This window comes from Nocardioides sp. GY 10127 (genome assembly GCF_004919085.1).
GTDB lineage: Bacteria > Actinomycetota > Actinomycetes > Propionibacteriales > Nocardioidaceae > Nocardioides.
This window is the reverse complement of sequence record NZ_STGL01000007.1, coordinates 57,672-171,392: the sequence shown is the minus strand read 5'-3', so window position 1 is coordinate 171,392 and position 113,721 is coordinate 57,672. Positions and strand designations below refer to the sequence as shown.

The window sequence follows — 113,721 nt, the reverse complement described above, 5'->3', positions numbered from 1 at the left end:
CAGGCGCTGAACTACGTGCGCGAGCGCTACGTGCTCTCGGCCAACTCCGACATCGGCCGGATGAAGCGGCAGCAGGCCTTCATCGCCTCGATGATCAACCAGGTGGTCTCGGCCGGCACGCTGACGCAGCCGAACAAGGTGGTCAGCTTCCTCAACGCCGCCACCAGCAGCCTCACGCTCGACAGCGGCCTGGGCACCGTCTCCAAGCTCGCGAAGCTCGCCCTCACGTTCGCCGACACCGGCCTGGACAACATCCAGTTCGTGACGGTGCCGTTCGAGGAGTACGAGCCCGACCCGAACCGCCTGGTGTGGGCACCATCGGCGAAGAAGCTGTGGAAGGCGATCCGCCAGGACAAGCCGCTGCCCAAGAGCCTGCAGTCGGGCGCCATCTCGGCGAGCGACCCGGTGGGCAGCACCAAGTCCGCCAGCAGCAGCGCGACGCAGAGCACCGAGGAGCAGGAGAAGGCCACCACGGCGGCCGAGAACGGCCTCTGCGCCTGACCCGCACCCCTTCCGGGGGCCCGGCGTGGGCCGGCGACGCAGGACGCGTCAGCCGGTCCACGCCAGGCTCACCGCGGCCGCGCCGTCCGTGGCGATCCCCGCTCCGGCGGCCAGGTCACCGGTGACCGTCATGACGGCCTCCAGCGCCGCCAGCGCCTGGAGCAGCCCCACGAGCGTGCCGCGTGCCACCGAGACCGCCGCGACGGCTGACCGGGCCAGCGAGACCAGCCGCGGACCCTCCACGAGCAGCTTCACCCCCGACCCCACCGGGCCCAGGGCGAGCGAGGTGAGCCCGACCGCCAGCGCCTCGTCGACGAGGTCGGCCGCCAGGACGCAGAGGTCGTGGATCGCCTGGAGCAGGCAGCGCAGGCAGGCCGCCACCTGCCGGACGGCCCGGGCGCGCGCCTCCAGGTCGTCCGCGGCTGCGCGCAGGCTGCCCGCGGCCGCCACCGGCGCCAGCCCCTGCCACACGCCGGGCAGCTGCGCCGCCAGGTCGCGGTGGTCGTCCGCCAGCAGCGACAGCGCCTCCCCCGCCGCGTCCCACGCCTGGGCCATCACGTCGATGCGGTCGTAGCCCCCGGCGAGCTCGTCGAGCAGCCTCGCGATCGGGTCGACCCCGATCACCTCGGCCAGGAGCCACCCCGCCGGGGCCAGCGGCAGCAAGCGCGCGCGGACGTCGGCGAGCAGTGCCCCGGACGCCTGGCTGCTCGGCCCGACCAGCGTGCCAGAGAGAGCCGCGGTCACCCGTCCGCCTCCCCGCCCGGCTGCCCTTCCGACTGCCCGTCCGACCGCCCGTCCGACTGCCGGCGCAGCGCCTCCGCGCCCCGCTCGATCGAGCCGAGCGAGGAGACGAGGTCGGCGCCGGTCGCCCCCAGCGCGAAGACGGAGGCGTACCCGACCTCCGCGAGCGAAGGCCGCCAGCGATCGAGCAGGTGCGCCGCCTCGCTCGCCGTCGCGGCCGCAGCCACGTCGCCCGTGGCCAGCGCCGCGGTGGCCCCGCGGGGCAGGACGGCGCCGTACTCCTCCGGATCGCCCACCTGGGCCCGCAGCGCCGCCATGGCCTCGGCCCCCGTGTCGTCGGCCGCCACCAGGAGGTCCGCCGCACGCCGCAGCGCCGCGGCCCGTCCGCGCGACCGGGAGGCGACCCCCACCAGGGCCGACGACGCCCGCTCGAACGCGGCCGCGTACGGCCCCCGCACCCCTCCGGCGAGGCCCGAGAAGGCGTCCAGGTCGCTGCAGTGCACGAGGACGTAGCGGGCCACCGCGTCCAGGCAGTCGGCCTGGTCGTCGAGCGACGAGTGCACCCGTGCGGCACCCGTGGGGTCGAGCGCGGTCAGCGCGGAGCGCGGCACGGGGGCGGACGGGTCCTGGGCGAGCGGCATGGGGCCTCCTGGGAGCACGGCGGGGCGGTCGACGGCGACCGTGGGACGGCTGCCGCACCGCTCAGCGTGCCCCCGACGTCGGCACCCGACGCCCAGGGCTCGGCGGCCTGTGGACAACGCCCCGGGCGGCTCCCGGACCCGTCAGTCGGCCCCCCTCAGTCGGTCCCCCTCAGTCGCCCCTCAGTCGGCCCCGGCGCCGCACCGGCAGGACAGCGGCACCCGGAAGCCGGCGGGGAGGTCCGCCAGCGAGTCCACCGGGCCGTCCGGGAAGGCGAGGACGACCTCGTCGACCCCGTCCTCCCCGATCACGCCCAGTCGCAGGCCGTAGCGGGTGAGCCCGCGTGGGACGACCGCGAGCGCGTCGTGGAGCCCGTGCGCGCGCACGCAGGACACCAGGGCGGCCGTGTGGGCCCGCTCGAGGTGCCGCAGGACGTCCGCGGACACCTCCCGCAGCGGGTCCGGCGAGGCGGCGGCGAAGTCCTCCACCGCCACCGCGACGCCCCCGTGGCCGACGAGGCGCACCGAGAGCAGGTCGGCGCGGTAGGCGCGGCGTCCCCCCTCGCGCCCCACCGGCCGGAACACCCCGACCAGCCGGAGCGTCAGGTCGGCGCTCCCGTCGTGCACGACCAGGGCCGCCGGACCGCAGCGGCCCAGCGCGGAGGCGGTCGGCGAGGACTCCTCGAGCCAGACGAGCGGACGCCCGGCCTCGTCGCAGTCGACGGCGACGACCGTGGCGGTGGCGGACGTGCCGGCCCGGCAGCTGCGGACCGACAGGGTGCCCACCCGCGCCTGGGCGAGCGCCGTCCTCGCGCGCTCCGCCCAGCCGGGGGCGGTCGGCGCGCCGTCCGCGCTCATGCCTGGACCTCGTCCTGCACCCGAGCCGACACCCGGCCACCTCCACCCGCTCGACGCTGCGATTTAGGTAAGCCTAACCTCAAGTTCGGTCGAGCGGGCGGGTTACGGGCATGGCGAGCGCCACGACGGAGCTCGCGGTCGCAAATGCAGAAGCGCCCCGGTCCTGACGGACACGGGGCGCTTCGAGTGCGTGTACCCCCGACCGGATTCGAACCGGCGCTACCGCCGTGCGCGCAGCGCGGCGTGCCTGCACGCCCCCTCCACGGCGAAGCGCCCCGGTCCTGACGGACACGGGGCGCTTCGAGTGCGTGTACCCCCGACCGGATTCGAACCGGCGCTACCGCCTTGAGAGGGCGGCGTGCTAGGCCGCTACACAACGGGGGCTCTGCGTGCGTCCGGACTCCTCCTCCGGACAGGAGAAGACCCCTGGCCCTGGGACCAGGGGTCTTCTCGTCGCGTACCCCCGACCGGATTCGAACCGGCGCTACCGCCTTGAGAGGGCGGCGTGCTAGGCCGCTACACAACGGGGGCTTGCTGGGTGGATCGACCTCACGGCCTCTCCGAGCAACCTGCGGAACCGTAGCCTCTCGGCTCCGGACCGGCCAAATCCCCAGCCCTCCGCGAGGAGGCCCGGTGACTCTCAGGTCACTGGCTGGGATACAAGGACTCGAACCTTGACTAACTGAACCAGAATCAGTCGTGCTGCCAATTACACCATATCCCAATGGCGTCTCTCCGACCCCCGCGAAGGAGGCCGTCGAACCGAGAGGGAACGTTACACGCGCGTTCCCTGACCCGCCAAAACGGGCCCCGGCACGGTCCTCTCGACGCCCCACCGACGCGTTCCCCACTCCACCAGGAGCAGGTAGACGACGCTCTGCGTGAGGGTGACGGGCAGGCTCGCCCAGCCGCTGGAGGTGGGGTTCAGCGTCGAGGTCATGTCGCCGAACGCGAGCGCCACCGCGTAGGCCAGCAGGTTGTTGAGCAGGTGCATGGCGAGGCCGGCCTCGAGGCCGCCGGTGCGCAGCACGAGGATGCCGGCCACGACGCCGAAGGAGAACCGGTCGACGAAGACGGCCGGGTCCTGGCCGCCGTGGGCGAGGGCGAACAGGACGGCGGGGAGCGCCACCGCCACGAGCCGCGTCAGGGGCGCCCAGGAGGGCACCAGACGGGCGAACGCCTGCGTGAGGTACCCGCGGAAGACGAACTCCTCCCCCGCGGCCTGGAGCGGGGTCAGCAGGACGACGACGAGGACGAAGCCCGCGAGCGTGGACGACCAGGAGTTGAGCCCGCCCCCGACGTCCGTGCCGGTCGTGCCCGAGCCGGGGACGAGCGAGCTGACGACGCTGGTCACCACCAGGGTGACGGCCGCCAGCCCGAGGCACCGGGCGAACCAGCCCCAGCGCAGGCGACCCAGGACGCTCACGGCCCAGCCCGGCCGCAGGCCGTGCACGACGCGGACCACGGCGAGGACGGCGATGATCGCGTAGGCCCAGCTGAGGTCCACCAGGGCCAGGTAGGCGGGGGTGACGGGGTCGCCCGAGAGCTCCTGGACCACCTCGTCGCCGGTGCGGCCGGCGAGGATCAGGGGCACCTGGACGCTGAACAGCGCCGCGAGCTGGCCCACCAGGACCAGCACGAGCACCACCAGGACGCCGAGCAGCGCCCACGCCCGCGCGGGCCGGCCGAGCAGGAGGAGCTGGTGGTAGCCCAGCTCCTCCTGCGGCTCGGTCTCCGGCGCGGGGACGACGGGCTCCGAGCCGGTCACCGGCTCAGGCCGTGCGCTGCGCGGCGGCCGCCAGGCGGCCCAGGCCGCGCTCGCGACCCAGGAGCTCCAGCGACTCGAACAGCGGCGGGCTCACCCGGCGACCGGTGACGGCCACGCGCACCGGCCCGAAGGCCACGCGCGGCTTGAGGCCCAGCTCGTCGACCAGCGCGGTCTGCAGCGCCGTCTGGATGGCGTCGGTCGACCACGACTCCAGCGGCTCCAGGGCGGCGTGGGCGGCCTTCACGACCTCCAGCCCCTGGGCGTCCAGCAGCTTCGCGGCGTCCCCCTCGTCCAGCGTGAACTCCTCGTCGGCGACGAAGAGGAACGCCAGCATGGCCGGGGCCTCGGCGAGCTTGTTGATCCGCTCGGCCACCAGCGGCATGGCCTGGTCGAGCAGCTGCCGGTCGGCGGTCGACGAGGGGTCGAGCACGCCGGCGTCCTGGAGGAACGGCAGGCAGCGCTGGGTGATCTCCTCCACCGACAGCATCCGCATGTGCGAGGCGTTGATGGCGTCGCACTTCTTCAGGTCGAAGCGGGCGGGGTTGGGGTTGACGTCCTTGAGGTCGAAGGCGTCGACCATCTCCTCGAGGGTGAAGACGTCGCGGTCGGCCGCGATGGCCCAGCCCAGCAGCGAGAGGTAGTTGAGCAGCCCCTCGGGCAGGTAGCCCTGGTCGCGGTAGGCCAGCGCGTGCGCCTGCGGGTCACGCTTGGAGAGCTTCTTGTTGCCCTCGCCCATGACGTAGGGCAGGTGGCCGTACTCGGGGGTGTGCTCGGCCACGCCGATGGCCTTGAGGGCCTCGAACAGCGCGATCTGGCGCGGGGTGGAGGACAGCAGGTCCTCGCCGCGCAGGACGTGGCTGATGTGCATGGTCGCGTCGTCCACGGGCGCGGTGAGCGTGTAGAGCGGGTCACCGTTGGCGCGGGCCAGCGCGAAGTCGGGCACGTGCTCGGTCTCGAACGTGACGTCGCCGCGGACCAGGTCGGTCCACGTGATCGAGCCCTCGGGCATCCGGAAGCGGACGACCGAGGAACGCCCCTCCGCCTCGAACGCGGCGCGCTGCTCCGCGGAGAGCTCGCGGCAGAAGCCGTCGTAGCCCAGCGTCTTGGAGCCGGACGCCTTGCGCCGGGCGTCCACCTCGTCGTTGGTGCAGAAGCAGTCGTAGGTGTAGCTGGACTCGGCCAGCCGGGCCAGGACGTCCGCGTAGATCTCGGTGCGCTCGGACTGCTTGTACGGGCCGAACGGGCCGCCGACCTCGACGCCCTCGGTCCAGGTGAGACCGAGCCACTGCATGAGCTCGAGGATCGCCCGGAAGGACTCCTCGGTGGAGCGCTCCTTGTCGGTGTCCTCGATGCGGAAGACGAAGGTCGCGTCCTGGCCGGCGCGGGCCGCGTGCTGCGCGAACGCCCAGTTGAACAGGGCGGTGCGGACGAGGCCGACGTGAGGGGAGCCCGTCGGGGACGGGGCCATCCGGACGCGGACGGGGCGGGTCGTGGTGCTCAACGCTGGGGTCACCTTGCCTTGACGGTGTTCGTGAGGGAGCCGAGGCCGTCGACGACGACCTCCACCTCGTCGCCGACCTCCAGGGGGCCGACGCCGGCGGGGGTGCCGGTGAGGATGACGTCGCCGGGCAGCAGCGTCATGGTGGACGAGACGTGCTCGACCAGGGTGGGGATGTCGAAGACCATGTCGGCGGTCGTGCCGTCCTGGACGAGGTCGCCGTTGCGGAACGTCCGCAGGCGTACGCCGTCGACGAAGGTCTGGGGGTCGAGGTCGGTCTCGATCCACGGCCCCAGCGGGCAGAAGGTGTCGAAGCCCTTGGCGCGCGTGAAGTGGTTGACCGACCGCTGGAGGTCACGGGCCGTGACGTCGTTGGCGATCGTGTAGCCGTGGATGACGTCGGTCGCCTGGGCGGCCGGGACGTCGCGGCAGATCCGCCCGATGACGACGGCCACCTCGCCCTCGTAGTGCACGTCGTTGCTCACCGACGGGTAGGCGATGTCGTCCCCCGGGCCCACCACGGAGGTGTTGGGCTTGAGGAACCACAGGGGCTCGGTCGGCACGGCGTTGCCGAGCTCGGCGGCGTGGTCGCGGTAGTTCCGCGCGATGCCGACGACCTTGGAACGGGGCAGGACGGGCGCCAGCAGTCGGACGTCGGTGAGCCGGTGCTCGACGTCGAGCGGCCGGACGCCGACGTAGAGCGGGTCGCCGGCCAGGCCGACGATCACCGCGTCCTCGTCCAGCTGGCCATGCTCGTCGAGCTCGCCCGTGATCACTCCGTACTGCGGCTCCTCGCCGGTGGTGAATCTCGCGATGCGCACCCTGTGAGCCTATCGGCGCGCGTGCGCGCAGCCGAGTCGGCAGCCGGGGAGGGCACGAGGCTCGAACGGGTGCGCCTACGAGGCACGCCGTCCCAGGACCGGAACAACGCGGCGGGACGCCGGGCAGCCGCCGCGTCATCCCAGGTCAGCGACCCGGAGGCCGGGCCGGGCGCCTGTTGTTCCGGTCCTGGGACGGCGTCCTCGCTTCTGCCCCTCGCGCCCGAGCGACCTACCGTGGTCCCCGTGACCGCGACGACCCAGGAGACCGAGGTGCTCGACCTCGCGACCTGGCGCGCCCGGGCGGCCGCGCACGAGGCCCGGCTGGCGCCGTTCGTCGACGCCCACCTGGCCCGGCGCAAGGGCGGCGAGAAGCACCCTGTGCACGACTTCCTCTTCGGCTACTACTCCTACCGGCCCGCGCAGCTACGGCGCTGGCACCCCGGCTTCGGGGTGGAGGTGGCCGACGACGGCACGTTCGCCGCCCTCGCCGGCTACGAGGTGGCGGACGACGGCCGGGCGACCGTGTCCCGCACGGTGCTCGCGGAGCGCCGCGTCCTGCTCACCACGCTGCGCCGCCTGCTCGCGGCGACCGCCGCACGGCCGGCGCACCACGGCTGCTTCGGCCTCCACGAGTGGGCGATGGTCTACCGGCTCGAGGCGGACGGCGTGCGGCACGCCGCGTGGCCGCTGCGGCTCGGCGGCGAGGGCACGGACGCGGTGGTGGAGTCGCACCGCATCGCCTGCACCCACTTCGACGCCTACCGCTTCTTCACCGAGCCGGCCCGGCCGCTCAACACGCTCTCCCCCGCCGCCGACGACCGCGCCGACTTCGAGCAGCCCGGCTGCCTGCACGCCGGGATGGACCTCTACAAGCACGCGTTCCGGCTCTCCCCGCTGGTGTGCTCCGACCTCGTCGCCGACTGCTTCGAGCTCGCCGTCGACATCCGCACCCTCGACATGCAGGCCTCGCCCTACGACCTGGCCGGGCTCGACGGCGACGCCTTCCCGCCGGTGCCGATCGAGACCGCCGAGGGCAAGCGCGCCTACGCCGCCGCGCAGGCCGCCTTCACCGAGCGGGCCGCCCCGCTGCGGGCCCGGCTCCTCGCCGAGTGCGACCGGCTGCTGGCCGCGCTCGAGGGGTGACGCGCTGACCCAGACCCTGACGGCCGCACCGACTCACGCGCAGCGGCGGGCCTCCAGCTGGGCGCGGAGCTGGGCCGAGAGCTCGGGGTCGTGGCGGACGAGCCAGGCCACGGGGCAGTCGTCGGGGCCGGTGGCGCCGGGCTGGCAGAGCCGGCAGGCCTCGCCGGGGCGCAGCGCGCACTCGGGGGCGCAGTCCGTCGCCTGCTGGGCGACGGGGCGGGTCTCCACGGTGGTCATGTCCTCGACCTCCTCGGTCCGGCCGGGTGCGGGTCCCCGACCTCGTGACCATCGTGCGGCCACCGCCCGGGGCCGGGACGGGTCGGAGGTCCCCCGACCCCTGTGACCTGCCGGACACGGGCGTCCGCTGTCCGGACTCCGGCGCCCGGGCGGCGATCCGGCTCGGAACGCGAGCAGGACCCCGCTGCGCGCGGCCGGGGGCCGGGGAGCGGCGGGGTTCGGCAGGCTTCGACGGAGGGCGCAGCAGGGGAGGTCTAGGCCGCGCAGGGGTCGCCGGGGGTGCAGGGACGCTCGTCGGCCTGCTGGGCGACCTGCCGGTCGGCCCGGGCGGCGGCCTGCTCCCGCCGGTGCTCGGCCGTGAGGACGGCGAGCTGGGCGGAGAGGTCGGGGTCGGAGCGGACGAGCCAGACGAGGGCGCAGTCCGCGGGGCCGGTGGCCCCCGGCTGGCACAGCGTGCAGGCCTCCCCCGGCCGCACCGGGCAGCGCGGGTCGGGGCGGGACGAGCGCGAGGGAACGACGGTTCCTGCCACGGCGTCCACCTCCTCCTCCCCCACCATCCCCCGGGCAGGTTGGGGTCAGGAGGGTCGAGGGTCCCGAGCGGCCGGCCGGTCGGCCCTGCTGGCTACCGTGCTCGCCATGAGCGCGAACGACGGGGCGAGGACGGCGACGGGGCGCGACTTCCGGGGCGAGGACTGGTACGCCGAGGACCTGGGGGCGGCACGGTTCACCGACTGCACCTTCACCGCCGTCGACCTCACCGAGGCCCGCACCGACGGCGCGGTCTTCGACTCCTGCCGCTTCGAGCGGTGCACGTTCAACGCGAGCACGCACACCTCGACGGCCTTCACCACCTGCGACTTCGTCGACTCCTCGCTCTTCGACGTGACGCTGGACGGCTGCAAGCTCGTCGGCTCCGTGCTGGACGGGTGCACCATGCGGCCGGTGACGGTGCGGGGCGGCGTCTGGCGGGGCGCCTCGCTGCGCGGGGTCGACCTCGGCAAGGTCACGCTGGACGGAGTCGACCTGCGCGAGGCCGACCTCTCCCTCGCGAAGCTGACCGGCGCCTCGCTGCGCGGCTGCCTGCTCGACGGCGCCTCCGTGCGCGAGACCGATCTGGGCGGGGCCGACCTCACCGGCGCCACGCTCACCGGCGTCGACCTCACGGCAGCCCGGCTGCGCCGGACCCGGCTCGACCTGGCCGGAGCCGTGCTCCTGGCCGAGCTCAACGGCGCCGTGGTGGGCACCGGCGACTGACCTACCAGCGACTGAACAGCCCGAGGCCCTCAGGAGGGGCTGGTCGCCCGCGACCGCACGCCGTCGAGGACCAGGGCGAGGCCGGCGGCGAACTCGGCCCCGGGGTCCCTCGCGCCCAGCGGCTCGTCGGGGATCGCCCCGGCCGAGCCCGCCTGGAGGTGCGTCTGCTCCTCCCAGGTGTGGCCCAGGGTGAAGTGCCAGACCGTCCGGGCCGCCACGGGCACCAGGTCGACGGGCAGCCCGGAGCCGTCCAGGGCGGCCTCGAGGTCGCGCAGCGGTGCGGCTCCCCCGAGACCGAAGCCGACCACCGTGCCGACCAGCTCGGCGCCGTCGGTCCAGGCCAGCAGCGCGTCCCGCAGGGCCCCGGCCACCTCGGCGACCCGGTCGGGCCAGGCGGGCGCGGTCGCGGGCCGGCGTCCTCGTGCCAGGAGCTCGTCAGCGACGGCGGCGAGCAGCGTCTGCTTGTCGGCGAAGTGGTGGTAGAGCGCGGAGGGCCGGACGTCGAGCTCGGCGGCGAGCCGCCGCATCGTGAGGTCCGCGAGGCCGTGGGCGTCGAGCACCCGCAGCGCCGTCGCCACGACGTCCGCCTTCTGGTGGACCATGCCCTCACCCCTCCCGCCCGCCGCTGGTGACCGGACCCGTCTTGCCGGGGCCCGCACCCCCACCCTAACCTGAACACCGTTCAGCCTGAACACCGTTCAGGTAGGCCCGCACGAAGGACCACGCATGACCATGACCGAGCAGCCCACCAGTACCGGGGCCGCGCCCCGCCGTCTCCTCGGGACCACCGACCTCGCCCTCGTCGCCGCGTTCGCCGCGCTCATCGCCGTCCTGGCCGTCATCGGCGGCATCCCGGTCGGTGGCGCCGGCGTCCCGATCACCCTGCAGACGCTCGGGGTGCTGCTGGCCGGCGCCGTCCTCGGCCCGCTGCGCGGCTTCCTCTCCGTGGGCCTCTACCTCGTGCTCGCCGCGGTCGGGCTGCCGATCCTGTCGGGCCACACCGGCGGCCTCGCGCCGTTCGTCGGCGTGACCGCCGGCTACCTGCTCACCTTCCCGATCGCGGCGCTCGTCGTCGGGCTGGTCGTCCGGCTCGCCGCGCGCGCCGGCCGCGTCGGCCCGCTGGCGATCCTGGTCGGCGGCCTGCTCGGCACGGTCGTGAACCACCTCGGCGGCGTCATCGGCATGCAGGCCTACCTCGGCGTGGACTGGGCGACCGCCTTCTCCTACGACGCCCCCTACTGGCTGGGCGACGTCGTGAAGGCGCTGCTCGTGGCCGTCGTGGCCGCCGAGGTCCACAAGGCGTTCCCGCAGCTCCTCACGCGCCGGGGCTGAGCCCCCTGCCCACGCTGCACCTCGACTCCGCCGCCGTCCGGTTCCCCGACCCGGACGGCGGCGAGCACGTCGTCCTGCACCCGACGACCCTCACCCTGACCGAGCCGCGCGTCGCGATCATCGGGCCCAACGGCTCCGGCAAGTCGACGCTCGCACGACTCCTCAACGGCCTCGTCACGCCGTCCTCGGGGCGGGTGCTGGTCGACGGGCTCGACGTCGCCCGACAGGGGTCGGCCGTGCGCCGCAAGGTCGGCTTCTGCTTCACCGACCCCTCCGCCCAGCTCGTGATGCCCACCTGCGTGGAGGACGTCGAGCTCTCGCTGCGCCGCAGCGTCCGCGACCCGCGTGCCCGGCGGGCGCGGGCCCTGGAGATCCTCGACCACTTCGGGCTCGCCGCCCGGGCCGACCAGTCCGTGCACACCCTCTCCGGCGGGCAGCGCCAGATGCTGGCGCTCGCGGGCGTCCTCGCCGTCGAGCCGGACGTCGTGGTGGCCGACGAGCCGACCACCCTGCTCGACCTCGCGAACTCCCGGCTCGTCGGCGACACGCTGCTCGGGCTCGAGCAGATGCTCGTGCTGCTCACCCACGACCTGGACCTCGCGCGCCGCTGCGACCGCGCCCTCGTCGTCACCGGCGGCCGCGTCGTGCTCGACGCGCCCGCCCCCGAGGCGGTCGACGCCTACGTCGCCAGCGTGGTGGACGGCGTGCCCCTCCCCTCCGGCCACACCGCCGGGCCGGGCACCCCGTGAGCCACCCGCCGCAGGTCGTCGCCCTGCACCGCCCCGGCACGAGCCTCCTGCACCGCGCGCCGGTGGGCGCGAAGCTGGGCGGGCTGGTGCTCCTCTCTGCCGTCGCGGTCGCCCTCGACGACCCGCCCACCCTCGGGCTGGCCTCCGCCGCCGGCGCCCTGCTCGTCGCGCTGCTCGCCGGCGCGGTGGCCGGGCAGCGCCTGAGCGACCTGCGGGCGAGCGTGCGGCCGCTGCTGCTGCCGCTGGTGGTCCTCGGCGCCCTGCAGGTGCTGCTGGCCGGCCCGCTCGAGGCGGCCCGGACCGTCCTGCTGCTCCTCGGCCTCACCCTCGCCGCCTCCGTCGTCACCGCCACCACCGCGCTCAACGCGATGCTCGACGCGATCGTGAGGTGGCTCGGCCCGCTGCGCCGGGTCGGTGTCGACCCGGACCGGGTCGCCCTCGCCTTCTCGCTCACCCTCAGCGCCCTGCCCGCAACGCTCGCCCTGGCCTGGGAGACGCGTGACGCGGCCCGCGCGCGCGGGCTCGGCCGCCACCCCCGCGCGTTCCTCACCCCGTTCGTCGTCCGGGTCGTCAAGCGCGCCCACGACACCGGCGACGCGCTCGCCGCGCGCGGCCTGGGTGACTGACCGCTACCAGACGTCCCCGTCCCGCCAGTCGCAGACGAGCGGGTGCCCACGGTCGAGCGAGGCGGGGTCGAGGGCACCGGGGAGCAGGAGCACCCCGTCGTCCTCCTCGGGCGTGGGCACGATCGCACTGGGCGCAGTCCCACTGGGCGCGAGGACGCCGGTGGGCCCGGCCCACGGCACCCACCCGCGCCCGAGGTAGAGCGGGCGGGCCGCGGCGGAGGCGGAGAGCGCGAGCAGGTCGTACCCGGGCGCGAGCGACTCCAGCGCCGTCATCACCCGGGTCGCGCAGCCCCGTCGGCGCTCGCCGGCCGCCACGGCCACCGCCTCGACGTAGCCGACCCTCAGGGAGGTCGGGGCACCGTCGGGGCCGTGCAGGAACCGCCGCGCCACGAGCGCGCCGTGCGCGGCCACCGGCGCGACGTCGCCCTCGCGGTGCTCCCACCCGTCGTGCAGCAGGACGGCGTGCAGCCCGCCGAGCGCGTGGGTCCAGTCCTCGGGGGCGAACCGCCCCTCGAACGCCTCCTCGCACAGCAGCCGTGCCCCGGCCAGCACGCTCGCGTCCAGGTGGGCGGTCGGGACCAGCGGCAGCCGCCTCACGTCCGCTCCCAGCCGGGCGGGCGCCGCCCGTGCCAGGCGGTCGCCGGGTCGTCCTGCGCGACGGCCTCGACCTGCGCGGCCAGGGCCAGGAGCGCGCCGTCCTCGCCCGGGCGACCGGCGAGCATCACCCCGACCGGCAGCCCGTCGGGCGTCTCGTGCAGCGGCAGCGAGACCGCGGGCGAGCCGGTGACGTTCCACAGCGACGTGTAGGGCGTGAAGCGCTTCTGCGCCTCGAAGTCGGATGCCGGGTCGGCGTCGTCGCGGATCGCCCCCACCGGCAGCGGTACGTCCGCCAGGGTCGGGGTGAGCACCGCGTCGAACCCGGCGAGCGCCTCCAGGGCGGTCGCCGCGTGCCGACGCATCGCCCCGAGCGCGAGGCCGAAGTCGGGCCCGGAGACGGCGCGGCCGCGCGCGGAGAGCCACGTCGTCAGCGGCCGGAGCAGGTGCTCGCGGCCCGCCGGGGCCGGCGACAGGGCGGTGAGCACCGCCCAGCAGGTCTCGAAGGTCGCCACCGCCTCGCGCGGCAGCGGCACCTCGACGTCCACGACCTCGTGGCCGAGGGAGGCGAGCAGCGCGGAGGCGGACTCCCAGGCGCGCAGGACCTCCGGGTGGACGGGGGCGTCGGCGATGACCGGGGCGGAGAACCGCGCCACCCGCAGGCGGCCGGGGGCCCGGCCCGCGGCCGTGAGGAAGGAGCCGGGCCGCTCGAGCGGCGGGTACGGGTCCCCCGCGCGACGCACGGCCAGGACGTCGAGCAGCGCCGCCGCGTCCCCGACGGTCCGGGCGAGCGGGCCCGACGTCGCCAGCCCGGTCGGCTCCCCGTAGAGCGGCGCCCCGCTCACCAGGCCCCGGCTCGGCTTGAACCCCACCAGCCCGCAGCAGGACGCCGGGATGCGGATCGAGCCGCCGCCGTCCGAGCCCTGGGCCAGCGGCACGAGCCCGGCGGCCACCGCGGCCCCGGCTCCCCCGCTGGAGCCGCCGGCCATCCGGGAGCGGTCCCACGGCGTCACGGCGGCGGGCGCACCCTCGGGCTCGGTGTAGCAGGGCGAGCCGAACTCGGGGGTGGCGGTCTTGCCGAGCCACACCAGCCCCGCGTCCTCCAGGGAGCGCGTGACGGAGTCGGACACATCGGGCACGAAGCCGGTGTAGGCGGCCGAGCCGAACGCGGTCGGCACGCCTGCGGTGGCGTTGAGGTCCTTCACCGCCGTGGGCACGCCCCACAGCGGGCCGGCGTCGGCGGGCCGCCCGGCCGTGGTGAGCTCCCGGGCCGCGGCGAGCGCGCGCTCGGCGGCCACCGTGACGAAGGCGCCCACGTCGTCCAGCCGCGAGGCGCGGTCGAGGTAGTGCTCGGCCAGCTCCAGCGGGGAGAGGTCGCCGGACGCCACGAGCAGGCCCTGCTGGAGGCCGGTGAGGTCGTGGAGGGCGTTCTCGTCGAGGACGCTCACGCGGTCACCCCCCGGGCGACGAGGAGCACGCCGACCCCGGCCAGCACGAGGTAGCCCGGGACGGAGAGGAGCACGACCCACCAGCCGCTGCGTCCGCGCACGAGGCGGGCGATCGCCCAGACCGCGGCCGGGACGAGCGCCACCCAGGGCGCCACGGCGGCCAGCAGGACGCCCGCGCCCAGCAGGCCGGTGTCGCACTCGGTGGTGCCGGAGCCGCACGAGTCGGAGGCCATGACGAGCAGGGCGGCCCCGATCGTGGCGAGCAGGCCGAGCGCGCCCAGCAGGACGATCTCGACGACCGTGGCCACCACGTCGCCGGTGCGGGCCCGCGGCCGGGGCTCCGCGGAGGCCGGCGGGAGGGCCGGCGGGGCGGCGTCGGTCGTCATGACCGCACGCTACCGCCGCCGGGCCTCCCCGCGGCTCGAACGGCCCCGGGGTCGAGCCCCGGGATCGAGCGCAGGGATCGAGCGCAGGGACCGAGCCCCGGGGTCGAACGGCCGGGTCAGGCCGCGGCGACCTCGTGGTCCACGAGGGTCTGCACGGCGCTGCGCAGCCGGGCCTGGACGGCCTCGTCGGTGAGCACGTCCACCTCGAGGGCGGACTGGGAGACGGTCACGTCCTCGACGACGACGGCGCCGGCGATGCCCGCCGAGCGCGCGGCGTCCGCGTGCGCCCACTGACCGCCGTAGGGGGTCGGGGTCACGCCGACGACACCGAACGGCTTGCCCACGATGGCCCCGGCGCCGTAGGGGCGGGAGAGCCAGTCGAGGGCGTTGTTGAGGACGGCGGGCATGGTGCCGTTGTACTCGGGGGTGACGGCGAGGACGCGGTCGGCGGACGCCACGGCGGCGCGCAGGTCGAGGGCCGCCTGCGGGGCGTCGTCGGTGTCGATGTCCTCGTTGTAGAAGGGCAGCCGGTCGAGGCCGTCGACGAGCACGAGCTCGGCGCCCTCGGGCGCGTTGGCGCGCAGGGTCTCGGCGAGCTTGCGGTTGAGGGAGTCGGCGCGGAGGCTGCCGACCAGGACGGCGACGCGAGTGGTCACGGGAGTGCTCCTGGGATCGGGGACGGGGAGACGTCCGACTAAACGGACCGTGGTCCGTTTACATTCCCCGCACGCCGCACCCGAATCCCCCGCGTGCCGTGAACTGCGCCACCACCCCCTCCCGCAGCCCTAGGGTGAGCCCCATGACCAGCCGCCCGCTCCTGCCGATGGCGGACCAGCCGCCCGCGGAGCGCGCCGACGCCGCCCGCAACCGCGAGGCCCTGCTGCGCGCGGCGGTGCGGATGGTCGACGAGGGCGGGGTCGCCACGCTCACCATGGAGTGCCTGGCCGCGCGCGCCGGGGTCGGCAAGGGCACGGTCTTCCGGCGCTTCGGCTCGCGCGAGGGCCTGATGGCGCAGGTCCTGGACGTCTCCGAGCGCGACTGGCAGGCCTCGGTCCTCGCCGGGCCGGCCCCGCTCGGCCCGGGCGCGCCGCCGTGGGAGCGGCTCGTGGCGTTCGGTGAGTCCCGCCTGCGCACGACCCTGCTGCACGCCGACCTCATCCGCGCCGCGGACGCGCACGGCGCCCGGTCGGTCGCCGCCGCGTCCTTCATGACGCTGCACGTGCGCCACCTGCTCACCGAGCTCGGCGTGCAGGGCGACCTCCCGCTCCTCGCCACCGCGCTGCTCGCCCCGCTCGAGGTCCCGGTGCTGGTGCAGCAGGTGGACGTCGAGCACCTGCCGGTCGAGCGGCTGGTCGCCGCGTGGGTCGACCTGGCGAGCCGCGTCGTCGGCCGCGGCCCCGCCTGAGTCGCCCCGCTGAGTCGCCCCGCTGAGTCGCCCCCTGAGTCGCCCGGCCCGGGGCGGGCGTCAGCGGTCGTGCCGGCGCAGCCCGAAGGTGATCGCGTCGAGCAGGGCCTCCCAGGAGGCCTCGATGACGTTGGGGCCGACCCCGACGGTGACCCACGTGCCGTGACCGTCGGAGGTCTCGATGAGGACCCGGGTGATCGCGTCGGTGCCGTGGCCCTGGTCGAGGATGCGCACCTTGTAGTCGACGAGCTCGAACTTCGCGACCTCCGGGTAGGCCTGGCCGATGGCCGAGCGCAGCGCCTGGTCGAGGGCGTTGACGGGGCCGTTGCCCTCGCCGGTCACCACGTAGCGCACGCCGCCGGCGCGGAGCTTCACGGTCGCCTCCGAGAGCGCCTCGGAGCCGGCGGTCGGCGCGGGCCCGGTCTCCGTGATGACGCGCCAGGACTCGACGTCCACGTAGGCGGGCCGGTGGCCGTGCACCTCCTCGGCCAGCAGGAGCTCGAAGGAGGCGTCGGCCGCCTCGAAGGTGTAGCCGCGGTTCTCCAGCACCTTGACCCGTTGGGTGATCCGGGTGACGAGCTCGCGGTCCTCGGAGAGGTCGAAGCCGAGCTCGCGGGCCTTGAGCTCGATGGAGGCCCGGCCCGCCATGTCGGAGACCAGCAGCCGCATGTCGTTGCCGACGCCCGCCGGGTCCATGTGCTGGTAGAGGTCGGGGTCCACCTTGATCGCGGACGCGTGGAGGCCGGCCTTGTGCGCGAAGGCGCTCGTGCCCACGTACGGCTGGCGGGAGGCCGGCGGCACGTTGGTGACCTCGGCGACCGCGTGGGCGGTGCGCGTGGCCTCGGCGAGCTTGCCCGGGGGCAGCACCGGGCGGTCCAGCTTGAGCTCCAGGTTGGCGACGACGGTGACGAGGTCGGCGTTGCCGGTGCGCTCGCCGTAGCCGTTGACGGTGCCCTGGACGTGGGTGGCACCCGCGTCGACGGCGGCCAGCGAGTTCGCGACGGCGCAGCCGGTGTCGTTGTGGCAGTGGATGCCCACGCGACCGCCGGTGCTGGCGACCACGTCGCCCACGACGTCCCCGACCCACGTCGGCAGCATGCCGCCGTTGGTGTCGCACAGCGCCGCGACCTCCGCGCCGGCCTCGTAGGCCGTGCGGAGCACCTCGAGCGCGTAGGCGCGGTTGGCCCGGTACCCGTCGAAGAAGTGCTCGGCGTCCAGGAAGACCCGCTGGCCCTCGGCGGTGAGGTGGGCGACCGTGTCGCGCACCATCGCGAGGTTCTCCTCCAGCGTGGTGCGCAGCGCCAGCTCGACGTGCCGGTCGTGGGACTTGGCGACCAGCGTGACGACCTTCGCCCCGGAGTCGCGCAGCGCGGCGACCAGCGGGTCGTCCGCGGCCGCGACGCCGGCGCGGCGGGTGGCGCCGAAGGCCGCGAGGGTGGCGTGCCGCAGGTCCAGCTCGGAGGCGGCGCGACGGAAGAACTCGGTGTCCTTGGGGTTGGCACCCGGCCAGCCGCCCTCGATGTAGCCGACGCCCAGGCCGTCGAGCGTCCGGGCGATCGAGAGCTTGTCGGTGACGGAGAGGTTGAGCCCCTCCTGCTGGGCACCGTCGCGCAGGGTCGTGTCGTACACGTGGAAGGCGTCGTCGGCCGCCATGGTGTCTCCTCGTCTCGTCCGTCCCCGTCGCCGTCGTGCCCCCTGGCCGGGGCACAAAAAAACCTCTCGCGAACGAGAGGCGGCGCGTCGTGCTCCCTGTGCTGGCCGTCAGGCCGGGAGCGCGACGCGCTGGCGAATGATCACCGGCAGGTCGGGCACCCCGACAGTGTGCCACGGACGCGGGCGGGTGCCTCCGGCGTCCCACGGCACGGGACTCCGCTCGACCGGGCGGCCGGTCAGCCCACGAGCCAGGACGGCAGGGAGAGCCCCGCCAGCGGCCAGTCCGAGGCCGGCGCCCAGTCGGCGCCGGAGTCCAGGACGGCGGTGGCCCCGGCCGCGGCCAGGGCGCCCAGGACGACGAGGAGGACGAGCCAGGTGCCGACCCCCGAGGCCAGCGGACGCACCAGCGCGCCCACCGGGCCGCGGACGCGGTCCGAGCCCGGCCCGAGCAGCAGCGCCGTGACGAGCGCCAGCCCGCCGACCAGGGCGGTGCGCCCGTCGTCCAGCGCCAGGGCGTAGCAGACGAGGACGGCGGCCACCGCCAGCCCCACGCCCCACACCAGGAGCAGGAGTGTGGAGAGCAGGGTCTGGGACAGGTCCCACGGCAGCCCGACCACTCGGCGGGGGGCGTCGTGCCAGCGGTGGCCACGCACGCCCTGGCGCAGCGAGACGCGGGCGGCTCCCCGAGAGCCCGCCCGCAGCAGCCACGCGGCCGCGACCACGGCGCCACCCGCCACGTACGGGTAGGCCGCGACCCCCGCGCCCAGCGCCAGCACGACCACGAGCCACAGGAGGCCGCGGCGCAGCCGCTCGCCCGCACCGACCGGCGCCGCGGGCGCCACCTCCTCGCCGGCCCAGGGCCAGGCGGGCTCGGTGCCCTCGTCGGCATCCCCGTCCCAGGGCCGTTCGACCCAGGGTCGGTCGACGGTGGGCCGGTCGACGGTGGCGTCCTCGGAGGCACCCCAGTGCAGCCCGTCCGCGCCCTCGCGGAGCATCCGGGTGTCGCCGCCGCCGACCGGGACCTCGCCGGTGACGGCGGAGGACCAGTCCTCGTCGGCCACGGGCGCCGGGTCGGCCCAGACCGGCTCCACCGCGGTGGGGGCGGGCGTCGGGGCCGCCTCGGCGGCGGCGGCCGCGGCACCGGCCAGCGGCACGGCGCGGGTCACGTCCGCGGGGCGGGCGGACGGCGCGAACGGCTGGGTCTCGGGGATCTCGTCCGCCGTCCAGGCGACCTCCGAGGTCTGCGGGCGCAGCCAGGCCAGCAGCTGCTCGACGCGCGGGCGCCGCGAGGGCTCCGGGTCCAGCGCCGCCGCCAGCACGCTGGTGAGGTCGCCGTGGATGCCGGTGAGGTCGAACTCGCCCCGGCGCACCCGGTCCAGCACCGCCTCGATCGGCCCGCGACCGAACGGCGAGCGGCCGGTGCCCGCGTAGGCGACGGTGGCCGCCCAGGCGTGGACGTCGGAGGCCGTCGTGGCCTCCTCCCCCACCAGCACTTCGGGGGCCACGTAGCCGGGCGTGCCGAGCAGGAAGCCGGTCCGGGTCATCCGGGAGTCCTCGGCCAGCTTGGCGAGGCCGAAGTCGATGAGGATCGGGGCTCGACCCTCCATCAGCACGTTCGAGGGCTTCACGTCGCGGTGCAGCACGCCGGCCGCGTGCACGGCGGCGATGCCCTCGGCCAGGCCGCCGGCGAACCACACCAGGTCGCTGCCGTGGATCGGGCCCTCCTCGAGCACGTGGTCGTGCACCGAGAGCCCGGGGACGTAGCGGGTGGCCACGTAGGGCACCGGCGCCCACGGGTCGGCGTCCAGGACCGGCGCCACCCAGCGCGAGTGGACCAGGCTCAGGGAGGCGACCTCGCGCTCCAGCCGACGACGTCCCTCGTCGTCGCCCACGACGTGCGGGCGCAGCACCTTGAGCGCCACGCGCTCCCCCTCGGGCCCCCGGGCCAGGTGGACGACGCCCATGCCGCCCTCGCCGAGCTTGGTGATCAGCGCGTACGGACCGACGCGCTGACGCTCGTCTCGGGCAGGGGCGGACATGCCGCGAGGGTACCGGCGTCCCGGTGGCGTTCCGTGCCGCAGCACCGTGGGCTGCGCGACACACCCCGGACCCGGCGCAGGGCCTCCCGGACGCACGAGCGCCCCCGCCGCGGGGCGGGGGCGCTCGGTGCCGGCTCTGGTCTGCGTCAGCAGATCTTGTGCATCCAGCCGAAGGCGTCGTCGGCGCGGCCGAACTGGATGTCGACGAGCTGCTTGCGCAGCTCCATGGCGACCTCGCCGACCGGGGCGGACGGCAGCGAGCCACCCTCCCAGCGCAGCTCGCCGACCGGGGTCACGACGGCGGCGGTGCCGCAGGCGAAGATCTCGGTGATCTGGCCGGAGGCGACGCCCTCCTTCCACTCGTCGATGGAGAACTTCCGCTCCTCGACGGTGTAGCCCATCTTCCCGGCCAGCTCGATGATCGAGGAGCGGGTGATGCCCTCGAGGATCGTGCCGGTGGCCGGCGTGACGATCCGGCCGTCGCCGTAGACGAAGTACAGGTTCATGCCGCCGAGCTCCTCGACGTACTTGCCCTCCACGGAGTCGAGGAAGACGACCTGGTCGCAGCCCTGGGCCGAGGCCTCCTGCTGGGCGACCAGCGAGGCGGCGTAGTTGCCGCCGGTCTTGGCGGCGCCCATGCCTCCGCGGCCGGCGCGCGAGTACTGCTCGGTGAGCCAGATGGTGACCGGCTTGACGCCGCCCTTGAAGTAGGAGCCGACCGGGCTGGCGATGACCATGAAGGTCACGTGCTGCGCGGGCCGGACGCCGAGGAAGACCTCGGAGGCGAACATGAAGGGGCGCAGGTAGAGGCTCTTCTCGCCGTCCTCGCCGGACGTCGGGACCCAGCGCTCGTCGGCGCGGACCAGCGCGTCGCAGTACTCGACGAACTCCTCCTCCGGCATGACCGGGAGGGCGAGGCGCTCGCTGGAGCGGGCCATCCGGCGCGCGTTGGCCTCGGGGCGGAACGACCAGACGGAGCCGTCGGGGTGCCGGTAGGCCTTCATCCCCTCGAAGATCTCCTGGGCGTAGTGCAGCACCGCCGCGGCCGGGTCGATCTGCAGCGGCCCGTAGGGCTCGATGCGGGCGTCGTGCCAGCCCTTCTCCGGCGTCCACTCGACCGTGAGCATGTGGTCGGTGAAGTACGTGCCGAAGCCCGGGTTGGCGTGGATCTCGGCGAGGCGCGCCTCGTCGGTGGGGTGGTCCGAGGCGGTGGTGCTGATCTGCATGGGGGTCACGTTAGTGGACCTCTCTCGTCGTGAGACAGGGGCGCTGCGGCGTCACCCTGCCAAGTGGTACCCGGCACGCTGCGCGGCGCGGGGGCCGCGTGGTCGCCCGGGAGGTGCGGGAGACGTGCGTCGGGGCCTGACGGCGACGAGGACGGCGGGAAGAGCGCCGACGCCGGGCACCTGCTCCCCCGACCGCGCGCCCGGGAGGGCTGCGGTCGGGGCGAGGTGCCCGGCGTCGTCGGTGTCGCGGGGGTCGGGGCGCACGGGCCCCGGCTGCTGCGGCTGACGTCCTCGGGCGTCAGCCGGCTACTCGGGCGGCGATGGCGTCGCCGACCTCGGAGGTCTTGCGCGGCTCGGCGCCCCGCTCGGCGAGGTCGGCCAGGACGGCCTTCTCGACCGCGGCGGCGGCGTCGGCGTGACCGAGGTGGTCGAGCAGCATCGCGCCGGAGAGGATCGCGGCGGTCGGGTCGGCCTTCTGCTGGCCGGCGATGTCGGGGGCCGAGCCGTGGACGGGCTCGAACATGGACGGGAAGGTCCGGTCCGGGTTGACGTTGCCCGAGGCGGCGAGGCCGATGCCGCCGGTGATCGCGGCCGCGAGGTCGGTGACGATGTCGCCGAAGAGGTTGTCGGTGACGATGACGTCGAAGCGCTGCGGGTTCGTCGTCAGGTGGATCATCGTCGCGTCCACGTGCATGTAGTCGACGGTGACGTCGGGGTACTCGGCCGCGACGGCCTGGGTGAGGCGCCACCAGACCGAGCCGGCGTTGACGAGGACGTTGGTCTTGTGGACCAGCGTGAGCTTCTTGCGGGGGCGCTTGCTGGCCCGCTCGAAGGCGTCGCGGACGACGCGCTCGACGCCGAAGGCCGTGTTGACGCTGACCTCGGTGGCGACCTCGGCCGGGGTGCCGACGCGCAGGGCGCCGCCGTTGCCGGTGTAGGGACCCTCGGTGCCCTCGCGGACGACGACGAAGTCGACCTCCTCGCCCTTGAGCACGTGGTCGCCCAGCGGCGAGACGTTGCCCGGGTAGATCTTGCTCGGGCGCAGGTTGACGTAGTGGTCGAGCTCGAAGCGGAGCTTGAGCAGGAGGCCGCGCTCGAGGATGCCCGGGGGAAGGTTCGGGTCGTTCGGCTTGCCGCCGACCGCGCCCAGCAGGATCGCGCCCTGGCCCTTGATCTCCTCCAGGACGGAGGTGGGCAGGACCTCACCGGTGGCCAGGTACCGCTCGGCACCCAGGTCGTAGCGGGTCTGCGCGAACTTCACGCCCGCGGGCGCGGCCGCCTCCAGGACCTTGAGGGCCTCGGGGGTGACCTCCTGGCCGATGCCGTCACCCGGGATGACCGCGAGGTCGATGGTGCCGGAGGCGGGTGCGGTGACTTCCTGGGAGGAGGCGGCCTGCGCCGTGGAGCTCGTCATGGGGACGAGCCTAGTTGTCGTCCGGACGCTCCCCGCCGTTGTCCCGCAGGTCGAGAGACCGCTGGACGGCCTCCTTGCTGACGGGGTTCTCGGGGTCGTGCGCGGCGGGGCCCCAGCCCTCGGGGTACATGTCGTACATCTGCGTTGCTCCTCGACTGGTGTGTCGTCGTTGGTGAAGGGATCGGCCGGACAGGGAGCCGGTCGAGACGAATCGCCGTTGATCCGACGGGACGGTGCGAGGCCAGGTGGAACCACGTCCCACGTCGAACACCGCGACGAGGGGGCCTCTGGGGCAGACGCTCAGGCCTGCCGGGCCTCGCCGCGGCGACGGAGTACGAGGAGCACGTTCCACATGATGTCGGTAACCATAACCGCTCAGCGGACGCCTGTCACCGGAATCCGGTGCGTGTCCGCTCCGCGAGACGGGGCCCTGACGGTGCGACACTGGTTCGCGTGAGCGCACCACCCGAGCTGCCGGACGTCGTCGAGCGGGCCTTCCAGGTCTCCCGCCGCGCCGGCTACGTCTCGTTCTGCCGCAACGAGACCGGTCGGCTCCTGGCGACGCTCGCCGCCACCCGCGAGGGGACGATGGCCGAGTTCGGCACCGGGTGCGGCGTGGGCACCGCCTGGCTGCGCAGCGGCGTGCGCGGGGAGAAGGCGCACATCGTCACCGCCGAGCTCGACCCGCGGCTGGCCGGCTTCGCCGCCGAGATCTTCGCGGACGACGACCACGTCGAGGTCCTCGCCGCCGACTGGTCACGGCTGCGCGATCGCGGCCCCTACAGCCTGCTCTTCCTCGACTCGGGGGCCCCCGACGAGGTGGGCACCGACGCGATCGCCGACCTCGTCGAGCCCGGCGGCATCGTCGTCCTGGACGACTTCAGCCCCTGCGAGCTCTGGCCGCCGATCACCTACGGCCGCGTCGACGTGCTGCGCCAGGACTGGCTCTCCGACCCGCGCTTCACCGCGGTCGAGGTGATGGTCGCGCCCGACGCGGCCACCATCGTGGCGACCCGACGCTGACGGCTCAGCCCCGGGCCCGCTCCTCGAGCGGGACCGTGAGCGCCGGCAGGAGCCGCTGCGCGAGCGGGCCGATGAGGAGCGCGTAGAGCACCGTCCCCACCCCGAGCGGACCTCCGAGCGCGAGGCCGACGAGGACGACGACGACCTCCAGGACGGTCCGCACGCCGCGCAGGGAACGGCCGGTGACCCGCGCCAGACCGGTCATCAGCCCGTCGCGCGGGCCACGGCCGAGCTGGGCGCCGATGTAGAGGGCCGTGGCCAGGGCGTTGAGCAGCACGCCGGCGACGACGAGCCCCACCCGAGCCCCCAGCGCCTCCACCGCCTCCGGCGACGGCAGGAGCGCGAGCACCGCGTCGGTCGAGGTGCCCACGAGGAGGGCGTTGGCCAGCGTCCCGAGCCCGGGGACCTCGCGCAGCGGCACCCAGAGCAGGAGCACGACGAAGCTCGTGACCACCACGGTCTCGCCGAGCGTGAGGGGCAGGTGGGCGGAGACGGCGACGTCGAGGACGCCCCACGGCGGCACGCCGAGGCCCGAGACCACCATGAGGGCCAGCGAGGCGCCGTAGAGGCCGAGCCCGAGCAGGAGCTGGGGGACGCGGCGGCCGAGGCGTCCTGCCCGCACCTGGGCCCACGGGCCGAGGTCCTGGCGCAGCGTGGCGTGCGGGAGGGCGGCGCCCGCGGGGGCGACGGGGGTCGGGCAGGTGGTCATGCGTCGAGGATGCGGGCAGGTGGCCTGCTCCTGAAGAGCCAATCGTGAGACAGTGGCCTGCATGCAGCAGTCCATTTCGGCCAGCGCGGTGGCCTCCCTCGTCGGCACCCTCGACAGCCAGCCAACGTACGCCGCGCTGGAGCGGTCGCTGCGGCTGCTCATCGGCGACGGCCGGATCGGCTACGACGTCCGCCTGCCCAGCGAGCGCGACCTGACCGCCGCGCTCGGCCTCTCCCGCACCACCGTGGCACGGGCCTACGCCGGGCTGCGCGAGAGCGGCTACGCGGCCGCGCGGCAGGGGTCGGGGACCTACACGCGGGTGCCCGGCGGACGCTCCGCCACCCACGACCACGTGCTCTCCCCCCGCAGCGAGGAGGAGATCGACCTCAGCTGCGCGGCGCCCCAGGCGCCGGCCGGGCTCGCCGAGGCGTTCGCCGAGGCCGCCGACGACCTCCCGGCCTACCTGGGCGGGCACGGCTACTTCCTGGCCGGGCTGCCCGCCCTGCAGGAGTCGATCGCGGCGTCCTACGAGCGTCGTGGGCTCCCCACGGACCCCCGCCAGATCGTGGTGACGCCGGGCGCCCTCGCTGCCGCGGCGCTCGTGGCCGTCGCCCTCACCGGGCAGGGCACCCGGGTGCTCGTGGAGTCCCCCGTGTACCCCAACGCGGTCCAGGCGCTGCGCACCTCGGGGGCGCGGCTGCTGCCCTCCCCCGTCGACCCGAGCGGCTGGGCGCTGGAGGAGGTGGGCGCCCGCCTCCGGCAGGTGCGCCCGCGGCTGGCCTACCTCGTCGCCGACTTCCAGAACCCCACGGGGCACCTCATGGACGACGAGCAGCGCGCCGCCTACGCCGCGCACCTGGCCGCGGCGGGCACCACCGCCGTGGTCGACGAGGCGCACCACGCGCTGCGCTACGACGACGTGCCCGTCCCGCTGCCCTTCGCGGCCCACGCCCCCGGCGCGATCAGCCTGGGCAGCGCGGCCAAGTCGTTCTGGGGCGGACTCCGGCTGGGCTGGGTGCGGGCGCCGCACGCGCTGGTCGACGACCTCGTCCGCGCCCGCCTGGGCCTCGACCTCGGCACCCCGGTGATGGAGCAGCTGGTGCTGCGCCGCCTGCTGGACGCCGGGGACGTGCTGCCCGGCCACCGCGACCGGCTCCACGAGCAGCGTGACGCCCTCCTGGACGGTCTCGCCGAGCACCTGCCTTCCTGGCGCTTCCACCGGCCCGCCGGCGGCCTCACCGTCTGGTGCGAGCTGCCGGAGCCGCTGGCCGTGCCGCTGGCCGCCGCGGCCGAGGAACGCGGTGTCGCCGTCGTCCCCGGGCCCGTCTTCGCGCTGGAGAGCGGGTTGTCGCGCTACGTGCGGATCTCGTGGACCCGCCCCGCCGCCCAGCTGGCCGACGCGGTGCCCCGTCTGGCCGCCGCCTGGGCGCACACCCTGCTGCGCGCGCCGTCCGGCTCCTCGCCGCGCCCCCGGGTGACCGTGGCCTGATCCGGCCGGCGTGGCTGGTGGGCGGTGTGTCAGCAACGCTTCTGCACACCAACCCGGTTGCTCAGCCACCGCCACCCCAGCCCAGCCCCGATGGGCGGTGCGCCAGCAACGCTTCCGCACACCAACCTGGTTGCTCAGCCACCGCCACCCCAGCCCAGCCCCCGGTGCCCCAGCCCAGCCCCGATGGGCGGTGCCCCAGCAACCCATCCGCACACCAACCCGGTTGCTCACACACCGCCACCCCAGCCCAGCCCCGATGGGCGGTGCCCCAGCAACCCATCCGCACACCAACCCGGTTGCTCACACACCGCCCACCTCAGCCGGGCGGCTCCCACGACCACCGCGGCAGGACCAGCCCCTCGGGGACGTCCGCGGCGTCGGCGTGGAACCGCGCCATCTGGACCCGGGTGCCCCACACGAACCAGCCGGCGAGCGCGGCGTTCAGTCGGGCGGTGGGGCCGTCGGGCGGTACACCGACGTCCACGAGCGCGGCCTCCCAGCAGTCGATCGCCCTGTCGTCCATCACGGTGTGGGCGCCGTTGCCGCTGTGGTCGCGCACCACCTGTGACTCCGTGCCCAGCCGAGGACGGCCGGAGCCGCCCGTCCACGCCGGCGGCCCGCCCATCGCTTCGACGAGGTAGGCCGCGAGCCGGGCCTCGTGGTCCGGGTGGAAGCCGTGGCTGAAGGCGTGGGAGACGACCGGGTCGGCCAGGACGCGGGCGTGCCAGGCCCGGGCGAGGGCCAGGACGGCGTCCTCCCCACCGAGGGCCTCGAGCAGCGTCGGTTCGCTCACCGGTCCAGGGTGCACCCGGAGGCCGCCCGGTGGGGAGGACCCGCGGGAACCCTCAGCCCAGCGAGACCGTGCGCGCCCAGCTCGCGTCGAGCGCCGCGGCGAGGGTCGCCAGGACCGGCTCGGGGACGGGCGAGTCCACGGCGAGCGCGACGAGCACCTCGCCGTCCAGCCGGACCACCTGCATGCCCGCGATGTTCACCCCGGCGGCGCCGAGGACCTGCCCGAGGGTGCCGACGGTGCCCGGGCGGTCCGGGTGCCGCAGGAAGGCCAGGTGGTCGGCGAGGTCGAGGTCGATCTCCACCCCGTCGAGCCCGACCAGGCGCTGCCGCTCGCTGGTACCGACCATCGTCCCGGAGACCTCGACCGTGGTGGCGTCGGCGAGGGTGCCGCGCAGCGTCACGAGGGTGCGGTGGTCCTCGCTCACCGGGTCGGTGAGCAGCCGCACGGCCGTGCCGCGCTCGGCGGCGAGCAGCGAGACGTTGACGTAGCTGACCGACTCGTCCAGCACGACCCCCGACAGCGCCCCCTTGAGCGCGGCCAGCTCCAGGACGCGGACGTCCTGGTCGACGACCTCCCCGCGGACCTCCACGTCGAAGGAGACCGCGCTGCCCCCCGCGAGGCCGGTGAACACCCGGCCCAGCCGCTCGGTGAGGCCGATGAGGGGCCGCACCTCCTCGGCGATCACGCCGCCGTGCACGTTGACGGCGTCGGGCACGAGCTCGCCCGACAGCGCCTGTCGCACCGACCGCGCCACCGCGCGGCCGGCCTTCTCCAGCGCCTGCTCGGTCGAGGCGCCGAGGTGCGGCGTGGCCACCACGTTGTCGAGCGCGAGCAGCGGGTTGCCGGTCGCGGGCTCCTCGGCGAACGAGTCCAGGCCGGCCGCCGCCACCCGGCCCTCGAGGAGCGCCCGGTGCAGCGCCGCCTCGTCGACGATCCCTCCGCGCGCGGCGTTGACCAGCACGAGGGACGGCTTGACCAGGCCCAGCTCGCGCTCGCCGATCAGCCCCAGCGTCTCGGGCGTGCGTGGCAGGTGGACGCTGATCACGTCCGAGGTGCGCAGCAGGGTGTCGAGGTCGACGAGCCGGACGCCGAGCTGGGCGGCCCGGCCCGCCTGCACGAACGGGTCCTGCGCGACCACGTGCATCCCGAACGCGGCCATCCGTTGCGCCACGAGCACCCCGACCCGTCCCAGCCCCAGGATGCCCAGCGTGCGGCCCGCGAGCTCGGTGCCCACGAAGTCCTGCCGCTCCCAACGTCCCGCCCGCAGCGAGGCGTGCGCCGGGGCGATGCGACGCGCGGCGGCGATCATCAGGCCGACGGTGAGCTCGGCCGCGGAGACCAGGTTCGCGGTCGGCGCCGTCACCACCATCACCCCTGCCTGCGTGCAGGCCCGCACGTCGATGTTGCGCAGCCCGGTGCCGGCACGGGCGACGACCCGCAGGCGCGGAGCGGCCGCCAGGAGGGCGGCGTCCACGACCGTCCCGGAGCGGACGAGCAGCGCCTGGGCGTCGCCCATCGCGGCGCGCAGCGCCGCCGGGTCGGTGCCGTCGACGTGGCGGACCTCGACGCCCGCGCCGAGCTCCACCTCGGCGACGGGGTGCAGCGGCTCGGCCACCACGACGACGGGCCGCAGCACCGGGGCGAGGGGGCTCGTGGGCACGGGGGTCTCCGCGGCGGGGGCGAGGGGTCCACGGACCGGAGGACCGGGCACGCCATGAGCGGGCAGGTCATGAGCGGGCAGGTCATGAGCGGGCAGCACAGGGCCGCGGCTCGCCGGTGCGGTGCGCGCCTCCACGGGGTGCGGGCGCGGACGGGTGCGCGCGGCCGCGAGGGGCTCGCGCGGCGCGGCGGGGGCGGGCGGTTCGGCGGGCGTGGGGGCACCTGCGGTCAGCGACACGAGCGGGCTACTCCAGAGGCGTGGGACGCTCGGCGGCGACGCGAGGGCGGTCTGCCCGGGTCGGGGCCGGAGCGGCGGGCGCCCAGGGGGACGGGCGCCAGGAGCGGGTGGGAGCGCACGACGCTGTGGCGTGGGCCATGGTAACCCCGTCCACCAGGAGGTGCCTCTCCCAGCCGGGGTGGGAGAGGGGACTAGCGTGCGTGCGTGACGCTCCCCCGCACCGCGCGCACGACCCCGGCCGATCGGCCCACGTCGCTGCTCTCCTCGGCCTACCGCTCCGCGACGGTCGGGGCGCTGACCCTCGTCGCGCTGGCGGCGTTCGAGTCGCTCGCGGTGGCCACGGTGATGCCGGTCGTCACCGCCGACCTCGATGGGCGGTCGCTCTACGCGGTCGCCTTCTCCGCCACCCTGGCCGCTGGCGTGGTCGGCATGGTGGCCGCAGGTGCCGCCGCGGACCGTTGGGGCCTCGCGCGCCCGGCCCTCACCGCGATCAGCCTCTTCGGCCTCGGGCTGGTGGTCGCGGGCCTGGCGCCGTCGATGGAGGTGCTGGTCGTCGGCCGGTTCCTCCAGGGCCTGGGCGCGGGGTCGATCTCGGTGTGCCTCTACGTCCTCGTGGGGCTGGCGTACGCGCCGGTCGACCGGCCACGCATCCTCGGCGCCTTCGCCGGCGCCTGGGTGCTGCCCGGGATCGTCGGCCCCTTCGTCGCGGGCGTGGTCGCCGACACCGTGGGCTGGCGCTGGGTCTTCCTCGGCGTGCTGCTGCTCGAGGTCCCCGCGGCCGCGTTCCTCGTGCCCACGCTGCGCCGGGTCGCGCGCGAGCACGGCGCGAACCCCCAGCCCGACGCCGCGGCGCGGGCCGACGAGGAAGCGGGCCCTGCCCTGCCCACGGGCGGGGTGGGCACGAGCCGACCGGGCGTGCGGCTCCTGCTGGCCGTGGGCGTCGCCGCGGCCGTCGTCCTGCTGAACCTGGCGTCGTCGCTGGCGTACCTGCCGCGGGCGGCGGTGGCTCTCGGCGCGGTGGCGCTGGCGCTGGTGGCGCTGCGGCCGCTGCTGCCGGACGGGACGCTGCGCGGTGCCCCCGGCATCCCCGCGATCATCGCCTACCGCGCCGCCGTGGCCGGCGCCTACTTCACCGCCGAGGCCTACCTGCCGTTCCTGCTCCAGGCCCGCTACGACGCACCGCCGTGGCTGGCCGGTCTCGTCCTCACCGTCGCCTGCGTGTCCTGGGCCAGCGGCGCCTGGCTCCAGGGCCACGGCCCCCGCGTGGAGGACCGCGCCGCGCTGCTCCTCGGCGGCGGGCTCGCGCTCGTCGGCGTCCTCGTGGAACTCGGGGTGGCGCTGGTGGAGCCGCACGCGGCCTGGGCCGGCACCTTCGTCGGCGTCGGCTGGCTCGCGACCGCGGGCGGCCTCGGGTTCGCCTACCCGCGCATCACGTCCGCGGTGCTCGACCGGACCCCCCGCGCCCACCACGGGACGGCCTCCTCGGCCGTGACGATCGCCGACTCCGTCGGCGCCGCGGTGTGCGTGGCGATCGGCGGCCTCGTGTTCACCACCCTGGGCACCTCGGACTCGCGCTGGCCCTTCGTCGGGGTCATGGCGCTGGCCGCCGCAGTGGCGGGGCTGTCCGTCGTGCTCGCCCGCCGCACCTGAGCGGGCGCGCACCGGGAGCACCGACGACTCAGGTGAAGAGCGCCTGGCCCACGTACTCCCCCTCGCCCGCGCCCGGCGGCACGGCGAAGAGCGCTGAGCTGGTGAAGCGCAGGTACTCCATGAGGGCGTCGTTCTTCGCCATCGCCTGCTGGATCGGCAGGAACTGCGTGTCCGGGTCACGCACGAAGGCGATGAAGAAGAGCCCCGCGTCGAGGCCACCGAGGTCGTTGCTGCCGTCGACGAAGTTGTAGCCGCGGCGCAGCATCCGCATCCCGCCGTGGTGGTCCGGGTGGACGACGGCGACGTGGGAGTCCACGGGGATGATCGGCTGGTCGTTGGAGCCGGGCATGTCGAAGTCCGGCTCGGAGAACTCGGTGCCGCCCGAGAGCGGCGCGCCCGTGCCCTTCGTGCGGCCGATGAACGACTCCTGGTCGTCGAGGGGCTGACGGTCCCAGACCTCGATGGTCATGTTGATCCGCCGGGCCACCAGGTAGGAGCCGCCGGCGAGCCAGTCGCCCCCGTCGTCGGTCTCCTGGACCCACACGTAGTCCTCGAGCGCCGCGGTCTCCTCGGCCTTCACGTTGGCCGTGCCGTCCTTGAACCCGAACAGGTTGCGGGGCGTGTCCTGGCTGGTGGAGGTCGACGAGGTGCGGCCGAAGCCGAGCTGGCTCCAGCGGACGCTCACGGTGCCGAAGCCGATCCGGGCGAGGTTCCGGATGGCGTGGACGGCGACCTGCGGGTCCTGGGCACAGGCCTGGATGCACAGGTCGCCCCGGCTCTTCTCCGCGTCCAGGACGTCGGCCGGGAAGTGCGGCAGGTCCGCCAGCGCCGCGGGCTGCCGGTCGGCGATCCCGAAGCGGTCGACGCCGTTCTTGGAGAACAGGCTGGGCCCGAACCCGAACGTGATCGTGAGGCCGCCGGGCGGCAGGCCCAGCGCCTCGCCGGTGTCGTCGGGCGGGACGTTGTACGGCCCGTCGACGGCACCCACCGGGCCGGCGTCCAGCCCCTTGGTCATCCGCTCGGCCGCTGCCGTCCACTGCACCAGCAGGTCCACGAGGGCCTGCCGGTCGTCGGTGATGACGTCGAAGGCGGCGAAGTGCAGCCGGTCCTGCGCGGGCGTGGTGATGCCGGCCTGGTGCTCGCCGCGGAACGCGTAGACCAGGCCGCCGTCCTCGGCGACGTCCTGCTCGCCGGCCGCGGCCTGGCCGAGGGCGTAGCCCCCGGCGGCGACGCCGGCGGCGGCGACCGCCGCGCCGCCGCCGAGGAGTCCTCGTCTGGAGATGCCCGCCACGGTCAGGAGAGTACTGCCGCGGTCAGCTGGCTCAGGGGCTCGGACAGGGCGTTGACCGCGTCGGAGAGCTCCTTGACCTGCGCCTGGGTGAGGTCGTCGTAGCTGACGAAGTCGTCACCGGTGCGGTACTGGGCGAGCAGGTCGTCCATCTGCTGGAAGCGGGTGCGCAGCGAGGCGGCGAGCTCGGGGTCCTTGGTCTCCAGGATCGGGGCGACGCCCTCGAAGCCGACCCGGGCGCCGTCGACGTTGGCCTGGAAGTCGTAGAGGTCGGTGCGCGACCAGTACTCCTCCTCGCCGGTGACCTTGCCGGTGGCGACCTCCTCGAGCAGGCCGCGCGAGCCGTTGGCGATCTGGTCGACCGTGTAGGTCAGCTTCTGCACACGCTTGTCGAGGGTCTCGGTGTTCGCGAGCAGGTCCTCGGCGTAGTAGGTGCGCTCCTTGGTGGTCAGCGCGGTGTAGTTCTTGGCGCGCTCGGGCCACAGGTCCTTCTCGATGCGGTGCCAGCCGGTCCACTCCTCGCCGGCGGTGAGGTCGGCCTCGCGCAGGTCCATCTCGGGGTCGAGGTCGCCGAAGGACTCGGCCACGGTCTCGATGCGCTCCCAGTGGGTGCGGGCCAGCGGGTAGAGCGCGCGGGCCTCGTCGTCCTCGCCGGCCTCGTAGAGCGTCACGAACTTCTTCGTGGCCACGAGGAGCTGGTCGGACTGGTCCTTCACGTACGCCGCGTAGTTGCTGACGGCGTCGTCGATGAGCTGCTGCTCGTCGGCGGAGACCTCGACCTCCTCGTCGGACTCCTCGACGGTGAAGTCGGAGCGGATGCCCTCGCCGACCATGCCCGGCTTGCAGGCGGTCAGGTAGTCGCCGGCCGCGGCGTTGAGCACGAGCTGGCGGGTGGCCTGCGGGCCGATGTTCTCGATCTCGCCCTTGATGGTGAGCCCGTCGGAGGCGAGCAGGTAGAACTCGGTGACCTCGTCGCCGGTGTTGGTGACGTTGAACGTGACGGTGCCGGCGGGCACGTCGTCGGTCGACACCTCGCAGCTGTCCGCGTCCGAGGTGACCGTGACGGTCCGCCCGTCGTCGTCGCTCTCGGCGGACGGCACGGCCTCGGTGCAGGCGGCCAGCACCGGGACGGTGAGGGCCAGGGCGGACACCAGGGCCAGGTTCCGGGCCGACTTCCGGGCCATCTTTCGGGCCATCTTTCGGGCAGGGGTCATCGCGTGACGGCGCATCGCAGGTTCTCTCTCAGGGAAGGGAGGGACGGGAGGTGCGGGGAGAAGAGGGGGACGACGGGTGCCGGCCCCTGCGCGGCGGGCGGGTCAGGCCGCGGCGCGCTGCTGGGGCTCGGCCTGCGCCGCCGGAGCGGGCTGGACGGGCCGGCGGACCCGACGCACGAAGAGCGTCAGGACCGGCACCACGTAGGCGACCCAGACGATCGCCTCGAGCCACGTGGTCTGCGGGGAGAAGTTGAAGACGCCCTTGAGCACGGTCCCGTACCAGGAGCCGGCGCTCACGACGTGCGAGACGTCGAAGGCGAAGGTGTTGAGGCCGGGCAGGACACCGGCCTCCTGGAGGTCGTGCACGCCGTACGACAGGACGCCGGCGGCCACGAAGATGAGCAGCGCGCCCGTCCAGGTGAAGAAGCGCGTGAGGTTGATGCTGATCGCGCCCCGGTAGAGCAGGTACCCGAGGACGACGGCCGTGGCGATGCCCAGCAGGGCGGCGATCACCGGCGTGGCGGTCTGCTCCCCCAGCGCCGAGCCGGTGGCCTGGCGGGTGTTGGACCACAGGATGAGCGTCGTCTCGAGGCCCTCGCGACCCACGGCGAGGACCGCCACGAGGACGAGGCCCCAGCCGGAGCCGTGCGCGGCGGCGTCCACCTGGCCGCGGAGCTCGGTGCCGATGGTGCGGGCCGCGCCGGCCATCCAGAAGATCATCCAGGTCACGAAGCCCGCGGCGACGATCGACAGCGAGCCGCCGATGATCTCCTGGGACTGGAAGGTGAGCTGGCGGCCCAGCAGGCCCAGCCCCACGGTGATGGCGACGCAGACGCCGATCGCGATGGCCACGCCCACCCAGATCCGGGGAAGCAGGTGCGAGCGGCCCGACTTCACGAGGTAGGCCACCAGGATGGAGACCACCAGGGTCGCCTCGAGGCCCTCGCGCAGACCGATCAGGAAGTTGCCCAGCATGGGAGGACCATAAGCCATGCAGCGTAGGTAAGCCTAACCAAGATGAGGTTCGCCTTACCTCGGTCCCGACTCGCCGGGACCCAGGTCCCCCGAGGCGGGGTCCGACAGCGCGGGGGTCAGATCGCGCAGCCGTCGGGGCCGCAGGCCTCCGCCCCCGTCTCCGCGCCCAGGGGCGTGAGCACCGGGTGCGAGGCGTCCCAGGCCTGCTGGAGCGCGGAGGCGAACAGCTCGGTGGGCTGGGCGCCGGAGATCCCGTAGGCCCGGTCGATGACGAAGAACGGGACGCCGGTGGCGCCGTAGCGTCGGGCCGCGTCGACGTCGGCCCACACCTGCGAGCGGAACTCGTCGGAGGCCAGCACGGCGTCGACGCGCGCGGCGTCGAGGCCGGCGGCCAGGGCCTCGGCACGCAGCACGGCGTGGTCGCCGACGTCCTCGGCCCGCTCGAAGTAGGCCGAGAGCAGCCGCTCCTTGAGGTCGCCCTGGACAGCCGCGCCGCCCTCGGCCAGCGCCAGGTGCAGCAGCCGGTGGGCGTCGACGGTGTTGGTGTGGACGTTCTCGAAGATCCGGAAGTCCAGGCCGACCTCGGCGGCGGTGTCCTTGACGTGCTGCATCATCTGCCGCATCTCGGCCTCGCTGCGACCGTACTTGCGCGAGAGCGTCGTCAGGGTCGACTCGTGGCCGTGCTGGGGGGCGGTCGGGTCCAGCTCGAAGGAGCGGTACACCACGTCGACCTCGTCGGCGTGCTCGAAGTCGGCCAGGGCCGCCTCGAGGCGACGCTTGCCGATGAAGCACCAGGGGCAGACGACGTCGGACCAGATCTCGATCTCCACGAGGGTGCTCAACCCCGGTGCGTCCCGGGGTGTTCCCCGAGACGACCCCGGGAACGGACCACCCCGGTCGGGGGTCGGCCCCCGTCGTCCACCCGATGTGGCGCCCTGCCGCACGGCGGTGGGATGGGCCCATGATCGTCATCGACGGACTCACCAAGCGCTACGGCGGGCACACCGCCGTCGACCACGTCTCCTTCACGGCCCGCCCCGGGCGGGTCACCGGCTTCCTCGGGCCCAACGGGGCGGGCAAGTCCACGACGCTGCGCGTCCTGGCCGGGCTCACGCCCGCCACCTCCGGCAGCGCCACCGTCCTCGGTCGCCCCTACCACCGGCTGCCGAACCCGGGTCGGGAGATCGGCGTCCTGCTCGACGCCTCCGCCCAGCACGCGGGCCGGACCGGACGGGAGGTCCTCCGGGTCGCCACCCTCACCATGGGCCTCCCCCGCACCCGCGTCGACGAGATGCTCGACCTCGTCGGCCTCACCCAGGACGAGGCGTCCCGCCGCATCCGCGACTACTCCCTCGGCATGCGCCAGCGCCTCGGCCTCGCGCACGCGCTGCTGGGCGACCCCGGGGTCCTCGTGCTCGACGAGCCGGCCAACGGCCTGGACCCGGCCGGCATCCGCTGGATGCGCGACCTGCTCGCGGGCTACGCCGCCGACGGCGGCACCGTCCTGCTCTCCAGCCACCTGCTGCACGAGATCGAGGTCGTCGCCGACGACATCGTGGTCATCGGGCGGGGCCGGATCGTGGCCGGCGGCACCAAGGAGGAGCTGCTGGCCGGGTCGGGCACGCTCGTGCGGTGCGCCGAGCCGGGTCTCCTGGCCGAGGCCCTGAGCGGTGCGGGCCACCACGTGGAGCGGGTGGACGCGGGTGACGCGACCGCGGGTCTGCGCACCGACGCCGACCCGACCGCCGCGGGCCTCGTCGCCCTGGCGGCGGGCCTGGCCCTCACCGAGCTGCGGGCCGACGACGGTGCCGGCCTCGAGGAGATGTTCCTCCAGCTCACCGCCGACACCCAGCGCGAGACCACCACCCCGGCGACGAGCCCGTCCCCGACCCGTCCGACCGCAGGAGCAGCAGCATGAGCGCCACCAGCAGCACCCTCACCACCGCGACGGGCAGGGCCGGCGCGGTCGCTGGCCACCGGACGGCGCCGCCCGCCATCGGGTTCGGCCGGCTCCTCGTGGTCGAGGCCCGCAAGATGGTCGACACCCGCGCGGGCGCCTGGCTGGTGATCGCCATCGCCGTCGCCTCCGTGCTGGCCAGCGTCGCGGTGATCGCCTGGGCGCCGGAGGAGATGGTCGACTACAGCAGCTTCGCCACCGCGGTGGGCATCCCCATGGCGATCATCCTGCCGGTCATCGCCATCCTGTCGGTGACCTCGGAGTTCAGCCAGCGCACCGGCCTGGCGACCTTCACCCTCGTGCCGCACCGCGGCCGGGTGGTGGCCGCCAAGCTCGTGGACGCCCTCGCCGTCGGCGTCCTCGGCATGGTCGTGGCCGCCGGCGTGGGCGCGATCGGCAACCTCGTCGGCGCCGCGGTCGTGGGCGTGGACCCCGTCTGGGACGTCTCGCTCGCCGAGTTCTCCGCCATCGTGCTCGGCAACGTGCTCGGCGTCCTCGTCGGCTTCATGCTCGCCACGCTCCTGCGCAGCACCGCTGCCGCGATGGTCGCCTACCTCGTCTACGGCTACGTGCTGGTGGGGCTCACCACGGTGCTCGCCGCGGCGCAGCCCTGGTTCGCCGACGCCCAGCCGTGGGTCGACTTCAACTACCACCAGGGCAACCTGTTCGAGGGCTTCCCGGCGACCGGCGAGGGCTGGGCCCAGCTCGGCGTCACCGCGGCCGCCTGGCTCGTCCTGCCCCTCGCCCTGGGCCTGTGGCGCCTGGGCCGGGCGGAGGTCAAGTAGCGGCCGCGAACCCCCTCGACGACGCCGGCCCCGCACCCTCCAGGAGGGTGCGGGGCCGGCGTGCGTCAGGCGGGTGCCGTCAGGCGGGTGCGGGCTCAGCGAGCCGCGTGACCCTCGACGTAGTCGGTGTCGTGGCTCTTGACCCACGCCATGAGCTTGCGCAGCTCGCGGCCGGTCTTCTCGATCGGGTGCGACTCGCCGGCCTCGCGGAGCTTCTTGAACTCCGGGGAGCCCGCGTCCATGTCGTCGATGAAGCGCTGCGCGAACACGCCGTCCTGGATGTCCTTGAGGACGGCCTGCATGTTCTCCTTCACCTGCGGGGTGATGACCCGCGGGCCGGAGACGTAGTCACCGAACTCGGCGGTGTCGGAGATCGACCAGCGCTGCTTGGCGATGCCGCCCTCGTACATGAGGTCGACGATGAGCTTGAGCTCGTGCAGGCACTCGAAGTAGGCGACCTCGGGCTGGTAGCCGGCCTCGATCAGGGTCTCGAAGCCGTACATGATCAGCTGCGACGCGCCACCGCAGAGGACGGCCTGCTCACCGAACAGGTCGGTCTCGGTCTCCTCGGTGAAGGTGGTCTTGATGCCGCCGGCACGCAGGCCACCGATCGCCTTGGCGTAGGAGAGGGCCAGCGGCCACGCGCCGCCGGTCTCGTCCTTCTCGACGGCGACGAGCACCGGGACGCCCCGGCCGTCGACGTACTCGCGGCGCACGAGGTGGCCCGGGCCCTTGGGGGCGACCATGAAGATGTCGACGCCCTCGGGAGCGGTGATGTAGCCGAAGCGGATGTTGAAGCCGTGGCCGAAGACCAGGGTCTTGCCCGGCTTGAGGGCGGGGGCGATCTCCTCGGCGTACACCTTGCGCTGGTGCTGGTCCGGGGTCAGGATCACGATCACGTCGGCCCAGGCGGAGACCTCGGCCGGGGTGCCGACGGTGAGGCCCTCGGCCTCGGCCTTCGGGGTGGACTTCGAGCCCGGCTGGAGGCCGATCCGGACGTCGACGCCGGAGTCGCGCAGCGACAGCGAGTGGGCGTGGCCCTGGCTGCCGTAACCGATCACGGCGACCTTCTTGCCCTGGATCAGGGACAGGTCGGCGTCGTCGTCGTAGAACATCTCAGCCACGGGGGCTTCTCCTTCTTGGGTGTGCTTCTGGGTTCGTTTCCTGGGCCAGGTCTGGCTCAGGGGGCCGGCCGGCGGGCGCCGGGCCAGCGTGTGCTGGCGCGCAGCAGGCGGGGTCAGACCGCCTGCGCCGGCGGGGGCGCGGGGATGGCGACCGGCTTGAGGCTGCGCTCGGAGACCGAGCGCGCACCGCGGCCGATGCCGACCATCCCCGACTGGACGATCTCACGGATGCCGAAGGGCTCCAGCACCCGCAGGAAGTCGGCGATCTTGCCGGCGTTCCCGGTGATCTGGATGGTGAGGGCGTCGGTGGCGACGTCGATCACCTTCGCGCGGAACAGCTGGACGGTGTCCAGCACCTGGCCGCGGGTCTCGGGGGTGGCCGAGACCTTGACCAGGACGAGCTCGCGGGTCACGGACTGCTCGGGGTCGAGCTCCACGATCTTGATGACCTCGACGAGCTTGTTGAGCTGCTTGGTCACCTGCTCGAGGGGCAGCGACTCGACGTTGACCACGATCGTCATCCGGGAGATCTCCGGGTGCTCGGTCGGGCCGACGGCGAGGCTGTCGATGTTGAAGCCGCGGCGGCTGAAGAGGCCGGCGATGCGGGCCAGGACGCCGGGCTTGTCCTCGACGAGGACGGACAGGGTGTGCTTGGTCATCAGATCGCGTCCTCGTCGAACTCGGGGGCCAGGTCGCGGGCGTACTGGATGTCGTCGTTGGAGGCGCCGGCGGCGACCATCGGCCACACCATCGCGTCCTTGTGGACCCGGAAGTCCACGACGACGGGCACGTCGTTGATCTCCATCGCCTTCTCGATGGTGGCGTCGACGTCCTCGGGGCGGTCGCAGGCCAGGCCCACGCAGCCGTAGGCCTCCGCCAGCTTCGGGAAGTCGGGGATGCGGACCGGGCCACCGTGCTTCTGCAGGTTGGTGTTGGAGTACCGCTGCTCGTAGAACAGGGTCTGCCACTGCCGGACCATGCCCAGGTTGTCGTTGTTGATGATCGCGACCTTGATCGGGATGTTCTCGATCGCGCAGGTCGCGAGCTCCTGGTTGGTCATCTGGAAGCAGCCGTCGCCGTCGATCGACCAGACGGTCGCGTCGGGGCGGCCGACCTTGGCGCCCATCGCCGCGGGCACGGAGAAGCCCATGGTGCCCAGGCCACCGGAGTTGATCCAGGTGTTGGGGTTCTCGTAGCCGATGAACTGCGCGGCCCACATCTGGTGCTGGCCGACCCCGGAGGTGAAGACCGTCTCAGGGCCCGAGATCTGGCCGAGGCGCTGGATCACCGACTGCGGGGAGAGCTTGCCGGCGGGCGGCTGCTCCCAGCCGAGGGCGTACTTCTTCTTGATCCCGGCGAGGAAGCCGATCCACTGCTCGTAGTCGCCGGTCTGACCGTTCTCGGCCGCGGCCTGGAGCGTGACGACGAGGTCGCTGATGACCTCGCGGGCGTCCCCGACGATCGGGACGTCGGCGTGCCGGTTCTTGCCGATCTCGGCCGGGTCGATGTCGGCGTGGATGACCAGCGCGTGCGGGGCGAAGTGCTCGAGGTTGCCGGTGACCCGGTCGTCGAAGCGGGCGCCCAGGCTGATGATCAGGTCCGACTTCTGCAGCGCGGCCACGGCGGCGACCGTGCCGTGCATGCCGGGCATGCCCAGGTGCTGCGGGTGGCTGTCGGGGAACGCGCCCCGGGCCATGAGCGTGGTGACGACCGGGATGCCGGTCAGCTCGGCCAGCACCCGCAGCTCCTTCGCGGCGCGGGCGCGGATCACGCCGCCGCCGACGTAGAGGACCGGGCGCCGGGCGTCCCCGATGAGGCGGGCAGCCTCGCGGATCTGCTTGGCGTGCGGACGCGTGACCGGGCGGTAGCCGGGCAGCTGGAGCTCGGTGGGCCAGGTGAACGAGGTCGTCGCCTGGAGCGCCGACTTCGCGATGTCGACCAGGACGGGGCCGGGGCGGCCGGTCCGGGCCAGGTGGAACGCCTCGGCGATCTTGGTGGGGATCTCCAGCGGGTCGGTCACCAGGAAGTTGTGCTTGGTGATCGGCATCGTGATGCCGCGGATGTCCGCCTCCTGGAAGGCGTCGGTGCCGATGAGGGCGGCGCCGACCTGACCGGTGACGGCGACCATCGGCACGGAGTCCATGTGCGCGTCGGCCAGCGGGGTGACCAGGTTCGTCGCGCCCGGGCCGGAGGTCGCCATGCAGACGCCGACCTCGCCCGTGGCGGCGGCGTAGCCCTGCGCGGCGTGGCCGGCGCCCTGCTCGTGGCGCACCAGGATGTGCCGCACCGAGGAGTCCATCAGCGGGTCGTACGCCGGGAGGATCGCTCCCCCGGGGATGCCGAAGATGTTCCGCGCCCCGGCCGCCTCCAGCGACTTGACCAGGCTCTGCGCGCCCGTGATCTCGCTCATGCCCTGCACTTCCTTGCCCTCACCTTCGTGTCCCGGCCGATCGAGTCACGCTCGTCGGCCGCGTCCTGTCCTCGTGCTGAACCCACAAAAAATCCCCCCGGCCATCGGCTGCGAGGGGTGACGCGCGCGCTGAGCGTGGATCGGGCTCAGGCTGCGCGCCGCGTGGATACGAGAAGGAACAGTCGCATGTCGCCACGGTAACGCCCCTGCTTCGTCCCCACCATGCCGCGCCCTCTGTTGTCCCAGGATGCAAGACGGTCCTCTCGCATCGTGAACGGCGTCACGTCGCCCGCGAGCGGTGGAGCCGTCACTCCCCGCGCCCGTGCCACGTGGTCAGGCAGGCCCGGTTGCCCTGGGCGTCCGCGAGGACCCAGAACGCCGGCGCCCGACCGTCCGAGACCATGGTGCCACCCGCCGCCAGCGCGGCCGCGATCCGTTCCTCGACCTCCTCCGGGGGCACGCGGACGTCGAGGTGCCACCGCTGCGGCACGCTCGCGGCCGTGCCCGGACCACCCGGCGCGGGGCACGGCTGGAACCACACCAGCGGGAGGGCTCCCCCGGGATCGACGACCTGCACCTCCACCCCCTCCTCGTGCTCCACCCGCTCGACCCGCCCCTGGAGCACCGCCGCCCAGAACGGGGCGACCTCCTCGGCGTCCCACGTGTCCAGGGCCAGCTCCAGCCGGCGCAGCGCCTCGGGCTCCGCGACCAGGCCCGTCTCCGCGGCGAGCTCGGAGATCTCCCGGGCCAGGAGCACGTCACGCACCGTGAGGCCGCCGACGTCGTGGCTGACCAGGCCGATCTCGACGTGCCCGTACCGCAGGTCGACGTCCGGGTGGTGGTGGGCGGCGTCGGCCAGCCGGGCGACCTCGGCGACGAAGGCGGCGCCGACGCCGAAGGAGCCCGTGCGGTAGCGCACGCGCAGCACCCCGAGCAGCGGCCGCCAGCCGGAGAGACCGGCGGCGTCCACCTGGCTCGTGCCCCAGACCTCGCGCTCGTCGGGGCCGGGCCGGCCGGAGGCCTGCTGCCCGCTCACGGCAGCACCGAGAGCCCGATCGGACCCGGGTTGTGGGCGACCTCCCAGCGGAAGCCGTCCGGGTCGGCGAAGTAGCCGGTGTAGCCGCCCCAGTCCCGGGCCACCGGCACGGACACCATCGCGGCGCCCGCGGCGCGCGCCTCGGCCAGCACGGCGTCCACCTCGCCCGGCGTCGCCACGTTGTGCGCCAGGGTGAGCGGCGCGACGCCGGGGCCGGTGCGCGGCGCCTCGCCGATCTCGGCGGTGAACGCCTCGGCGTCCCACAGCGAGAGCACGAGCCGCTCCCCCGCGCGGATCATCAGCACCTCCCCCGGCACGAACAGCTCGGGCTCCCAGCCCAGGCCGTCCACGTAGAAGCGTCTGCTGGCCTCCACGTCGGCGACGGCGAGCGTGACGAAGCTGATGCGTGCGTCCATGTCCGCGACCTTCCCACCGCGCCCGGACCGCCGCCACCCTCCTGCCCCACCCACTAGGTTGCTGCCCCGTGACCTCCACGAGCGGCCCCGCCCGGCTTCCCCGACGGCTGGCCCGACTGCCCCGCGTCCTCCACACGCTCACCGCCGTCGTCGCCACGGCCGCCCTCGTGCTCCAGCTCGTGCTGGTCCTCACCGGCGCGGCGGTCCTGGACGAGGCCTCCGCCCCTCCGCTGGGCCTGGCGCTGCTGCGGTTCGTCGCCTACTTCACGATCCAGTCCAACGTGCTGGTCGCGGTGGCCTCGTGGACGCTGGTGCGCGACCCGGCCCGCGACGGGCTGCGCTGGTGGCGCGGGCTGCGCCTGGCCGGTCTGGTGGGGATCACGGTGACCGGGGTCGTGCACTTCCTGCTGCTGCGGCCGCTGCTGCACCTCCAGGGGGCCAGCTGGCTGGCCGACAAGGCCCTGCACGTCGCGGTGCCGGTGCTCGCGCTGCTGGCGTTCGTCGCCGTCGGTCCCCGGCCCCGGGTGGACCGCCGGGCCGTGGGCGTCGCCGTCGGCTGGGCGGTCGCGTGGCTGGTCGTGACGCTGACCTACGGCCGGCTCACCGGCTGGGTGCCCTACCCGTTCCTCGACGTCGACGAGAACGGCTGGGGCGGCGTGGCCGTCGTCTGCGCCGGGATCACCGTCTTCTTCCTGGCGCTGTGCGCGCTGGCCGCCCTGGTGGACAGGCGACTGCGTCCCCGGCCGTGAGCCCGACGCTTCCCTGGCCCGCCTCAGCGGGCTGCTGGGCGGTGCGTGAGCAACCGAGCTGCTGCCCGCGCAGGTTGGTGACACACCGCCAGTCCGTGGCCGGCTGGTGGGCGGTGCCTGAGCAACCCAGTTGCCGCCCGATCAGGTTGCTGACACACCGCCACTCCCCGGCCCGCCGATCAGCGGTGCCTGAGCAACCGAACCGCCGCCCCAGCACGTTGCTGACACACCGCCCCCGGTCGGCCGGCCAGCGGCCGCCAGGCGTCACCAGGTCTGCGAGACCACCCGGGCGGCGGGGTCGACCTCGGCCCACGCGCCCGCGACCCAGGACGCGAACGGCTGGGTGTGCCCGTAGTCCACGTCCCTCACGACGGGCAGGTCCCGGCCCGCGGGCGTGCGCAGCCCCGCCAGCGCGTCCGCCACGGCGTCGGCCTGGGTGAACGCGGGCGAGTCCGGTGCCGGCGTCCGGCCCACCAGCACTCCGTTCGCGTGCTCGAACCAGCCCGCGAGCCGCAGCCCGTGCAGCGCCCGGGCCACGTCGAGGGCGGCGTGCTCGGCGGCCTCGACCAGCACCACGGTCCCCTCCGGCGCGTGCTCGCGGGCCCAGCCGCGCACGTCGCCGTAGGGGGTGCCGGCCAGGTGGGCGACGGTCTCCAGGCACCCGCCGACCAGCCGACCCGCGAAGGGCCCGGGCAGGGGCCCCTCACTGGGCGTGACCCAGTCGGTCGTGGCGTCCAGCGTCATGACGGCCACCCCGGGGTCACCGCGGTAGTCGTCCCAGCCCTCGCGCCGGGTCCTGCCGGGCGAGGTCTGCGTCAGCGGCCCGTCGGCGGGGTCGTGCTCGAGGACGTCGAGCCAGCCGACCAGCCCGTCGGGCACCGTGTAGGGGGTGTCCATCAGGTTGTGCCCGTGCAGGGTCGCCCAGCCCAGGCGCGTGGTGAGCGGGAGCATGAGGGTGGTGAGGTCGGAGTAGCCGACGACCCACGTGGGCTCGGCGGACGCCAGGGCGTCCCAGTCGAGCAGCGGCAGGAGGTCGATGCCCAGCTCACCGCCCCAGGGCGGGACGATCGCCGCCACCGCCGGGTCCAGCAGCATCCCCATGAGCTCGGCCGCCCGGGCCTCGCGCGGCGCGGAGACCACCGGGTCGCCGTCGGTGAGCAGGCACTCGCCCAGCCGGACGTCGTAGCCACGGGCGGCGACCACCTCCACGGCCGCGCGCAGCCGCGCCGCCATGGCAGGCGCCACGCCGGCCGAGGGGGCGGTGACGCCGACGACGTCCCCCGGTCGCAGGGGCCGGGGCACGCGCAGGGACGACGGCGGGGTGGGCGGGGTGGGCGGGGACGGCGGGGTGGGCGGGGACGGCGGGGTCGGGCTCACCGGCTCAACCTAGGTGGGCGAGGACCTCCGCCGCAGCCGAGATCCCCGCCTCGACCTCGGCGAACGAGGTCGACAGCGGCGACAGGCCGACCCGCAGCCCGTCGGGCTCGCGGTGGTCGGGCAGGACGTCCCGCTGCCACAGCGCCGCCACGACCTCCCGCATCCGCGGGTGGGTGAGCGTCACGTGCCCGCCGCGCCGGGCCGGGTCGGCCGGGGAGCCGAGCCGGGCCTGCGGGAGCAGGCGCCCGGCGACGTCGGTCGCGAAGGAGGTGAGGGCCACGGACTTGGCACGCACCGCGTCGATGCCCACCTGCTCGAGCAGGTCGAGCATGTCGACCAGGGGCTGCATCGCCAGGACCGGCGGCGTGCCGGCCACGAGCCGGCGCACGCCGGGGGCGGGCTCGTAGCCCGGGCCCATGGCGAAGGGGTCGGCGTGCCCCATCCACCCCGTGACCGGCTGGGCCAGCACGTCGTGGTGCCGCGCGGCCACGAAGGCGAACGCGGGGGCGCCCGGGCCGCCGTTGAGGTACTTGTAGCCGCACCCGACGGCGAGGTCGACGCCGGTCGCGTCCAGGTCGACGGGCAGGACGCCGGCCGAGTGCGAGAGGTCGAGCACCAGCAGGGCCCCGACCTCGTGGGCGACCTCCGCGATCCCGGCGACGGGCACCACCCACGCGGAGCGGTAGGCGACGTGCGAGAGCAGGACGGCGGCCGTCCGGTCCCCGGTCACCGCCGCGACGTCGTCGTCGGTGACGCCGGCCGCCGGGTCGCTCGGCTCCACCCACACCAGGCTGAGCCCACGAGCGCGGGCGACGGACTCGGCGACGTACCGGTCGGTCGGGAAGTCGTCGGTGGCCACGACCAGCTCGGTGCGGCCCGGGCGCAGCGAGCAGGCGGCGTGGAGGAGCTTGTAGAGCTGGACCGTGGTGGAGTCGCCCACCACCGTCTGACCGGGCCCGGCGCCCAGCACGACCCGGCCGAGCCGGTCGCCGAGCGTGGTCGGCAGGTCCGTCCACCCGCCCTCGCCGAGGTCGCCCCAGCCGCGGATGAGCCGGCCGCCCCACTCCTCCTGCACGAAGGTCGCCATCCGGCCGGCGCTCACCCGGAGCGGTCGGCCGAGGCTGTTGCCGTCGAGGTAGACCAGCGACCCCTCGCTGCCCACGAAAGCCGAGCGGTGGCCGGCGAGCGGGTCGGCGGCGTCCAGCGCGGCCGCCGAGGCGCCCGGCACGACGGCGGGGACCGGGACGGCGGAGGGGACGGGTCGGGTGCTCACGTCCCTGTTCTAACCCGCCGCGGGCCGCGGCTCACAACCCCTTCACCCTCGCGCTCGTCGAGGGGCGGCCCGGGGGCGATGATCGGTGCGTGCACACTCCGCTCCCCGGCCAGGTCGTCACCGTCTTCCGCAACCGGCTCCGCCCCGAGCACGAGGGTGACTACCGCGCCGAGCTCGAGGTCGTGGCCGCGCTGGCGGAGGGCATGCCCGGGTTCGTGGAGACCAAGACGTTCACCGCCGCCGACGGCGAGCGCTGCACCGTCGTCACCTTCGCGGACGCGGCCGGCCACCGCGCCTGGGCCGAGCACCCCCGGCACCGGGCGGCCCAGCGCCACGGGGTCGAGGCCTACTACGCGGAGTACTCGATCGCGGTCGGCGAGACGACCTACGCGAGCTCCTTCGAGCGCGGGAGCAGCTGAGCCGCCGCCCAGCCGACGAGCAGGCCGAGGACGACCCCGAGCAGCGTCTGGAGGCCGCGGTCGAACAGCAGCGTGCCCATCGGCTCGGGATTGGCCACCTGCACCATGAGGAGCGCCAGCGGGGTGATGAGGAGCAGCGCGAGCGCGTAGTTGCGCATCACCAGCAGCTCCACGCAGCCCTGGAGCACGACGACGAGGAGCACCACCACGAGGCCCGGCGGGTCGATCCACAGGAGCACCGCAGCGATCGCCAGGCCCACGAAGGTGCCCAGCACGCGGTGGATGCCGCGGACGAGCGCGGGCAGCCACTCGCGCGCCATGAGCGGGACGACGGCCGAGACCATGGCCCAGTAGGGGTGGCCGATCCCCAGCGCGGTGGAGACGCCGCCCGCGAGCAGGACGGCGACGCCGGCGCGGACGGCGTGGCGACCCATGTCGGTGGGGCGGACGTGCGGCGGCGGGGTGGGAGCGGCGTCCTGCCCCGCGCGGGCGCCGCGGGCGCCCAGCATGCCCGCGACGGCGGAGACGACCAGGCCGAAGAGGACGGAGCCGGAGCCCACGAGGAGCGCGGCGAGCACGGTGGTGCCGGTCGCCGGGATGGCCGAGCAGGCGCCGAGGGCGAAGACGGTGAAGAGCGGGCCCGGCGGACGCCAGCCCCAGTGGTCGGACAGCAGCGAGCCGACCGCGGCGAAGGCCGCCGTGACGGGCACGGAGAGCCAGGCCCGGTGGTCGGAGAGCGCGACGACCGCGCCGATGGTGACCGACAGCGCCAGCCACGCGCCGGCCCGCGCCTGCATCCCGACGCGGGCACGCCACGGGTCGTTGCGGGCGTAGACGGCGCAGAAGGCGCCGAAGGTGGCGTACGCCGACCAGGCCAGGTGCCCGGTGCCCCACAGGAGCAGGAGCGGCACTGCCACCGTGAGCGCGGCGCGCAGCGCGACCCGGTGGGCCCCCGCGTGCGGCCCCACGGCGACGATCTTGTGGGCCAGGTCCTGGGTCAGGTCACGTCGTGTGTCCTGCCGCGACTGCTGGGGGGCGGTGGTGCTCGGCGCGGGCGGGGTCATGTCGCCGTCAACCACGCGGGGTCTCCCTTCTCCTCCGAGCCACTTCCACTGACCGGAAGAGAGGTGGCTCACGTCCCATGATCCCGGACGCCGGGCGCGGGGCCCGACGGGTGGGGCCCGGCACACCCCGCGCGCTGTCAGGTGCGTCTCAGCCCCGTGCCCTGTCCCGCCCGCGGGCGCACCGCCTAGGCTCGCCGGGTGACCAACGAGACGATCACACCGGACTGGCGCGCCGTCGGCGCCGTGCTCTTCGACCTGGACGGCGTCCTCACCCCCACCGCCGAGGTGCACATGGTGGCGTGGGGCGAGATGTTCAACGCCTTCCTCGCCGACGTGGACGACCCGGGCGCGGACACCTCGCCGTACACCGACGCCGACTACTTCGCGCACGTCGACGGCAAGCCCCGCTACGACGGCGTCCGCGACTTCCTCGCCTCGCGCGGGATCACGCTCCCCGAGGGCGGGGCGGACGACCCCGCGGACGCGGTGAGCGTCCGCGGCCTCGGCAACCGCAAGAACCAGGCCTTCAACGAGGTCCTCGAGCGCGACGGCGTCGCCGCCTACCCCGGCTCGGTGCTGCTCCTCGACCACCTCGCCGAGGTCGGTGTGCCGCTCGCCGTCGTGAGCTCCTCGGCCAACGCCCCGTCGGTGCTGGCCGCCGCGGGCCTCACCGATCGGTTCCGGCTCGTGGTCGACGGCCGCGTCGCCGCCGAGGAGGGGCTCGCCGGCAAGCCCGCGCCCGACACCTACCTGGCCGCCGCCGAGCACCTCGGCGTCCCGGCCGACGCCGCCGTCGTGGTCGAGGACGCCGTCTCCGGCGTCCGCGCCGGCGCGGCCGGCGCGTTCGCCCACGTGGTCGGCGTCGACCGCGGGGTCGGCGCCGACGTCCTGACCGAGAACGGCGCCACCACCGTGGTCGCCGACCTCGCCGAGCTCGTTCCCGGAGGTCCTGCATGAGCCGCGTCCACGTCCACGGCGACCCGCTCGACCGCAGCAGGTTCGGCCTGGACCCCTGGCGGCTCACCGAGACCGCGTACCGCGCGCACGACCTGGGCGTGACCGAGACGCTGTTCAGCGTCGCCAACGGCTACCTCGGCATGCGCGGCAACCCCGAGGAGGGCCGGGACGCCTACGCGCACGGCACCTTCGTCAACGGCTTCCACGAGACCTGGCCGATCCGGCACGCCGAGGCCGCGTTCGGCTTCGCCCGCACCGGCCAGACGATCGTCAACGTCCCCGACGCCAAGCTGATGAAGCTGTACGTCGACGACGAGCCGCTCACGCTCGGCACCGCCGACCTCGAGCACTACGAGCGGAGCCTGGACTTCCGCGACGGCGTGCTGCGCCGCAGCCTGATCTGGCGCACGCCGGCCGGCAAGCGGGTGAAGGTCGACTCGACCCGCATGGTGTCGATGACCCAGCGGCACCTGGCGCTGCTCAGCCTCGAGGTGACGCTGCTGGAGGGCGACGCCCCCATCGTCATCTCCTCCCAGCTGCTCAACCGGCAGGACGGCAAGGACGAGTACCACGACCCCAACGCGGCGATGGGCGAGGGGATCGACCCGCGCAAGGCGGCGAAGTTCGAGGAGCGCGTCCTGCTCCCCCGCCTGCACTACGCCCGCCAGGACCGGATGATGCTCGGCTACATGTGCGCCAACTCGCACATGACGATCTGCGTGGGCGCCGACCACGTCGTCACCACCGACGCCGAGCACGAGGTCATCGTCCGCGACGACGAGGACCTCGCGAAGACCGTCCTCCGCGTCGACGCGGCCGAGGGCCAGACCGTCCGCGTGGACAAGTACGTGGCCTACCACAGCTCGCGTGGCGTCCCGGTGCGCGAGCTCTCCGACCGCTGCATCCGCACCCTCGACCGCGCCAAGCGGCACGGCTTCGACGACGCCCTGGCCGAGCAGCGGGCCTACTACGACACGTTCTGGGCCACCGCCGACGTCGAGGTCACCGACGACGACGCGGACGCCGAGCAGCTCGCCGTCCAGCAGGCCATCCGGTTCAACCTGTTCAGCCTCGCCCAGGCCTCGGCCCGGGCGGACCAGCAGGGCGTGCCCGCCAAGGGCGTCACCGGGTCGGGCTACGAGGGGCACTACTTCTGGGACTCCGAGATCTACGTCTCGCCGTTCCTCACCTACACCCAGCCGCAGCTGGCCCGGAACCTCATGCACTTCCGCTCGCGGATGCTGCCGGCGGCCCGCCAGCGCGCCCGGGAGATGGCCCAGTCCGGCGCGCTCTTCCCGTGGCGGACGATCAGCGGCGAGGAGGCCTCGGCCTACTACGCGGCGGGCACGGCCCAGGTGCACATCGACGCCGACGTCGCCTACGCCCTCGTGCAGTACGTGGCGGCCACCGGCGACGTGGGCTTCCTGGTCCGCGACGGCATCGACATCCTCGTCGAGACCGCCCGCATGTGGGCCGACCTCGGGTTCTGGCGCTCCAACGGCGTCCCCTCGTTCCACATCCACGGCGTCACCGGCCCGGACGAGTACACGACCGTCGTCAACAACAACCTCTTCACCAACGTGATGGCGCGGTTCAACCTCGAGGAGGCCGTGAAGGCCTGCGAGCTGGTCGAGCGCGACTTCGCGGACGAGTGGAAGCAGGTGCGCCACCGCCTCGACCTCACCGAGACCGAGATCGAGGAGTGGCGCCGGTGCGCGGCCGGGATGCACATCCCGTTCGACGACGGCCTGGGCATCCACCCGCAGGACGACTTCTTCCTCGACCGGGAGGTCTGGGACCTCTCCAAGACCCCGGACGAGCTGCGTCCGCTGCTGCTGCACTACCACCCGCTGGTCATCTACCGGTTCCAGGTGCTCAAGCAGGCGGACGTCGTGCTGGCGCTCTTCCTCCAGGGCGACCGGTTCACGCCCGAGGAGAAGCGCGCAGACTTCGAGTACTACGACCCGATCACCACGGGCGACTCGACGCTCTCCGCGGTCGTGCAGTCGATCGTCGCGGCGGAGGTGGGCTACCACGAGGTGGCCTGGAGCTACTTCCTGAACTCCCTCTTCGTCGATCTCGCCAACCTGCACGGCAACACCGTGGACGGCATGCACATCGCCTCCACCGGCGGCATCTGGTCGGCGCTGGTGTGCGGGTTCGCGGGCATGCGCGACCGCGGCGGGCGGCTGTCCTTCGACCCCCGCCTGCCCGACACCTTCCCGTACCTGCGCTGCGGCATGGTCTGGCACGGCACGCGCCTCCAGGTGCACCTGGACCGGGAGTCGTTCAACCTCGAGGTCGTCGAGGGCAGCGAGCCCGTCGCGGTCGTGGTGCGTGGCGAGTCCTACGTGGTCGCCCCGGGCGAGCCCCTCAAGGTGGCGCTGGACGGCTGCGGCACCCGCCTCGCGGGCACGCTGACCGAGAAGCCGCAGCTGGGCGGCGTCCGCGCCGACGGCACCCGCATCACCGCCGGGGTGCCCGAGCCGATCGCCCTGGACGAGGACGTCGACGAGGCGACCGCGCTGGCCATGAGCCAGCCGATGAACGGCGCGCTCGGCCCCGAGCCGACCCTGGAGGCGGGCGAGTACTGAGCCGGCGGGCGTGACCGGGGCTCAGGCCCCGGGCACGCCCGCCTCGAGCTCGGACTTGAGCCGGGCCAGGCCCTTCTCGAAGTCGGCACCGACGAGCCGGTCCATCGGGACGAACCGCGCCAGCAGCGACCACAGGCCGGTGTTGCGGCCCCGCATGCGCCACGTGACCCGGGTGCCGTCCGCCACGGGCTCCACCAGGAAGGCGAGGTCGTTCGTCGCCTTCATCGGGCGGGTGAACGCCAGGTCGATGGCCACCTCGTCGGGCGTGACGGCCGTGATGCGCATCGAGCCCGCTCCGGCCTTCCGGTTGCCGGTCCAGCGGTAGGACGCGCCCTCCCCGCTGTCGGGGCCGTCGTACTCACGCGTCATGGCCGGGTCGACGTCCTCCCACGGCGACCAGCGCCGCCACTCGCGGAAGTCCACCACCAGGGCCTGCACGTCGGCCGGGTCGGCCGCGACCGTCGTCGCGCGCGAGACCTCGAAGTCACCCATGCCGCGGAGCCTAGGGATGCGCGGCCCCGAGCGCGAGACCTGGTCCGGTACCCGTCTCACCCGACACCTAGGCTGAGCCGCGTGACGCTCCCCGACCCGCGCCCCCGGCCCCGGGTCCACCCCGTCGTCCTGGTCCTCGTCGGCATCGCCTCGGTGCAGCTCGGCGCGGGCATCGCCAAGTCCCTCTTCGACGTCGCCGACCCCACCACCCTGGTCTGGCTGAGGTTGGTCACCAGCTCGCTGGTGCTGCTCGCGTTCGTGCGTCCCCGCCTGCGCGGTCACTCCGCCCGGGACTGGGCCGTGGTCGTGGCCTTCGGTGCCTCGCTGGGCCTGATGAACTGGGCGATCTACCAGTCGTTCGCCCGGATCCCGCTCGGCGTCGCGGTCACCCTGGAGTTCACCGGCCCGCTGCTGCTGGCCGTCGCCGGCTCCCGCCGCGCCCGGGACCTCGTCTGGGTGGTCCTGGCCGGGCTCGGCGTCGTCCTGCTGGGCGTCGACGGCGGAGGGTCCGTGACGCTCGTCGGGGCGCTGCTGGCCGTGCTGGCCGGTGGCTTCTGGGCGTCCTACATCCTCCTCAGCGCCCGCACCGGCGCCTCCTGGCCCGGGCTGGACGGGCTGGCGGTGGCCAGCACCATCGGGACGCTGCTGCTCACGCCCGCCGTGGTGGGGCCGGCGCTGGTGGGGCACCCCGACCCGGCGCTCACCGACCCGCGCGTGCTGCTGCTGGGCGCCGCCGTCGGGTTGCTCTCGTCCGTGGTGCCGTACTCGTGCGAGCTCGTCGCGCTGCGGACGCTGCGCCCCAGCGTCTTCGGCATCCTCATGAGCCTCGAGCCGGCCGCCGCGGCGCTGGCGGGGCTGCTGGTCCTCGGCGAGACCCTCGGCCCGGCGCAGTGGCTGGCGCTCGTCTGCGTCGTCGTGGCGAGCGTGGGGGCCACGCGTGCGCCGGGGTCGCCCGTGCCGACCGAGGGCCCGGTGCCCGCGGAGGCGCCCGATGCCACCTCTGTCACCGACGGTGCGGACGAGCCCGGACCGGTGCCGTTCACAGAGAAGTCACATGGTGTTGCCCCGGAGGGGTCGTCCCCTCTTTAGGTTAAGAACTGCCAGCCGCCTTCTCCGCCACCCAGGAGGCACCCGTGCACCCCTCGCTCGCACCCGGCACGCCGCTCCGGCTCGTCGCCGACCACCCTCGCTCGCCGCTGTCCCCGCTCGCCCGGCGCCTCGCCCGGGTGCTGGAGGACAGCGTCCTCGGCTCCCGTCGCAACGCGATGCTCGCCTCGACCACCCTCGCCGCGGCGCGCGCCGAGCGCGACGACGTCGAGGCCTTCCTGCGCGCGCACGACGCGCGCCACCCGGCTCCCTCCGCGGAGCCCACGACCGCTGCGCCCTCGACCGCTGCCACCGCGCCCACCACGCCGGTCGTCGCCGCGGCCGTCGCCCCGGCCGTCAGCGCGCGCTGAGCTCCGCGGGGTCCGCGACCCGGCCGGTGACGGTGGCGCGCCGCGCCGCGCGCCGCAGCACGGCCAGGATGCTCGGCCCGAGCACCACGATCGCGACGGCGTTGGTGATCGCCCGCATGGTGTCCCAGCCGCCGGTCGACGTCAGCAGCGTGTAGACGGCGAACCGGTGGAGGTTCTCCAGCACCGGCGCGCCCGGCACGTAGGTGAGGCCTCCGGCGGTCCCGTCCGCCGAGACGGCGCCCGTGGCGGAGCCCAGGGCGAACGGCCAGCTGGAGAGGTTCATCAGTGCGCCGAAGAGGTAGGCGGCCAGCACGCCGTAGGCGGCCAGGAGGACGATCTCGGCGCGGCCGCGCAGGCGGCGGCCGCCCAGGCGCTGCGGCAGCAGGCCGGCGAGCATCCCGACCCACGCCGAGCACAGCATCTGGAACGGCAGCCAGGGCCCGACCCCACCGGTCATCAGCGCGGACGCCAGCAGGCTGGTGCAGCCGAGGGCGAAGCCGAACCCGGGCCCGAGCACGCGCCCGGCCAGGATCAGCAGGAAGAACACGAGCTCGACCCCCGCGAGCCCCGGGGAGATCGCCCGGGCGACGGCGTTCACCGCCGAGAGCACCCCCAGCAGCGCCAGCGAGCGGGCGTCGAGCCCGCCCTCGCTCAGCTCGGCGAGCACCACGGCGACGACCACGGGGAGCAGCGCGAGGAAGAGGAACGGCGGGTCGAGGCGGCTGCCGTCGCTCCAGGACGCGGGGACGCGCACGAGCAGCGGCCAGACGAGCATCATCAGCCCGGCCAGCGAGGCCAGGCCCAGCACCCAGGCCGAGCGGCGGGTGAGCGGGACGGCGGCGTTCACGCGTCCGCCCCCGAGGTCGGGCCCACCGAGGCGAGGGCGGCGCGGACCTCGTCGACGACGAGCCACGGCGCCCCGAGCACCTTCGTCACCTGCGGGCTGAACGCGGGCGACTCCGCGAGCACCGCGCGGGCCGGGCCGGACGACACGACCTCGCCCTCCGCCAGGACGAGGGCGTCGTCGGCGGCCAGCGCGGCGAACTCCACGTCGTGGGTGGCCACCAGCACGGCCCGCCCGCCGGCGGCCAGGCGCCGCAGCGCCCGCGCCAGCGCGTCCTTCGCGGAGTAGTCCAGGCCGCGGGTGGGCTCGTCGAGGAGCAGCACCGGCGGCTCGGGCACCAGGACCAGCGCCAGGGCCAGCGCCAGGCGCTGGCCCTCCGAGAGGTCGCGCGGGTGCACGGCGTCCCGGACGCCGGGCGCCATGCTGTCGAGCACGGCCCGGGCGCTCCCCGGCCCGCCGGTGCCGCGCGCGGCGGCGTCCGCGTCGGCGGAGGCGAGCTCCTCGCCGACCGTCTCGAGGTAGAGCAGGTCGCCGGCGTCCTGGGGCAGGAGGCCGACGAGGCCGCGGCGGCGCTGCGGCGGCAGGGCCTGCGGGTCCTGGGCGGCCCCGCCGTCCGTCGGCGTGACCGCGACCCCGCCGGCCGTGCGGCGGCGCGTGCCCTGGAGCGCCCAGAGGAGCGTGGACTTCCCGGCGCCGTTGCGGCCCATCAGGGCCGTCACCCGGCCGGCGGGCAGGTCGAGCGAGACGTCGCGCAGGACGACGCGGCGGCTCGCGCCGCGGTCGACCGCCACGGTGAGGTCGCAGGCGGTGAGGCCTGAGCCAGGAGCCTGCCCGGCAGTCGCTTGGACGGGCGGTTCGGCGGTGGCCGGCCGTTCCGCCGGCCGCTCCCCCAGCCGCTCCCCCAGGTCCCGCGCCCGGCGCCGGGCGTCGCGGACGCTGAGCGGCAGCGGGTGCCAGCCGGCGGCCCGGCCGAGCTCGACCAGGGGCGGCGCGACCGGGGCGTCCTCGAGCAGGACGGCGGGCTCCCCGACGTCCAGCCTGCCCCCCGGGTGCAGGAGCGCCAGGGTGTCCGCGAACGGGAGCACGCGCTCGAGGCGGTGCTCGGCGACCAGGACGCTGGTGCCGAGGTCGTGCACGAGCCGCGTGAGGGTGGAGAGGACCTCCTCGGCGGCTGTGGGGTCCAGGGCCGAGGTCGGCTCGTCGAGGACGAGGAGCCGGGGGTGCATGGTGAGGACCGCGCCGATCGCGACGCGCTGCTGCTGCCCGCCGGAGAGGGTGCGCAGGTCGCGGGAGCGCAGGTCGGCGATGCCCAGCAGGTCGAGGGTCTCCTCGACGCGCCGTCGCATGGTGCCCGCGGCGAGCCCGAGCTGCTCCATGCCGTAGGCGAGCTCCTCCTCGACGGTGTCGGTGACGAACCCGAGCGCCGGGTCCTGCCCGACGACGCCGACGACGTGGGCGCGCTCGCGCGGCGGGGCGTGCAGGACGGACTCGCCGTCGAGGCGGACGTCGCCGACGAGCACGCCGCCGGAGAACCGCGGCACCCGCCCGCCGACCACGCCGAGGAGCGTGGACTTGCCGACCCCGGTCGGGCCCGCGAGGACGACCAGCTCCCCCTCGTCCACGACGAGGTCGACGTCGCGCAGGACGGGTCGGGCACCCAGCCCGCGCTCGCCCTCCTCGGGGTAGCCGAACGACACCCCGGACAGCTCCAGCAGCGGCGGCCTCACGGCAGCACCCCCTCGTGGTCGGGCGTCCCGGCGACACCGGAGGCCTCCCGGGCGGGCAGGGAGCGCGCGGGCAGCGGCGCCGCCAGCCCGCTCAGCACGGCCACGACGGCGGCCGCCAGCGCGGCCGGGGCGAGGCCGGGCGGTGCGTCGGTGCCCGGATAGGCCAGCAGGACGTGGGCGTGGCTCGTCCAGACCCCCAGCGCGGCGACCGCGACGCCGCCCAGGGCGACGACGGCCTCGGGCCAGCGCCAGCGGTCGGGCCGGTAGCGGGTGCGGACGACGCGCGCCCCGGCGCCGCGCAGGCCGAGCACGGCGGCGACGACCCCCAGGGCGAGCGCGGGCAGGGCGAGGACGCGCGGGGCCGTCTGGTCCAGGACGGCGTAGACGCCGACGCAGACCCCCACGAGGCCACCGATCATGAGCGCGCCGGTGCGCCGACGCGAGGCCCGCGACGCGCCGCCGCTGCGGCCGTAGCCGCGGGCGTCCATGCCGGCGGCCATCGCCAGGGAGCGGTCGAGCGCGTCCTCCAGGACGGGGACGAGGAGACGGCGCAGGCCACGCACCCGGCCGGTCGGCCCCGACCGCAGCGATTGGGCGGCCCGCACGCGCTGCACGGACTCCGCGAGCTGCGGCAGGACGGTCACGGCGACGACCAGCGCGGTGCCGACCTCGTAGAGGGCGGCCGGCACCGACCGGAGCAGGCGCTTGGGGTTGGCCAGGGCGTTGGCCGCGCCGACGCAGACGACGATCCCGGCGAGCCGGAGCCCGTCGTAGAGCCCGGCCAGGATCGTGGGGAGGGTGACCGGCCCGAGCAGGGAGATGCCCGCGGCGAAGGACGGGAGCGGGACGGTCGGGAGGTCGAGCAGGACGGTGCCGGTGGCGTAGGCGCCGCCGAGGAGGATGCGGAAGACGACACGCAGGACGACGATCGCGGCCCCGAGCGCCAGGTAGAGCCGGAAGGATCGCGCCCACGGCTGGTCGCCGCGCCGGGCGGCGACGACGACCGCGGCGGAGCCGACCAGCAGGAGCAGCGCCCAGGGGTTGGTGGTGAGCGAGGCCGCGGTGGCCAGGCCCAGGGCCCAGACCCACCAGGCCACCGGGTGCAGGTCGCGCGGCAGCCTCGCCGTGCGCGCCCGGTGCACGGCCCGGGCGGCGCGGCCGCGGCGCGCGGCCGTGCGGGCGCGCTCGTCCTGCGGCACCCCGTCACGCGCCGGAGCCGGCGCCGGGGTCCCCGGCGCCGGCTCGACGCTGTCGTCCACTCCCGCCCGCGGGCGGTCCTGCGTGCTGGTCACCGTGGCTCGGACCCGCTGCCACCGGTGCCGCCGGGCCCGCCGGCGCGGTGCCTCCGCGCGAGCACGGCGCCGCCGCCCGCGGCCGCGAGGACCACCAGGCCGATCGGCGCCACGTACCACGGCAGGCCGCCGTCGGCGGTGCTCGCCGAGGCGTCCTGGAGGTCGTCGGTGGTCTCCCCGGCGTCCGCCGAAGCGCTCGCCTCCCCCGATACGGAGGCGGACGCGGAGGCGGAGTCGCCGGCCGACGCAGTGGCCGAGTCACTGGCCGACGCCGAGGCGCGCTTGCCCGCCTTCCCGCCGGTCTGCTTCGCCCGGGTCCCGGTGCCGTCCGCCGAGGCGGACGCGCTGGCGGAGGCCGAGGCGGACGCCCCGGACCCGCTGCCGGACCCGCTCCCCGAGGAGCTGCCCGAACCACTGCCGGAACCACTGCCGGAACCACTGCCGGAGCCGCTGCCCGAGCCACCGTTCGAGGAGCCGCCCGAGCTGCCCTTCGAGGAGCTGCCGGAGCCGCCCGAGCTGCCCTTCGAGGAGCTGCCGGAGGAGCTGCTGGCGGTGGCCGTCGCGACGGTCACCGGAGCCGCGGTGGTGGGCTGGACGGTGCCGGACTGGTCGTCCCACGCGAAGGCCACGGAGCCGCCGGCCGGGACGGTGAGCGACCAGGCGCCCTTGTCCGCGTACGTCCAGCCGCCGTCGCCGTCACTGACCCACAGCCCCCAGTAGGCGCTGGCGGGCGAGGTGTTGACGCAGGGGTCGGACGTCGGGACGCCGTCGACCCGGCACACGAAGCCGGGCGTGCGGGTCGGCTGCTCGAGGGTGTGACCCGCGTCGGCGAAGAGGTCGGCCGCGGTCTCCCCGCCGCCGCCCGGGACGCACGTGGTCTGCACGCCGCCGCCGAGGTCGTTGAACTCGACCACGACGCTGACGCCGGTGGAGCTGGTGCAGGTGGCGGCCCCGGCCGGGGCCGCCACCAGCACGCCGACGCAGGCCGGCGCGGCCGCGAGCGCGAGACCCACGGCGGCGCGCAGGACCCGCCGGCCCGGGGCGCTCGTGCCCCGGGTCGGCGGGGTGGCTGCGACGGTGCTGCTCATGCTCAGGCCTGGCAGGCGGCGAGGCTGAGGTTGTCCAGCGCAGGGGCCGCCTGCGAGGACGCGCGACGCCACTGGTCCTGGGTGGAGGTCGTGATGCCGTCGGTCTGCGCGGTCTTGTAGGTGCCCTTGGTGTAGGCGATCGCGCCCTTCTGGCCGGCCAGCGCGGTGCCCTTGAGCGTGCCGGTCACCTGGACGTCCTTGAGCCACTGGGCTGCGTCCTGGGCAGCGGCGCAGGCGCCGCTCTCGCCCAGGGCCCACGAGGCGAGGCCGGTGGAGTTGGCGTTGGCGGTGCCGCTGCCGGTGGAGCCGAAGGCGCCGTTGGTCTTCTGGACGCTGCGCAGCCACGTCTTGGCGGCCTTCACCGCCTGGTTGATCTTCTTGGTGCGGACCCCGTCGACCTCCTTCAGGGAGATCACGGCAAGCGCGGTGACGTCGACCGAGGGGGCGCTGGCCGAGGCGTCGCCGCCGTCGCAGGTCTGGTCCTCGGCCGTGTCGTCGCTGGTGAAGGACTGGCGGAAGTAGCCGGCGGAGCACTGCTGGTCGAGCAGGTAGTCCACGACCTCGACCGTGAGGTCGGAGCCGGTGTCCGCGAGGGCCTCGGCGGCGAACGCCTGGCCGATGGTGCCGGCGTAGTCCGTGCCGGTGGAGTCGTCGGAGATGCGGCCGGTGCTCACGCCGTCCGTCGTCACCATCGACTCGAGCTGGGCGATCATGTCGGTGCCGTCGACGTCGGTGGCGTCGCCACCGGTGCGCTCGACGGTCGCGGCGAGCTTGGCCACGGACGAGGCGTAGACGTCGGAGCCGTAGGAGACGTAGCTCGACGCGTCCGCCTCCACGGCGGCGACGGCGCGCTGCTCGGCGGCGGTGCGACGGCCCATGGCCTGCAGCGCCAGGGCGACGTCGAGCGTGAGGCCGAGGTCGTCGTAGTCCCACGAGTCGCTGTGGACGACCCCGTCGGTGAGCTGGGCGGCCAGCCAGGAGGCGGCGACCGACTGGCGGGTCTTCGGCGTGGGGGCCGCGGCGCCCGCCGGGGTGGCGACGGTGACCGCGAGGGCGGCCGACGCGACGGCGGCCGTCGTGAGCGTCGCGACGCGACGCAGGGAGATCTGCACTGGTGTTTCCTTCCCGCTGCACACGAGCGGGAGAGGACGACGGACCCGGTGCCCGGCGTGCCCACCCGCCGCTTTCCTCGACAGCGCGTGAATCAGGACGCTCCACGGCGGGTGTTCCGGCTCACCGCGCCCGCGCGAGCAGCGACGGGCGGCGGCCTACGGTTGCGGGTCAGCGCCGGACTTCGACCGGCTTCCCCCACACGCGGGCGTGTCTGGAGTTGTGGGCTCACCCTACGACGAACGGCCCCGATCACCTACGCGCCAGCGTGGTGATCGGGGCCGCGGTGCACCCTCTTGACGCGAGGGGCCGTCGTGCCTGGGGTGGGCTCAGGTGAGCTTGGCGAGGATGAGCTCGCGGACCTTGCCGGCGTCCGCCTGCCCGCGCATCTCCTTCATCACCGAGCCGATGAGCGCGCCCGCCGCGGCGACCTTGCCGTCGCGGATCTTCTGGGCGACGTCCGGGTTGGCCTCGATGGCCTTGTCGACGGCCGCGGAGAGGGCGCCGTCGTCGGAGACGATGCCCAGGCCGCGGGCGGCGATGATCTCGTCCGGGGTGCCCTCCCCCGCCAGCAGGCCGTCGAAGACCTGTCGGGCGAGCTTGTCGTTGAGGGTGCCGGCGTCCACGAGCTTCTGGACGGCGGCGACGTCGGCCGGGCTGACGCCGAGCTCGGAGATCTCCGCGCCGGTGTCGTTGGCGCGTCGGGCCAGCTCGCCCAGCCACCACTTGCGGGCGGCCTGCGGGGCCGAGCCGAGGGCGATGGTCTCCTCGACCAGGCCCAGCGCTCCGGCACCGACGGTGTCGCGCATCTCCAGGTCGGTGAAGCCCCACTCGGCCTGCAGGCGGGCCCGCTTCGCGGTCGGGTTCTCCGGCAGCGTCCCGCGCAGCTCCTCGACCCACTCGCGGCTCGGGGCCACCGGGACGAGGTCGGGCTCGGGGAAGTAGCGGTAGTCCTCGGCGTCCGACTTCTCGCGCCCGGACGTGGTGATGCCCGAGTCCTCGTGGAAGTGGCGGGTCTCCTGGAGGATGCTGCCGCCCGCGTCGAGGATGCCGGCGTGCCGGCTCATCTCGAAGCGCACGGCCCGCTCGACGGACCGGAACGAGTTGACGTTCTTGGTCTCGGTGCGGGTGCCGAGCTTCTCGGCGCCGATCGGGGCGAGCGACAGGTTCACGTCGGCGCGCAGGTTGCCCTGGTCCATCCGGGCCTCGGAGACACCGAGCGCCACGATCAGCTCGCGGAGCTGCTGGACGTAGGCGCGGGCGACCTCGGGGGCCTTCGCCCCGGCGCCGGTGATCGGCTTGGTGACGATCTCGATGAGGGGGATGCCCGCGCGGTTGTAGTCGACCAGCGAGTAGTCGGCGCCCTGGATGCGGCCGGTGGTGCCGACGTGGGTCGACTTGCCGGTGTCCTCCTCCATGTGCGCCCGCTCGATGCCGACGCGGAAGGTCTCACCGTCCACCTCGACGTCCATGTACCCCTCGAACGCGATCGGCTCGTCGTACTGGGAGGTCTGGAAGTTCTTCGGCATGTCCGGGTAGAAGTAGTTCTTCCGGGCGAACCGGCACCACTCGGCGATCTCGCAGTTCAGCGCGAGGCCGATGCGGATGGCGGCCTCGACGCCGCCCCTGTTGACCGCCGGCATGGAGCCGGGCAGGCCGAGGCAGGTCGGGCACACCTGGGTGTTCGGCTCCGCGCCGAACGCGGTGGAGCAGCCGCAGAACATCTTGGTGGCCGTCGACAGCTCGACGTGCACCTCGAGGCCCAGCGCGGGCTCGTAGCGGGTGAGGACCTCGTCGAAGTCGACGAGCGTCTCGGTGGTGGCGCTCATCAGAGGGCCCCTTCCGTGCTCGTGAGGGTGGCGACCTCGGGGGCCCGGTCCAGCAGCGGGCCGCCCCACTCCTTCTCCAGCGCGGCCTCGAGGGCGGCGCCGACGCGGTAGAGCCGGTCGTCGGCCAGCTGCGGGGCGAGGATCTGGAAGCCGACCGGGAGGCCGTCCTCCTCCGCGAGGCCGGCGGGCAGCGACATGCCGGGCACGCCCGCGAGGTTCGCGGGGATGGTGGCGAGGTCGTTGAGGTACATCGCCAGCGGGTCGTCGAGCTTCTCGCCGAGCTTGAACGCCGTGGTCGGCGCGGTCGGGCTGACCAGCACGTCCACGGAGGCGAACGCGGCCTCGAAGTCACGCTGGATGAGCGTGCGGACCTTCTGCGCCGTCCCGTAGTAGGCGTCGTAGTAGCCCGAGCTCAGCGCGTAGGTGCCGAGGATGATGCGGCGCTTGACCTCGTCGCCGAAGCCCGCGTCGCGGGTGGCGCGCATGACGGCCTCGGCCGACGGCGAGTCGTTGCCCTCCGGCATCACGCGGAGGCCGTAGCGCATCGCGTCGAAGCGGGCCAGGTTCGAGGACGCCTCGCACGGCATGACCAGGTAGTAGGCCGCCAGCGCGTGGACGAAGCTGGGGCACGAGACCTCGACGACCTCGGCGCCCGCGGCGACGAGCTTGTCGAGCGCCTCGGTGAAGCGGGCCCGGACGCCGGCCTGGTAGCCGTCGCCGCCCAGCTCGGTGATGACGCCGACCTTGACGCCGGTCAGGTCGCCCGCGGCGCCCTGCTTGGCGGCGTCCACGAGCGAGGGCAGCGGCTCGACGACCGAGGTGGAGTCGAGGGGGTCGTGGCCGCCGATGAGCTCCTGCAGCAGCGCGGAGTCCAGGACGGTGCGGGTGACCGGGCCGACCTGGTCGAGGCTGTTCGCCATCGCCACCAGGCCGTAGCGGGAGACGGCGCCGTAGGTCGGCTTCACGCCGACCGTGCCCGTGACCGAGCCCGGCTGCCGGATCGAGCCGCCGGTGTCGGTGCCGAGGGCCAGCGGCGCCTGGAAGGCCGCCACGGCCGCGGCGGACCCGCCGCCGGAGCCGCCCGGGATGCGGGTGGTGTCCCACGGGTTGCGGGTCGGGCCGTAGGCGGAGTGCTCGGTGGAGGAGCCCATCGCGAACTCGTCCATGTTGGTCTTGCCGAGGATCGGCAGGCCCGCGTCCTTGAGGCGCTTGACCACGGTGGCGTCGTACGGCGGCACCCAGCCCTCGAGGATCTTCGAGCCGCAGGTGGTCGGCAGGCCGGTGGTGGCCAGCACGTCCTTCACCGCGACGGGGACGCCGTCGAGCGCGCTGAGCGGCTCGCCGGCGGCGCGACGGGCGTCGGAGGCCGCGGCCTGGGCCAGGGCGCCCTCGGCGTCGACGTGCAGGAAGGCGTGGATGCCGGCCTCGGCGTCGCCATCCGTGGCGGCGATGCGGTCGAGCGCGGCCTGCGTCAGGGCCACGGAGGTCGTCTCCCCGGCGGCCAGGGCGTCCGCCATCTGCGCGGCGGTGGCACGGGTCAGGTCGATGCTCATGCCTCCTCCCCCAGGATGCGCGGGACGGCGAAGCGCTGCTCCTCCACCTCGGGGGCACCGGAGAGCGCCTGCTCGGCGGTGAGCGAGGGGGTGACGACGTCCTCGCGGAAGACGTTGGTCAGGGGCAGCGGGTGCGAGGTGGCGGGGACGTCGTCCCCGACCACGCCGGTGATCGAGGCGACCGCGTCGAGGATCACCGAGAGCTGCGGGGCCATGTGGTCCAGCTCGGCGTCCGACAGGTCGATCCTCGACAGCGCGGCCAGGTGGGCCACCTCGTCGCGGGTGATGTCAGGCATGGGCACCATCCTAGGAGCGCGCGCCGACGGTCGCGGCCCCCGGTCCGGCCGCGTCCCGGATCCCTGCGGATCGGACCGAACAGGTCCGCCCGAGGCGCTGCCTCGCCTACCCTGACGCCGCCATGGACGAGCTGATGCACCGCACCGAGGTCGACGGCGTCCCCACCTTCTGGTGCGAGAGCGGCCACCCGACCCTCACCGCCCGTCTCGTGTTCCGGCAGGGCACGGCGGACGGCACCCTGGCGACCTCCGGGTGGCTGCACGCGCTGGAGCACCTGGCGCTCGAGGCCGTGGACGGCGGGTCGGGGACGCTCTCGCTCAACGGCTCGGTGGGGCTGCTGGAGACGGGCTTCGACAGCCACGGGCCGAGCGAGGAGGTCGCCGACCACCTCGCGCGGCTCACCTCGTGGATGGCGGACCCGGTGCTCGACCGCTGGGGGGTGGAGCGCGGCGTCCTGCACGCCGAGGAACGGGCCCGCGGCGCCTCGCCGGCGGCCCACGCGCTCACCTGGCGCTACGGCGCGCTCGGCCCGGGGCTGGCGGGCTGGCCCGCCGCCGGGATCGGCGCCGCGGAGCCCGAGGACCTGCGCGACCTGGCCGCCCGGGTCCTCACCCGGCAGAACGCGGCGCTCGTGCTCGACGGCCCGCCGCCGGCCGGCCTGCGACTGCACCTGCCCGACGGGGACCTGCTGCCGCTGCCCGTCGCCGTGCCGTGCGAGCAGACGCTCCCGGCCGGCTACGTCGAGCCGCGCGGCCTCGTCCTCTCCGGCGAGGTCGACCGCGAGGGCCCCCTCTGGCTGGCCCACACGATCCTGGCCCGGCGCCTCACGCAGCGACTGCGGGGCGACCACGGCGCCAGCTACTCCCCCTGGAGCGACTACCAGCCCGTGGACGCCACCCGCGCGGTCGTCCTCGCCGGCGCGGACGTGTCGCCCAGCCGGCTCCCCCGGCTCGCCGAGGACGCGCTCGCCGTCGTGGCCGGGCTGGGGCCGGGCGGGGACGCGCACGCCCTCTCCGCCGAGCTGGACGCCGCGGTCGCGGCCTTCCTGCAGGCCTCCGAGGACCCCCGGAGCCTGCCCGGCCTGTGCGCGGGGCAGGCCACACGACATCTCCAGGGTCGGGAGCCGGAGGGTGTCGGGTCGCTGCGGCGACGTGCCCGGTCCCTCACCGCCGAGGACGTCACCGCGGCCGCCGAGTCGCTGCGCGCCTCCCTGCTCCTCGGGGTGCCGGGCGAGACGGCCTGGAACCACGCCACCCTGCCGATCCTGCAGATGCCCCGCGTCACCGTCGACGGTGCCGAGGGGCGCGCGGTCGTCCGTCTCCGGCACGCCGACTGGCCGGCCGACCCCGCACGGCTCGAGGTCCGCCCGAGCGGTGTGCGGGTCGTGAGCGGCGACCAGGCGGCCGAGGCCCTGCTCGCCGACCTCGCCGGGTGCCTGACCCACCCCGACGGGCTGCGCACGCTCGTGCGCGAGGACGGCTACACCCTCGTCCTGGAGCCGACCGCCTGGGTGGGCGGCGAGCGTCTGCCCGCTCTGCTCGACCCGCTCGTGCCGCCCGGGCTCCTCCTGCCCCAGCCGTCGCGCGAGGTGCTGCCCGAGGCCCGCCGCACCGAGGCCCACCTGCGGTGGGGGCGCTGGGTGGGGCGCTGGGCGGGGCAGCGGACCAGCACGACGGCCGGTCGCTGGGCGACGAGGGCGGTCGTGCTCGCGCTCGTCGCGTGGCTCGCGCTCGGACCGGTGGGCGGGTGGGTGGCCGACCACCCCGGTCGCGTCGTCGGCCCGGTGCTCGCGCTGCTGGGCGCCGCCGCGGTCGCCGCCTGGCTCGACCGGCGCTCTGCGGCCGGCCCGCCTCGCCGGCGGGGCTGACCGGCGGGGCCGGACCGGCGGGGCTGGCTGGACCGGCGGGTGGGGCTCAGGCGTCCGGGCCGGTCTCCGTGTCTGTCTTCGGGTCGACCTCCGGGTCGACCTCCGCCTCCGGCACCGCGACGGCGTCGGGGCCTCCGGCGAGCAGCGCCTTGAACCCGTCCTCGTCGAGGATCGGGACGCCGAGCTGCTCGGCCTTCTCCGCCTTCGAGCCCGCGTTCTCGCCGATGACGACGAAGCTCGTCTTCTTCGACACCGACCCGGCGGCCTTGCCGCCGCGGGACAGGATCGCCTCCTTGGCCGAGTCGCGGGAGAAGTCGACGAGGCTGCCGGTCACCACCACGGTGAGGCCCTCGAGCGTGCGCGGGGTGGACTCGTCCCGCTCGTCCTCCATGGACACCCCGGACGCGGCCCACTTCTCCACGATCTCGACGTGCCAGTCGACGCCGAACCACTCGATGACCGCGGCGGCGATGGTGGGGCCGACCCCGTCGATGGCGGCCAGGGTCTCCTCGTCGGCGTCCCGGATCGCCTGCATCGACCCGAGCTCGGTCGCCAGGGCGCGGGCGGCGGTCGGGCCGACGTGGCGGATGGAGAGCGAGACGACGACCCGCCACAGCGGCAGGTCGCGGGTCTGCTGCCGGATCGCGTCCAGCGCCACGAGCAGGCCCTGGCCGTTCGCGTTGAGGACGCGCCGCCCCTCGACGTCCCCCTCGACCTCGCCCTTCTTCGCCGCGCGCGTGTAGAGGTCGGTGCGGAGCAGCTTGGCCTCGTCGAGGTCGAACAGGTCGCCCTCGTTGGCCACGACGCCCGCGTCCAGCAGGGAGACGACGCCCTCGTAGCCGAGGTTGTCGATGTCGAAGGCCGAGCGACCGGCGACGAACGAGAGCCGCTCGCGCACCTGGCCCGGGCAGCGGTCGTGGTTGGGGCAGCGCAGGTCCTTGTCGCCCTCCTTCTGCTCCACCAGCGTCGTGCCGCAGGACGGGCACTCGGACGGCATGACCCACTCCGGCAGACCCTCGGGCCGCAGCGCGAGCACCGGGCCGAGGATCTCGGGGATCACGTCGCCGGCCTTGCGCAGGATGATCGTGTCGCCGGGGCGGACGTCCTTGCGCTTGACCTCGTGCCCGTTGTGCAGCGTGGCGTTCTCGACCGTGGAGCCGGCCACCTTGGTGGGCTCCATGACGCCGTAGGGCGTCACGCGACCCGTCCGCCCGACGTTCACCCGGATGTCGAGGAGCTTGGCGTTGACCTCCTCCGGCGGGTACTTCCAGGCGATCGCCCAGCGCGGGGCCCGACTGGTGGACCCCAGCCGGCGCTGGAGGGCGGTGTCGTCCACCTTGACCACGACGCCGTCGATCTCGTGCTCGACGTCGTGACGGTGCTCGCCGTAGTGGGCGATGAACTCGCGCACCTCCGCCAAGGTGGGCAGCACCCGCACGCGGTCGCTGGTCGGCAGCCCCCAGGCCCGCAGGGCCTCGTAGGCCTGCGACTGCGCCTGCGGCGCGAAACCCTCCCGGGCGCCGATGCCGTGGCAGACCATGTCGAGCGCCCGCGACGCCGTGACCCGCGGGTCCTTCTGCCGCAGCGACCCCGCCGCCGCGTTGCGCGGGTTGGCGAACATCGGCTTCCCGGCGTCCGCCATCGCCTCGTTCAGTCGCTCGAAGGCGGCCACGGGCAGGAACACCTCGCCGCGCACCTCGACCAGGCGCGGCACCGGGAACTCGTCGGTGCCGGCGAGCCGGTCGGGGATCGAGGCGATGGTGCGGACGTTGGGGGTGACGTCCTCCCCCGTCGTGCCGTCGCCGCGGGTCAGCGCCCGGACGAGGCGGCCCTCCTCGTAGAGCAGGTTGATGGCCAGGCCGTCGACCTTGAGCTCGCACAGCAGGGCCGGGCTCTCCACCCCGTCGCGCGCGAGCCGCTCGTACCAGCCGAGGAGCTCGTCGCCGTCGAAGGCGTTGTCCAGGCTCTCCATCCGCTGGAGGTGGTCGTGGGCCGCGAAGTCGGTGGAGACCGCGCCGCCCACCTTCTGCGTCGGGCTGTCGGGCGTGCGCAGCTCGGGGTGGGCCGCCTCGAGCTCCTCCAGGCGACGCATCCGGGCGTCGAAGTCCGCGTCGTCGAGCGTGGGCGCGTCCAGCACGTAGTAGCGCCAGCGGGCGTCCTCGACCTCCTCGGCCAGCAGCCGGTGCTCCTCGCGCGCCTCCGCGGGCGCGTCGGCCACGGTGTCGGCCACGGGGGCGGGGTCGGTCGCGGGGTCGGCGCTACTGCCGTCGGTGGGGGCCTTGCTCATGGCGCACATCTTGCCGCGCCCCGCCGACAGCCCGACCACCCGATCCGGCGTCCCGCGAGCCGCACCCATCGGCTTGGCTGGTGGCGACGAACCAGGAGCGTGAACATGCGTCCAGCCACCAGCCAGGACACCAGCCAGGACACCGGTGCCGCCCCCGCACCCGAGCGCGGCACCGAGCCCGCGCTCACGCGCGAGGACGTCGACTCCCCGCGCGCCCTCGTGCTGGCGCTGCACGGGGGGACGGTGCGCTCGACCGCGCCCGTGGGCGGGCGGAGCGCGTCGTGGCACCGGATGCGGGCCGTCCAGCGGGCGCTCGTGCCGGGGCTCGCGGACGCCGGGGTGGCGACCTGGCTGCTGCGCTACCGGGTCCGCGGCTGGAACGGCGACGGGCGGGTCGTCCGCGGCGACGCCCGGTGGGCGCTGGAGCGGGTGCGCGAGGAGCTGGGCGAGGTGCCCGTCGTCCTGCTCGGGCACTCCATGGGCGGCAGGGTGGCCGCCCACGAGGCGGCGCACCCGCTGGTGCGCGGGGTCGTCGGCCTGGCCCCGTGGTGGCAGCCGGACGACCCGGTGGACGCGCTCGCCGGGCGGCACGTGCGCGCCGCCCACGGCAGCGCCGACCGGATCACCTCCGCCCGGATGACCGCCGCCTACCTGGACCGGGCGGGCTCCGTCGCGGCCTCGACGGGGTTCTCCCCCATGGGCGCGGTGGGGCACTACATGCTGCGGCGCGTGCCGGACTGGAACGGGGTGGCGCTGCGCGGCTGCCTCGAGGTCCTGCGCTCGACCGGCGACCTCTGAGCCCGCCCGAGCGTTCCTGAAGCGGTATTCCCGGGGGCGGCGGCGTCCCACCGCCGGGTCGGCCGCGGGACGCGGCCGGAACTCGGAGGCCCGCTGTCGGTGGCGGGTGCTTCCCTCGGGAGATGCCTCGTCGCGCGCCCCTTCCCTGCGTCCCCCCGGCGGCCCACCGCCGCTGGGAGGCCGGGGTGTGGCGCAGAACACGCTTGCCGTCCACGAAACGAAACCGTACCGTTTCGTCTCGTTGGAACGGAACCGTACCGTTTCATCCGTGCCCGCCGGCTGGTCCCCAGCCGCCCGTCGCCCCGGAAGGACGCCCCATGACTCCCGTCGAGCCCGGCACCCGTCCCCGCGTCGAGGGCGACCGGGAGAGCGAGATCCTCGCCGCCGGCGTGGAGGTGCTCCTGGAGGTCGGCTTCGACCGACTGACCATGGACGCGGTCGCCCAGCGGGCCCAGGCCTCCAAGGCCACCCTCTATCGCCGGTGGGGCGACAAGGCCTCCCTCGTCGCCGCCGCGCTCGCCCGGCACAAGGGCAGCGCCGCGCCGCCGCCCGACACCGGCAGCCTCCGCGAGGACCTGCGCGGCATGTTCTGCGCCTCCGAGGGCCTGACCGACCCCGCGACCAGCGCGCTCATGGGCAGTGTGGTGACCGCCATCGCGCGTGACCCGCAGTTCGCGACGGCCTTCCGCACCCAGGTCGTCGGCCCCAAGGTGGCCGCGAGCCGGGTGATCTGGGAGCGGGCCCGGGAGCGGGGCGACCTGCGCCCCGACGCGGACCTCGACCTCCTGGAGAGCGCGCTGGCCGGCATCGTCCTGCACCGCGCCTTCGTGCTGGGCGAGGTGCCCGACGAGGCCACCGTCACCCGGGTGATCGACCAGGTCGTCCTCCCCGCCGCGCTCGCGGCCGCCGCGCCCGCCCCCAGCCACGCCTGACCCGCCCCCAGCCACCCCGCACCAGCTGAGACACCTGAGCCACCCGCACCACGTCGACGGAGCAGCGCTCCACCGGGCAGTCGCCCGGACGTCGTCCCGACCGACCACCACCGCGGCCGGTGCCCCGACCGGTACCTACCTCCCGCGCGCCTCCTCCCGCGCGCTTCCCACCCGAACGAAGGACCTCCCGTGACCGACACGTCCACGACCGGCGACCTGACGCCCGACGAGGAGACCGCACCCACGGGCGCGCGTCACCTCGGCTGGGCCCTGGTGCTCATCTCGATCGCGCAGCTGATGGTCGTCCTCGACGCCACCATCGCGAACATCGCGCTCCCCCACATCCAGGTCGACCTCGACATCAGCGCGGCCAACCTCACCTGGATCGTCACCGGCTACGCCCTCGCCTTCGGCGGCCTGCTCCTGCTGGGCGGGCGCCTGGGCGACCTCTACGGCAAGCGCCGCGTCTTCATGATCGGCCTCGCGGTGTTCGCCGTGGCCTCCCTGCTCGGAGGCATGGCCACCAACGAGACGCTGCTGCTGGCCGCCCGTGCCCTCCAGGGCCTGGGTGCCGCGCTCGCGTCCCCGGCGGCGCTGGCGCTCATCACCACGACGTTCCCGGCCGGCCCCGCCCGCAACCGCGCCTTCGCGGTGTACGCGGCGATGTCCGGCGCCGGCGCGGCCGTGGGCCTCATCCTCGGCGGCTGGCTCACCGGCCTCGACTCCGCCTTCGGCTTCGACGTCGAGGGCTGGCGGCTGACCTTCCTCATCAACGTGCCGATCGGCCTGATCGCCGCGGCCGTCGCACCGCTGCTGCTCCCCGAGTCCGAGACCCACCCCGGCGAGCTCGACGTCCCCGGCGCCATCACCGGCACGCTCGGCCTGGTCGGCATCGTCTTCGGCTTCACCCGCGCCGGCGAGTCCGACTACGGGTGGGGCAGCGCCCAGACCCTGCTCTCGCTCGGCGCCGGCGTCGTCCTGCTCGCGGTGTTCGTGCTCATCGAGCAGCGCCGCGAGCACCCGCTGCTGCCGATCCGCATCTTCGCGAACCGCAACCGCGCCGCCAGCCTCATCGCCATGCTCATCGCCCCGGCCGCGATGTTCGCGATGTTCTACTACCTCTCGCTGTTCGTCCAGCAGATCATGGGCTACTCCAGCCTGCGCACCGGCTTCGCGTTCCTGCCCTTCTCGGTCGGCATCATCATCGGCGCGACCGTGAGCTCCAACCTGGTCAATCGCATCCGCCCGAAGTACCTCGCCGGCACCGGCACGCTCATCGCCGCGGCCTGCCTCTTCGGGTACTCCCGCCTCTCGGTCGACGACTCCCCGGCCAACGTCCTGGCCGCGCTCGGCGGCGACCCGATCGGCTCGGACCTCAACTACTGGGTCCACCTCGCGCCGTTCATCCTCTGCATGGCGCTCGGCATGGGCATGACCTTCGTGCCGCTCACCCTCACCGCGGTGCACCACCTGCCCGCCCGCGACTCCGGCATCGGCTCCGGCGTCCTCAACACGATGCAGCAGATCGGCGGCGCCATCGGCCTGGCCGCGCTCTCCACCGTCGCCCTGCACTACATCAACGGCACCGCCGCGGACGTCGCCCCGTCGCTGGCCCAGGGCCTCACGGACGCGGGTGCCGACCCGACGGCGCTCGTGCCCGGTACCTCGACCACCTACCTCGACGCGGTCGTCTTCCAGGCGTCCTTCACCGACGGCGCCACCCACGCCTTCATGTTCGGCGCCGCGATGATGGTCCTCGCCTCGGCGATCATCTGGATCTTCCTCGACGTCCGCCCGGACGAGCTCGCCACCGACGGCCCCGAGGGCGGCGTGCACGTGGGCTGACCCGCCCTGCAGCACCCAGAAGCACCCAGAAGCACCCAGCAGCACCCGCCGAGCCGCGGGACGTCATGCGGAGGGGACGCACAGTCCCTCAGACGCATGACGTCCCGCGGCTCGCGGCGTCCCGGGATCTCCCGAAAGTCTCGGGGGCCGGCTCAGCCCAGGTTCGCGAGGTCGGAGGCGACGGAGGCGGAGAGCTGCATGGCTCGGCGGGCCCAGCGGCCCGAGGAGCCGGCCAGGCCGCAGCCGGGGGCGACGCCGAGCCGCCCGGAGGTCGGGTCGAGGCCGAGCATGTCCAGCCACCGCTCCACCCGCTGCACGAGCCGCGCGTCGGAGGGCCAGGGGTCGGGGTCCGTGGAGGGCACGATCCCGAGCACGACCGCGTCGCCGTCCTCGAGCGCCGCGGCCATGAGGTCGTGGTCGGCGGTGGCAAGGAGGGCCGCGTCGACGACCAGGCCCCGCGCGCCGGCCCCGCGGACGAGCGCCCAGTCCACGCCGGGGGCGCAGGAGTGCACCCACGGCTCGGCCCCGGCGGCGGTGGCGGCGGCCATCACCTGCTCCAGCAGGTCGGAGACCTCGGGGCGGTCGACGCGGCGGTGCCGCTGGTATCCGGACGCCGTCGGCACCTGGCCCTCCATCACGGCGGGCAGGGAGGGCTCGTCGAGCTGGACGACGTACCCGGCCGCGTCGGGCAGGCGACGCCGCACGTCGGCGACGTGCTCGCGCACCGCCTCCGCGAGCGCCAGGCCCAGGTCGCGACGGGCGCCGTGGTCGGAGAGCACCTTCTCGCCGCGGGGCAGCTCGACGGTGGCGGCCAGCGTCCACGGGCCCGTGAGCTGGAGCTTCACGACGCCCGCGAAGCCCTGACCGAGCTCCTCGACGCTGTCGAGGTCCTGGCCGAGCAGGCTGCGGGCGCGACGCTGGTCGAGCCCGGGGGCGCCGTCGGTGCCGGTCAGCCGCCAGCCGGCGGGCTGGAGGTCGGCGTCGAGCGCACGGATCGCGCCCAGCGTCCGCCCGATCATGCCCGCCCCGGCGCCGCGGCCGGGCAGCTCGGGCAGCGGAGCGGCGTCCGTGAGCGTCCCGAGGACGGCCTTGACCGCCTCCCGGTAGGCCTCGGCGTCCTCCGCCGCTCCCCCGCCTCCCCCGGCGCCGCCGCCCGGCAGCGAGCCGACGGCGGTGCCGAAGGGAGCCCCGGACAGCAGGTCGGGGCTCTCGCCGGCGGCGTCGGGGGCGTCCTCCCAGCCGTCGGCGCCGGGCAGCAGCAGACCGCTCACGCGCCTGCCTCCTTCGAGGTCTCGGCGGCGGTGACCCGCCGCGTGGAGGTGATGGTGGCGGAGCCGACGACCCGGGTGCCGGCATAGACGACGACCGCCTGACCGGGGGCGATGCCGGAGGCGTGCTCGAGCAGCTCCACCTCGACGACGTGGGACGTGGGGTCCTCGGGGTCGCCGGTGACCAGCACGCGGGCGCGGTGCTCGGCCCCGTGGGCGCGCAGCTGGACGGTCACGTCCTCGCCCTCGAGGACGGCGGGCCCGGCGGCCGTGGGCCGCAGCGGGGCGTCGCACCAGCGGGGTCGGTCGGCGGTGAGCGCCTCGACGGCGAGCCGCTCCCGCGGGCCCACCCGCACCGTGCCCGAGACGGGCTCGATGTCGAGGACGAACCGCGGCTTCCCGTCCGGGGCCGGCCGACCGAGGCGCAGGCCCCGGCGCTGGCCGATCGTGTAGGCGTAGGTGCCCTCGTGCCGGCCGAGCTCCTCGCCGGTGGCGTCGTCGACGATCGGGCCCTCGGTGTTCGGAGCCCGGTCCCCCAGCTTCTCGCGCAGCCAGCCGGCGTTGTCCCCGTCGGCGACGAAGCAGATGTCGTGGCTGTCCGGCTTGTCGGCCACGAGCAGCCCGCGGCGTGCGGCCTCTTCGCGCACGAGCGGCTTCGGGGTGTCCCCGAGCGGGAAGAGCGAGTGCCGCAGCTGCGACTGGTCGAGCACCCCGAGCACGTACGACTGGTCCTTGCCCGCGTCCGCCGAGCGGTGCAGCTGCACCAGGCCGTCCTCGCCCTCGCGCAGCACGGCGTAGTGGCCGGTGGCCACCGCGTCGAACCCGAGCGCGAGCGCGCGGTCCAGCACGGCGGCGAACTTGATCCGCTCGTTGCAGCGCAGGCAGGGGTTGGGGGTCAGCCCCGCGGCGTAGGAGTCCATGAAGTCCTCGACGACCTCGGCGTGGAACTCCGCCGAGAGGTCCCACACGTAGAACGGGATGCCGATGACGTCGGCGGCCCGCCGGGCGTCGTTGCTGTCCTCGATCGTGCAGCAGCCCCGCGCGCCCGAGCGGTAGGACGCCGGGTTGCGGGAGAGGGCCAGGTGGATGCCGGTGACGTCGTGGCCGGCCTCCGCGGCGCGCGCGGCGGCGACGGCCGAGTCGACCCCGCCGGACATGGCGGCGAGCACGCGCACGGCTCAGCCCGCCACGCGCCGGGTGGCCCGCAGCGCCCGCTCGACGGCGGGGCCGAGCGCGGCCACGGCCGCGTCGACGTCCGCCTCGGTGGAGGTCCGGCCCAGGCTGAGGCGCAGCGAGCTCTTCGCGCTCGCCTCGTCGCGGCCCATCGCCAGGAGGACGTGGGAGGGCTGGGGCACGCCCGCGGAGCACGCCGAGCCGGTCGAGCACTCGACCGCCGCCGCGTCGAGCAGCATGAGGAGGGAGTCGCCCTGGCAGCCGGGGAACGAGAGGTGGACGACGCCGGGCAGCCGCTCGGCGGAGTCCGCGGCCGGGCCGTTGAGGACCGCCTGGGGGACGGCGCGCCGCACCCCGGCGACCAGCCGGGCGCTCAGGGCGCGCAGGTGCGCGGCGTGGGCCTCGCGCTCGGCGACGGCGGCGGCCAGCGCCGCGGCGAAGCCGGCGACCGCGGGGGTGTCGAGGGTGCCCGAGCGGACGTCGCGCTCCTGCCCGCCGCCGTGCAGCAGCGGGGTGAGGGGCAGGTCGCGCCGCGAGACCAGCGCGCCGACGCCGAGCGGGCCGCCGACCTTGTGGCCCGTGACGACGAGGGCGTCCAGGCCCAAGGCGGCGAAGTCGACCGGCAGGGAGGCCACCGCCTGCACCGCGTCGCTGTGCACGGGCACGCCGTGCTCGGCGCACAGCGCCGTCACCGCCTCCAGGGGCTGCACGGTGCCCACCTCGTTGTTCGCCCACATGACGCTCACCAGCGAGACGGTGCCGGGCTCCCGCTCGAGCGCGTCGCGCAGCGCGCCGACGTCGAGGCGGCCGTCGTGGTCGACCGGCAGCAGCTCCAGGTCGGCCTCCCCCGTGGCCGCGAGGTGCTCGGCGGCGTCCAGGACCGCGTGGTGCTCGATCGCGCTGACCAGCAGCCGACGTCGTTGCGGGTCGGCCGCCACCCGCGCGCGGTGCGCGCCCTTGACGGCCAGGTTGTCGGCCTCGGTGCCGCCGGAGGTGAGGACGACCTCGCCGGGTCGGCAGCCGAGCGAGGCCGCGATGGACTCCCGGGACTCCTCCACCACCCGGCGGGCGCGGCGGCCGGAGGCGTGCAGCGACGAGGCGTTCCCGACCTGCGTCAGCTGCGCGGTCATCGCCTCCAGCGCGACCGCCGAGAGGGGCGTGGTCGCGGCGTGGTCGAGGTAGACGGCGGCGCGGGACATCGGGTGGTCAGCCTACGTCGCTCCCCCGCCCCGGATCGAACCACCACGTGCCGGTCAGGCCGTGCCCGTGAGCACGACGTCGGCGACCAGCGCCAGGTGGTCGGTGCCGTCGAGCCGGTGCGTGCGCGTCGCCGTCGCTTCCAGCCCGGGCGCCAGGAGGACGTGGTCGATGGCCACGAGGGGCGCCGGGACGTCGAGGAACAGCCCGTTCGCCGGCCAGGTGGGCTGCCAGCCGCTGCCGGCCTCCTCGGCCGCGTCCCGCAGGCCCCCGGCGGCCAGCAGCCGGCGCAGCTGCACGTGGTCCAGCGTGGCGTTGAGGTCGCCGACCACCAGGTCGGGCGCCTCGTCCCGCACGGCCGCCCGCAGCACGGCGGCGTCGCTGCGGAACGAGGGCGGGTCCGCGGGCGCCGCGGGGTGGGCGGCGAGCAGGCGCAGGGCGTCGCCGCTGGTGCCGGTGAGGGAGGAGACGTCGACGTCCACCGCCCAGGACTCCATGATCGTGCCGAGCCGGGTCGGCTCGCCCAACGGGAGCCGCGAGAGCACCACGGTGCCCGCCGTGGAGCCCTCGGGCGCGGGCGTCCCGATCCGGTAGGGCCACCGCTCGGCCGCACCGAGGTCGTCGAGCGCGGCGACGACGTCGACGGTCGCCTCGGGCAGGACGACGAGGTCGGCGTCCTCGCCCGTCGCCACGTCCCACAGCTCGGCCGGGTCGGCGCCGCCGACGAGGAGGTTGGAGCTGAGGACGACGAGCGAGGGGTCACCCGCGCGCACCGCCTCCTCCGCGGCCGCCGGCGGGCCGGTGAGCAGCGGCGCCAGCCACGCCGTCTGCAGCCCCAGCCCGGCCAGGGCGACGAGGGCCGCCAGCAGGCGCAGGACGGCGCGCCGCCGGTGCCACCAGGCGCCGCCGGCCAGCACCAGCACGAAGAGCTGGGCCAGCAGGGCGTAGGGCGCGAAGGCCACGGCCCGCACGGCCAGGTCGCCGTCCTGACCCGTGGCGCGGAGCCAGGTGAGGGCCGTGGCGGGGGCCAGCAGGCCCAGGACCACGAGCCAGAGCAGGACGCGGCCGACCCGACGGGCTCCCCCGCGCGGGGCGGGGGCGGGCGTCGGCTCGGGCACGGTGGGTCCGCTCAGAGCAGGACGAGAGCGTCGCGGTGGACGACCTCGCGCTCGCGCCGCTTCTCCGAGGCCGAGCGGGCCAGCAGCTCGGGGATCTCCTCGGCGTCGTAGTTGACCAGGCCGCGCGCGACGGCCACGCCGTCGGGCCCGACGAGGTCCACCGGGTCCCCCGCGTGGAAGGCGCCCTCGGCGCCGGTCACGCCCGCCGCCAGCAGCGAGGCGTGGCGCTCCACCACGGCACGGACCGCCCCGGCGTCCAGGAGGATGCTGCCGCGCGCCTCGGTGGCGTGCTCGAGCCAGAGCAGGCGCCGCTTGCGGCGGCGACCCGTGGCGTGGAAGAGGGTGCCGACGGCCTCGCCCGCCAGGGCGGGCCCCGCGTTGGCCGCGGAGGTGAGGACGACGGGCACGCCGGCGCCCGTCGCGATCGACGCGGCCTCGACCTTGGTCTCCATCCCGCCGGTGCCGACCCCGGCCGCGCCGGTGCGGCCGATCGCCACCCCGGCGAGGTCCTCGAGGCCGTGCACCTCGGAGAGCAGCCGGGCCCCCGGCGTCCTCGGGTCCGCGTCGTAGAGGCCGTCGACGTCCGAGAGCAGCACGAGCAGGTCGGCGCGGACCAGGTGCGCCACGAGGGCGGCGAGGCGGTCGTTGTCGCCGAAGCGGATCTCGGTGGTCGCCACGGTGTCGTTCTCGTTGACGATCGGCAGCACGCCCATCCCGAGCAGCGCGGAGACGGTCTGCGCCGCGTTGCGGTAGTGGCTGCGCCGGGTCACGTCGTCGACGGTGAGCAGCACCTGGCCGGCGGTGATCCCGTGGGCCCGCAGGGCGGTCGTGTAGTGGTGCACGAGCAGCCCCTGGCCGACGCTCGCCGCGGCCTGCTGCTCAGCGAGCAGCGTGGGGCGGCGCTTCATCCCGAGCGGGGCCAGGCCCGCCGCGATGGCGCCCGAGGAGACGAGGACGACCTCGGCCCCGCGACCCCGCGCCTCGACCAGGACGTCGACCAGCGCGCCCAGCCGGGCCGGGTCGATCCCGCCGGCGGCGGTGGTGAGGGAGGAGGAGCCGACCTTCACCACGACCCGCTGGGCCTGCGTGACGACGTCGCGCAGGCCCCCGGTCGTGACCGCGAGGGGCTCGCTCACTCCTCGCCGTCCCAGTCGGGGTCGTCCTCGGTGCCGATCTCGTAGGTCATCGGGCCGTCGGTGCCGCCGCGCTTGGGCAGCGGCGCGTTGGCGGTCCCGCCGCGCCGGGCCTCGTCGATGCGCCGAGCCACGTCGGCACGGGCCTCGTTCTCGTCCTTGTCCTCCATGGCCTCGAGGATGTCGCGGCGGCGCTGGGCCGCGGGGCGGTCCTCGGTGAACCGGTGGTCCTCGCCGCGGCGGCCGAGCATCTCCGCGCCGGCCTCGATGCTGGGGCGGAAGTCGAAGACGACCGAGTTCTCCTCGGCACCGATGATGACGGCGTCGCCCTCCTGGGCACCCTTCTTGGCCAGGGCCATCTCGACGCCGAGCCGGTTGAGCCGGTCGGCGAGGAAGCCGACGGCCTCGTCGTTGGCGAAGTCGGTCTGCCGGACCCACCGCTCGGGCTTCTGCCCGCGCACGCGCCAGCCCTCGGTGGTCTCCTCGACCGTGAAGTCGGCGCCGCTGCCGCCCAGGCCCGCCGGGCGCAGCACGATCCGCTGCGGGGCGGCCTCGGGCTTCGCGGTGCGGGTGGCCTGCACGATCCGGGCCATCGCGAACGTCAGCGCCCGCAGGCCCTCGGTCGAGGCCGCGGAGACCGGGTACACGTCGAGCCCGCGGGCCCGCAGGTCCTCGAGCGTCATGTCGGAGATGTCGCGGCCGTCCGGCACGTCCACCTTGTTGAGGGCCACGAGGCGGGGCCGGTCCTCGAGGCCGCCGTACCGGCTCAGCTCGTTCTCGATCACGTCGAGGTCGTCGAGAGGGTTGCGGCCGGGCTCGATGGAGGCGGTGTCGATGACGTGGACGATCGCCGCGCAGCGCTCGACGTGGCGCAGGAAGTCGTGGCCGAGGCCGCGACCGTCGGCGGCGCCCTCGATCAGGCCGGGCACGTCGGCGACGGTGAAGGTCGTCTCCCCCGCGGTGACCACGCCGAGGTTCGGCACGAGCGTGGTGAAGGGGTAGTTGGCGATCTTGGGCCGCGCCCGCGAGATCGCCGCGATGAGGCTGGACTTGCCGGCGCTGGGGAAGCCGACGAGCCCGATGTCGGCCACGACCTTGAGCTCGAGCACGAGCTCCAGCTCGTCGCCGGGCTCGCCGAGCAGGGCGAAACCGGGGGCCTTGCGCTTGGACGAGGCCAGGGCGGCGTTGCCGAGACCGCCGCGGCCGCCCTCGGCCACGACGACCTCGGTGCCGATGCCGACGAGGTCGGCGAGGACGTTGCCGTCGGTGTCGGCCACGACGGTGCCGTCCGGGACGCCGAGCACGAGGTCGGCACCGTGGGCGCCGTTGCGGTGACCACCGGCGCCGTGGCCGCCGTGCTCGGCCTTGCGGCGGGGGCCGTTGTGGTAGTCGACGAGGGTGGTGACGTCGGGGTCGACCCGCAGGATCACCGATCCGCCCGGGCCGCCGTTGCCGCCGTCCGGACCACCGAGGGGCTTGAACTTCTCGCGGTGGACGGAGGCGACCCCGTTACCGCCGCGACCTGCGCTGACGTGCACACGCACGCGGTCGACGAAGCTGGGGACGGCCATGGGTGAACTCTCCTGTGCGGGGCGGGGAACGACGAAGGGCGTCCCGAGAACGGGACGCCCTTCGCGTGAAGCTGGATCTCAGACGAGCGTCAGGTCACTCGCCCGGGACGATGTTGATGACCCGGCGGCCACGGCGGGTGCCGAACTGCACGGCGCCGGCCTCGAGGGCGAACAGAGTGTCGTCGCCACCGCGACCCACGTTGGTGCCCGGGTGGAAGTGGGTGCCACGCTGGCGGACGATGATCTCGCCGGCGTTGACCAGCTGACCACCGAAGCGCTTGACGCCGAGGCGCTGGGCGTTGGAGTCGCGGCCGTTCTTGGTGGACGCCGCGCCCTTCTTGTGTGCCATGTCGAATCCTTCTTCGGTGTGATCCGGTGCGGAGCGTGCCGCGCCGGGAGTGTGGTCGCTGACCGGGAGGGTCAGAGCGAGATGTCGGTGACCTTGACCTGGGTGTACTTCTGGCGGTGACCCTGGCGCTTCTTGTAGCCGGTCTTGTTCTTGTACTTCTGGATGACGATCTTCGGGCCCTTGGTGGCGCCGAGGACCTCGACGGTCACGGCGGCCTTGTCCAGGTTCGCCGAGGTGACGGTCTCGCCGTCGACGGCGAGCAGGACCGGCAGGGTCAGGGTCTCGCCGACCGGCGTGGCGACCTTGTCGATCTCGATGACGTCGCCCACGGCAACCTTCTGCTGGGTGGCGCCAGCGCGCACGATCGCGTACACCGCGGTCTCCTTCGTCGAACTCGTCTTGCGTCTGTCTGGGGCCCCGCACGGCTCCGCCCACTCCGGTGTGACCACCGGCTCGGGCTCCCCGGCTCCGTCGCGCCAGGCCCGGGGGCGGACGACGTCGTGCGGGGTGTGCAGGAGAGGAGGGCGCGTATCGACGCACCGAGGGTTCATCGTACGCACCCGGCCAGGTGGGAGCAAAACGTCCGCTCCCGACCCGGCGGGGTCCCGGTCGGGCCTGGTCACCAGGCCCGACCGGGTGACCGCGTCAGTCGGTCGAGGTGCCGGCGTCCGGGGCGCCGGCGGGCCGCGTGGCCCGGCGGGACCGGGTCCGCGTGACCACCTTGGGCGCCGGGGTGGAGACCTCAGGGGTCTCCACGGGCGCCGCCGGGGTCGAGGGGACGACGATCGTGGCGGCCGTGCCGGTCGTGACCGTCCCGGTCCGGGTGGACCGGCGGGTGCGGGTCCGCGTCGTGGTCGTCACCGTGGTGGCCACGGGCGCCTGCACGGGCTCGGTGGCGGCCGCCTCGGCGACCTCCTCGGCCTCGGCCGTCGGCTCGACCTGCTCGGCGGGCACCTCGGCCGGGACCTCGCCGGGGGCGATCTCGGGCTCAAGCGCGGTCGCCTGAGCGGTCGGCTGGTCGTCCTGGGTCGCCTCGGCAGCCTCCGCGGCCTCAGCGGCCTCCGCCTCGGCGTGCCGTGCCATGGCGGCGAACTCGGCCGGGGACGGACCGCGGCGCTCGGCCTCGGTCGCCTCCACGGCGTCCTTCTGGCCCTGCTCCTGCTTGTCGCCACCGCGCCCGCGACGGCTGCGCCGCGAGCGGCGCGGCTCCTCGCCGTCGCCGGAGCCGGCCTGGGCACCCTGGTCGGACTGCTTGGCGTTGCCGCCCTGGTTGCCGCCCTTGCCGCCGCCACCTCCGTTGCCGCCGTTGCCGCCGCCCTTGGGCTCGACCGGCAGGTCGTGGGTGACCAGGCCGCGGCCCTGGCAGTGCTCGCAGTTCTCGCTGAAGGCCTCCAGCAGGCCCGTCCCGATCCGCTTGCGCGTCATCTGGACGAGGCCGAGCGAGGTGACCTCGGCGACCTGGTGGCGCGTGCGGTCGCGGCCCAGGCACTCCACGAGCCGGCGCAGGACCAGGTCGCGGTTGGACTCCAGCACCATGTCGATGAAGTCGACGACGATGATGCCGCCGATGTCGCGCAGCCGGAGCTGGCGGACGATCTCCTCGGCCGCCTCGAGGTTGTTCTTGGTGACCGTCTCCTCCAGGTTGCCCCCGGAGCCGGTGAACTTGCCGGTGTTGACGTCGACGACGGTCATCGCCTCGGTGCGGTCGATGATGAGCGAGCCGCCGGAGGGCAGCCAGACCTTGCGGTCCAGGCCCTTGGCGATCTGCTCGTCGAGGCGGTGCACCGCGAAGACGTCCTTGCCGGCGTTCTTGCCCTCGGTGGCGGGCTCGAAGCGCTCGAGGCGCTCGGCGAGGTCCGGGGCCACGTGCTGGACGTAGTCGCTCACGAGCTCCCAGGCCCCCTCGCCCTGCACGACCAGCTTGGAGAAGTCCTCGGTGAACAGGTCGCGGACGACCTTGAGGGTGAGGTCCGGCTCGCCGTAGAGGAGCTGCGGGGCCTGGCCCTTGCTCTTCTTCTCGATGTCCTCCCAGCGGGCCTTGAGCCGCTCGACGTCGCGGGTCAGCTCCTCCTCGCTGGCGCCCTCCGCCGCGGTGCGCACGATGACGCCGGCGGTGTCCGGGACGATCTCCTTGAGCAGGGTCTTCAGCCGCGCACGCTCGGTGTCGGGGAGCTTGCGGGAGATGCCCGAGGTGGTGCCGTCCGGCACGTAGACCAGGAACCGGCCCGGGAGGCTGACCTGGCTGGTGAGCCGGGCGCCCTTGTGACCGATGGGGTCCTTGGTGACCTGGACCAGGACGGTCTGGCCCGAGGACAGGACGGACTCGATCTTGCGGGGCTGGCCGTCCTTGTGGCCGAGCGCCGACCAGTTGACCTCACCGGCGTAGAGGACCGCGTTGCGGCCCTTGCCGATGTCGATGAACGCCGCCTCCATCGAGGGCAGCACGTTCTGCACCCGGCCGAGGTAGACGTTGCCGATGATCGAGGTCTGCGACTCGCGCGCCACGTAGTGCTCGACGAGCACCTTGTCCTCGAGGACGCCGATCTGCGTGAGGTCCTCGCGCTCGCGCACGACCATCACCCGCTCGACGGACTCGCGGCGGGCCAGGAACTCGGCCTCGGAGACGATGGGGGCGCGGCGGCGGCCGGCCTCCCGGCCCTCGCGGCGGCGCTGCTTCTTGGCCTCGAGCCGGGTCGAGCCCGACAGCGAGGTGATCTGGTCCTCCGGGGAGCGCGTCTGGCGCACCTTGGTGACGGTGTTCTCCGGGTCGTCCGAGCTGTCCTGCCCGGAGTCGCCCGAGCGACGGCGGCGACGGCGACGGCGCGACGAGCCGGAGCGCTCGCCGTCCTCGTCCTTGTCGCCCTGGTCCGCCTGGTCGCCCTTGTCCTCGCCCTGCTCGTCCGACTTCTCACCGGACTTCTCGTCCGTGGCGTCCTCGGCCCTGTCGGCGTCGGAGGAGGCCTCGGCGTCGCCGCCCTCGGCATCCGCGCCACCGCTGCCGCCACGACGGCGACGGCGACCACCGCGGCGACGGCGACGGCGACCGGAGGACGAGCCCTCGGCCTTCTCGTCGTCGGCGTCGTCGGAGTCGCTGTCCTCGGCGCCGTCGTCGTCGGAGTCCTCGGTGCTGTTCTCGGTGCTGTCCTCGGGCTGCTCGTCGGCGGCCGCCTCGACGGCCTCGACGGTGCCCTCGGCCTCCTCGTCGGTCTCCTCCTCGGACTCGTCCGTGAGGGCCTTGGCGGCCTCGACCGCGTCGGCGTCGGGGGCCTGGAAGAGGACGGCCGGGGCCGCCTTCTTGGTGGTGCGCTTGCGGGCCGCCTTCTTCGCCGGCGCGGGCTCGGCAGGAGCCTCGGCGGTCTCGGGCGTCTCGGCGGTGGCGTCGGCCGTGTCAGTGGTGGCCTCGGCCGGGGCCGCGGCGGCCTTCTTGGTGGTGCGCTTGCGGGCCGTCTTCTTCGCCGGCGCGGGCTCGGCAGCGGCCTCGGCGGTCTCGGCCGTCTCGGCAGCGGGCTCCGCGGGGGCCGCGGCAGCCTTCTTGGTGGTGCGCTTGCGGGCCGCCTTCTTCGCCGGCGCGGGCTCGGCAGGAGCCTCGGCGGTCTCGGCGGCGGACTCCGCCGTCTCGGTGGTGGCCTCGGCCGGGGCCGCGGCGGCCTTCTTGGTGGTGCGCTTGCGGGCCGTCTTCTTCGCCGGCGCCTGCTCGGCGTCCGCGGCGGGGGCCTCGAACAGGGCCTCGGCCTGCTCCGTGGGGGCCGCGGCGGCCTTCTTGGTGGTCCGCTTGCGCGCGGTCTTCTTGGCCGGGGCGGCGTCGGCGGCGGGCTCCCCCGTCGCCTGGGCCGTCGCCTCGGCCGGGGAGGCGGGCGCGGCGGCGGCCTTCTTGGTGGTCCGCTTGCGCGCGGTCTTCTTGGCGGGGGCGGTGCTGGTCTCGGCGCCGGCCTCGGGGGCGGTCGGCTGCGCGCCGACCTCGTTCTCGTCGGGCATGTGCTGCTCCTTGCCCGGGCCGCGGGGTCGCGTCGGGCGTGTCGTCCGGTCGCGCCGAGGGCGCGGCCCGGAAAAGTCTGTCGGTGGTGGCGACCCCTCCGCTGGGTGCGTCACCGAGACCCTGCCGTCACCTACCGCGGTCGCTGGCCACCTGGGATGAGGTGTCGCCTGCTCGCTGTCACCGAGCGGACGGGCCGCGTCGCGGTCTGGTGACGACCGCCCCCGGTGTGCCGGACCTCGTGGTTCGGCGAGAACGTCGTCGGGTCGCCGACTGCTGCCGAGCCGTCAGGCGGGACGTCGTGGCCGGGTGGGCCTGGCGCCGTCGTCTGGCTCGGAGTGGTCGAGGACCTGTCGGGAGTATCGCACAACGGTCCTCGCCCGGGGCTCATCCCGCGTGGGACAGCGGGTCCCCGATGCTCGGGACGGCGTCGTCGGCCCCGTCGCCGTCCACCAGCGGGCCCTGGGCGAGCCTGGTCATGAGGGGCGCGGTGCCGGCGTCCAGGCCGCTCACCTGGGCCAGGCCGCGCAGCACGTCGTCGGGCCGGATCGCCGGGACGCCGTGCCGCAGGAGCAGGTCGAGGCGGACGGTGCCCGGACGCTCGGCGGGGACCACGTCGAGGCGCAGGACGGCGGCCCGGCAGTCCATCTCGCGCAGGCCCTTCTTGGTCATCCGCTCGACCGTGACCGACTCCGCGGCCAGGAGCTGCGCCACGGCGTCGCGGGCCGCGGCCTCGTCCGGCCCGGCGGGCGGGATGAGGTCGATCGCCCAGCGGCTCGCCTCGAGCCGGTCCGCGAGGGAGCCGCCCGGCGACTCCACGACCTCGAGCACGTCCAGGCCCGGGGGGAGCGCCTCGTCGAGCAGCGCGTGGATCGCGGCGGGGTCCACGACCTCCTTCAGCGCGATCTCCAGGTACTCGGCCTCGCTGGCGGAGCCCGTCGGGGCCGCACCGGCGTAGGAGATGCGCGGGTGCGGGTTGAAGCCCGAGGAGTAGGCCATCGGCACCCGGGCGCGGAAGACGGCGCGCTCGAAGGCGCGCGAGAAGTCGCGGTGGCTGGTGAAGCGCAGGCGTCCACGCTTGGCGTAGCGGACGCGCAGCCGCTGGACCGGCGGGGCTTGCTGCTCGGGCTGCTCAGGCACGCACCGGAGGGTACGGCAGGTCGGCGGTCGCCATGGTCATCGCCGGCGCCCGGTAGATCGGGCTGACCCGCTCCCCCGCGAGCCACGTCGTCAGCCTCCGGGCCTCCACGGCGAGCGCCGCCCGGCCCAAGGCGCCCACGTCCTCGAGCAGACGGACCTCCACGTCCCCGTCCGGGTCCTGCACCCAGCAGCCGACGACCCGCCCGTCCCACCAGGCCGTCGTGCCGCCGTTGCCGTTGCGGTCGAAGAGGACCGGCTCGTGCGGGCCCAGGTACCAGGCCCGGTCCTTCCACCCCATCGTCGTGGGGTCGAGGACGGGCAGGAGCGCGGCCCAGGGCTCGCGGGCACCGGTCACGGGCTCGTCGCCGGGGAGCACGTAGCCGGTGGCGCCTCCCTCGAGGTCGACCTCGACCGCCCCGACGGCGACCAGGGCCGCCCGCACGGCGCCCTTGGTCGAGCCGAGCCACCAGACGAGGTCGTTCTCCGTCCCCGGGCCGAACCGGGACAGCCAGCACCGGACGAGCTCGACGTAGCCGTCGGCCGGGGCCAGGTGCGCGCCCGGCCCCGTCAGCCACTCCGCGCCCAGCCAGTCCTCCATCCGGTGCCAGCGCGGGCGGTACTGCCGCCAGTGCTGCGTGTTGGCCCCACGGACGATGCGCGCCTGCGCCCCCAGGACCGTGAGCACCCGACCGGGCTGCACCTGTGAGCTGGGCAGCTCCGCGCGGACGTCGATCTCCGGCGCCGCCGCCCGCAGCTGCACCGTCGTCAGCCCCTCCGGCGCGGCGGCGAGCGCGGCCAGGACGGCGTCCTCGGCCCGCGTCATCCAGGCCTCGCCGTCCGCGGCGATCCCGGCCCGGACGACGTCCTTGACCAGCTTGGCGCGCTCGGCCGCGGCGGTCCGGGCCGCGGCGGAGCCCCACGTGGCGCCGAGCAGGTCGCGCGGGAGGACGAACATGGTGCGGCGCATCGCCAGCTGCCGCACGACGCTGCGCTCGACCGTCTCGGCCTCCTCCACGTCGTCCCGACCCAGGCCGTCCACGCGGGCGTGCACCGACAGGGAGACGGTCGGGGCCTCGGTGGCGTGCAGGCACACGACGGCCCGCACCGCCTCCTCCACCGTGCCCACCCGGTGCGCCGGCCCGAGGCCGTGCCGGGCCAGGCGACGCCGTCGCTCCTCGTCGTCCAGCCGTGGTCTGCTCACGCGCGGAGCCTCTCACCACGCCCCGACAGGCGGCGAGCGCGACGCCCCTGGCTGCCCCGAGAGCCCCCGGACCACCCCCGGACGAGCGAGGGCCCGGCCGCCACCGCAGCGTGTGCGGAGCGACCGGGCCCTCGCCCCCCGCGTGCGGGGGCACCGGAGGCTGCGGGAGAGTCAGCCGACGGTGAGCGAGGTGTCGTCCAGGACGAAGCTGGTGGCCAGCGAGGAGTCCTCGACGCCCGTGAACGTGAGCGTGACCGTCCTGCCGGTCCAGGCCGACAGGGAGAGGGTCCGCTTGACGTAGCCGGAGGCCGCGTTGAGGTTGGAGTACGTCGCGAGGGTGCTGGTGCTGCCGCCGGAGGTCACCTTCACCGTGAGCGTGTCGTAGGCCCTGCTCGTGGTGGTCTCCGAGGTGGAGACGAGGAGCTGGAACGACAGGCTCGCCGCGCTGCCCGCGGGCAGCGTCACGGTCTGGCTCAGGGTGTCGGTGTGGCTGGAGCCGTAGCCGTCGAGCCAGGCCTTCCAGCTGCCGGCGTAGGCCGGGGCGCCGGAGTCGGTGGTGATGACGCCCGACGAGGCCGACCACGAGGTCGCGCCCTGCTCGAAGCCGGGGTTGAGGAGCAGGTTGGCGCCCGTGCTGGGCGGGGTGGTGCCGCCCCCGCTGCCGCTCCCGCCGAGATCGCTGGAGAGCAGCAGGTTCGGCGAGCCGCTGGTGCCGGTGACGACGCCGGAGGTGGCCGCGCCGAGGATCGCGGCGGCGACCGTGCTCGGCGAGGCCGAGGGGTGGTCCTGGAGGTAGAGCGCGGCGACGCCCGTGACGTGCGGGGTGGCCATGGAGGTGCCCGAGATGGTGTTGGTGGCGGTGTTCGAGGTGTACCAGGCGGAGGTGATGGAGGAGCCCGGCGCGAAGAGGTCGACGCAGGAGCCGTAGTTGGAGTAGCTCGCCCGCGCGTCGGTGCTCGTCGTCGCGGCGACCGTCAGCGCGGCCGGGACGCGCGCCGGGGAGCCGTTGCAGGCGTTCGTGCTCTCGTTGCCCGCCGCCACGGCGAAGGTGACACCGTCGTTGATCGCCGCCGCCACCGCGTTGTCGAGCGTGGTCGACGCGCCGCCGCCCAGGCTCATGTTCGCCACCGCGGGGTTGGTGCCGGTGTGGTCGGCCGTCACCCAGTCGACGCCCGCGATGACGCCGGACGTCGTGCCGGAGCCGTCGCAGCCCAGCACCCGGACCGGCACGAGCGTGACGTTCTTGGCCACGCCGTAGGTGGAGCCGCCGACCGTGCCGGCCACGTGCGTGCCGTGACCGTTGCAGTCGGTCGTCCCGTTGCCGTCGCTCACGGCCGTGTAGCCCGAGGCGACGCGGCCCGAGAGCTGCGCGTGGGTGGAGAGGATGCCCGTGTCGATCACGTAGGCCTTCACCCCGGCGCCGGTCGCGGTGTAGGTGTAGGAGCCGTCGAGCGGGAGGGCGTCCTGGTCGATCCGGTCCAGGCCCCACGTCGCCCCGGTCTGGGTGGTATCGACCGAGAGGCGTCGGTCGGCCTCGACGTAGGCGACGTCCGGGTTGGCGCGGACGCTGCGCAGGGCCGCGGCGTCCATGCTCGCCGCGAAGCCGGTGACGACGGACGTGTAGCTCTCCGAGACGTCCGCGCCGCGGGTGCGGGCCCGGCTGCGGACCGAGCGCAGGTCGGCGCGGGTCGCCGCGTCGTCCAGGACGACGATGTAGTCGCCCTCCACGACCCCGCGGCGGTCGGCGCCGACCAGCGGCGCACGCGACGGCCGGGCCGCCGTGGCCGGCGTCCGGGTGCCGTCGGTGGCCGCGGCACCGTCCGGCTTCGTGGGCTCCGCCTGCACCGGGGTGCTCCAGGCGAGGGTCCCGAGGACGAGGGCGGAGAGGGTGAGCGCGCCGAGGCGCGAGAAGGGGCTCCGGGCGAGGGGCCCGCGAACGCCCTGCCGAGCGGTCGCGCGACCGCGGCGCGGGGTGTGGTCCAAGGTCATGGGTGCTGCTCCCGAGAAGAGGTGGTCCGCCGCCCGACGCACCGTCGGCCGGCCCCGCCGAGGCGGGTGCGGACGAACCTAGGGGTTTCCTGTGGGAACGTCAGCGGGGTGTGCGCTGCACGTTCTCGCACCGCACGAACCTGCAGAAAGTGCCTCACCGGGGCCCTGGCGGGCGCAGGACGTCCGGGGCGCCCGGACACCTCCCGGACGGCGTCCCGGCGCTCTCTCGTACCCTCGTGCTCCGACCGATCCACCGTCCCGAGCCCGAGGAGCACCGTGCCGGACCCCCAGCAGCCCGGTCCCGACCAGCCCGGTCCCGACCAGCCCGACGGCAGCCCCTCCAGCAACCCGTACGGGAACCCGTACGGCCAGCAGCCGGGCCCGTACTCGAGCTCCTACCCGGGCCAGCAGCCGGGCTCCTACCCGGGGCCGTACCCGGGCGGCCACCCCGGCCAGCCGTATCCCCAGGGCTACCCCCAGGCGTACCCGACGGCCTACCCCCAGATCGGCGGACCGCAGGCGCCCGACCCGCGGCGGCAGCGCCGCCAGAAGACGATGGCCGCCTGGGCACTCGGGCTCGGCGTCCTGCCGCTGTGCGGCGTCGGCTGGTTCGTGTCGGTCGGCCTGGCCATCACCGTCCTCGTCGGGCGGGCCCGCGGTGCCGCCCGGGGCATGGCCATCGGCGCCCTGGTCGCGTCGACGGTCTGGCTGCTCGTCGCCGTCGGGGGCCTCGCCTGGCTGGTCGTGGACCAGGTCAGCGGCCCCGAGCGGGGGGACGACGGTCAGGTGACCCGGGCCGAGGACACCACGCTCTCGTTCCTGCGCGAGGGCGACTGCTTCTCCGACCTGGGCGACAGCGACACCGTCGACGAGGTGCGGGTCATCCCCTGCGACGAGCCGCACCAGCTCGAGGTGGTGGGCATCGTGGACATCGCCGAGGGCGGCGAGGACTACCCCGGCGCCCGAGCCTCCCAGCGCCGCTCGGACGCCGCCTGCATCGACGCCTTCGAGGCCTACACCGGGGAGGACTACGACTACTCGCCCTGGGGCGAGTACACGCTGTGGCCCGGTCGCTCGAGCTGGGAGTCCGGGGACAGCACCGCCTTCTGCACGGCAGGCGACCCGTCCGGCGACGAGGTGACCGGCCGGCTGGCCGACGGCAGCGCCGTCGCCGCGACGACGACCTGAGGCCGCACCACCGCGGTGCGGCCGGCCGTCTCGCGGCTCAGACCACCGAGAGCGGCAGCAGCTTCTGGCCCGTCGGCCCGACCTGGATCTCGGTGCCCATCTCGGGGGCAGAGGGGGACCTTCGGAACGGCAGACGCCGCACCGCCGTATCCGTTTGTTATACGCTGCAGGAGTGGATCTTCTCGACCTCGATCTGCTCTCCGACGAGCCGTTCGAGATCGACGCCCAGGCCGCACACCTGTTCAAGCACCCGCAGCTGGGACTCGACGACGTGTACGACGTCTGGACGAGTGATCCGTTGTTCTACCCGGCCAAGCCGCCCGCCCACTGGCTGATGGTGTCCGAAGTCGACGGATGCGTCCTCGTCGTTCCCATCGCCCCCTCAAGGGACGGCGACCCGACCCGCTGCCGACCCATCGGCTGCTACGAAGCAGGCAGCAGCCTCACCGAGACCTACCGGAGCGACCGAGATGAGTACTGAGATGACTCCCGCCGAGGAGTACGAGCTCTACGCCGATCCCGCCAACCAGGTGCCGACAGGGAAGCCGCGTCGCCGTACGGCGAGACTCACGTCCCCGATCCCGGTGCGGTTCCCTGACGACGTGCTGGACGAGGTCAAGCGGCGTGCCGAGGCCGACGACCGCTCCGTCTCGTCCTGGATCAGGCGTGCGGTCGAGCACGAGCTCAACCGGCCAGCCTGAGGCTTGGGCCGACGCTCCTCTCGAGTGTGCTCTCCCGCCGACTCCCGGCGCACCCTTGAGATGGATCGACGTCGCCCTCTGGCGAGCGTAGCGAGACCTCAGACCACCGAGAGCGGCAGCAGCTTCTGGCCCGTCGGCCCGACCTGGATCTCGGTGCCCATCTCGGGGCACACGCCGCAGTCGTAGCACGGCGTCCAGCGGCAGTCCTCGACCTCGACGTCCGCGGAGCCGTCGGCGACGGCCAGCGCGTCCTCCCAGTCGCCCCAGAGCCAGTCCTTGTCCAGCCCGGAGTCCAGGTGGTCCCACGGGAGGACCTCGTCGTAGTCGCGCTCGCGGGTGGTGTACCACTCCAGCGAGATGTCGGTGCCGGCCAGCGCGCGCTGCGAGGCCTCGACCCAGCGGTCGTAGGAGAAGTGCTCGCTCCAGCCGTCGAAGCGGCCGCCGTCGCGCCAGACCTCCTCGATGATGCGACCGACGCGGCGGTCGCCGCGGGAGAGCAGTCCCTCGATCATGCCGGGCTTGCCGTCGTGGTAGCGGAAGCCGATGGCGCGACCGAAGCGCTTGTCGGCGCGGACCTCGTCGCGCAGCTTCTTCAGCCGCTCGTCGGTGGTCTCGTGGTCGAGCTGGGCCGCCCACTGGAACGGGGTGTGCGGCTTGGGCACGAACCCGCCGATGGAGACGGTGCAGCGCACGTCGTTGCGCCCGGAGACCTCGCGGCCCTTGGCGATGACCTTCTTGGCCAGCTCGGCGATCTGGAGGACGTCCTCGTCGGTCTCCGTGGGCAGGCCGCACATGAAGTAGAGCTTCACCTGGCGCCAGCCGTGCCCGTAGGCGGTGGCGACGGTCCGGATGAGGTCCTCCTCCGTCACCATCTTGTTGATCACCTTGCGCATCCGCTCGCTGCCGCCCTCGGGGGCGAAGGTGAGGCCGGAGCGGCGCCCGTTGCGGGAGAACTCGTTGGCCAGCGTGATGTTGAAGGCGTCCACGCGGGTGGAGGGCAGCGACAGCGAGACGTTGGAGCCCTCGTAGCGGTCGGCGAGGCCGGCGGCCACGTCACCGATCTCGGTGTGGTCGGCTGAGGAGAGCGAGAGCAGGCCCACCTCCTCGAAGCCGGTCTGGCGGATGCCGTTCTCGACCATCGCGCCGATCGTCTCGATCGAGCGCTCGCGGACGGGGCGGGTGATCATGCCCGCCTGGCAGAAGCGGCAGCCGCGGGTGCAGCCGCGGAAGATCTCGACGCTGAAGCGCTCGTGCACGGTCTCGGCGAGGGGCACCAGCGGCTTGGCCGGGTACGGCCACGCGTCCAGGTCCATGAGCGTGTGCTTCTTGACCCGGAACGGGATGCCCGGCTTGTTCGGGACGACGGCCTCGATCGTGCCGTCGGCGGCGTAGGCCACGTCGTAGAGCTGCGGGACGTAGATGTTGCCCGTGACCGCCAGGCGGCGCAGCAGCTCGTCGCGGCCGCCGGGTCGGCCCTCGGTCTTCCACTCGCGGACGAGCTCGGAGATCGCGAGCACGACCTCCTCGCCGTCGCCCAGGACGGCGGCGTCGATGAAGTCCGCGATCGGCTCGGGGTTGAACGCGGCGTGCCCGCCGGCGAGCACGACCGGGTGGTCCTCGGTGCGGTCGACCGCGTGCAGCGGGATGCCCGCGAGGTCGAGGGCGTTGAGCATGTTGGTGTAGCCGAGCTCGGTGGAGAACGAGAGCCCGAAGACGTCGAAGTCGACGACCGGGCGGTGCCCGTCCACGGTGAACTGCGGGATGCCCTGCTCGCGCATCACCTTCTCCATGTCCGGCCACACGGCGTAGGTGCGCTCGGCGACGATCCAGTCGCGCTCGTTGAGCACCTCGTAGAGGATCTGGACGCCCTGGTTGGGCAGGCCGACCTCGTAGGCGTCGGGGTACATGAGGGCCCACCGGACCGTCTCGCCGCCGGCCTCGGTGGCCGCGGCGCAGTCCCAGTCCTTCAGCGTCGCGTTGAGCTCGCCGCCGACGTACTGGATCGGCTTGGAGACGCTGGGCAGGTGCGGCTCCAGGCGGGCGAACACCGACTCTCCGCGTGCGGCGGTGGCGGTGCTGCCGGACGTGGCGGACATGGGGCTACCTCGCAGAAGGTCGACGGCACGGGCAACAGCGATCCAGCGTACGCGGCGCCGGGCGGTCCGGCCCACTCGAAGCGGACCGGACCACCTGACGTCTCGTCAGCTCGCGGGGGTCGAGGCCTCCGGGTCGGCCCCGCGCTCGGCCGCGGCGGACGTCGCCCGCAGCTCGACCTTGGGCATGAGCAGCAGCACCAGGAAGGCGATGACGCCCACGCCGGAGGCGAAGAGGAACACCTGGTCCATCGACTCGGCGAACCCCACCTGGATCGGGTGCGCCAGCGCGGCCGGCAGGGTGGTGAGGACCGAGGAGTCGTCCTGGACCTGGGCGATGACGCTCGCGTCGAAGCCGCCGTTGGCCGCCGCGGCCTCCTGGAAGGCCTCGGTCTTCGCGGCCGCCGTCAGGGCGGTCTCGATGTTGTCGCCCACGGTGGAGAACAGGATCGAGAGGAAGACCGCGACGCCGAGCGTGCCGCCGATCTGGCGGAAGAAGGTCGCGGACGACGTGGCGACGCCGATCTCGCGCGGGGAGACGGCCGACTGCACCGCCAGCAGCAGCGGCTGCATGCAGTTGCCCAGGCCGAAGCCGAGCACGAACATCGGGATCATCACGATCCACAGGTGGGTGTCGGCGCCGGTGAAGGACAGGGCGAACAGGCCGACCACCACGAGGGCCGAGCCCACGATCGGGAACGGCCGGACGTTGCCCGAGCGCGAGATCAGGATGCCGGAGCTCATCGCGGCGCTCATGATGCCCACGACCATCGGCAGCATGAGGAAGCCCGACTCGGTCGGCGAGGCGCCGTGGACGATCTGCATGTAGAGCGGCAGCACGAGGATGCCGCCGAACATCGCGGCACCGATGACGATGCTGGAGACGACCGTCACCGTCACGGCGCGGATGCGCAGCAGCCGCAGCGGGAACAGCGCCGCCTCGCCCATGGCCCGCTCGGCGAGGACGAAGCCGACCAGGCCGACTGCGCCGATGACGTAGCAGGCGATCGAGACGGCGGAGCCCCAGCCCCACTCGCGGCCCTGCTCGGCGACGGCCAGCAGCGGGACCAGGGTGACGACGAGGGCGAGGGCGCCCCACCAGTCGATGCGCACCTTGTACTCGGGCTTGTGGTGGTGCACGTGCAGCGTGCGCAGCACGACGATGAAGGCGATGATGCCGACGGGCACGTTGACCAGGAAGACCCAGCGCCAGCCGGACATGCCGAGCAGCGTGTCCTGGCCGGCCAGGAAGCCGCCGATGACAGGCCCGAGCACCGAGGAGGTGCCGAACACGGCCATGAAGTAGCCCGAGTACTTGGCCCGCTCGCGCGGGGAGACGACGTCGCCGATGATCGCCAGCACGAGGGTGAAGAGGCCACCGGCGCCGAGCCCCTGGAGGGCGCGGTAGGCGGCGAGGCTGTACATCGACGTGGCCAGGCTGCACAGCGCCGAGCCGACGACGAAGATCGTGATCGCGGTCATGAACAGGCGCTTGCGGCCGTAGAGGTCGCCGAGCTTGCCGTAGATCGGGGTCGTGATCGTCGAGGTGATCAGGTAGGCCGTGGTCGCCCAGGCCTGGATCGAGAGTCCGTTGAGGTCGTCGGCGATCGTGCGGATCGCGGTGGAGACGATCGTCTGGTCCAGCGCGGCCAGGAACATGCCCAGCATGAGGCCGGACATGATCGTGAGGATCTGCGCGTGCGTGTACTCGCCGGAGGGGGCCGGCTCCGCTGTCGTTGCCATCGACAACGAGGGTAGAGCCTGGCGCCGACGTCCGCCCCGTCCGTCCGGTCACGGCGGTGTGCGTCCCCGGCCCCGGGGTTGGGGCCACCTGACAGGGTTCTCCCCATGAGCGCGACCGCCGGCCACGCCCGACGACCCCTCCTGCACACCCTGCTGAGGAGCTGGACGACCCTCGCACCCCTGGGCGCCCTCGCCGTGCTCGGCGCGACCTGGGCCCACCACGCGCACCCGTTCGCGCTCGGGCTCGTCGCGTTCTTCCTGGTCGCCGCCGTGCTCTCCGCCGTCCACCACGCCGAGGTGGTCGCCCACCGGATCGGCGAGCCCTACGGCTCCCTCGTGCTCGCGGTCGCCGTCACCGTCATCGAGGTCGGCCTCATCGTCATGCTGATGACCGGGGGCGGCTCCAGCGCCTCGACCTACGCCCGCGACACCGTCTTCGCCGCGGTGATGATCACCCTCAACGGCATCGCCGGCCTCTCCCTGCTCGTCGGCGCGCTGCGGCACCGGCTGGTCAGCTTCAACGCCAGCGGGTCCGGCTCCGCGCTGTCCACGGTCGTCGCCCTGGCCGGCGTGTGCCTCGTCCTGCCGGGCTTCACCGTGTCCGCGGCGGGCTACGTCTACTCGACCTCACAGCTCGCCTTCGCGGCCGCCGTCTCCCTCGCGCTCTACGTCGGGTTCGTGCTCACGCAGACCGTGCAGCACCGCGACTTCTTCCTCCCCGTCGCCTCGGACGCGCAGGGCCGCGTCACCGGCGTCCTCGAGGACGACGAGCAGCACGCCGCCCCGCCGTCGGCCCGCGCGGCCTGGGCCAGCCTGGGGCTGCTGCTGGCCGCGCTCGTCGGGGTGGTCGGGCTCGCCAAGCTGCTCTCCCCCACCATCGAGCACGCCGTGGCCGCGCTGGGCCTGCCGTACGCAGTGGTCGGCGTGGTGATCGCGCTCCTCGTGCTGGCGCCGGAGTCGATCTCCGCGGTCCGGCACGCGGCGGCCGACCGCGTCCAGAACAGCCTCAACCTCGCCTACGGCTCGGCGATGGCCTCGATCGGCCTCACCATCCCGGCGATCGCGGTGGCCTCCATCTGGCTCGACGGCCCCCTCGAGCTCGGGCTGCCACCCACGCAGGTGGTGCTCCTGGCGGTCACCGTGGCGGTCTCGGTGCTCACCGTCGCCCAAGGCCGGGCCAAGGCCCAGCAGGGCCTGGTCCACCTCGTGCTGCTGGCGACGTTCCTGTTCCTCTCGGCGCAGCCTTAGCCCGCGCGCCACCGAGCCGGCTCACAGCGAGCCTCCCTTTCGGTGGCCTTCCCCTGTCGCTAATGTCTAGTAACTCAGTCGTCATTAGCGAGAAAGCAGGAACGGATGAACCCCAGCCACCGCACCCGCGCCGCCCGCGTGGCCGTCGTCGGTGCCGGCGCCGCCGGCAGCCTCAGCGCCCTCCACCTCGCCCGGGCCGCCCGTGCCCGCGGCTCCCGGCTCGAGATCGACCTGCTCGACCCCGCACCGCGCTGGGCCCGGGGCGTCGCGTTCGGCACCGACGACGAGGAGCACCTGCTCAACGTGCCCGCCGCGCAGATGAGCGTCCTCGGCGACGAGCCCGGCCACTTCGTCGCCTGGCTCGAGGCCCACGCCGCGCCCGAACAGGCCCAGCCGCACGCGTTCGTGCCCCGTCGGCTGTGGGCCGCCTACCTCGACGCCTGCCTCGCCGAGCAGGCGAGCGACCCGGCCGGCCTGGTGCGCGTCCGGCACCGTCGGCTGCGGGCCACGGGGCTGAGCCGGGTGGCCGCCCCGGACGGCGGTGCCGACGGTGCCGGCCCCTCGTGGGTCGTCCGAGCGGGGTCCGAGGACGTCGCGGCCGACGCGGTCGTCCTCGCCACCGGCTCCCCCGCCGACCCGGTCGACTGGGCCCCGGAGTCGCTCCGGGCGTCCCCGTTCCTCGTCGCCGACCCGTGGGCGCCCGGCGCGCTCGACGTCGTGCGTCGCGACCGCAGGGGCCCCGCCGACGTCCTCGTGGTGGGCACCGGGCTCACCATGCTGGACGTGACGCTCAGCCTCGTCGGCGACGGCGCCCGCCCCGACCGCCGCGTGCTCGCCACCTCCCGGCACGGGCGGCTGCCGCTCGCCCACGTCCCCCGCCCCGCGCTGCCGGTCGTCCCCGACGTCTCCGCGTGGGACGCCGACCTGGAGGCCGTCGTGGAGGCCGCCCAGGAGCACCTGCGCGAGGTGGGCACCGCCCAGGGCGACTGGCGGCCCGCCGCCGACGGCCTGCGGCACCGCGTCGCGCAGCTCTGGGGTCGCCTGCCCGAGGAGGACCGCCACCGGTTCCTCGACGAGCACGCCGGCGCCTGGAACCGGCTGCGGCACCGCACCGCGCCCGTGCCGGGAGCGGTGCTCGACGGCCTGCTCGCCACCGACCGGGTCGAGGTCCGGGCGGCCCGGGTGGCCACGGCGGAGCCCCTGCCGCTGGGCGGCCTGCGCGTCACCTTCAGCGACGGCAGCAGCCGCGAGGTCGGGTGGGTCGTCAACGCCACCGGCGGGGGCGGCGACGTCCGCCGCGCGGGGGACCCGCTGCTGGGCGACCTGCTGCGCGACCGGGGTGGCCTGCGGCTGGCCGAGCCGGCGACCCGGGGGCTCGGCGTCCGGACCGTCGACGGCTGGCTGCGGGACTCCTCCGGCTCCACCGCCGCACCCGTGTGGACGCTCGGCGCCCTGCGCCGCGGGGAGCTCCTCGAGTCGACGGCCGTCCCGGAGATCCGGGCGCAGGCGCAGGCGCTGGCCGCCGCGGTGCTGCACGAGGTCGCGCCGCTGCCCCGCCGCCTCGAGGACGGGCGCTGGGTCGGCGGCCACCACCCGGTCGCCCGCCCGCGCGACCTGCTGGGGCTGCCGCTCTCCACCACCGCGGAGGCCGCCGCGACCTACAACGCCGGCCTCGAGCGGGTGCTGCGCCTCCAGGCCGGGGGCGAGCGGCTCATCGCCGAGGCCGTCGTCCTGGACCCGGACCTGGCGGTGGGGCACGCCGCGCTGGCCCTCCTCGGGCACGAGGCCGGCGCCGACGTGGACGTCCCCCGCGCCCTCGCCGCCGCCCGGGGCGCGCTCGAGCGCCGCGGCGACGAGCGGGAGCGGTCGTTCGTGGCGGTCGTCGCCTCGCGCGTCGCCGACGCGCGGGCCGGCGGGCAGGCGCTGACCCGGCACGTGGCCGCGCACCCGCGCGACGCGCTCGCGGTCTCCGCGGCCGTGCCCACCATCGCCTTCTCCGGGGTCACCGACCTCCAGCGCGAGGCCTGGGACCTGGTCGAGGGGCTGGCGCCCGCCTACGGCGACCACTGGTGGTACCACTCGCTGCTCGCCTTCACCCGGCAGGACCAGGGACGCCTGGAGGAGGCCGGGCTGCTCGCCGAGAGCGCGCTGGCCTGCGAGCCCGCCTCGGGCCACGCCGTCCACGCCCTCAGCCACGTCTTCTACGAGTCCGGGGAGCACCGACCCGGCCTGGACTGGCTGGACGCCTGGATCGAGCGCAGCGGGCGGGACGCCGACCACCGCTCGCACTTCTCCTGGCACGCCGCCCTGCACGAGCTCGCGCTGGGCGACACCGAGGCCGTGCGGCGCCGGTACTACGCCCAGCTGGCACCGCCGACCACGGGAGGCGTGCGCCTGCTCGTGGACGCGGTCTCGCTGCTGTGGCGCTGGCAGCTGACCACCAGCGGGTGGCCCGGCTCCGAGGAGCTGCCCCCGCCGCCGGTCGAGGCCGCCCTCGCCGCCGTCGACCCGGTGCTGCTCACCCGTCCCTCGACCCCCTTCGGCGCCCTGCACGCGGCGATCGCCCTGGCCGCCGCCGGTCACCGCGACCGGCTCGAGCGGCTGCGCCGTCGCTGCCGGGAGTCGGACGACGCCGTCACGAGCGGGGTGGTCGCGCCCCTGTGCGAGGCCCTCGCCGCCATGGTGGAGGAGCGGCACGCCCAGGCGGCCGACCAGCTCGTCGACCTGCTCCCCCGGCTGGTGCTCGTCGGCGGCTCGGCGGCCCAGCGGGAGGTCGTGGAGGAGGCGCTCCTCCTCTGCCTGGCGCGCTCCGGCCGCCCCGAGCGCGCGGCCACGCTCCTGGACCGGCGGCTGGACCGGCGTCCCTCTCCCCTCGACCGGCGACGCCGGGGGGCGCTCGCGGCCCTGGCCGGGAGTGCCGGCGGTCGGCTCGCGGTCGGGCGGTGAGCGCGGGTCCGGCCCCGGCTCGGCCCGCGGCTCAGCGCGCGGCCAGCGTGTACCGCATCGGGCGCGGGGCGGTCGCCCGCATCCGGATCGCCAGGAGCAGGCCGACGGCCATGAGCCCGGCGAACAGCGAGGAGCCGCCGTAGGAGACGAAGGGCAGCGGGACGCCGGTGACCGGCATGATCCCCAGGCACATGCCGATGTTCTGGAACGCCTGGAAGCCGAACCAGCAGGCGATGCCGGCCGCGGCGACGCGTCCGAACACGTCGTCGGAGAGGCGCGCGATCGCGAGCGCCCGCCACACCACGACCCCCAGGAGGACGACGAGGAGCCCGGCCCCGACCAGGCCGAGCTCCTCGCCGGCCACTGTGAAGACGAAGTCGGTGTGCTGCTCGGGCACGAACCCTGACTGGGTCTGCGAGCCGTGGAACAACCCCTGTCCGAACAGCCCGCCGTTGCCGACCGCGATGCGGGCCTGCTCGACGTTGTAGCCGGCGCCCTGCGGGTCCAGGTCCGGGTTCGTGAAGGCCAGGAACCGGTCCACCTGGTAGGCCTTGAGGACGCCCGCGGCGACGGCGAGGACGGCCGCGGTCACGCCCCCGCCGACGAGGAGCGCCAGCCAGCGGCGCGGGGCGCCGGAGACACCGAGGACGCCGAGCACGGTGGCCGAGAGGACGAGCATGGTGCCCAGGTCGGGCTGGGCCAGGATGAGCAGGGCGGGCACGCCCGCCACCGCCAGCATGAGGACGATCTCGACCGCCCCGACCCGCGGCCGCCAGCGTCCCTCCAGCCGGCGGGCGAGCACGAGGGCCATCCCGACCACGACGGTGAGCTTCGCCAGCTCCGAGGGCTGCAGCGACTGCCCGCCGATCACGATCCAGGACCGCGAGCCGTTGATGGTCGAGCCCATCACGAGGACCAGCACCAGGCCCACCAGGGAGGCCAGGTAGGCGACGGGCGTGAGCAGCCGGATCCACCGGTGCGGCACGACCGCCACCGTGACCATGAGCGCGAGGCCGATGACCACGTTGACGACCTGCTTGTCCAGGAAGGCCCGGGGGTCGCCGCCGGTGAGGGAGTCGCGGTTCGCGGTGGCCGACCAGATGAGCATCGTGCCGAGCGAGACGAGTCCGAGGACGGCCAGCAGGAGGACCCAGTCCACCCCGCCCCAGCGCAGCACCGGGCGGCCGTCGGCGGGCCGGGTGCCGGCGGAGCGTCCACCCCGCGTCGTCCCACCCCGTGACGTCCCACGCCGCAGGCCGGCGCCGGCCGGCGACGACGGGCTGCCGACCGCCCCGATCACCCGCACCCCGCTCATGCGCCGCTCCCCTTCGCCGTGCCCGACGCGGCCTTCGCCTTCGCCTTCGTGGTGGACTTCCCGGCGCTCGCACCGGTGGTGCGCGGCGGGAGGATCGAGCCGTCGTCGGTGAAGACGGGCAGGCCCTCGGACTGCACGACCCCGGGGATCGCGGAGTCGTCGGTGTCGACGCTCTCGCCGTCGACGCCGTAGAGGGACTCCCAGATCTTGCGGACGGCCGGGCCGGACGTGCCGGAGCCCGTGCCGCCCTGGCTCACCATCATCACCACGACGTAGTCGTCGGAGTACGAGGCGACCCACGAGGTCGACTGCTTGCCATAGACCTCGGCGGAGCCCGTCTTGGACCGGATGTCGACCTTGCTCAGCGGGAAGCCCTGCATCTTCCAGGCCATCGTGCCCTCGCTGGTGACGCCGGAGAGCGCCGTGTCCAGGTAAGAGAGGACCTTCTTCGGCATGCTCACGTGCCCCACCACCGACGGCTTGATCCGCTTGATCACCGTGCCGTCGGAGCCGACGACGGCCTTGCCGACCCGGGGCGCGTAGAGCGTGCCCCCGTTGGCCAGGGCCGCGTAGGCGCGGGCCAGCTGGAGGGGCGTCACCAGGGTGTCGCCCTGGCCGATGGCGAAGTTCGCGGCGTCACCGGCCCGGTAGGCGTAGCCGTCCGCACAGAACTCCTGGGCGAACTGGTAGAGGAAGTCGGAGGTCTTCGCGGTCTGCGGCTTGCGCGCGATCCCGCAGTAGTAGGACTTCATCGACTTCCAGTACGAGCGCTTCCAGCGCCGGTCGGCGACCCGACCCGAGGCCTCGCCCGGCAGGTCCACGCCCGTGGCCTGGCCGAAGCCGAACTTCTTGGCCTCGGCCACCAGCGGGTCCTTGGCGTTCACGTCGGTCTCATCGGAGCCGTACTTGAGCCAGTAGTGGTAGCCGATCCGGTAGAAGAACGTGTTGCACGAGACCTCGAGCGCCCGCTGGAAGCCGATGAGGCCGTACGCCTCGGACTCGTAGTTCTTGAACGTCCGGTTGCCGATCGTCACGGAGTTCGAGCAGTTCAACTGGGTGCTGGTGGAGTAGCCGTGGGTCAGCGCCCCCACCGTCATGAACGGCTTCCACGTCGAGCCGGGGGCGAACTGGCCCTGGGTGGCGCGCGAGAGCAGCGGGGTGCCGGCCTTCTCCGAGTACAGCCGGCGCAGCTGCTTCTCGGTGATGCCGCCGGCCCAGACCTCGGGGTCGTAGGTCGGCTGGGAGGCCATCGCCACGATCCGTCCGGTGTCGGCCTCCATCACCACCACCGCGCCGGAGTCCGCGACGTAGTTCTTCTTCGTGACGCTGTCGTAGGTGCGCCGCGCCGTCCTGATCGTGCTGGCCAGCTGCTTCTCCACCACCGACTGCACCTTGGCGTCGATGCTGGTCACGAGGGTGTCGCCGGGGCGCGCCTCCTCGTCGTCGCTATCGCCGAGCACGTTGCCCTGGGAGTCCACGGTCACCGAGGACGTGCCGGGCAGGCCGCGCAGCCAGGTGTCGTACTCCTTCTCCAGGCCGGCGCGGCCCAGCACCGAGTCGGCGTCGACCGAGGTGTCGTTGTCCTTCTCGGCCTCCTCCAGCTCGTCGGAGGTCACCGAGGAGGTGTAGCCCAGGACGTGGGCGAGGTTGACCCCGAACGGGCTCGGGTAGGACCGCACGCTCTGCTGCTCGAGCACCACCGACGGGTAGTCCTCGGACACCTCGCTGATGGCGAGCGCGACCCTCTGCCCGACGTCCTCGGCGACGGGGACGGCCTGGTAGGGCGAGCCGTTCCAGCACAGGCCGCTCACCGCGCCGTCGGTGCCGCAGTCGACGAGCTCGCGGTCGATCCGCCGCCGCGCGACGCCGGTGACCTCGGCGACCCGGTCGAGCACCACGTCCTGGTCGGCCTCGCTGAGGTTGCCCAGCAGCGTCCGGTCGACCTCGACGACCCAGGCGAGCCGGTTGGCCACCAGCGTCCGCCCCTGGTCGTCGACGATGAGGCCGCGCGTCGGCTGGGTGACGATGTCGCGCACCGACTGCGAGGCCGCCTGCTCCTGGTAGGCGTCGCCCTCGACGACCTGGAGGTAGTACAGCCGGGCCAGGAGCGTGGCGAAGAGCGAGAGCACCAGCGCCTGGATGACGATCAGCCGCATCCGGGAGAGCCGCTGGGTGCGCGGCTCCTCCCCCGGCGTGCCGCCGGGGGGACCACCGGCGCGGTCGGCCGGGCGGTCGCCCCGCGAGCCCGGGGCGGGGCGGGTGCCGCGACGTCGGAACGGGCTCATGCCGGGCCCGGCTCCAGACGGCGCAGCAGCGCCAGCAGGGGCGGGAGGACGAGCGGGGTGAGCGCGACGTCCCACACCACGGAGGCGAGGACGGCGAGCATGAGCTCCCCCGTGCCGACGCCGGCCGGGTCGCCCAGGAGCAGGCCGCTCAGGGCGACGAGGCTGGCGCCCACGAACGAGCAGCCGGCGACCGTGGCCACCGTGGAGAGCGCGGTCGGGGCGACGTCCGGCCGCAGGCGCCCGGCGAGGTAGCCGACGACCACCAGGGCGAACGCCCAGCGCCCGGCCACGTGCTCGGCCGGCGGCGCGAGGTCGACCAGCAGCCCGGCGCAGAAGCCCAGCACCATGGCCGGCTGCGGGCCGCGGGCCAGCGCCACGGCCACCACGACGAGGAGCACGAGGTCCGGCACGACGCCGTGCCAGGCGACGTGCGGGGCGACGACGACCTGGAGCAGCAGCGCCGCCAGCACGACGGCGCCGGTGACGAGGGTGCGCACGGGGCTCATCAGCCGTCGCTCCCGGAGGTGTCGGACGAGCCGGAGCTGCCCGTGATCAGGCCGCGGGCGGAGTCGGTGCCCTTCGGCACGATCACCCCCACGACGTCGAGGGAGGTCATGTCGACCGACGGCTCGACCTCGACCCGCACGGAGGAGTCCCGCAGCGAGCTGTAGACCTTGGTGACCCGCCCGATGCGGATCCCGGACAGGTAGGGCGCGCCGTCCTGGCTGCCCCAGGTCAGCACGGTCTCGCCGCGGTCGGGGACCTCGGTGGAGTCCACGAGCTCCAGGTCGAGCGTGGCCCCGTCGCTCACCTCGCCGCGGCCGGTGAGGAAGCCGAGGGTGCCCGAGGAGCCCACGCGCGCGCCCACGGTGGAGTCGGCGTCGGTGATGAGGACGACGGTCGAGGTCGAGGAGTCGGCGGTGAGGACCCGGCCGACGAGCCCGTCGCCGGCGATGACCGTGTCGTCCGCGGAGACCCCGTCCTCGGTGCCGGCGTCGATGGTGACGGTGTCGGTGAACGTCTGGGCCGCGCCCCAGCCCACCACGCGCGCGGCCACGACCGCGCGGTCCAGGTCGTCGGCCTCGGCGGCCAGCGCGTCGTAGGTGGCCAGCCGGCGGGTGTCGACGTCGGCGGTGGCCAGCTGGTCGGTGAGGGCGTCGTTCTCGGCCTGGAGCTCGGCCACCTGCGCGCGCAGGGCCGAGCGGCTGGTGAAGAAGTCGCCGATCGCGGTGAACGGACGCACCAGGGCGGCCGTCCCGGACTCCAGCGGCCCCACGACGTCAGCGACGACCCCGCGGGCCGCCTCGACGGGCCCGTGGTCGGTGGAGAGATCGAGGGTGGTGACGGTGGCGGCGGCCAGCAGCAGCGCCGCCAGCAGGGAGCGGGACGCCGGCGCGGCCGGCGCCGGGCCGGCGGACCAGCGCCGCTCCCGGCGCTCGACGCGGGAGAGCAGCGAGCCGGGCACCCGGCCGCGACGCCAGCGGCCGCCGGCGCGGCCGCGGCCCTCGGCGGAGAGGTCTCGGAAGGGTCGGCGCACGGGGCCCGGCGCGGACGCGGGGTCCGGGCCGCCCGAGCGCGGGAGCAGGTCGGTCACCTCGGCGTCCTCATCGCCGCACGTCGCTGACGAGCACCTGCTGGAGCGCCTCGAACTCCTCGACGCACTTGCCGGCGCCGAGGGCGACCGAGGTGAGCGGGTCCTCCGCGACGTGGACCGGCATGCCGGTCTCGTGCCGGATGCGCTCGTCGAGCCCGCGCAGCAGCGCACCGCCGCCGGTGAGGACGATCCCGCGGTCCATGATGTCGCCGGCCAGCTCGGGCGGGGTCTGGTCCAGGGTGCTGCGGACGGCGTCGACGATGGCGCTCACGGGCTCCTCCATCGCCTGGCGCACCTCGGCCGTGGAGACCGAGACCGTGCGGGGCAGGCCGGAGACCATGTCGCGGCCACGGACCTCCGCCTCCGGCTCGTCCGGCAGCGGGAAGGCCGAGCCGAGGGTCGTCTTGACCTCCTCGGCGGTGCGCTCGCCCAGGAGCAGCGAGTACTCCTTCTTCATCCAGGACACGATCGCGGCGTCGAGGTCGTCCCCGGCGGTGCGGATCGAGAGGCTGGTGACGATGCCGCCGAGGCTGATCACCGCGACCTCGGTGGTGCCGCCCCCGACGTCCACGACCATGTTGCCGGTGGCCTCGTGGACGGGCAGGCCGGCGCCGATCGCGGCCGCCATGGGCTCCTCGATGATGAACACCCGGCGGGCGCCGGCCATGTAGCCGGCCTCCTTGACGGCGCGCTGCTCCACCGCGGTGATGCCGCTGGGCACGCAGACCACCAGGCGCGGCTTGGCCAGCCACGAGCGGCGGTGCACCTGCCGGATGAACCAGCGCAGCATCTGCTCGGTGGCCTCGAAGTCGGCGATCACGCCGTCCTTGAGCGGCCGGATGGCGGTGATCCCCTCGGGGGTGCGCCCGATCATCCGCTTGGCCTCGTGCCCCACGGCCAGGATCTCGCCCGTGCCGGAGCTCAGCGCCACGACGCTGGGCTCGTCGAGCAGGACGCCCTTGCCGCGGGCGTAGACGAGCGTGTTGGCGGTGCCGAGGTCGACCGCCATGTCTCGGCCGAGGAAGCTGTTCGCCATCGCAGGTGCGTCCCTGGGTGTGCGGGCACCCCGGGCGTGACCCGTGGTGCAGGTGGGGAAGGGGAGACCTCGTCGCGGCGAGGTCGATCCAGGCTAGATACCCGATCTACGGGTTCGCGGGAGACACGCGGGACGTCGTGGGCCCTCCTGCGCCGGGTGCGTCACGCGGTGTCGCGGGCGGGCTGACGGAGGCGGACGGCGGGCCGGACGGGCGGGCCGGACGCGGCACCGCCCCGCACGCCGACGGCGTGCGGGGCGGTGTGAGCCCGTGTGGCCCGGGGTGAGCCGGGGTGAGCCGGGGTGAGCCGGGGTCAGGCCGGGAACCAGATGCCGATCTCGCGGGCGGCGGACTCCGGCGAGTCGGAGCCGTGGACGATGTTCTCCTGCACCTTGGCGCCCCAGTCGCGGCCGAGGTCGCCGCGGATGGTGCCCGGCGCGGCGGCGGTGGGGTCGGTGGCGCCGGCCAGCGACCGGAACCCCTCGATGCAGCGCTCGCCCTCGAGCACCATGGCGACGACCGGGCCGGAGAGCATGAATTCCACGAGCGGCTCGTAGAACGGCTTGCCCTCGTGCTCGGCGTAGTGCTCGGCGAGCATCTCGCGGGTGGCGGTGAGCTTCTTCAGCTGGGCCAGGGTGTAGCCCTTGGCCTCGATCCGGCGGATCACCTCGCCGGTGAGGCCGCGGCGCACGCCGTCGGGCTTGACGAGGACGAGGGTCTGCATGGTCATGCCCCGACCCTAGCGAGGCCGGGACTCACCGCAGTGAGTCGGCCCTCACACCCACCTCGACCGGCACGGGCAGGTCGGCCGAGTGCGCGTCGGGAACGACGTCCCCGGCGATCGTCCGCAGCGGCAGGTGGCCCGCCCAGGCGCCGGCCGCCACGTCCTCGTCGTCGTCCACGGGGCCGCCGTCGCGCACCTTGAGCGAGGCCTCGGCCAGGGGCAGCGCCAGGACGACGGTGGCCGCCAGCTCCTTGCGGCTCATCGGCCGCAGGGTGGCCGCGCGGCCGGGCACCAGGTGGTCGACGACGAGGTCGAGGGCCCGGAGCCGCTCGTCCTCGTCCTCCACGCGGCGCAGCGCGCCGATCACGACCGCCGACCGGTAGTTCATGGAGTGGTGGAACCCGGAGCGGGCGAGGACCAGGCCGTCGAGGTGCGTGACGGTGAGGCAGACCGTGCGCCCCACGGCCGAGGCCAGCCAGCCCGCGGCCACGGAGCCGTGCACGTAGAGCGTGCCGCCCTCGTCCGGCCCGGACTCGTCCAGCGCCACCGCCACGGGCAGGACGACGGGGTGCGCGCCGTCCCCCTCCCCCACGGTGACCCCGAGGTGACCGATGAGCGCCTCTCGCAGGCAGGCGTGGAGGGCCTCCCGGTCGTCGAGGGCCCGGTGGCGGCTGCGGGTGAGGCTGGTGCGGGGCGTCGGCTGGAGCGGCAGCGTCGTCATGCGGCCCAGCCTCCCCCACGAGTGGCCCGGTCACCAGTGCCACTATCGTGGCAATCCAGCAGGCCACTTGGCCTCGTCCCCGCGTCAGGAGCACCGCCGTGACAGACCCGCTGCTCGCCGTCCACCTCGAGCGTGGGTCGAGGACGCCGCTGGGCGCCCAGCTGGCCGCCGCCGTCCGCGGCCGCATCGGGGACGGCACCCTGCCCGCGGGGGCGCGGCTGCCCTCGAGCCGGGCGCTCGCCGCCGACCTCGGGGTGGCCCGCTCGGTGGTGGAGCAGGCCTGGGCGCAACTCGTCGCGGAGGGCTGGCTGGAGGGTCGGCGCGGCTCCGGCACGTACGTGGCCGGCAGCAGGGTCGCCGCCCCCGACGCGCCCGCGCCCGCCGCCCCGGAGCCGCCGCGGAGCCTGCTGCGGCTCTCCAGCGGCCACCCCTGGGTCGACCCGTCGCACGACGGCGCCCAGGCCGCGGCCTGGCGCCGCGCGTGGCGCGACGTGGGCGCCGCCGGCCCGCCCGACGGCTACCCCGACCACCGCGGACTGGCCGATCTGCGGGCGGCGCTGGCCGAGCGCCTGCGCCGCACGCGGGGCCTCGACGTCGGCCCGGACGACCTGCGGCTGACCACCGGCACCACCGACGGCCTGCGTCACCTGCTCACCGCCCTGCCCGCCGGGCCCGTCGGCGTCGAGGACCCGGGCTACGCGGCGGCGGTCGCGCAGGTGCGGGCGCTCGGCCGCGAGGTGGTCGACGTGCCGGCGCTGGACCCGCCGACCACGGCCTCCGGCCTCGCCGGGCTCGCCGCCCTCTACCTGACCCCGGCCCACCAGCACCCGCTCGGACCGGTGCTGCCCGCGGCCACCCGCGCCGCGCTGATCGGGGCGGCGCGCGAGGCCGGCACGGTGCTGGTCGAGGACGACTACGACTCCGAGTTCCGCTACGACGTGGCGCCCGTGCCCGCCCTCGCCAGCCTGGACCCGGGCACGGTGGCGCTGCTGGGCACCGTCTCGAAGACGGTCGCGCCCGGGCTGCGCCTCGGCTGGCTGGTCGCGCCGCCCGACGTCCTGGGCCGGGTGGACGAGCTGCGCGGGACCACCCACGACTCGCCGTCCTGGCCCGCCCAGCGGGCGCTGCTCGGCCTGCTGCGCGACGGCTACGTCGACCGGGCGGTGCGGTCCGCGCGGCGCGTGTACGCCCGCCGCGCCGCCCGCGTCGAGCAGGTGCTCGGCGACTGGCTGCCCGGGGCCGTGGCCGGCATGTACGCCACCCTCCCCCTGCCCGGCGAGCAGGCGGACGCCGTGCACCGGGCCGCCCGGGACGCCGGCTTCGACCTGCCGCTGCTGGCCGACTCCGCCCGGAGCAGCGGCGCCACCGGCGTCGTGCTGGGCTTCGGCGGCTGCACGGACGCCCAGCTGGAGCAGGCGCTCGCCGTGGTCCGGGCCGCCCTCGTGTGAGAGCCGGAGCCGTCGGGCCGGACGTCGGGCCGGACGTCGGGCCGGACGTCGGGCCGGACGTCGGGCCGGACGTCAACGGGGTGGATGCGGTGCAGCAGGTGCACCGCATCCACCCCGTTGAGGAGTCAGCTCGGCGAACGCCTACTCGGTGGAGGCGTCCGGCTGGGCTTCCGGCTGGGCTTCCGGCTGGGCTTCCAGCTGGGCGGCCTGCTCGGCCGCGTAGGCGGCGAAGGCCTCGGCGCGCTCGCGGTCGATCTTGGCCGAGAGCCACAGGGCGGTGCCCCACAGCAGGGCGAAGATGCCGCCGAGGAAGTACATCGGGGTGACCAGGAGGCCCATGGCGATGGCCAGGACCTGGACGATCCACCCGGCCCCGTAGGCCCACTCCTTGCGCAGCAGCGCGGGTAGCAGCAGGCACACGACGGCCAGGCCGAGGCCGAGGCCGAGCGCGGCGCCGGTGGGGACGCCGCCGAGCGTGATGAGCACGGGCGTGGTGAGCCCGAGGGTGATGCCCTCGAGCACGAGGATCGCGGAGCACAGGCCGCGGCGCGGCGACCTCACTCGTCCTCCCCGGAGCCGTGCAGGCCGTCGGACAGGGTGTCGCGCAGCAGCGCCTCGAGGCTCACCTCCGACAGGTCGCCGCCGCCCTCCTCGTCGTCCTCGAGCTCGAGGGTCTCCTCACCGCGCGTGAGCACGACCGACGGGCCGACCGACCGGGCCGGCCGGCGCGGGGCCAGCAGCGTGCGGGCCTCGCCGGCGGTGATGACGGAGCCGGTGACCAGCACCGCGCCGGAGCCGATCGAGGCGCCGCCGCCGTCCGCGGACTCGGCCAGCGCGGTGGCCTCGGCGATGGCGTCGGGCAGGTGCGGCTGCACGTGCACGCGGTCCTCGCCGAAGACGCCGACCGCGACCTCGGCCAGCTCGGCGGCCGGCATGCAGCGCGGGGTGGAGTTCTGGGTGCACACGACCTGGTCGAGCTGCGGCTCGAGCGCGACCAGCAGCTCCTCGACGTCCTTGTCGGCCATGACGCCGAGGACGCCGACGAGCGGGCGGAAGGTGAAGGAGTCCTCCAGCGCCGCGGCCGTGGCCTCCGCGCCGGCGGGGTTGTGGGCCGCGTCCAGCAGGACCGTGGGGCTGCGCCGCACGATCTCGAGCCGCCCGGGCGAGCTGACCTGGGCGAAGGCGGCCGCGACGACGTCCGGCGAGAGCGCCTCGGAGCCGCCGAGGAACGCCTCGACTGCGGCCAGGGCGATCGCGGCGTTCTGCGCCTGGTGGGCGCCGTACAGCGGGAGGAACAGGTCGTCGTAGCGGGCGCGCAGCCCCTGGAGGCTCACGGTCTGGCCACCGAGCGCCGGGGTGCGCGAGACGACCCCGAACTCGACGCCCTCGCGGGCGACGGTGGCGCCGACGGCGGCGGCCTGCTTGAGCAGCACCTCCGCGACCTCGGGCAGCTGGGCGGCCACGACCAGGCTCGCGCCCGGCTTGATGATCCCGGCCTTCTCGTGGGCGATCGCCTCCGGCGTCCCGCCCAGGTACTTGGCGTGGTCGACGGCGATGGGCAGGACGACGGCGACGTCCCCGTCCACCACGTTGGTGGCGTCCCAGGTGCCGCCCATGCCGACCTCGACGACCGCCACGTCGACGGGCGCGTCGGCGAACGCGGCGTAGGCCATGCCGACGACCGACTCGAAGAACGACATCGGGAAGGGCTGGTCCTCGTCGACGAGGGCGAGGTAGGGCGCCACGTCGTTGAAGGCGCGCACGAAGGCCTCGTCCGACAGCGGCTCGCCGTCGACGCTGATCCGCTCGTTGATGCTCTCCAGGTGCGGGCTGGTGAAGCGGCCCGTGCGCAGCTCGACGGCGCGCAGCAGGGCGTCGACCATCCGCGACGTCGAGGTCTTGCCGTTGGTCCCGGTGAGGTGGATCGTCCGGAACGAGCGCTGCGGCTCACCGAGGAGCTCCATCAGGGCGCGGATGCGGTCGAGCGAGGGCTCCAGCCGGGTCTCCGGCCAGCGCGAGAGCAGGGCGTCCTCCGCCTCCGCGAGGGTCTCCGCGAGGCGGGGTGCGGGGGTGTCGTCCATGATCGGACCAGTCTAGGGACCCCGGCGCGCTGCCCCTACTCGACCGCGCATCCCCGGGCCTCCCCGGGCCGCTCCCCCGGCGGCCGTCGGCGCAGCACCACCTCGGCCATGTCGGTGAGCGGCCGGAAGCCGAGCCGGGCGTAGAGCGCGTTGGAGACGGGGTTGCCCGCGTCGGTGAACAGGCAGACGCGGGCCCCCTCGTCGCGGCGCAGGGCGCTGACGTGGGCCGTCAGCGCGGCGGCGTAGCCGCGGCCGCGGTGCTCCTCGGGCGTGAGGACGGGGCCCACCCGGCTCACGCCGTAGGCGGTCGGGGTCGCCCCGACCACGCACACCGGCTCGCCGTGGTCCTCCCACACCCACAGGCCCTCGTCGCCGAGGCGCCGTCGGACCCAGTGCTCGTCGAGGTGGTCCCCGGCGTCGCGGACCGTCCTGCCGGCCTGGCGCGCGGCCTCGGTCTCGAAGCGGCCCAGCACGGGCACCAGCCACCCCAGGTCGCCCTCGTCGGCCCGCCTCGGCAGCCCCGGGGGCCGCGGCGGTGGCACGAGCGCGTCGAGCTCGAAGAGCCGGATCGGCACCGCCACCTCGGGGACGCGGGCCTCGCCGCGCAGCCGGGCCAGCTCCGCCAGCAGCCAGGCGGTCGCCGGCGCGGCGCCGTTCGCGCTGGACGCGTCGTCGCCGCGCTCGACCAGGCGCGCGGCCACCGCGAGCGCGGCTCCCCGCGGCATCGGCAGCACGTAGAGGGGGTGCGGGGCGAACGAGGCCGTCCGCATCACCACCGAGACCACCGGTCCGCCCGGCTCCCGGACCGTCACCCACCACGGCGCGAAGCCCTCGTCGGACGCCGGGCGCACCGCGCCGGCCCAGGCGGCCGTCGCCGAGGAGACCACGGTGGAGAGCACCGGCTGCGCGGCGAGGAAGTCGGCCGCGGCGCGGGTGAAGGCCGCCGGGTCCGCGTACCGCTCGACCTGCCACGCCACGTCGTCGTCGACCGGCGGGGACGGGCTCAGCGGGTCCGGTTCCATGGCGAGAGGCTAGGCACCGGCGCCGCTAGGCGGCCACGGGTTTCCTGGGTGGACGCGCGGGCGGGGCGGCGTCCCGGCCCCGTCCTCACGACCACCCAGGGTGTCCAGCCACTCGGCACCGCCGGTCCGGGTGCGAGGGACGCCGCCCACGCTCGTCCAGCGTAAAGCGTCTCACCCCTCCGGGCGAGACAGGCGCCGGTGGACGGACGTGGCCGGGCCCGGCCGCACCCACCGCCCGCCGCGCCAGGGCGGATCTGGTTGGAGGCCGGGGAGGGGCCGAAACTAGGATTCCCCCATGACCGACACCACGCAGGCCGCACCCGAGACGACGAGCCCCACCCCGCGGGCCGTCGCCGTACCGGAGAAGCCTGCCCTCGAGGGCCTCGAGGCGACGTGGTCGCAGGCCTGGAAGGAGGCGGACACCTACGCCTTCGACCGGAGCCAGCCGCGGGAGAACGTCTACTCGATCGACACCCCGCCGCCGACCGTCTCCGGCTCCCTGCACGTGGGCCACGTCTTCTCCTACACCCACACCGACCTGATCGCGCGCTTCCAGCGGATGCGCGGGAAGTCCGTCTTCTACCCGATGGGCTGGGACGACAACGGCCTGCCCACCGAGCGCCGGGTGCAGAACTACTTCGGCGTCCGCTGCGACCCGAGCCTGCCCTACGACCCGGACTTCACCCCGCCGGAGAAGCCCGACGCCAAGAAGCAGGTCCCGATCTCGCGGCCGAACTTCATCGAGCTGTGCTCGCGGCTGGTCGAGGAGGACGAGAAGGTCTTCGAGTCGCTGTGGCGCACCCTCGGCCTCTCGGTCGACTGGAAGCAGCAGTACACGACCATCGGCCCGAAGGCGCAGCAGATCTCCCAGCGGGCGTTCCTGCGCAACTTCGCCCGCGGCGAGGCCTATCTCCAGGAGGCCCCGACGCTCTGGGACGTCACGTTCCAGACCGCCGTCGCGCAGGCCGAGCTGGAGGCCCGCGACTACGCCGGTGCCTACCACCGCGTCGCCTTCGGTCGCCCCGACGGCACGCCCGTCCACATCGAGACCACGCGTCCCGAGCTGATCCCCTCGGTCGTGGCGCTCATCGCGCACCCCGACGACGCCCGGTACCAGCCGCTGTTCGGCACCACGGTCACCTCGCCGGTCTTCGGCGTCGAGGTCCCCGTCGTCGCGCACCCGGCCGCGGAGATGGACAAGGGCGCCGGCATCGCCATGTGCTGCACGTTCGGTGACCTCACCGACGTCACCTGGTGGCGCGAGCTGCAGCTCCCCGTCCGCACCGTCATCGGCCGCGACGGTCGCCTGACCCGCGAGACCCCCGAGTGGCTCGCCGGCGCCGACGAGGCCTACCAGCGCCTCGCGGGCAAGACCACCTTCTCCGCCCGCGAGGAGATGGTCACCATGCTGCGCGAGACCGGCACCCTCGACGGCGACCCCAAGCCCACGCAGCGCATGGCGAACTTCTACGAGAAGGGCGACAAGCCCCTCGAGATCGTCTCCACCCGCCAGTGGTACGTCCGCAACGGCGGGCGGGACGCCGCGCTGCGCACCGACCTGCTCAAGGACGGCGAGCAGATCACCTGGGTCCCCGGCCACATGAAGCACCGCTACGACAACTGGGTCGGCGGCCTCAACGGCGACTGGCTCATCAGCCGCCAGCGCTTCTTCGGCATCCCGTTCCCCGTCTGGTACCCGCTGGACGCCGAGGGCGAGCCCGACTACGACCACCCGCTCCTCCCGGCCGAGGCCGACCTGCCGATCGACCCGTCGACCGACGCCCCGTCGGGCTACACGCCCGAGCAGCGCGGCCAGGCCGGCGGCTTCATCGGCGACCCGGACGTCATGGACACCTGGGCCACCTCCTCGCTGACCCCGCAGATCGCCGGCGGCTGGAGCGTGGACGACGACCTCTTCGGCCGCGTCTTCCCGATGGACCTGTGCACCCAGGGCCACGACATCATCCGCACCTGGCTGTTCAGCCGGGTCGTCCGCGCCCACTTCGAGCAGGGCCAGGTCCCGTGGGGCCACGCCATGCTCTCCGGCTGGATCCTGGACCCGGACCGCAAGAAGATGTCGAAGTCCAAGGGGAACGTCGTCGTCCCCACGGAGATCCTGGAGAAGTTCGGGGCGGACGCCGTGCGCTGGCGCGCCGCCATGGCCCGGCCCGGCCTGGACTCGCCGTTCGACGAGACCCAGATGAAGGTCGGCCGCCGCCTGGCGATGAAGGTGCTCAACGCCTCCAAGTTCGTCCTCGGCTGGGTCGGCGCGACCGAGCTGCGGCCGTACGAGGTCTCCGAGCCCGTCGACTGCGCCCTGCTCGGCCGCCTGGCCGAGGTCGTCCGCCGTGCGACGTCCTCGTTCGAGGCCTACGACTACACCTCGGCCCTCGAGGTCAGCGAGAAGTTCTTCTGGGACTTCTGCGACGACTACCTCGAGCTCGTCAAGGAGCGCGCCTACGACAAGGAGAGCACCGGCGGCGCCTCGGCCCGCGCGACGCTCGCCCTCGCGCTGCACACGCAGCTGCGCCTGCTGGCGCCGTTCCTGCCCTACGTGACCGAGGAGGTCTGGTCGTGGTGGCAGGAGGGGTCGGTCCACACGAGCAGCTGGCCCCAGGAGCTGGAGCTCGGCTCGGCCGCCGCGGCCGACGGCAGCGTCCTGGACGCCGTCGAGACCGTGCTGGGCGGCATCCGTGGCGCGAAGTCGCAGGCCAAGGTGAAGATGCGGGCTCCGCTGTCCCGCGTCGAGGTCACCGGCCCGGCGGCCGTGGTCGCCGCTGCCGAGAAGGCCGCGGACGACCTGCGCCGGACCGGCACGATCACCGGTGACCTCGTCTTCACCCCCGCCGGTGACGACGCCGAGGTCACCGTCACCGCCGAGCTGGCCGAGGTGCCCGCCGAGGGCGACCAGGGCTGACCCGCCCCCCGGCGCCGCCCGGGGACGCAGCAAGGGCCGGGCTCCCCTCGGGGAGCCCGGCCCTCGTGCTCTGCGGCGGGTCCGGAGCGACCGGACCCGGCCGGCCGCCGTCAGGCGGACTTGCGCTTCTTGGCCTCCGCGTCGCGCAGGACCAGCTCCGGGGTGGCGTCCCCGAGCACGCACTCGCCAGTGACGATGACGCGAGCCACGTCGCCGCGGGAGGGGACCTCGTACATGACGTGGAGCAGGAGCTCCTCGATGATGGCGCGCAGGCCGCGGGCGCCGGTCCCGCGCTCGAGGGCCTTGTCCGCGATGGCCTGGACGGCCTCGTCGGTGAACTCGAGCTCGACGCCGTCGAGGTCGAAGAGCTTCTGGTACTGCTTGACCAGCGCGTTGCGGGGCGCGGTGAGGATCTGCACCAGCGCGTCCTGGTCGAGCTTCGAGACGCTCGCGATGAGCGGGAGGCGCCCGATGAACTCGGGGATGAGCCCGAACTTCGTGAGGTCCTCGGGGCGGACGAGCGCCAGCAGGTCCTGCTCGCTGCGCTCCTGGGTCTGACCGACCTCGGCGGTGAAGCCGAGCGTCTTCTTGCCCACCCGCTGCTCGATGATGTGCTCGAGCCCGGCGAAGGCACCGCCCACCACGAACAGGATGTTCGTGGTGTCGATCTGGATGAACTCCTGGTGGGGGTGCTTGCGGCCGCCCTGCGGCGGCACCGAGGCGGTCGTGCCCTCGATGATCTTCAGCAGCGCCTGCTGCACGCCCTCGCCGGAGACGTCACGCGTGATCGACGGGTTCTCGGCCTTGCGGGCCACCTTGTCGATCTCGTCGATGTAGATGATGCCGGTCTCGGCCTTCTTCACGTCGTAGTCGGCGGCCTGGATCAGCTTGAGGAGGATGTTCTCGACGTCCTCGCCGACGTAGCCGGCCTCGGTCAGCGCCGTGGCGTCCGCGATGGCGAACGGGACGTTGAGCATCCGGGCCAGGGTCTGGGCGAGGTAGGTCTTGCCGCAGCCGGTGGGGCCGATGACGAGGATGTTCGACTTCGCGACCTCGACCGACTCCTCCTTGGAGTGCTTGCCGGAGGCCGGGGAGACGCCCGCCTGGACGCGCTTGTAGTGGTTGTAGACCGCGACGGCGAGCGACTTCTTCGCCTGCTCCTGACCGATCACGTAGGAGTTGAGGAAGTCGAAGATCTCCCGGGGCTTGGGCAGCTCGTCGAGGCCGACCTCGGTGCCCTCCGACAGCTCTTCCTCGATGATCTCGTTGCAGAGGTCGATGCACTCGTCGCAGATGTAGACCCCGGGGCCCGCGATGAGCTTCTTGACCTGCTTCTGCGACTTGCCGCAGAAGGAGCACTTCAGCAGGTCACCGCCGTCACCGATTCGTGCCACCGGGCTCGTCCTCCCTCATCCCGACCTGGGTCGGGTCCTGTCCGACGCCTGCGTCGGGGTCGTGCTGATCTGGCTGCTGTGGGTGCTGCTGCGGTCTGACGACCGGTGGGGTGCGTGGCACCCGGGGGGACCCGGCCTCACCACGGTAACCCGCCTCCGCCCCCGGTGGGGTGGAGACACGTCTCCAGGTTGGATCGGCCGGGCCTCGCCGTTCCTGACCCGTCGGATCAGGCGAGAGCCGGGGTCTTCAGCGTCTCGAGCACCGAGTCGATGAGGCCGTACTCGACGGCCTGCGGGGCGGTGAGGATCTTGTCCCGCTCGATGTCCCGCGACACCTCCTCCAGCGGCTTGCCGCTGTGGTCGCTGATCATCTTCTCGAGCAGCTCCCGCATGCGCAGGATCTCGTTGGCCTGGATCTCGATGTCCGAGGTCTGGCCGAACGTGCCCTCGGTGTAGGGCTGGTGGATCAGGATGCGGCTGTTGGGCAGCGCCATCCGCTTGCCGTGGGTGCCGGCGGCCAGCAGGATCGCCGCCGCGGAGGCGGCCTGGCCCAGGCAGACGGTGCGCACGTCGGGGCGGATGAACTTGATCGTGTCGTAGATCGCCGTCAGCGCGGTGAACGAGCCACCCGGGCTGTTGATGTAGATGCTGATCTCCTGGTCGGGGTTCATCGACTGCAGGCAGAGCAGCTGGGCGATCACGGCGTTCGCGACGTCGTCGGAGATCGGGGTGCCCAGGTAGATGATCCGCTCCTCGAAGAGCTTCGCGTACGGATCGATGCGGCGGACACCGTAGGAGGTCCGCTCCTCCCACTGCGGGATGTAGTAGCTCATGCGGGGCTCCTCAGTTGCTGTGGGCCGGGCGGCCCTGGTCGGCGGCCTCGCGGCTGCTGCGGATCACCTTGTCCACCAGGCCGTACTCCAGCGCCTGGTCGGCGGTGAACCAACGGTCGCGGTCGGCGTCGGCGATGACCTGCTCGATCGGCTGGCCGGTGTGCTCGCTGATCAGGTCCAGCAGGACCTTCTTGATGTGCAGCGACTGCTGGGCCTGGATCTTGATGTCCGAGGCCGAGCCGCCCATGCCCGAGGAGGGCTGGTGCATCATGATGCGGGCGTGGGGCAGGGCGTAGCGCTTGCCCTTGGTGCCGGCGCAGAGCAGGAACTGCCCCATCGACGCGGCCAGGCCCATGCCCACGGTCGCGACGTCGTTGGGGATGTAGTTCATGGTGTCGTAGATCGCCATGCCTGCGTCCACCGAGCCGCCCGGGCTGTTGATGTGCAGGAAGATGTCCGCCTCCGGGTCCTCCGCGGAGAGCAGCAGCAGCTGGGCGCAGATCGCGTTCGCGTTCTGGTCGCGGACCTCGGAACCGAGGAACACGATGCGCTCGCGGAGCAGGCGCTGGTAGATGTGGTCGTCGAGGACGTTGAGGCCGCCGCCGCCACCCATCGAGGGGTCCAGCGCCGACGTCGTGGAGTTGGGGTTCACGTCGACGACAGTAGCCGCAAGCCCCGACACTTCCACGGGCCCACCCCGCCTGTTCGCCGACAGCGGATTTTGCTCGGTTCTCAGGATGCGCGGCCCTGCTCGACCTCGGCCGCGAGCGCCTCGACGCTCCTCCGCATGCCCTCCTCGAGCTCGGCGGCGTGCGCGGCGGAGCCGCCCAGGAGGGCCGGTGCCACCACCCGGCTGGCCAGGGTGAGCCCGCCCTCGACCCGGCGGGAGTGGACCACGAGGGTGGCCTCCCCGGCCTCCTCCAGCTCCCAGGCCCAGGTCGCGCCGCTCGAGGTGGTCCGCCAGGCGAGGCGCCGCCCGGGCACGACGTCGGTGAGGACGTTGCGGGTGGGCCAGACCACGGGACCGCGCCGGTTCAGCCCCAGGTGCGCGAGCCCGGGGCGCAGCGGACCCGGCGCGAGCGGGAGCATCGCGACCAGCTCGGGGCTGCGCCGGGGCATCCGCCGCAGGTCCGCCAGCGCCTCCCAGACGAGCGCGCACGGCGCCGCCACCCGTCGCGAGACGCGCAGGTCCCGGGCGGGGTCCTCGCGCTCGTCCTCGTGCACCCGGTCAGCGTAGGAGGGCCGAGGTGCCGGTGGAAGCACACCGCCCCGCGGCCGTGACGGCCGCGGGGCGGTGTGGTGGTGCGGGTGCCCGGGTCCGGGCGGCGGGTCAGGCCTCCTCGGAGGTCTCCTCCGCGGCGTCCTCGGCCGGGG

General features: G+C 74.5%; 101 protein-coding genes, 3 tRNA genes and 1 riboswitch (2 of these 105 running past the window's edge). Of the genes, 29 read left to right on the top strand and 75 right to left on the bottom strand.

The window, feature by feature from the left end; translation table 11 throughout:
* Positions 1–501, top strand: partial view of an LCP family protein gene (locus E8D37_RS13215; protein ID WP_136570244.1) — the 3' portion only. The gene continues 750 nt to the left of window position 1, outside the view; only the last 501 of its 1,251 coding nucleotides appear in the window; its start codon lies off the left edge, out of view; its stop codon occupies positions 499–501.
* 48 nt (positions 502–549) lie between these two features.
* On the opposite strand, the gene E8D37_RS13210 is transcribed toward E8D37_RS13215, so the two are convergent.
* The 9 genes from E8D37_RS13210 to E8D37_RS13170 all read right to left on the bottom strand — a co-directional run bounded on the left by E8D37_RS13210 (position 550) and on the right by E8D37_RS13170 (position 6,825).
* Positions 550–1,245: a hypothetical protein gene (locus E8D37_RS13210; RefSeq protein ID WP_136570243.1), complete on the bottom strand. Its 696-nt coding sequence runs from the start codon at positions 1,243–1,245 to the stop codon at positions 550–552.
* Positions 1,242–1,883, bottom strand: a complete 642-nt coding sequence (locus E8D37_RS13205) for a hypothetical protein (RefSeq protein ID WP_136570242.1) — start codon at positions 1,881–1,883, stop codon at positions 1,242–1,244. Before E8D37_RS13205 ends, E8D37_RS13210 begins: the two co-directional genes overlap by 4 nt.
* Before the next feature lie 180 nt (positions 1,884–2,063).
* Positions 2,064–2,738: a DUF2470 domain-containing protein gene (locus E8D37_RS13200; protein ID WP_136570241.1), complete on the bottom strand. Its 675-nt coding sequence runs from the start codon at positions 2,736–2,738 to the stop codon at positions 2,064–2,066.
* A 311-nt stretch (positions 2,739–3,049) separates the two neighbouring features.
* Positions 3,050–3,122, bottom strand: a tRNA-Glu gene (locus E8D37_RS13195).
* 74 nt (positions 3,123–3,196) lie between these two features.
* Positions 3,197–3,269 (bottom strand) — tRNA-Glu (locus E8D37_RS13190).
* 118 nt (positions 3,270–3,387) lie between these two features.
* A tRNA-Gln gene (locus E8D37_RS13185) sits at positions 3,388–3,462 on the bottom strand.
* A gap of 51 nt (positions 3,463–3,513) precedes the next feature.
* Positions 3,514–4,506 (bottom strand): type II CAAX endopeptidase family protein, encoded by a 993-nt coding sequence (locus tag E8D37_RS13180; RefSeq protein ID WP_240770412.1) that lies wholly within the window; start codon positions 4,504–4,506, stop codon positions 3,514–3,516.
* 4 nt (positions 4,507–4,510) lie between these two features.
* The gene (gene gltX, locus E8D37_RS13175; protein WP_240770456.1) at positions 4,511–5,974 is read right to left on the bottom strand and encodes a glutamate--tRNA ligase; all 1,464 of its coding nucleotides are present in this window, start codon (positions 5,972–5,974) and stop codon (positions 4,511–4,513) included.
* Between the two features lie 41 nt (positions 5,975–6,015).
* On the bottom strand, positions 6,016–6,825 hold the full coding sequence (locus E8D37_RS13170) for a fumarylacetoacetate hydrolase family protein (protein WP_136570239.1): 810 nt from the start codon (positions 6,823–6,825) through the stop codon (positions 6,016–6,018).
* 243 nt (positions 6,826–7,068) lie between these two features.
* Here E8D37_RS13170 and E8D37_RS13165 point away from each other — a divergent pair, with 243 nt between their 5' ends.
* The gene (locus E8D37_RS13165) at positions 7,069–7,968 is read left to right on the top strand and encodes a 3-methyladenine DNA glycosylase (RefSeq protein WP_136570238.1); all 900 of its coding nucleotides are present in this window, start codon (positions 7,069–7,071) and stop codon (positions 7,966–7,968) included.
* A 33-nt stretch (positions 7,969–8,001) separates the two neighbouring features.
* Here E8D37_RS13165 and E8D37_RS13160 read toward each other — a convergent pair whose 3' ends face one another.
* Positions 8,002–8,205 carry a DUF6767 domain-containing protein gene (locus E8D37_RS13160; protein ID WP_136570237.1) on the bottom strand — a complete coding sequence of 68 codons (204 nt, stop codon included), beginning with the start codon at positions 8,203–8,205 and terminating at the stop codon, positions 8,002–8,004.
* A 254-nt stretch (positions 8,206–8,459) separates the two neighbouring features.
* A complete protein-coding gene (locus E8D37_RS13155) occupies positions 8,460–8,735 on the bottom strand; it encodes a DUF6767 domain-containing protein (RefSeq protein ID WP_136570236.1) in 276 nt (91 codons plus the stop codon).
* Between the two features lie 106 nt (positions 8,736–8,841).
* On the opposite strand from E8D37_RS13155, the gene E8D37_RS13150 reads away from it, so the two are divergent.
* A complete protein-coding gene (locus E8D37_RS13150) occupies positions 8,842–9,459 on the top strand; it encodes a pentapeptide repeat-containing protein (RefSeq protein ID WP_136570235.1) in 618 nt (205 codons plus the stop codon).
* A 29-nt stretch (positions 9,460–9,488) separates the two neighbouring features.
* On the opposite strand, the gene E8D37_RS13145 is transcribed toward E8D37_RS13150, so the two are convergent.
* Positions 9,489–10,061, bottom strand: coding sequence for a TetR family transcriptional regulator (locus E8D37_RS13145; RefSeq protein WP_136570234.1), 573 nt, complete (start codon positions 10,059–10,061; stop codon positions 9,489–9,491).
* A 124-nt stretch (positions 10,062–10,185) separates the two neighbouring features.
* Here E8D37_RS13145 and E8D37_RS13140 point away from each other — a divergent pair, with 124 nt between their 5' ends.
* From E8D37_RS13140 to E8D37_RS13130, 3 genes are read left to right on the top strand one after another with little or no spacing between them, the layout of a single operon-like run.
* Positions 10,186–10,791 carry a biotin transporter BioY gene (locus E8D37_RS13140; RefSeq protein ID WP_240770411.1) on the top strand — a complete coding sequence of 202 codons (606 nt, stop codon included), beginning with the start codon at positions 10,186–10,188 and terminating at the stop codon, positions 10,789–10,791.
* A complete protein-coding gene (locus E8D37_RS13135; protein WP_346763595.1) occupies positions 10,698–11,540 on the top strand; it encodes an ABC transporter ATP-binding protein in 843 nt (280 codons plus the stop codon). The genes E8D37_RS13140 and E8D37_RS13135 overlap by 94 nt, the downstream gene beginning before the upstream one ends.
* Entirely contained in the window at positions 11,537–12,166 is a 630-nt protein-coding gene (locus E8D37_RS13130) for a CbiQ family ECF transporter T component (protein WP_136570232.1), read from the top strand. The genes E8D37_RS13135 and E8D37_RS13130 overlap by 4 nt, the downstream gene beginning before the upstream one ends.
* 3 nt (positions 12,167–12,169) lie before the next feature.
* On the opposite strand, the gene E8D37_RS13125 is transcribed toward E8D37_RS13130, so the two are convergent.
* The 4 genes from E8D37_RS13125 to E8D37_RS13110 form a co-directional block, all read right to left on the bottom strand.
* Positions 12,170–12,763: a GNAT family N-acetyltransferase gene (locus E8D37_RS13125; RefSeq protein ID WP_206055744.1), complete on the bottom strand. Its 594-nt coding sequence runs from the start codon at positions 12,761–12,763 to the stop codon at positions 12,170–12,172.
* Positions 12,760–14,208, bottom strand: coding sequence for an amidase (locus E8D37_RS13120; RefSeq protein ID WP_136570231.1), 1,449 nt, complete (start codon positions 14,206–14,208; stop codon positions 12,760–12,762). The genes E8D37_RS13125 and E8D37_RS13120 overlap by 4 nt, the downstream gene beginning before the upstream one ends.
* Positions 14,205–14,594, bottom strand: coding sequence for a hypothetical protein (locus E8D37_RS13115; protein ID WP_136570230.1), 390 nt, complete (start codon positions 14,592–14,594; stop codon positions 14,205–14,207). The genes E8D37_RS13120 and E8D37_RS13115 overlap by 4 nt, the downstream gene beginning before the upstream one ends.
* Positions 14,595–14,710: 116 nt before the next feature.
* Entirely contained in the window at positions 14,711–15,250 is a 540-nt protein-coding gene (locus tag E8D37_RS13110; protein WP_136570229.1) for an NAD(P)H-dependent oxidoreductase, read from the bottom strand.
* Between the two features lie 143 nt (positions 15,251–15,393).
* Between E8D37_RS13110 and E8D37_RS13105 the strand changes: the two genes are divergently transcribed.
* A complete protein-coding gene (locus E8D37_RS13105; RefSeq protein ID WP_136570228.1) occupies positions 15,394–15,999 on the top strand; it encodes a TetR/AcrR family transcriptional regulator in 606 nt (201 codons plus the stop codon).
* A gap of 60 nt (positions 16,000–16,059) precedes the next feature.
* On the opposite strand, the gene cimA is transcribed toward E8D37_RS13105, so the two are convergent.
* The 5 genes from cimA to E8D37_RS20575 form a co-directional block, all read right to left on the bottom strand.
* Positions 16,060–17,652 (bottom strand): citramalate synthase, encoded by a 1,593-nt coding sequence (gene cimA, locus E8D37_RS13100; RefSeq protein ID WP_136570227.1) that lies wholly within the window; start codon positions 17,650–17,652, stop codon positions 16,060–16,062.
* Positions 17,653–17,888: 236 nt separating this feature from the next.
* Entirely contained in the window at positions 17,889–19,691 is a 1,803-nt protein-coding gene (locus E8D37_RS13095) for a serine/threonine-protein kinase (RefSeq protein ID WP_136570226.1), read from the bottom strand.
* 146 nt (positions 19,692–19,837) lie between these two features.
* Positions 19,838–20,917: a branched-chain amino acid aminotransferase gene (locus tag E8D37_RS13090; RefSeq protein WP_136570225.1), complete on the bottom strand. Its 1,080-nt coding sequence runs from the start codon at positions 20,915–20,917 to the stop codon at positions 19,838–19,840.
* A 298-nt stretch (positions 20,918–21,215) separates the two neighbouring features.
* The gene (locus tag E8D37_RS13085; protein WP_136570224.1) at positions 21,216–22,331 is read right to left on the bottom strand and encodes a 3-isopropylmalate dehydrogenase; all 1,116 of its coding nucleotides are present in this window, start codon (positions 22,329–22,331) and stop codon (positions 21,216–21,218) included.
* A gap of 10 nt (positions 22,332–22,341) precedes the next feature.
* Entirely contained in the window at positions 22,342–22,470 is a 129-nt protein-coding gene (locus E8D37_RS20575) for a hypothetical protein (RefSeq protein ID WP_276606493.1), read from the bottom strand.
* Positions 22,471–22,784: 314 nt separating this feature from the next.
* Here E8D37_RS20575 and E8D37_RS13080 point away from each other — a divergent pair, with 314 nt between their 5' ends.
* Positions 22,785–23,354 carry a class I SAM-dependent methyltransferase gene (locus E8D37_RS13080; RefSeq protein WP_136570223.1) on the top strand — a complete coding sequence of 190 codons (570 nt, stop codon included), beginning with the start codon at positions 22,785–22,787 and terminating at the stop codon, positions 23,352–23,354.
* A gap of 4 nt (positions 23,355–23,358) precedes the next feature.
* On the opposite strand, the gene E8D37_RS13075 is transcribed toward E8D37_RS13080, so the two are convergent.
* A complete protein-coding gene (locus E8D37_RS13075) occupies positions 23,359–24,063 on the bottom strand; it encodes a hypothetical protein (protein WP_276606492.1) in 705 nt (234 codons plus the stop codon).
* Between the two features lie 61 nt (positions 24,064–24,124).
* Between E8D37_RS13075 and E8D37_RS13070 the strand changes: the two genes are divergently transcribed.
* Positions 24,125–25,552, top strand: coding sequence for a PLP-dependent aminotransferase family protein (locus tag E8D37_RS13070; protein ID WP_136570222.1), 1,428 nt, complete (start codon positions 24,125–24,127; stop codon positions 25,550–25,552).
* Between the two features lie 316 nt (positions 25,553–25,868).
* On the opposite strand, the gene E8D37_RS13065 is transcribed toward E8D37_RS13070, so the two are convergent.
* Entirely contained in the window at positions 25,869–26,345 is a 477-nt protein-coding gene (locus E8D37_RS13065; RefSeq protein ID WP_136570221.1) for an oxidoreductase, read from the bottom strand.
* Between the two features lie 52 nt (positions 26,346–26,397).
* A complete protein-coding gene (gene serA, locus E8D37_RS13060; protein WP_240770409.1) occupies positions 26,398–28,005 on the bottom strand; it encodes a phosphoglycerate dehydrogenase in 1,608 nt (535 codons plus the stop codon).
* A gap of 441 nt (positions 28,006–28,446) precedes the next feature.
* Here serA and E8D37_RS13055 point away from each other — a divergent pair, with 441 nt between their 5' ends.
* The gene (locus tag E8D37_RS13055) at positions 28,447–29,892 is read left to right on the top strand and encodes an MFS transporter (protein ID WP_136570220.1); all 1,446 of its coding nucleotides are present in this window, start codon (positions 28,447–28,449) and stop codon (positions 29,890–29,892) included.
* 28 nt (positions 29,893–29,920) lie between these two features.
* On the opposite strand, the gene efeB is transcribed toward E8D37_RS13055, so the two are convergent.
* From efeB to E8D37_RS13035, 4 genes are all read right to left on the bottom strand, one after another.
* Complete coding sequence (gene efeB, locus E8D37_RS13050) at positions 29,921–31,183, bottom strand: iron uptake transporter deferrochelatase/peroxidase subunit (protein WP_240770408.1); 1,263 nt, start codon at positions 31,181–31,183, stop codon at positions 29,921–29,923.
* 2 nt (positions 31,184–31,185) lie between these two features.
* On the bottom strand, positions 31,186–32,394 hold the full coding sequence (gene efeO / locus E8D37_RS13045; protein WP_240770407.1) for an iron uptake system protein EfeO: 1,209 nt from the start codon (positions 32,392–32,394) through the stop codon (positions 31,186–31,188).
* Positions 32,395–32,496: 102 nt separating this feature from the next.
* The gene (efeU, locus tag E8D37_RS13040; RefSeq protein WP_136570218.1) at positions 32,497–33,369 is read right to left on the bottom strand and encodes an iron uptake transporter permease EfeU; all 873 of its coding nucleotides are present in this window, start codon (positions 33,367–33,369) and stop codon (positions 32,497–32,499) included.
* 116 nt (positions 33,370–33,485) lie between these two features.
* On the bottom strand, positions 33,486–34,211 hold the full coding sequence (locus E8D37_RS13035; RefSeq protein ID WP_240770406.1) for a DsbA family oxidoreductase: 726 nt from the start codon (positions 34,209–34,211) through the stop codon (positions 33,486–33,488).
* Positions 34,212–34,330: 119 nt separating this feature from the next.
* On the opposite strand from E8D37_RS13035, the gene E8D37_RS13030 reads away from it, so the two are divergent.
* Positions 34,331–35,287: an ATP-binding cassette domain-containing protein gene (locus E8D37_RS13030; protein ID WP_136570217.1), complete on the top strand. Its 957-nt coding sequence runs from the start codon at positions 34,331–34,333 to the stop codon at positions 35,285–35,287.
* Positions 35,284–36,111, top strand: coding sequence for an ABC transporter permease (locus E8D37_RS13025; RefSeq protein WP_136570216.1), 828 nt, complete (start codon positions 35,284–35,286; stop codon positions 36,109–36,111). The genes E8D37_RS13030 and E8D37_RS13025 overlap by 4 nt, the downstream gene beginning before the upstream one ends.
* 95 nt (positions 36,112–36,206) lie before the next feature.
* Here the strand turns inward: E8D37_RS13025 and ilvC are convergent, their stop codons facing one another.
* The 5 genes from ilvC to E8D37_RS13000 form a co-directional block, all read right to left on the bottom strand.
* Entirely contained in the window at positions 36,207–37,235 is a 1,029-nt protein-coding gene (gene ilvC / locus E8D37_RS13020; protein WP_136570215.1) for a ketol-acid reductoisomerase, read from the bottom strand.
* 113 nt (positions 37,236–37,348) lie between these two features.
* The gene (ilvN, locus tag E8D37_RS13015) at positions 37,349–37,894 is read right to left on the bottom strand and encodes an acetolactate synthase small subunit (RefSeq protein ID WP_136570214.1); all 546 of its coding nucleotides are present in this window, start codon (positions 37,892–37,894) and stop codon (positions 37,349–37,351) included.
* Positions 37,894–39,654, bottom strand: coding sequence for an acetolactate synthase large subunit (locus tag E8D37_RS13010; protein ID WP_346763592.1), 1,761 nt, complete (start codon positions 39,652–39,654; stop codon positions 37,894–37,896). Before E8D37_RS13010 ends, ilvN begins: the two co-directional genes overlap by 1 nt.
* 298 nt (positions 39,655–39,952) lie before the next feature.
* The gene (locus E8D37_RS13005) at positions 39,953–40,681 is read right to left on the bottom strand and encodes a VOC family protein (RefSeq protein WP_206055743.1); all 729 of its coding nucleotides are present in this window, start codon (positions 40,679–40,681) and stop codon (positions 39,953–39,955) included.
* Positions 40,678–41,097: a VOC family protein gene (locus tag E8D37_RS13000; RefSeq protein WP_136570212.1), complete on the bottom strand. Its 420-nt coding sequence runs from the start codon at positions 41,095–41,097 to the stop codon at positions 40,678–40,680. Before E8D37_RS13000 ends, E8D37_RS13005 begins: the two co-directional genes overlap by 4 nt.
* Positions 41,098–41,165: 68 nt before the next feature.
* On the opposite strand from E8D37_RS13000, the gene E8D37_RS12995 reads away from it, so the two are divergent.
* The gene (locus tag E8D37_RS12995) at positions 41,166–41,846 is read left to right on the top strand and encodes a Pr6Pr family membrane protein (protein WP_136570211.1); all 681 of its coding nucleotides are present in this window, start codon (positions 41,166–41,168) and stop codon (positions 41,844–41,846) included.
* 264 nt (positions 41,847–42,110) lie between these two features.
* Here the strand turns inward: E8D37_RS12995 and E8D37_RS12990 are convergent, their stop codons facing one another.
* Positions 42,111–43,223: a S66 peptidase family protein gene (locus E8D37_RS12990; RefSeq protein WP_206055742.1), complete on the bottom strand. Its 1,113-nt coding sequence runs from the start codon at positions 43,221–43,223 to the stop codon at positions 42,111–42,113.
* A 4-nt stretch (positions 43,224–43,227) separates the two neighbouring features.
* The gene (locus E8D37_RS12985; protein ID WP_240770405.1) at positions 43,228–44,496 is read right to left on the bottom strand and encodes an aminotransferase class V-fold PLP-dependent enzyme; all 1,269 of its coding nucleotides are present in this window, start codon (positions 44,494–44,496) and stop codon (positions 43,228–43,230) included.
* Between the two features lie 89 nt (positions 44,497–44,585).
* Between E8D37_RS12985 and E8D37_RS12980 the strand changes: the two genes are divergently transcribed.
* Positions 44,586–44,915, top strand: a complete 330-nt coding sequence (locus tag E8D37_RS12980; protein WP_136570210.1) for an antibiotic biosynthesis monooxygenase — start codon at positions 44,586–44,588, stop codon at positions 44,913–44,915.
* On the opposite strand, the gene E8D37_RS12975 is transcribed toward E8D37_RS12980, so the two are convergent.
* Positions 44,882–45,994 carry an FUSC family protein gene (locus E8D37_RS12975; RefSeq protein ID WP_240770404.1) on the bottom strand — a complete coding sequence of 371 codons (1,113 nt, stop codon included), beginning with the start codon at positions 45,992–45,994 and terminating at the stop codon, positions 44,882–44,884. The genes E8D37_RS12980 and E8D37_RS12975 overlap by 34 nt on opposite strands.
* A gap of 183 nt (positions 45,995–46,177) precedes the next feature.
* On the opposite strand from E8D37_RS12975, the gene E8D37_RS12970 reads away from it, so the two are divergent.
* Both E8D37_RS12970 and E8D37_RS12965 read left to right on the top strand, forming a co-directional pair.
* The gene (locus E8D37_RS12970) at positions 46,178–46,936 is read left to right on the top strand and encodes a beta-phosphoglucomutase family hydrolase (RefSeq protein ID WP_240770403.1); all 759 of its coding nucleotides are present in this window, start codon (positions 46,178–46,180) and stop codon (positions 46,934–46,936) included.
* Positions 46,933–49,530, top strand: coding sequence for a glycosyl hydrolase family 65 protein (locus E8D37_RS12965; protein WP_136570209.1), 2,598 nt, complete (start codon positions 46,933–46,935; stop codon positions 49,528–49,530). The genes E8D37_RS12970 and E8D37_RS12965 overlap by 4 nt, the downstream gene beginning before the upstream one ends.
* Before the next feature lie 21 nt (positions 49,531–49,551).
* On the opposite strand, the gene E8D37_RS12960 is transcribed toward E8D37_RS12965, so the two are convergent.
* Entirely contained in the window at positions 49,552–50,022 is a 471-nt protein-coding gene (locus tag E8D37_RS12960; RefSeq protein WP_136570208.1) for an SRPBCC family protein, read from the bottom strand.
* Between the two features lie 81 nt (positions 50,023–50,103).
* On the opposite strand from E8D37_RS12960, the gene E8D37_RS12955 reads away from it, so the two are divergent.
* A complete protein-coding gene (locus tag E8D37_RS12955) occupies positions 50,104–51,111 on the top strand; it encodes an EamA family transporter (protein WP_206055741.1) in 1,008 nt (335 codons plus the stop codon).
* A 44-nt stretch (positions 51,112–51,155) separates the two neighbouring features.
* Positions 51,156–51,479 (top strand): hypothetical protein, encoded by a 324-nt coding sequence (locus E8D37_RS12950; RefSeq protein WP_136570206.1) that lies wholly within the window; start codon positions 51,156–51,158, stop codon positions 51,477–51,479.
* Here the strand turns inward: E8D37_RS12950 and E8D37_RS12945 are convergent.
* From E8D37_RS12945 to gatC, 8 genes are all read right to left on the bottom strand, one after another.
* The gene (locus tag E8D37_RS12945) at positions 51,466–52,326 is read right to left on the bottom strand and encodes an ECF transporter S component (protein WP_240770402.1); all 861 of its coding nucleotides are present in this window, start codon (positions 52,324–52,326) and stop codon (positions 51,466–51,468) included. The two genes, E8D37_RS12950 and E8D37_RS12945, sit on opposite strands and share 14 nt — an antisense overlap.
* The gene (locus E8D37_RS12940) at positions 52,323–54,020 is read right to left on the bottom strand and encodes an ATP-binding cassette domain-containing protein (protein WP_346763594.1); all 1,698 of its coding nucleotides are present in this window, start codon (positions 54,018–54,020) and stop codon (positions 52,323–52,325) included. The genes E8D37_RS12945 and E8D37_RS12940 overlap by 4 nt, the downstream gene beginning before the upstream one ends.
* A gap of 26 nt (positions 54,021–54,046) precedes the next feature.
* Positions 54,047–55,342: an energy-coupling factor transporter transmembrane protein EcfT gene (locus tag E8D37_RS12935; protein ID WP_240770400.1), complete on the bottom strand. Its 1,296-nt coding sequence runs from the start codon at positions 55,340–55,342 to the stop codon at positions 54,047–54,049.
* Positions 55,339–56,430, bottom strand: a complete 1,092-nt coding sequence (locus E8D37_RS12930) for a hypothetical protein (protein WP_136570205.1) — start codon at positions 56,428–56,430, stop codon at positions 55,339–55,341. The genes E8D37_RS12935 and E8D37_RS12930 overlap by 4 nt, the downstream gene beginning before the upstream one ends.
* Before the next feature lie 2 nt (positions 56,431–56,432).
* The gene (locus E8D37_RS12925; RefSeq protein ID WP_136570204.1) at positions 56,433–57,542 is read right to left on the bottom strand and encodes a hypothetical protein; all 1,110 of its coding nucleotides are present in this window, start codon (positions 57,540–57,542) and stop codon (positions 56,433–56,435) included.
* Between the two features lie 88 nt (positions 57,543–57,630).
* Positions 57,631–57,768: riboswitch (cobalamin riboswitch) on the bottom strand.
* A 101-nt stretch (positions 57,769–57,869) separates the two neighbouring features.
* On the bottom strand, positions 57,870–59,369 hold the full coding sequence (gatB, locus tag E8D37_RS12920) for an Asp-tRNA(Asn)/Glu-tRNA(Gln) amidotransferase subunit GatB (protein WP_136570203.1): 1,500 nt from the start codon (positions 59,367–59,369) through the stop codon (positions 57,870–57,872).
* The gene (gene gatA / locus E8D37_RS12915) at positions 59,369–60,922 is read right to left on the bottom strand and encodes an Asp-tRNA(Asn)/Glu-tRNA(Gln) amidotransferase subunit GatA (RefSeq protein ID WP_136570202.1); all 1,554 of its coding nucleotides are present in this window, start codon (positions 60,920–60,922) and stop codon (positions 59,369–59,371) included. Before gatA ends, gatB begins: the two co-directional genes overlap by 1 nt.
* Positions 60,919–61,218 carry an Asp-tRNA(Asn)/Glu-tRNA(Gln) amidotransferase subunit GatC gene (gene gatC / locus E8D37_RS12910; protein ID WP_136570201.1) on the bottom strand — a complete coding sequence of 100 codons (300 nt, stop codon included), beginning with the start codon at positions 61,216–61,218 and terminating at the stop codon, positions 60,919–60,921. The genes gatA and gatC overlap by 4 nt, the downstream gene beginning before the upstream one ends.
* A gap of 122 nt (positions 61,219–61,340) precedes the next feature.
* Between gatC and E8D37_RS12905 the strand changes: the two genes are divergently transcribed.
* Positions 61,341–63,086 (top strand): insulinase family protein, encoded by a 1,746-nt coding sequence (locus E8D37_RS12905; protein WP_136570200.1) that lies wholly within the window; start codon positions 61,341–61,343, stop codon positions 63,084–63,086.
* 46 nt (positions 63,087–63,132) lie between these two features.
* On the opposite strand, the gene ligA is transcribed toward E8D37_RS12905, so the two are convergent.
* Positions 63,133–65,373, bottom strand: a complete 2,241-nt coding sequence (gene ligA / locus E8D37_RS12900) for an NAD-dependent DNA ligase LigA (RefSeq protein ID WP_206055740.1) — start codon at positions 65,371–65,373, stop codon at positions 63,133–63,135.
* Positions 65,374–65,478: 105 nt separating this feature from the next.
* Between ligA and E8D37_RS12895 the strand changes: the two genes are divergently transcribed.
* From E8D37_RS12895 to E8D37_RS12885, 3 genes are all read left to right on the top strand, one after another.
* The gene (locus tag E8D37_RS12895) at positions 65,479–66,171 is read left to right on the top strand and encodes an alpha/beta fold hydrolase (protein ID WP_206055739.1); all 693 of its coding nucleotides are present in this window, start codon (positions 65,479–65,481) and stop codon (positions 66,169–66,171) included.
* 317 nt (positions 66,172–66,488) lie between these two features.
* Positions 66,489–67,103: a TetR/AcrR family transcriptional regulator gene (locus E8D37_RS12890; protein ID WP_136570199.1), complete on the top strand. Its 615-nt coding sequence runs from the start codon at positions 66,489–66,491 to the stop codon at positions 67,101–67,103.
* A gap of 189 nt (positions 67,104–67,292) precedes the next feature.
* The gene (locus E8D37_RS12885; protein WP_240770399.1) at positions 67,293–68,948 is read left to right on the top strand and encodes an MFS transporter; all 1,656 of its coding nucleotides are present in this window, start codon (positions 67,293–67,295) and stop codon (positions 68,946–68,948) included.
* A gap of 152 nt (positions 68,949–69,100) precedes the next feature.
* Here E8D37_RS12885 and E8D37_RS12880 read toward each other — a convergent pair whose 3' ends face one another.
* From E8D37_RS12880 to E8D37_RS12825, 12 genes are all read right to left on the bottom strand, one after another.
* Positions 69,101–70,219 carry a methionine synthase gene (locus E8D37_RS12880; protein ID WP_240770398.1) on the bottom strand — a complete coding sequence of 373 codons (1,119 nt, stop codon included), beginning with the start codon at positions 70,217–70,219 and terminating at the stop codon, positions 69,101–69,103.
* On the bottom strand, positions 70,216–71,391 hold the full coding sequence (gene mnmA / locus E8D37_RS12875; RefSeq protein WP_206055738.1) for a tRNA 2-thiouridine(34) synthase MnmA: 1,176 nt from the start codon (positions 71,389–71,391) through the stop codon (positions 70,216–70,218). Before mnmA ends, E8D37_RS12880 begins: the two co-directional genes overlap by 4 nt.
* Positions 71,392–71,394: 3 nt before the next feature.
* Positions 71,395–72,588: a cysteine desulfurase family protein gene (locus E8D37_RS12870; protein WP_136570198.1), complete on the bottom strand. Its 1,194-nt coding sequence runs from the start codon at positions 72,586–72,588 to the stop codon at positions 71,395–71,397.
* Positions 72,589–72,642: 54 nt separating this feature from the next.
* Entirely contained in the window at positions 72,643–73,704 is a 1,062-nt protein-coding gene (locus E8D37_RS19895; RefSeq protein ID WP_168929750.1) for an endonuclease/exonuclease/phosphatase family protein, read from the bottom strand.
* A gap of 11 nt (positions 73,705–73,715) precedes the next feature.
* Positions 73,716–74,840, bottom strand: a complete 1,125-nt coding sequence (gene proB / locus E8D37_RS12860) for a glutamate 5-kinase (protein WP_136570197.1) — start codon at positions 74,838–74,840, stop codon at positions 73,716–73,718.
* The gene (obgE, locus tag E8D37_RS12855) at positions 74,837–76,408 is read right to left on the bottom strand and encodes a GTPase ObgE (RefSeq protein ID WP_136570196.1); all 1,572 of its coding nucleotides are present in this window, start codon (positions 76,406–76,408) and stop codon (positions 74,837–74,839) included. Before obgE ends, proB begins: the two co-directional genes overlap by 4 nt.
* A 94-nt stretch (positions 76,409–76,502) precedes the next feature.
* Positions 76,503–76,757, bottom strand: a complete 255-nt coding sequence (gene rpmA, locus E8D37_RS12850) for a 50S ribosomal protein L27 (RefSeq protein WP_136570195.1) — start codon at positions 76,755–76,757, stop codon at positions 76,503–76,505.
* 71 nt (positions 76,758–76,828) lie between these two features.
* Positions 76,829–77,131: a 50S ribosomal protein L21 gene (rplU, locus tag E8D37_RS12845; protein WP_136570194.1), complete on the bottom strand. Its 303-nt coding sequence runs from the start codon at positions 77,129–77,131 to the stop codon at positions 76,829–76,831.
* A gap of 271 nt (positions 77,132–77,402) precedes the next feature.
* A complete protein-coding gene (locus tag E8D37_RS12840; protein WP_136570193.1) occupies positions 77,403–80,732 on the bottom strand; it encodes an Rne/Rng family ribonuclease in 3,330 nt (1,109 codons plus the stop codon).
* 385 nt (positions 80,733–81,117) lie between these two features.
* Entirely contained in the window at positions 81,118–81,870 is a 753-nt protein-coding gene (locus E8D37_RS12835; protein ID WP_136570192.1) for a TIGR03936 family radical SAM-associated protein, read from the bottom strand.
* Positions 81,863–83,071: a winged helix DNA-binding domain-containing protein gene (locus E8D37_RS12830; protein WP_136570191.1), complete on the bottom strand. Its 1,209-nt coding sequence runs from the start codon at positions 83,069–83,071 to the stop codon at positions 81,863–81,865. Before E8D37_RS12830 ends, E8D37_RS12835 begins: the two co-directional genes overlap by 8 nt.
* Positions 83,072–83,242: 171 nt before the next feature.
* A complete protein-coding gene (locus E8D37_RS12825) occupies positions 83,243–85,060 on the bottom strand; it encodes a S8 family peptidase (RefSeq protein WP_136570190.1) in 1,818 nt (605 codons plus the stop codon).
* A 276-nt stretch (positions 85,061–85,336) separates the two neighbouring features.
* Here E8D37_RS12825 and E8D37_RS12820 point away from each other — a divergent pair, with 276 nt between their 5' ends.
* From E8D37_RS12820 to E8D37_RS12810, 3 genes are all read left to right on the top strand, one after another.
* On the top strand, positions 85,337–86,248 hold the full coding sequence (locus tag E8D37_RS12820; RefSeq protein ID WP_136570189.1) for a septum formation family protein: 912 nt from the start codon (positions 85,337–85,339) through the stop codon (positions 86,246–86,248).
* A gap of 172 nt (positions 86,249–86,420) precedes the next feature.
* On the top strand, positions 86,421–86,729 hold the full coding sequence (locus E8D37_RS12815) for a hypothetical protein (RefSeq protein WP_240770397.1): 309 nt from the start codon (positions 86,421–86,423) through the stop codon (positions 86,727–86,729).
* A gap of 1 nt (position 86,730) precedes the next feature.
* Complete coding sequence (locus tag E8D37_RS12810) at positions 86,731–86,949, top strand: YlcI/YnfO family protein (protein ID WP_240770396.1); 219 nt, start codon at positions 86,731–86,733, stop codon at positions 86,947–86,949.
* A 98-nt stretch (positions 86,950–87,047) separates the two neighbouring features.
* On the opposite strand, the gene E8D37_RS12805 is transcribed toward E8D37_RS12810, so the two are convergent.
* Positions 87,048–89,045 carry a TIGR03960 family B12-binding radical SAM protein gene (locus tag E8D37_RS12805; protein WP_136570186.1) on the bottom strand — a complete coding sequence of 666 codons (1,998 nt, stop codon included), beginning with the start codon at positions 89,043–89,045 and terminating at the stop codon, positions 87,048–87,050.
* 105 nt (positions 89,046–89,150) lie between these two features.
* The gene (locus tag E8D37_RS12800) at positions 89,151–90,785 is read right to left on the bottom strand and encodes an MDR family MFS transporter (protein WP_136570185.1); all 1,635 of its coding nucleotides are present in this window, start codon (positions 90,783–90,785) and stop codon (positions 89,151–89,153) included.
* Positions 90,786–90,890: 105 nt separating this feature from the next.
* Here E8D37_RS12800 and E8D37_RS12795 point away from each other — a divergent pair, with 105 nt between their 5' ends.
* Positions 90,891–92,033: an ionic transporter y4hA gene (locus tag E8D37_RS12795; RefSeq protein ID WP_136570184.1), complete on the top strand. Its 1,143-nt coding sequence runs from the start codon at positions 90,891–90,893 to the stop codon at positions 92,031–92,033.
* A gap of 105 nt (positions 92,034–92,138) precedes the next feature.
* The gene (locus E8D37_RS12790) at positions 92,139–94,979 is read left to right on the top strand and encodes an FAD/NAD(P)-binding protein (protein ID WP_206055737.1); all 2,841 of its coding nucleotides are present in this window, start codon (positions 92,139–92,141) and stop codon (positions 94,977–94,979) included.
* 31 nt (positions 94,980–95,010) lie between these two features.
* Here E8D37_RS12790 and rodA read toward each other — a convergent pair whose 3' ends face one another.
* The 7 genes from rodA to E8D37_RS12755 all read right to left on the bottom strand — a co-directional run bounded on the left by rodA (position 95,011) and on the right by E8D37_RS12755 (position 102,652).
* Positions 95,011–96,294, bottom strand: a complete 1,284-nt coding sequence (rodA, locus tag E8D37_RS12785; RefSeq protein WP_136570183.1) for a rod shape-determining protein RodA — start codon at positions 96,292–96,294, stop codon at positions 95,011–95,013.
* Positions 96,291–98,579 (bottom strand): penicillin-binding protein 2, encoded by a 2,289-nt coding sequence (gene mrdA, locus E8D37_RS12780; protein ID WP_136570182.1) that lies wholly within the window; start codon positions 98,577–98,579, stop codon positions 96,291–96,293. The genes rodA and mrdA overlap by 4 nt, the downstream gene beginning before the upstream one ends.
* Positions 98,576–99,085 (bottom strand): rod shape-determining protein MreD, encoded by a 510-nt coding sequence (gene mreD, locus E8D37_RS12775; protein WP_136570181.1) that lies wholly within the window; start codon positions 99,083–99,085, stop codon positions 98,576–98,578. The genes mrdA and mreD overlap by 4 nt, the downstream gene beginning before the upstream one ends.
* Positions 99,085–100,173 (bottom strand): rod shape-determining protein MreC, encoded by a 1,089-nt coding sequence (mreC, locus tag E8D37_RS12770; protein ID WP_240770395.1) that lies wholly within the window; start codon positions 100,171–100,173, stop codon positions 99,085–99,087. The genes mreD and mreC overlap by 1 nt, the downstream gene beginning before the upstream one ends.
* Positions 100,174–100,183: 10 nt before the next feature.
* Positions 100,184–101,209, bottom strand: a complete 1,026-nt coding sequence (locus E8D37_RS12765) for a rod shape-determining protein (protein WP_206055736.1) — start codon at positions 101,207–101,209, stop codon at positions 100,184–100,186.
* 311 nt (positions 101,210–101,520) lie between these two features.
* The gene (ndk, locus tag E8D37_RS12760) at positions 101,521–101,937 is read right to left on the bottom strand and encodes a nucleoside-diphosphate kinase (protein ID WP_136570180.1); all 417 of its coding nucleotides are present in this window, start codon (positions 101,935–101,937) and stop codon (positions 101,521–101,523) included.
* 25 nt (positions 101,938–101,962) lie between these two features.
* Complete coding sequence (locus E8D37_RS12755; RefSeq protein WP_136570179.1) at positions 101,963–102,652, bottom strand: pyridoxamine 5'-phosphate oxidase family protein; 690 nt, start codon at positions 102,650–102,652, stop codon at positions 101,963–101,965.
* Positions 102,653–102,750: 98 nt separating this feature from the next.
* On the opposite strand from E8D37_RS12755, the gene E8D37_RS12750 reads away from it, so the two are divergent.
* Positions 102,751–104,100, top strand: coding sequence for a PLP-dependent aminotransferase family protein (locus tag E8D37_RS12750; protein WP_206055735.1), 1,350 nt, complete (start codon positions 102,751–102,753; stop codon positions 104,098–104,100).
* A 141-nt stretch (positions 104,101–104,241) separates the two neighbouring features.
* Here the strand turns inward: E8D37_RS12750 and E8D37_RS12745 are convergent, their stop codons facing one another.
* Genes E8D37_RS12745 through E8D37_RS12735 form a run of 3 tightly spaced genes read right to left on the bottom strand, consistent with a single transcriptional unit; the run spans position 104,242 to position 107,203 of the window.
* A complete protein-coding gene (locus E8D37_RS12745; RefSeq protein WP_240770394.1) occupies positions 104,242–104,661 on the bottom strand; it encodes a DUF4233 domain-containing protein in 420 nt (139 codons plus the stop codon).
* Positions 104,658–106,181 (bottom strand): folylpolyglutamate synthase/dihydrofolate synthase family protein, encoded by a 1,524-nt coding sequence (locus E8D37_RS12740; RefSeq protein ID WP_136570178.1) that lies wholly within the window; start codon positions 106,179–106,181, stop codon positions 104,658–104,660. Before E8D37_RS12740 ends, E8D37_RS12745 begins: the two co-directional genes overlap by 4 nt.
* Positions 106,182–106,216: 35 nt before the next feature.
* Complete coding sequence (locus E8D37_RS12735; protein WP_136570177.1) at positions 106,217–107,203, bottom strand: GNAT family N-acetyltransferase; 987 nt, start codon at positions 107,201–107,203, stop codon at positions 106,217–106,219.
* A gap of 295 nt (positions 107,204–107,498) precedes the next feature.
* On the opposite strand from E8D37_RS12735, the gene valS reads away from it, so the two are divergent.
* Positions 107,499–110,120 carry a valine--tRNA ligase gene (gene valS / locus E8D37_RS12730; RefSeq protein WP_136570176.1) on the top strand — a complete coding sequence of 874 codons (2,622 nt, stop codon included), beginning with the start codon at positions 107,499–107,501 and terminating at the stop codon, positions 110,118–110,120.
* A gap of 110 nt (positions 110,121–110,230) precedes the next feature.
* Here the strand turns inward: valS and clpX are convergent, their stop codons facing one another.
* From clpX to tig, 5 genes are all read right to left on the bottom strand, one after another.
* Entirely contained in the window at positions 110,231–111,514 is a 1,284-nt protein-coding gene (gene clpX, locus E8D37_RS12725; protein WP_136570175.1) for an ATP-dependent Clp protease ATP-binding subunit ClpX, read from the bottom strand.
* A gap of 227 nt (positions 111,515–111,741) precedes the next feature.
* Entirely contained in the window at positions 111,742–112,347 is a 606-nt protein-coding gene (locus E8D37_RS12720; protein ID WP_136570174.1) for an ATP-dependent Clp protease proteolytic subunit, read from the bottom strand.
* Positions 112,348–112,357: 10 nt separating this feature from the next.
* Positions 112,358–112,960, bottom strand: a complete 603-nt coding sequence (locus E8D37_RS12715; RefSeq protein ID WP_136570504.1) for an ATP-dependent Clp protease proteolytic subunit — start codon at positions 112,958–112,960, stop codon at positions 112,358–112,360.
* Between the two features lie 119 nt (positions 112,961–113,079).
* Positions 113,080–113,571 carry an SRPBCC family protein gene (locus tag E8D37_RS12710; RefSeq protein ID WP_168929749.1) on the bottom strand — a complete coding sequence of 164 codons (492 nt, stop codon included), beginning with the start codon at positions 113,569–113,571 and terminating at the stop codon, positions 113,080–113,082.
* A gap of 106 nt (positions 113,572–113,677) precedes the next feature.
* A protein-coding gene (gene tig, locus E8D37_RS12705) for a trigger factor (RefSeq protein WP_136570172.1) crosses the window boundary here: on the bottom strand, positions 113,678–113,721 show its 3' portion. Its footprint extends 1,381 nt past the window's final position; 44 of the gene's 1,425 nt are visible here — the last part of the coding sequence; its start codon lies beyond the right edge, outside the window; it ends in the stop codon at positions 113,678–113,680.

Excerpts from the sequence above, each read along its gene's own strand:
- E8D37_RS13105 (WP_136570228.1), top strand. The coding sequence starts at position 15,394 with ATGACCAGCCGCCCGCTCCTGCCGATGGCGGACCAGCCGCCCGCGGAG.
- E8D37_RS12895 (WP_206055739.1), top strand. The coding sequence starts at position 65,479 with ATGCGTCCAGCCACCAGCCAGGACACCAGCCAGGACACCGGTGCCGCC.
- E8D37_RS13075 (WP_276606492.1), bottom strand. The coding sequence starts at position 24,063 with ATGACCACCTGCCCGACCCCCGTCGCCCCCGCGGGCGCCGCCCTCCCG.
- E8D37_RS12960 (WP_136570208.1), bottom strand. The coding sequence starts at position 50,022 with ATGGGTGACTTCGAGGTCTCGCGCGCGACGACGGTCGCGGCCGACCCG.
- efeU (WP_136570218.1), bottom strand. The coding sequence starts at position 33,369 with ATGCTGGGCAACTTCCTGATCGGTCTGCGCGAGGGCCTCGAGGCGACC.
- E8D37_RS12795 (WP_136570184.1), top strand. The coding sequence starts at position 90,891 with ATGAGCGCGACCGCCGGCCACGCCCGACGACCCCTCCTGCACACCCTG.
- E8D37_RS13070 (WP_136570222.1), top strand. The coding sequence starts at position 24,125 with ATGCAGCAGTCCATTTCGGCCAGCGCGGTGGCCTCCCTCGTCGGCACC.
- E8D37_RS13030 (WP_136570217.1), top strand. The coding sequence starts at position 34,331 with ATGATCGTCATCGACGGACTCACCAAGCGCTACGGCGGGCACACCGCC.
- E8D37_RS13085 (WP_136570224.1), bottom strand. The coding sequence starts at position 22,331 with ATGACGAGCTCCACGGCGCAGGCCGCCTCCTCCCAGGAAGTCACCGCA.
- E8D37_RS13150 (WP_136570235.1), top strand. The coding sequence starts at position 8,842 with ATGAGCGCGAACGACGGGGCGAGGACGGCGACGGGGCGCGACTTCCGG.
- E8D37_RS12810 (WP_240770396.1), top strand. The coding sequence starts at position 86,731 with ATGACTCCCGCCGAGGAGTACGAGCTCTACGCCGATCCCGCCAACCAG.
- E8D37_RS13090 (WP_136570225.1), bottom strand. The coding sequence starts at position 20,917 with ATGCAGATCAGCACCACCGCCTCGGACCACCCCACCGACGAGGCGCGC.
- E8D37_RS12870 (WP_136570198.1), bottom strand. The coding sequence starts at position 72,588 with ATGTCCCGCGCCGCCGTCTACCTCGACCACGCCGCGACCACGCCCCTC.
- E8D37_RS12755 (WP_136570179.1), bottom strand. The coding sequence starts at position 102,652 with ATGACGACGCTGCCGCTCCAGCCGACGCCCCGCACCAGCCTCACCCGC.
- ilvN (WP_136570214.1), bottom strand. The coding sequence starts at position 37,894 with ATGACCAAGCACACCCTGTCCGTCCTCGTCGAGGACAAGCCCGGCGTC.
- gatA (WP_136570202.1), bottom strand. The coding sequence starts at position 60,922 with ATGAGCATCGACCTGACCCGTGCCACCGCCGCGCAGATGGCGGACGCC.
- E8D37_RS13200 (WP_136570241.1), bottom strand. The coding sequence starts at position 2,738 with ATGAGCGCGGACGGCGCGCCGACCGCCCCCGGCTGGGCGGAGCGCGCG.
- E8D37_RS12800 (WP_136570185.1), bottom strand. The coding sequence starts at position 90,785 with ATGGCAACGACAGCGGAGCCGGCCCCCTCCGGCGAGTACACGCACGCG.
- valS (WP_136570176.1), top strand. The coding sequence starts at position 107,499 with ATGACCGACACCACGCAGGCCGCACCCGAGACGACGAGCCCCACCCCG.
- E8D37_RS12930 (WP_136570205.1), bottom strand. The coding sequence starts at position 56,430 with ATGAGCAGCACCGTCGCAGCCACCCCGCCGACCCGGGGCACGAGCGCC.
- E8D37_RS13025 (WP_136570216.1), top strand. The coding sequence starts at position 35,284 with ATGAGCGCCACCAGCAGCACCCTCACCACCGCGACGGGCAGGGCCGGC.
- E8D37_RS12965 (WP_136570209.1), top strand. The coding sequence starts at position 46,933 with ATGAGCCGCGTCCACGTCCACGGCGACCCGCTCGACCGCAGCAGGTTC.
- E8D37_RS13095 (WP_136570226.1), bottom strand. The coding sequence starts at position 19,691 with ATGTCCGCCCCTGCCCGAGACGAGCGTCAGCGCGTCGGTCCGTACGCG.
- E8D37_RS13205 (WP_136570242.1), bottom strand. The coding sequence starts at position 1,883 with ATGCCGCTCGCCCAGGACCCGTCCGCCCCCGTGCCGCGCTCCGCGCTG.
- E8D37_RS12825 (WP_136570190.1), bottom strand. The coding sequence starts at position 85,060 with ATGACCTTGGACCACACCCCGCGCCGCGGTCGCGCGACCGCTCGGCAG.
- E8D37_RS12740 (WP_136570178.1), bottom strand. The coding sequence starts at position 106,181 with ATGGACGACACCCCCGCACCCCGCCTCGCGGAGACCCTCGCGGAGGCG.
- E8D37_RS12805 (WP_136570186.1), bottom strand. The coding sequence starts at position 89,045 with ATGTCCGCCACGTCCGGCAGCACCGCCACCGCCGCACGCGGAGAGTCG.
- E8D37_RS13000 (WP_136570212.1), bottom strand. The coding sequence starts at position 41,097 with ATGGACGCACGCATCAGCTTCGTCACGCTCGCCGTCGCCGACGTGGAG.
- E8D37_RS12840 (WP_136570193.1), bottom strand. The coding sequence starts at position 80,732 with ATGCCCGACGAGAACGAGGTCGGCGCGCAGCCGACCGCCCCCGAGGCC.
- E8D37_RS12735 (WP_136570177.1), bottom strand. The coding sequence starts at position 107,203 with ATGGAACCGGACCCGCTGAGCCCGTCCCCGCCGGTCGACGACGACGTG.
- rodA (WP_136570183.1), bottom strand. The coding sequence starts at position 96,294 with ATGAGCGGGGTGCGGGTGATCGGGGCGGTCGGCAGCCCGTCGTCGCCG.
- E8D37_RS13115 (WP_136570230.1), bottom strand. The coding sequence starts at position 14,594 with ATGACGACCGACGCCGCCCCGCCGGCCCTCCCGCCGGCCTCCGCGGAG.
- rpmA (WP_136570195.1), bottom strand. The coding sequence starts at position 76,757 with ATGGCACACAAGAAGGGCGCGGCGTCCACCAAGAACGGCCGCGACTCC.
- E8D37_RS13145 (WP_136570234.1), bottom strand. The coding sequence starts at position 10,061 with ATGGTCCACCAGAAGGCGGACGTCGTGGCGACGGCGCTGCGGGTGCTC.
- mrdA (WP_136570182.1), bottom strand. The coding sequence starts at position 98,579 with ATGAGCCCGTTCCGACGTCGCGGCACCCGCCCCGCCCCGGGCTCGCGG.
- ndk (WP_136570180.1), bottom strand. The coding sequence starts at position 101,937 with ATGACCATGCAGACCCTCGTCCTCGTCAAGCCCGACGGCGTGCGCCGC.
- E8D37_RS13140 (WP_240770411.1), top strand. The coding sequence starts at position 10,186 with ATGACCATGACCGAGCAGCCCACCAGTACCGGGGCCGCGCCCCGCCGT.
- mreD (WP_136570181.1), bottom strand. The coding sequence starts at position 99,085 with ATGAGCCCCGTGCGCACCCTCGTCACCGGCGCCGTCGTGCTGGCGGCG.
- E8D37_RS12720 (WP_136570174.1), bottom strand. The coding sequence starts at position 112,347 with ATGAGCTACTACATCCCGCAGTGGGAGGAGCGGACCTCCTACGGTGTC.
- E8D37_RS13160 (WP_136570237.1), bottom strand. The coding sequence starts at position 8,205 with ATGACCACCGTGGAGACCCGCCCCGTCGCCCAGCAGGCGACGGACTGC.
- gatB (WP_136570203.1), bottom strand. The coding sequence starts at position 59,369 with ATGAGCGCCACCACCGAGACGCTCGTCGACTTCGACGAGGTCCTCACC.
- E8D37_RS12765 (WP_206055736.1), bottom strand. The coding sequence starts at position 101,209 with ATGGCGAACAGCTTCCTCGGCCGAGACATGGCGGTCGACCTCGGCACC.
- obgE (WP_136570196.1), bottom strand. The coding sequence starts at position 76,408 with ATGGCCGTCCCCAGCTTCGTCGACCGCGTGCGTGTGCACGTCAGCGCA.
- E8D37_RS20575 (WP_276606493.1), bottom strand. The coding sequence starts at position 22,470 with ATGTACGACATGTACCCCGAGGGCTGGGGCCCCGCCGCGCACGACCCC.
- E8D37_RS12890 (WP_136570199.1), top strand. The coding sequence starts at position 66,489 with ATGACTCCCGTCGAGCCCGGCACCCGTCCCCGCGTCGAGGGCGACCGG.
- ligA (WP_206055740.1), bottom strand. The coding sequence starts at position 65,373 with ATGAGCAAGGCCCCCACCGACGGCAGTAGCGCCGACCCCGCGACCGAC.
- cimA (WP_136570227.1), bottom strand. The coding sequence starts at position 17,652 with ATGGCGGCCGACGACGCCTTCCACGTGTACGACACGACCCTGCGCGAC.
- E8D37_RS12905 (WP_136570200.1), top strand. The coding sequence starts at position 61,341 with ATGGACGAGCTGATGCACCGCACCGAGGTCGACGGCGTCCCCACCTTC.
- gltX (WP_240770456.1), bottom strand. The coding sequence starts at position 5,974 with ATGGCCCCGTCCCCGACGGGCTCCCCTCACGTCGGCCTCGTCCGCACC.
- gatC (WP_136570201.1), bottom strand. The coding sequence starts at position 61,218 with ATGCCTGACATCACCCGCGACGAGGTGGCCCACCTGGCCGCGCTGTCG.
- E8D37_RS12790 (WP_206055737.1), top strand. The coding sequence starts at position 92,139 with ATGAACCCCAGCCACCGCACCCGCGCCGCCCGCGTGGCCGTCGTCGGT.
- E8D37_RS12715 (WP_136570504.1), bottom strand. The coding sequence starts at position 112,960 with ATGGGTGGCGGCGGCGGCCTCAACGTCCTCGACGACCACATCTACCAG.
- efeO (WP_240770407.1), bottom strand. The coding sequence starts at position 32,394 with ATGACCCCTGCCCGAAAGATGGCCCGAAAGATGGCCCGGAAGTCGGCC.